Below are 115,343 nucleotides of genomic sequence, written 5' to 3'. Positions count from 1 at the left end.
CCCGCGCTGCCAGCCAGATGGGCATCAGCCTGCAACCGGCTGACGGCAATGACTGTTTCATTGAAGGCATGGCCGCTATCTGCCGCAGCCTGAACGGAGAACGCACATGAATGCACAGAATTTTTCCACCCGCTGGCAGCAATGCCGGTTGCCGCTGATTGCCATTTTACGGGGTGTGACGCCCGCCGAAGCCGAAGGCGTGGCGCGTACCCTGCTGGAATGCGGATTTACCTGGCTGGAAGTGCCGCTGAACAGCCCGCAACCGCTGGAGTCGATCGCCATCATGGCGAAAACCGTCGGTGATAACGGTTTTGTCGGCGCGGGTACCGTGCTCAGCGAACGTCAGGTGCATCAGGTGGCGGAAGCCGGGGGGCAGCTGATTATCTCCCCGAACCCCGATCTTTCGGTTATCCGCGCCACCTGTGCGCTCGGTTTAGTCAGCCTGCCGGGCATCGCCACGCCGGGCGAAGCCTTTGCCGCACTGAATGCCGGTGCCAGCGCCCTGAAGCTGTTTCCGGCGGAGATGATCACCCCGGCTATCACCAAAGCGATGCTGGTGGTATTGCCGGAAAAAACCCTGTGCCTGCCGGTCGGCGGGATCAGCGCCGATGCCGCACAAATGCACAGGTATCTGCAATCTGGCGCACGCGGTTTCGGCCTGGGCGGCGGCCTCTATCAGCCGGGCATTTCCCTGACCGCACTGCGCGAACGCGCGCTGGCTTATCAGGGCGCGTGGCATCAGGCGCATGAAGCGCTGCTGAGCCGTAAAACTGCCTGACCGCGGGCCACTCTGCTTTCCCTACACATCCCTGTAAAAACATAAAATGACCTCCGAGGTTTCGTATGACGACACATGCAATTCCACACTCTGTTCCCCGCACCAACCGGCAAACGTTGCTGGTGTGTTTTTTAGCCGCGCTGGCCGGTCTGCTGTTCGGGCTGGATATGGGCGTGATCGCGGGCGCGTTACCGTTTCTGGCACAGGAATTCGGGCTGAGCAGTCATCAGCAGGAAATGGTGGTCAGCGTCATGATGGTCGGCGCGGCGCTGGGCGCACTGTGCAGCGGCCCGATGTGTACCCGTATCGGACGTAAAAAAACGCTGCTGATTGGCGCGGCGCTTTTTGTCGCAGGGTCAGTCGGTTGCGCCTTCGCCCCTGATTTGCAGACTCTGATCGTCTCGCGTTTCCTGCTCGGCGCGGCGGTCGGCGTCGCCTCGTTCGTCGCACCGCTGTATCTGTCTGAAATCGCGCCGGAACATATCCGTGGCAGCATGATTTCCATGTATCAGCTGATGATCACCATCGGGATCCTGGTGGCGTTTCTCTCCGACACGGCCTTCAGCCAAAGCGGCAACTGGCGCTGGATGCTGGGCATCATCACCTTTCCGGCGCTGGTGCTGTTTGCCGGGGTTCTCACCCTGCCGGAAAGCCCGCGCTGGCTGATGATGAAAAATAAACATGCGCTGGCGCAGAAAGTGTTGCTGCTGTTGCGCTCCAGCGAAAGGGAAGCGCACACCGAGCTGGACGCCATCCGCGAAAGCGTGAAGGTAAGCCAGCGTGGCTGGCAGCTGTTTCGTGCCAGCAGTCATTTTCGCCGCTCCACCTGCCTCGGCGTGTTATTGCAGTTCATGCAGCAGTTCACCGGCATGACCGTCATCATGTATTACGCACCGAAAATCTTTGCCATTGCCGGTTTTGCCTCCACCCAACAGCAGATGTGGGGCACGGTGATCGCCGGTTTAACCAACGTGCTGGCGACGTTCATTGCGATCGGTCTGGTAGACCGCTGGGGACGCAAGCCGATCCTCAAACTCGGTTTCAGCGTGATGGCGATTTGCATGGCGTTACTGGGTTACATGTTCTTCATCGGCATCACCAGCCCGGTGCAGCAATACACCGCCGTCATCCTGTTGCTGATTTTCATCACCGGTTTTGCCATGAGCGCCGGGCCGCTGATCTGGGTGCTGTGTTCAGAGATCCAGCCGCTGGCCGGGCGCGATTTCGGCGTGACCTGCTCCACCATGGCGAACTGGATCGCCAACACCATTATCGGCGCGACCTTCCTGACGCTTATCGACTCGGTGGGCAGCGCGGGCACCTTCTGGCTCTACGCCGTGCTGAACGTCCTGTGCATCATCCTCACCCTGCTTTTCGTGCCTGAAACCAAAAACATCTCGCTGGAAAATATCGAGAAAAACCTGATGGCCGGCCTGCCTCTGAGAAGTATCGGCAGCTCTCTTTACTAACCCCGTTTTCCCCTTCCTGACGGCGGGGGAAATGAAGAGATCAGAACCCATGGCGATTATTCATTCTGAAAACAGAGCTGACGCGGTATACAGCAAAATCACCCGTCGCCTGATCCCGTTTTTAATTCTGTGCTACTTCTTCGCGTATCTGGATCGCGTCAATATCGGTTTTGCCAAACTGCATATGCAGGATGCGCTGAACTTCAGCGACACGGTGTACGGGCTGGGTGCCGGTATCTTTTTCATCGGCTATTTCCTGTTTGAACTGCCGAGCAACCTGATGATGCAACGCTACGGCCCGCGCTTCTGGATAGCGCGGATCATGATCAGCTGGGCGGTGCTGTCAGCGGCGATGATCTTTGTGACCACGCCGATGCAATTCTATGTGCTGCGCTTCCTGCTCGGCGTGGCCGAAGCCGGTTTCTTCCCCGGTATCGTCTTTTATCTCACGCTGTGGTTTCCGTCGTGGCGCTCGGCACGCACGCTCGGCCTGTTCATTCTGGTCACGCCGCTGTCCACCATCATTGGCAGCCCGCTGTCCGGTTTGATTTTGAAAACCTTTGAGGGCGTCGATGGCCTGCACAACTGGCAATGGCTGTTTGTGGTGGAGGCGATCCCCTCTTTCCTGCTGGCTTTTGTGGTACTGAAATATCTTGATAACGACGTCAACGCCGCCCGCTGGTTAAGTGCACAAGAGAAACAGATTGTCGCTGAGGATCTGGAAACAGACCGTCAGCGCAGCCTGATAGCCAACGCCGGTAAACCGCCGCAAAGCCTGAAAATGATGTTTAAAAATGGCTACGTCTGGCTGCTGGCGCTGATTTTCTTCAGCTTTAACATCGGTTACTACGGCATTAATTTCTGGCTGCCGTCGATCATCAAAACCTCCGGCGTGACCGATGATTTTCACATCGGCCTGCTCGCCGCCCTGCCTTACGTGTTCGGCGCCGTGTTTATGGTGTGGAACAGCCGCCACTCAGATTTACGCCGTGAACGCCGCTGGCATATCGCCATTCCCGCCATTATCGGCGCGGTCGGCCTGAGCCTGAGCGCCTATTGCAGCGGCTCAACGGTATGGATGATGGCGTGGATTTGCTTAGCCATGTCCGGCACGCTGGCGCTGATCCCCACCTACATCAGCCTGCCCGGCACGCTGCTTTCCGGCACCGCGGCGGCGGCCGGTATCGCGCTGGTCAACTCGGTCGGCAACCTGGCCGGATTCTTCGGCCCGACCGTTCTCGGCTGGCTGAAAGACAACACCGGCAGCACCAACATGGGTCTGTATATTCTCGCCGCCTTCCTGCTGCTGTGTGCGCCATTGATATTTTTGTTACCAGCACGGCTGGTTAATCCCCGTCGCAGCCCTGAACCAGCGGCTGAAAGCGGCGTTGAATCATCATTAAAAAGAGGCAGTGTATGAGCGGATGCAGTAACGGATGTGGAACCTGTGGTGACCACTTTAACCCGGTATTAAGCGGAGACGACGGCGCACTGAAACGCGCGCTGTACAAGTCGATGGGGCATACCGATGAGCAACTGCGCCGTCCGGTGATCGCCGTGGTGAACAGCTACACCAACGCCACCGCCGGTCATGTGAACCTCAATGAGCTGACCGCCGAAGTCCTCAAAGGCATTGACGAAGCCGGTGGCGTCGGCATGGTGTTTGGCACCATTGCGCCGTGCGACGGCATCGCCGAAGGCCATCTGGGCATGCGCTACATTCTGGCCGCCCGCGAAGTGATCGCAAGCTCCATCGAAGTGATGATGCGCGCCCACCGTTTCGACGGCATGGTGATGCTCGGCTCGTGCGACAAAATCGTGCCCGCCATGCTGATGGCGGCGGCTCGTCTGGATATTCCGGCGATTCTGGTCAACGGCGGGCCGATGTATCCGGCGCGCTATCACGGCAAAGACTGGGACGGCAACATCGTGACCGAAGCCATCGGCTGGAAAAAGCGCGGTGAAATCGACGAGGCAGAATTCCGTCACATCGAAGATATCGCCGAGCCCGGCCCCGGCTCCTGCACCATGTACGGCACCGCCAATACCATGTGCTGCATCGCCGAAGTGATGGGCATGAGTTTACCCGGCAGCAGCACCCTGCCCGCCATTTCGCCACAGCGCCGGGAATGCGCCTTCCGCACCGGTCAGACGGCGGTAGATCTGGTGAAACGCGGCGTAAATGCACGCCAGATCATCACGCCGGACGCTATCTGCAACGCCATGATTTACCTGCTGGCGACCGGCGGCTCCACCAACGCCATCCTGCATTTACAGGCGATTCATTACGAAGCCGAATACGGCCATCTGCCGCTGTCGGATTTCGACAAACTCAGCCATCACGTGCCGCTGGTCGCCGCACTGTATCCGGCGTCAGAGCACGACATGATCGACTTCTGGGAAGCCGGTGGCGTGACGGCGGTTGAGAAAGAAATCAGCGCGCTGATGCATCTGGATGCACTGACCGTCAGCGGCCAGACCAAGCGCCAGTGGCTGGAAACGCAGCCTGAAACCTCGCGCCCGGAAGTCATTCATACGCTGGCGATCCCGGTGCGCAATGAAGCCGGTGTCGCGGTGCTGCATGGCAATCTGTCGCCGCTCGGCTGCGTGGTGAAACCGGCGGCCGTGCCGGAAGACCTGATGATCTTCAGCGGCCCGGCGATGGTGTTTAACAGCGAACAGGAATCGGTGGACGCCATTCTTTCCGGCGACATCCCGCCGGGCAGTGCGCTGGTGCTGCGTTACGAAGGGCCGAAAGGCGGGCCGGGAATGCCGGAAATGTACAAGCCGATGAAATGCCTCGAAGGCATGGGGCTGTCTGACAGCTGCGCGCTGATCACCGACGGGCGTTTCTCCGGCTCCAACCGCGGGCTGTTTGTCGGCCATATTTCGCCGGAGGCCAGCGACGGCGGCGATCTGGCGCTGGTCGAAAACGGCGACATCATCACCATCAATATTCCGACCCGCGAGCTGACGCTTAACGTCAGCGCAGACGTACTGGCCGTGCGCCGCCAACATTGGGTGCCGGTCGAAAAACAGGTGCCACGCGGCTTCCTGCGTTTATACCGCCGCTGGGCATTACCGGCCGCACAGGGCGCGGTCTTAGCCGACCGTGACGAGGTGTAATGATGTATTCATCTTCACAGATTTGCGGCGTCAATCCGATTGCCGCGCTGCCATTCACCGCGCAGGGCGAGCCGGATTACGCGAGTGTTGACCGCCTGCTCGGCCACCTTGCCGACACCGGCATTCAGGGGCTGACGCTGTTTGGTATTGCCAGCGAATTCCCCAAACTCGAGGACAGCGAACGGCTGCGGCTCGCCGACCAGTTTATTTCCACACTGAGCGGCAGCGGCATTTTCCGCGCCCTGTCCGTCACCGATCACAGCACCGAAGTGGCGGTGAAACGGGCGCGGGATTATCAGAAACGCGGTGCCGATGCCCTGATGCTGCTGCCGCCGTTTTTCCTGCAACCGGATAACGCCGCGATTTCGCACCACATTTTCTCGGTGTTGGAAGCCGTGGAGATTCCGGTCATGGTGCAGTACGCGCCGGGGGAAACCGGTTTGTCGATTACGCCGGAGAAGCTCAGCGAGGTGGCCAGACGCTACCCGCACGCAGTGTTTAAAATCGAATGCAATCCGCCGGTGGATTACACCCGTGAGTTTCTGCAACGCGCGCCGAAGGCCTGTGTGCTCAACGGTTACGCGGGTTTATACATGCCGGAGATGCTCAGCGCGGGCGGCAAAGGCGTGATGCCGGGCTGTTCGTTCAGCGAGATTTACGTGCAGATTTACCGTTTGTGGCAGGCAGGCGAACACGATCAGGCGCGGGCACTGCACGCCCGGCTTTTACCGTGGATCCGCCGCTGGATGACGCACTGTGAATACATCATTCAGGTGGAGAAAACCATTTTGCACAAACGCGGGATCATCGCCACCGACTACTGCCGCCATCCGGGCTGGACACTGACGGCAGAAGACCATCAGTCGATCGACACCTTCATCAGCACTTTTTCCCTTTAATGTTGCGGAGTTCTTATGACTACCACGCTTACATTCCCGCGCGTTGTGATCGTCACCGGTGCCAGTCAGGGCATCGGTCACGCCATCGCACGCACCTTTCTGGATCACGGTGACATCGTGATTGGCTGCGCATTTTCTTCTGCGGATAACGCCCCGCACGCCATGAAATTGCAGGCGCAGTTCCCGGAGCAATTCTTTTATTATTCCGTCGATATCACCAAAACGGACGCCATCGCGAATTTCATCAGAGAGGTAGAAACACGCTTTGGCCGGCTGGATGTGCTGGTGTCGAATGCCGGTAAAAACGTTTTCAAAGGCATCGACTGCGAACCGGAAGACTGGCATCACAATCTGGATCTCAACCTGCGTTCGCACTGGTATATCGCCAAATGCTGCCGCGCATTGCTGGAAAAATCCAAAGGCGTGATCCTGATCATGACCTCGAATCACGCGTTTTCCACCATGCCCGGCTGTGCGCCCTACAACATCACCAAACGCGCCCTGCTTTCGCTGGTGCAAAGCCTGACCATCGAATGGGGTCCGGCGATCCGCACGGTAGGGATCGCACCCGGTTTTATTGATACGGCGGGCAATCAGCTGTGGTTTGACGCCCATGAAGACGGCGAAGCCTCGCGCGAGGAAACCATCAGGAAACATCCGGTCGGGCGCATCGGTACCTCTGAAGAAGTGGGCGAATTGTGCCTGTATTTAGCCAGTCAGGCTGCCGGGTTTATCGCCGGTACCACCATCGTCATGGACGGCGGGCGCAGCGCATTAATGCAGGATTAAGCCCTGTGCGTGCCCTGCATCCGGCAGGGCACATTCTCAGCGTCGCGCTTTTTCATCTCCTGCTAGACTTCTCTGTCCTAACCTAAAAAAAGATGCGGAGATTTCAATGTCAGAACAGTATCAGCCACCGAAAGTCTGGACCTGGAATAAAGACGAAGTCAGTAAATTCTCGAACATCAACCGCCCGATAGCGGGCCCGACTCATGAAAAAACATTGCCGGTCGGCAGGCATCCGTTGCAGCTCTATTCCCTCGGTACGCCGAACGGCCAGAAAGTGACTATTCTGCTGGAAGAGTTACTGGCGCTGGGCATCAGCGGCGCAGAGTACGATGCGTTTATCATCCGCATCAACGAAGGCGATCAGTTCTCCAGCGGCTTTGTAGACGTCAACCCGAACTCGAAAATCCCGGCGCTGCTGGATAACTCCACCACCCCGCCGATCCGCGTGTTTGAATCCGGCAACATCCTGCTATATCTGGCAGAGAAGTTCGGCAAGTTCCTGCCAAAAGACCTCGCCGGACGCACCGAAACCCTGAACTGGTTGTTCTGGCTGCAAGGCTCCGCGCCATATCTGGGCGGTGGTTTCGGCCACTTCTACCATTACGCACCGGTCAAAATCGAATACGCCATTAACCGCTTTACGATGGAAGCCAAACGCCAGCTCGACGTGTTAGACCGCCAATTGGCGGAGCACCGTTTTATTGCCGGTGAAGAGTACACCATTGCCGATATCGCCATTTTCACCTGGTACGGCAGTCTGGCGCAGGGCGGGCTGTATGAGTCTGCTGAGTTCCTCGACATTCAGTCCTACAAGCACTTCCAGCGCTGGGCCGAAGAAGTCGCCAGCCGTCCGGCGGTGAAACGCGGGCGCATTGTCAACCGCACCTGGGGCGATGAGCAGCTGGAAGAACGTCATGATGCATCAGATTTCGACGGCGTTCTGAAATCCTGACCGGCGTGTGAAACGTAAAAAAAGGGCGGGATTTTGCGATCCCGCCCTTTTGTTTTATGCACGTGCCGTCAGGCGGTTTCCGTCTGCGGATCAAGATACTTTTTAAACCAGGCCAGCGTTCTTTCCCACGCCAGATCCGCTGCCGCTTTGTCATAACGCGGCGTCGAATCATTATGGAACCCGTGATTTACGCCCGGATAGACATAGCCTTCATAAACCTTGTTATTGGCTTTGAGCGCGGCTTCATACGCGGGCCAGCCTTCGGTGATCGGCTTATCCAGCTCGGCGTAATGCAGCAGCAACGGCGCTTTGATGCGTGCCACGTCTTCTGCTTTTGACTGACGCCCGTAAAAAGGCACCGCCGCCGCCAGTTCGGGATAGGCCACCGCCGAGGCATTCGCCACCCCGCCGCCGTAACAGAAACCGGTGATGCCGACTTTGCCGGTGGCCGTGTCGTGGTGCATCAGAAATTCGATGGCGGCGAAGAAATCATTCATCAGCTTGGTCGGATCAACGCCTTTTTGCAGCTCGCGTCCCTTTTCATCGTTACCGGGATAACCGCCCACCGAGCTGAGGCCATCCGGTGCCAGCGCGATGTATCCGGCTTTCGCCACGCGGCGCGCCACGTCTTCGATGTAGGGGTTCAGCCCGCGATTTTCATGCACCACCACCACGCCCGGCACCTTGCCGGTGGCTTTTGCCGGACGCACCAGATACCCGCGCACGCTGCCGTGCCCCTGCGGCGACGGATACTGAATATATTCCGCCACAATGTCCGGATCGGTAAATTCGACCTGCTCGGCATAGGCATAATTCGGTGTCATCAGCGTGGTGAGCGCCGCCGCCGATAATCCGCCGACCACAAATTTTGCCGAGAGATCGAGAAATTCCCGTTTGGTCATCTTGCCATGCACGTAGAAATCAAAGTATTCGAGGAGTTCAGGGGGAAAATCTTTGGCCGTCATTCGCGTCATCTTGAGGCTCCGTTCAGTGCAAAAGAAGCCTGAATAATGACCTGATTCTGGCGATTTTGTAAACCAATTGTGAAATACCAGGCGAATCCGGGCGCCTTACACGCCCCCTTTGCGCACCGGAAATGGTAGACTGCGGGGTAAAAAAGGGGAGCGTAATGGGTAATCATCAAAGGAAAGCAGCCAACATACATTTCGTTGAGTGGAACTCAGAATACGAAAGGATGATGACGTCTGCCCTCAAAAAAGACTTCAACGTCAGTGAGATTTATCGCGTCAAACAGCATTTCAAGTCTGTGCAAAATCTCCTGCCTGGAAACACGCTCAGGCGCTGCCATGCCAGATGGCAAAGTGCGATAAAATTTCGGCATGTCGCTGATAACGATGTGATCATTTGCAATGGCTACAGCGCGTTTCTGTTGCTGGATCTGATTGCGCCGCTGCGTTGTAAAAAGATCCTGGTTTTGCGTGACGCCGTGTCGGCACTGACCTCTAAGCGCCGCCGCCTGAAATTGCTTTCCGACAATGAAAACTATCTGGACAGAGTGAAACCTGTTTTTGACGTTATCTACAGTTTCGACCCGGAAGATTGCCTGAAATATCAACTTGCCTATGTCGATCAGTTTTTACCCTTTACCCGCAACGACATCGCGGCGTGGCGGGCTGAACCGGCCAACGCCCCGTCTGCGCACTCATGCTTTTATGTCGGTGGCTATGATGATGGCCGGGCCAGTCTGATTAACCAACTGGCGCCGTTGTTGCAGGAAAATCAGTGCCAGCCGGACTTTTATCTGGTGGGAGGTGATGCGGAAAACCCCCATTACCCGGCCTTCTGCATCAATCAAAAACTCAGTTATCAGCAAAATATTGAAAAACTCAAAGGTTCCACCGTCGTGCTCGAAATCAATAAGCCCGGCCAACGCGGATTAACGCTGCGCGCGCTCGAAGCGATGGCATTCAACAAAAAGCTGATAACCAATAATGCCTCGATAAAAGATCATGCTTTTTATCATCCCGACAAAATCTTTATCTGGGGAGAAGACGACCACGACGCTATTGCCCGCTTTCTTTCCTCAGCGCATCAGGAAACCGATCTGGCATTGCTGGAGAAGTATTGCGCTGACGGCATGCTGAAAACCCTGGCCGGAACGGCAGCAGAATAAAGACAGTGCGGGACAACGTAACCATTCAGTTAAAGGAGACACCATGAACACATCACTCGCAGGGCTCAGTAAAGAAGAAATGGACAAAGTGAGTGCCGGGCTCGCGGCCGGAACTGTCGCGGTGCGCGAGCGCAATAATCTGCCGGTGAATGCCGATGAAGTGGAAATGGAGCAGCCGGAACATCTGCGCGCCTATTTTCGCGAGCGTCTGGAACATTACCGCCAGCAGCCAGCGAAAAAGTGATCCGCGCGGCTCAGCCCGCGTGCGCAAAGAAAGCGATAATCGCCTCTTTCAGATGCCTCGCCGCCTCGCCGGGCAGCGTCTCGCTCTGATGGAGGCTGATACCCACATCCCCCGCCGCAGGCAGTTCGCTCAGGCAATGTAGCGACGCCGGCAGACCGAAACCGGTACGCAACGTCACCCCCAGCCCCGCCGAGGTTGCCGCCCAAATTCCGCTCAGACTGCGGCTGGTAAAGGCGATCCGCCAGGGAATTCCGGCGCGATCCAGCGCCGCGGTTGCCGCACTGCGCATCAGGCATGGCGCGTCAAACACCAGCAGCGGCAGCGGTTCACCGGAGGCCAACATTTCGCTGACGGGGAAATTCGTCGGGCCAATCCAGCGCAAAGGCACCCGCCCCAGCGACTGGCTGGACGGGAAAAGCAGCGTCTCTTCGGCCTGCCAGCACAGGGCCAGATCGAATTCATTGTGCCGGATCCCCTCAAGCAACTGCCGGTTACGGGTAATGCTGGCCGAAATCTGCACCTGCGGATGGGTGCGGGTAAATTGCCCGAGAATGGCCGGTAACAGGATTTCGCCGAAATCTTCCTGCATGCCCACGCTGAGGCTACCACCCGGCACGCCCGCCCGCAGCGCCGCGCTGGCGTCGTCGTTCAGGCTGAGGATCCGTCGCGCATAGCTCAGCATCACTTCGCCGCGTTCGGTCAAAATCAGGTGTCGTCCGGATTTTTGCACCAGATCCGTCCCCGCCTGTTGCTCCAGCTTTTTCAGCTGTGCGCTGACGGCGGAGGTCGAACGCCCCAGCCGGTCGGCGGCCAGCACAAAACTTCCCAGCTCAATGCCGGTCACAAAACTGCGCAACGCCTCTGAATCAAAAGTCACTGGCCTTTTCGACACGCTAACCATCCCGTATTTATGAAGTCATGCTGCTGATATTTTCGATATTCAGGATAATCATAACGCCTTATGCTCCTTTTCACACCGACAAACATGGAGCCTGATATGAGCACAACGCCCCCTTCCCTGCGCCCGCCTGAAAACATGGCGCGCCTGACGCCAAAACTGGCAGAACTGACCGAACAGGTGCTGTTTGGCGATCTCTGGAACAGAGACGAACTTGCCCCGCGTGACCGCAGCCTGATCACCGTGGCCGCGCTGATTGCCCTGAACCGCAGTGAACAACTGCCCTTCCATCTGGATCTGGCCGTTAAAAACGGTGTCGGCCACGCCGAGCTGGCAGAAGTGATCACTCATCTGGCGTTTTATGCCGGATGGCCCGCCGCCGCGTCAGCCCTGACCCGCTTCGCCGCTCTCAACGATCAGTAACCGGAGGATCTGACAATGCCTTTCAGCCGAATTTCTTTACCCGCTCACCGTGCAGATGCGTGGCAGGACGCCATTTCTGCCATTTTACAGGAGACGCTGGTCGATCATTTCTCTGTCCCCAAAGAGGACTGTTTCCAGCTTTTCGAACCCGCCAGCCGCGGCCAGCGGGTGATCAACCCGACCTATTTAGCCGGAGAAAATGACCGGCGCTCGGACGATTTTTTGCTGTTTCACATCACCGCAGGCAAACCGCGCAACGGTTATCAGAAACAGCAGCTGTTCCGTCATCTGGCCGGTAAATTACATGCCGCGCTGGGCATTTCTGCGGCGGATGTGATGGTGGTGGTATGTTTTACCCAGCCGGAAGACTGGTCATTCAGCCACGGAGAGATGTTTCAGCTGGCAGGAAAATAACCGCAGCCACGCAGAAAAGGCTGCCCGAAGGCAGCCTGAGGAACAGTCAGCGTAAAATTATGCCTGCAGAATCACATCAGCCATTGGCGGGATGTAACCGTAATCGTACTCACCGACCACAAACGTCTGTTCGCCTTTGAGCTTGATTTTCACGGTCGGCGCTTCCGTGCCGCCGATGCGGTAATCCAGACCGGTGGTGGCTTTATCGACCGGGACGCTGTCGATAAACGACGTGACCAGACCGTTAGGCATCACATAGTGGGAATAGGTCTGGTAAGGCTGTGAAGGCGGGTTACCCAGCACCAGGCCGGAGCCGTTCAGCGGCACATACGGGCCGAAGAGTGCGTCACTGACAAAACCGTAAACCCCGTCCGGACCGGTCACCCCTTCGCCATAGGTGAATTTATGGCTGATGGTGAACAGGTAATATTTCCCGTCCTGGAACACAAAGTGCGGGCGTTCTGTCTGATCGTTTACCCCGACCGCCGTCAGCAACGGGGGCAGCAATGTCCAGCTGTCGCCGTTTTCATCAGCCGCTTGCGCGATACCGATGCACGCCGTCTGATAGCGCGAATTGCCCACGTCTTCATAGCCCGGTGGCACATCACCGATTTCATCCGGCCCGACCACGTGGGAACCGCGATCGCCCGCCACATTCCCTTCAAACAACATATACAGCTTGCCGCTTTTCGGGTCGCGGAACGGGAACGGGTCGCGAAAGCCCCAGTAAGGGTTTTGGGTTTCGGTCTGATAGATTTTCCCGTCGGCGTCAAACAGCGGTTTCACCGCAGTAAAATCTGCCACCTCAACACCCTGTTGAGTGGTGATCACGCGTCCGCGGACTTTTACAATCGTCGCACCCGGTGTGACCGCCGTATAATATAAATCCACTTCCCCTTTATTATTTAATAATACCGGTGAACCCGCCCATTCGCGCACTGTAGGAGAAACACCTTCAGCCATTACGCGGCCACCAAATACCCAGTCTTTTCCGGTTGCGGAATACCAGTAGCAGATTTTGGCGCGGCCATGTCGGTTATTCCAGTCGAGGGTAATATCGTAATTACCATTGGCATCAATATTTGCCGGATCATGTGGCTGACGGTCTGCCGTCAGGGTAAAGATGACTGACCAGCCATCGACCGACAGCACGTTACCGTCAATGTCGCGCAGCGGCATGGTGTCCCAGATAAACACCTCATCACTCATGACCGGGAAGTCACCGCTGACGCGTGGTTGCGTTGTGGTCGGGTCATTTTCATTCACTTTCAGGGCATCGGCACGGGTCCAGATACTCGGCTTTTTCGCCGCCTGTTCCTGTAAGCCTTTTTCGATTACGTTACTCATAAACCACCTCATCATTATAAAATTCAAAAGATTCAAATTAATTAATTTGCCGGTTTCGCTGCGCTCAATAATATTTATTCACGAAGCGTTGCCGGCAGAGTTAATACTGAACCCTGAGGATTTTCTGATAAAGCAGTTGGCGTCCGCTGGCGGCTCACAGGACGTACAAATAATTAAACCGTGGATTTAAAATAAAAAACCCTGAGGAGAAGTCAGGGTTTTTATCGGTATTTACATGCTTAGGATATTTATTATCTGGCGGCAATACCCAGCTTTTTCATCCGTGATAATAGCGTGGTGCGCTTTAGCCCGAGGCGCTGTGCGGCGCCACGCGGCCCGGCCACCACGCCATTGGTTTCTTTCAGCACGGCCAGGATGCGTTCCCTTTCATCCTGATCGCTGAGTTGCGCCACCGCGTCCGTCTTCACCTGCGGCGCGACCACCGGCAAGGTGGTCAGCGGGTAATTCAGCTCGGGAAGTTGCAGATCTAACACCGTGCCGCGCGTCAGCAGCACCGCGCGTTCAATGACATTTTCCAGCTCACGCACATTACCCGGCCACGGCATACGGCTCAGCAGGCGCAGGGTTTCCGCCGGAATACTGTCGATGGTGCGCTTCATGCGTTTAGCGATTTTATAAGTGAGGAATTTCACCAGTTGCGGAATATCTTCCGGGCGCTCGCGCAGCGGCGGAATAATGATCGGAAAAACGTTCAGCCGGTAAAACAGATCGCTGCGAAATTCTTTGTCAGCCACCATCTGCTGCAAATCCCGGTTGGTGGCGGCGATCATCCGCACGTTGACCGAAATCAGTTTGTTACCGCCTACCCGCTCAAACTCCTGTTCCTGGAGGATGCGCAAAAGTTTAGGTTGCAGCTCGAGAGGGATTTCTCCGACCTCATCCAGAAACAGCGTACCTTTATCCGCCAGTTCGAAGCGCCCCATCCGTTGTGCGGTCGCGCCGGTAAAAGAGCCTTTTTCATGGCCGAATAAATCACTTTCCATCAGCCCGGCGGGCATGGCCGCACAGTTCATTTTCACCATACGCTGGTCACGGCGATCGCCGAGATTGTGGATCGCTCTGGCGATAAGCTCCTTACCGGTGCCGGTTTCGCCGAGGATCAGCACCGAGCAGTCACTTTTCGCGACGATTTCCACCTGTTTCAGCACCGCTGACATACTTGAACTGCGCCCGACAATATCGCTGAAATCCGGGTTATTGCTGTTGATCTGCTCGGTGAGATACAGGTTTTCGTGTTGCAGTTTTTCTTTCAGGCTTTTGATTTCCTGATAGGCCAGTGCGTTGTCTACCGCGATGGCGATACGTTCTGCTATTTGTTGCAGCAGACGCAGATTCGCAGAATTAAAATTGTCCGGCTGGCACTGCGCCAGTTTCAGTACGCCCAGCGTTTTATGGCCGAAACGCAGCGGCAGAATACACAGCGTTTTGGTCTGCTCCCGCCACAGCAAATGGAACAGCGTGCTCTCTTCGCTTTCCCGCTCTGCATCTGGCCGCACGTTAGTCAGCAGCATCTCGCCGCTTTTCATCACCTGCTGTTCAAGGGTGCCCTCCAGCGCCATCCGTGATTGTTCACGTTCCGCCACGTGCGCCTGCACGTAATGCGTGGCATAGACGCTGGCCGGTTCCGTCTCTTTTTCGGCATCGCATAACACAATGCTGATGGCGTTGATGTGAAAGAAATGGTGGATGGTTTTGGCGATTTCGCCGGTCAGTTCATCGAGATCCAGCTTGGACAGCACCGCGTTGGTGATATCCACCAGAATGCGAAAATCGTCACGTTCATGACGCAGCAGGGAGTGCTGAAACTGTGCATTTTCACGCAACCGGATCTGTTCGACGGCGATAGCGGCCAGCATACAGAGTTCATGCAGGCCCGCGTTGTCTTCCTCGCTGAACGGACGATCGTGCTGGCGGGTAAACTCGCAGCCGCCGAGCAGGCCGGTGGAGGCCAGCAGCGGCACCAGACAATAATCGGTAAACGGCGGATAGAGATTCAGCGCGGCCAGTTGCGGATAGCGCAGGTTCAGCGCTTCGCTGCGCCAGACCTGCGTTTTAGGGTTGTTCAGCAGGCCGTGCACCGGCCCGGTGGCTAACAGGGTTTCATCTTCATAACTGACCGGCTGATGGTGCGGATCGATACCGTAAAAACTGACGCGATCGCTGTTGCTGTCAAACAGTACCAGCGTCACCGCTTCGGCGATACCGGCACTCTGGACCACCTGCGTCAGGGTTTCCAGCAGTGAGACCATGGTCTGTTGCAGCAACAGCGTGCGCGTCAGTTCCAGTAACCCTTTATGTTTTGTAATGCTCATTGTTGCACTCTGCATAGCGTTAGCTCTGGATACCTGTTCTTTCAGTTGCATAACTGGGTTGCAAAAATTTCTCCGAAGGGGCAGACCAAAAGTCTACCCCTTTCATGGCAGGCCACTCCCTGCCGAGATCAACAAATGCGGGGTAACGGCTCCGCATGGGGCAACATCAGCTGGCGGACGACGCCCAGCGCACCCCGTAAACAGACCTGCGGATGTTCCGTCACCTCGCCAATGGTCCGGGCATCAATGCCCAGAGGATGACTCTGCAGGATATCCAGCACCGCCTTTTCCACCTGCGGGGACACCACCAGCACCAGTTTGCCTTCGTTGGCAAAATTGAGCGGCTCCAACCCCAGCAGCTCGCAAATACCGCGCACCGCCGGTTTCACCGGCAGGGCATCTTCGTCGATGCAGATCCCGAAACCGCTGGCCTCGCAAAACTCATGCAAAATGGCATTGACCCCGCCGCGGGTGGCATCCCGCAGCGCGTGGACACCGGCCAGCGCACGCAGCGGCGCAATCATCGGGGCCAGCACCGCGCAGTCACTTTCCACCCCGAGATCCATACCGAGCTGTTCCCGCAGATTCAGGATCGCCGCACCGTGATCGCCGAGCGTGCCGCTGACAATCACTTTGTCTCCGGCCTCGAGGGTTTTCGCCGCCCACTTCACTGAGGTGGGGATCACGCCAATCCCGGCGGTATTGATAAAGATTTTGTCCGCCGCGCCGCGCTGCACCACTTTGGTGTCGCCGGTCACGATGGCAATGCCCGCATCGCGGGCGGTCTTCGCCATTGCGCCGACGATTTTCTGCAAATCCGCCAGCGGCAACCCCTCTTCGAGAATGAATCCGCAGGAGAGATAAGCCGGTGTTGCGCCGCTGACGGCCAGATCGTTCGCCGTGCCGCACACCGCCAGTTTGCCAATGTTGCCGCCGGGAAAGAAAATCGGATCGATAACGTAGCTGTCAGTGGTGAATGCCAGCCGGTCGCCCTGACGGGTGAGATCGGCCAGGTTCAGCCGCGCGCCGTCTTCACATTCGTTAAGCCAGGGGTTATCAAATGCGGCGCGAAACGTCCGTTCGATCATCTGCTGCATCGCCCGTCCGCCGCTGCCGTGCGCCATGGTCACCACGTCATTGCGGTTACTCATCCTGCCACCTTCTGTCGTTGATGCGTCTGCACGCGTTGCGTTTCCTGATGCCGGTACTGATACCACGCGGCGCAGGCCCCTTCGGACGACACCATCAGCGCACCGAATGCGTTATGCGGCGTGCAACCGGTGCCAAACAGCGGGCACTGATGCGGCTTGCAGCGTCCGGTCAGCACTTCGCCGCAGCGTGCACGCGGATCGTCGGCGACCGACTGCGCCTGCGGGTTAAAGCGCCGTTCGGCATCGAATGCCGCGTAGCCTGCCGTCAGCGAAATACCGGAATTTTCTATCAGCCCCAGACCGCGCCATTCGCTGCTGCCCGACAGCACAAACACCTCGCGCATGGCGTCCTGTGCCAGCAGGTTACCCTCTTCCGGCACCACGCGGCGGTACTGGTTTTCAGTTTTACACGATGCCTCGCAAACTTGTTCCACCAGCATCAGAACGCTTTGCAGCATATCCAGCGGTTCAAATCCGCTGATCACCAGCGGTTTACCAAATTGCGTATTGATAAAGTGATACGGCGACGTGCCGATCACCATGCTGACGTGGCCGGGCGCGAGGAACGCATCGATGCGCACGTCGTCTTGTTGCAGCAGGCTGCGCAAGGTGGGGATCAGGCTGATGTGCTGGCAGAACACGCTGAAGTTCATCAGACCTTCACGCCGTGCCTGTTGCAGCGTCACGGCGGTCACCGGCAGCGTGGTTTCAAAACCAAGGGCGAAAAACACCACCTGACGCGCCGGATTTTCCCGCGCCAGTTTCAGGGCATCGAGCGGCGAATAGACCACGCGCACGTCTGCGCCGCGTTCGCGCGCCTGTAACAGCGAACCCTGTTTACCCGGCACCCGCAGCGCATCGCCGAAGGTGCAGAAAATCACTTCAGGGTGCGCGGCGATTTCACAGCAGGCGTCGATGCGCCCCATCGGCAATACGCAGACCGGACACCCCGGCCCGTGGATAAACTCAAGCTGCGGTGGCAGCAGTTTATCCAGCCCGAATTTGAAAATAGCGTGGGTGTGGCCGCCGCAGACTTCCATAATCTGCATCGGTTTTGCGGCGCTGTAAGGCAGTTGCGCCGCCCGCTGATGCAGCCGTTCGATCAGCGTTTTGGCAAGTTTAGGATCGCGGAATTCATCGACAAATCGCATTATCTGACCTCCCCTCTGCCGAGGAACAGCGCGACGTCGGCTTCCACTTCCTCCATCGCGTGCAGCGCCGCCAGCGTTTCCTGCGCCTCCTGCTCGTCGAGTTTGCTCAGCGCGAAACCGACGTGGATCAATACCCAGCAGCCGATCAGCGCCTGCCGGTTCTCACCGCCGACCAGCGCGATATTCACCTCGCGGCGCATTCCGCACACCTGCGCCCAGGCGTGGTCGGGTTGCTGATCGTGCAGGGCAACGATTTGCCCCGGAATGCCTATGCACATCGCTGTTGCTCCAGCCACGCCAGCCAACGCGCCATCCCCTCACCGGTGGTCGCGGAGAGCTGAATCACCTCAATGTCCGGGTTCACCTGGCGCGCATTGGCAATGCAAACCTCAACGTCGAACGTGACGTAAGGCAGCAGATCGATTTTATTGAGGATCATCAGCCGGGAAGCGGCAAACATATGCGGATATTTCAGCGGCTTGTCTTCGCCTTCGGTGACGGAAAGCACCGCCACTTTATGACGCTCGCCGAGATCGAAACTGGCGGGGCACACCAGATTCCCGACGTTTTCGATAAACAGCAGGCTGCCGTTTTCAGGTGCCAGCTGGTGTACCGCGTCGTGCACCATTTGCGCGTCGAGATGGCAGCCTTTGCCGGTATTCACCTGAATCGCCGGCACCCCGGTGGCACGAATGCGGTCAGCATCATTGGTGGTTTGCTGATCGCCTTCCACCACCGCGCAGCTCACCTGCGATGCCAGACGGGTCAGCGTGCTGGTCAGCAACGTCGTTTTGCCGGATCCGGGGCTGGACACCAGATTCAGCGCCAGGATCGACGCACTGGCAAAGTGCTCGCGGTTATGCGCCGCAATGTGATTATTCTTCGCCAGCACGTCCATTTCGATATCAATCAGGCGGCGCGGCGCAAACGGCAGGCCGTGGGAATGATCATCATGAGAGTGGAAATGTGGCGACGCGTCGTGAGGGTGCTGATGGGAATGTTGATGGAGATGTTCACTGCTGACGCCTTCAATCCGAAGTTCGCCACTGGCACAACCGCAGGTACTGCACATAATTTTCTCCCGGGGCAAAACGCGCCCGTTATTCGATTTCAATACGTTTTAATTTCATGCCGTCGTCAGCAACAACGCGGACATGACGCCCGCCGCACAGCGGGCAAAGCAGTACGCCGGGGCTGAGAAGGCGGATGTCGAGCTGACAATCATGGCACCAGCACTCTGCCGCAGGCGTCGCGAGATGCAGCTCGCACCCTTCGGCCAGCGTTTCGCGGCAGGCCAGTTCAAAACAGAATGTCAGCGCGTCAGGCTCGACGCAGGAAAATGCCCCCACTTCCATCCACACGGCGGTGATCCGGCGGGCATTATTTTGCCGGGCAAATTGCTGCATTAATTCGACGGCATTCTGGCACAGGGTTATTTCGTGCATAGCGTCCGCTCTTTTAAAAATGATGACAGTGCGCTGCAATATTAATGCCAGAGTGTATTCAGGAACTGAGAAGGGAATATTTCAGCCGTTCTGTCATGCCGCAGTCAGCCCCCGTCATATATGTCGAAATAAGGTGTCATCGACATGTCATTTATTTTACCTTCCGCTTCCCTGTTAATACGAAAAATATCCAACAATCTGAATTTAAAGCAGTTAACAGAAAAATTCCGCAACTGGCACGCTTTATGCCAATACAGCCCTATGCGCCGTATTTTCGTCGTCATCTGACATTTCGAAATGGCACCCTTACAGAACTCAACAACGGGTAACCACCATGAGCACTCTCAGCGAACTGACCACTAAAGCGGATTACATTGCCAGCAAAAATAATCAGCTGAAATCACACTGGCACACCTATCAGAACAGCCTGATCCAGGCGATCACCACAACAAATAAGAAAATAAATCATGAGTTTACCTGTAGCGAAGAGCAGGACATTCGCTTCACGCTGTTTAACCATTTCTCGGTCAGCATTCATCTGAGCGATGATTTCTACAGTCAGGACGTGATTTACAGCCTGAACATGGCACCGGCCAGCGAAGAACCGGACTTTAAAGCGTTTGCCCACGCCAGACTGAGCGAAGACGGCCATCTCGACGATGTGGTGGATATCCGTGACAAACATGCGGTACAGGAACATTACCTGAATAAGATTTCCGCTATTTATCAGTGCCTGTTCGATTCCCTGCATAACAATCAGGCCGTTTTACCGCAATTAGAAAAATTGCTGATTCAGGAAAAATAATCCTGCGGAATTCATTTTCACGGCGTGGCGAAAATAAATACCCCCTCGCTGAACTGCCGTTTCTTTAATGGGATTAATTCCGACATAAGTGTCGAAATGTCATTTTTAGTGCCGATTTCGTCATCTTTGACGAAATAGAAAGGAGAGGTCATGAGCGTTAAAACGGCCATGAATCAATATGTGATAGCCGACCCGAAACGTTGTATCGGCTGCAATACCTGTATGGCCAGCTGCTCGCAGGAACATCAGCGCCACGGCTTACAGTCTGCTCCCCGTTTGCAGGTGATGCGTAACCGTCTGGATTCCGCGCCGGTCATGTGTCACCAGTGTGAAGATGCCCCCTGCGCGCAGGTGTGCCCGGTGAATGCCATCACCCGCGAGAATGACGCCATTCATCTGAATGAAAGTCTGTGCGTCAGCTGCAAACTGTGCGGTATCGCCTGCCCGTTTGGCGCGATCACCTTTTCCGGCAGTACGCCCGTGGACATTCCGCGCGACTGCAACACATGGAAAGCACAGCCCGCCCCGCGCGCACCCCGTGCGGTCAGCCCGTTTCTTGACTGCGTTCCCGGCATTCGCGCCGTGGCGGTGAAATGCGATTTGTGCAGCTTCAGCCCGCAAGGCCCGGCGTGCATCACCTCCTGCCCGACGCAGGCGATCACGCTGGTGACCGCCGGTCTGTCTGCCCGCGCCAGCCAGCAAAAACGCCTGAACGCCATGACCGTTTTCCCTGCCGATCTCCCGGTCGATTTAACCGCCTTCACCGCACCTGACGCGGAGACAAAATCATGACGTCTTTATTGGCTTTGACTCCGGCGTCCCTGCTGGCGCTGGCGCTGATGCTCTGGTTACTGAGCGGTGTTCTGAGCTGGCTGGTGGCGGTTTCTGCACGCCTGAGCAGCCTGATTTCCGGCCTCGGCGGCATGCTGGCCTCCCTCGCCGCCATGACGGCGGCGTTGCAGATAGTGCACGGCGGCCCTGCGCAGGCGATCACGCTGCCGCTGCTGCATTTCGCGGCGGAGTTCAGCGCGCTGAACGGCCTGCTGCTGCTGGCGATGTCCGTTCCGGCGCTGTTTTGCAGCCTGTATGCCTGCGCATGGCTCAACGCGGTGAATTCACGCACGCGCGCGCGCACCGGGCTGTTGTGCAATCTGCTGCTGGCCGCACTGGCCGCCGCGTCAGTGTCTGCCAATGCCGTTCAGCTGATTCTGATGATGGAGCTGGCGGCGCTGTGCGCCTATTTCCTGATCGTACAGAGCGACGATGTGAAAAGCCGTCGCGCCGGCCTGAACCAGTTTCTCTCGGGCCGTCTCGGCACGCTGTGCCTGATCCTGGCCTTTGCCCTGCTGCATCACACCAGCGGCAGCGTCAATTTTGAGGTGCTGCGCCAGGCAACGTTGACGCCGGGCATTAAATCGGCGGCGTTCCTGCTGGCGCTGGCAGGTTTCGGGCTGTACGCCGGAATTATCCCGCTGCACGCCTGGGTGCCGCAGTCACATTCCAGCGCGCCCGCTCACGCCGCCGCGCTGTTCTCCGCCGCGCTGATGAAAATCGGCATTATCGGCATCGTAAAAGTCGGTCTGGATCTGCTGGGCGCACCGCCACTCTGGTGGGGCCTGATGGTGTTGCTTCTGGCGATCCTGACCGCATTTATTGGCGGGCTGTACGCGCTGATGGAACATGATCTCCGCCGTCTGCTGGCTTATCACACGCTGGAAAACGTCGGGATTATCCTGCTCGGCGTGGGGGGCGCGATGGTGGGCGTGGCGCTGGATCTGCCGGTGCTGGCGTCGCTTGCGCTGCTGGCCGGGCTGTTCCATCTGTTCAACCACGGCCTGTTCAAAACCGCGCTGTTCCTCGGTGCCGGTGAAATCGAAATGCAGACCGGCATCAGGGATATGGAAAAACTCGGCGGTATTGCGCGGCTGATGCCGTGGACCGCCGTGGCGGTGCTGATTGCCCTGATGTCGATGGCGGCACTGCCGCCGCTCAACGGCTTTGCCAGCGAATGGCTGCTGTATCAGTCGCTGTTCCAGCTGAGCGCCAGCAAGGTGTTTATCGCGCGTCTGCTCGGGCCGCTGCTGGCGGTCGGTCTGGCGCTGACCGGGGCACTGGCGCTGATGTGTATTGCCAAAGTTTTCGGCGTCACCTTCCTTGGTGCACCGCGCAGTCAGGCGGCGGCAGATGCCACACCCGCCCCGCTGGCGATGACGCTCGGCAGTCTCTTACCGGCGCTGCTGTGCATTCTGTCTGGCGTCGCCTCCCCGTGGATCATTCCGCACTTTTCCGGCGTGGCCGCTGCCGTGCTGAATACGCCGCTCATGCCGTTTGCCCGAAACGGCGCGGCGGTGTCCGGCACCTCCGCCGTCTGTGCCCCGATGATTGCCCTGCTGCTTCTGGCGATGCCGTTACTGCCGTGGCTGATTGCCAGCCTGTTACGCGGAGCGCGTCTGCCGAACCGTGTGCGCGGCGACGCCTGGGCGTGCGGTTATGGACATTCCGCTGAAATGGTGGTCACCGCCACCGGTTTTGCCCAGCCGCTGCGCGTGATGTTTGCGCCGTTGTATCGCCTGCGCCAGCGCGCCACGCCTGCCGCGCTGGTGGCTGCCCTGCACCGGGGCTGGCTCGGGGCGTTCTGCCGTCGTCTGGCTTTCATCGAACTGGCCGTGTTGCTGGTTGTGGCTTTTGCCTGAGGAACTGAAGATGAATTTTCCCGTTTTGTTAAACACCGCCCTGTGGCCGCTGGCGCTGATCCAGGCGGTGGCCCTGCTGGCTGTCGCGCCGCTGTTTGCCGGTTTCAGCCGCGTGATGCGCGCCCGGATGCACAACCGGCAGGGGCCGGGCGTGTTACAGGAATATCGCGATATCGCCAAATTACTGACACGCCAGAGCGTGGCACCGGCGGCATCGGGGGCGGCGTTTCGCAGTATGCCGTATCTGCTGACCGGCGGATTGCTGGTCATCGCCACCGCCCTGCCAGCGGTGACGCTGGCATCACCTTTGGGAGCGGCGGGCGATCTGATCACCGTCATTTATCTTTTCGCCATCGTGCGCTTCGTGTTCGCCATCGCCGGGCTGGATACCGGCAGCCCGTTCACTGGCATGGGTGCCAGCCGCGAGGCGGTACTCGGCGTGCTGGTCGAGCCGATTCTGCTGCTCGGCCTGTGGGTCGCGGCGCTGGTGGCCGGTTCCACGTCACTCGGCGCGATTGCTGCCCGCGTGCTGCACTGGCCGGTGTCGTCTTCATTAACGCTGATTCTGGCCGCGCTGGCCTGCGCTTTTGCCACCTATATCGAAATGGGCAAGCTGCCGTTTGATATGGCCGAAGCCGAGCAGGAATTGCAGGAAGGCCCGCTCACCGAATACTCCGGCGCGGCGCTCGGCGTACTGAAACTGGGGATCAGTCTGAAGCAGCTGGTGGTGTTGCAACTGTTTCTCGGTCTGTTTTTCCCGTTCGGTCTGGCAGAACACATCACGCCACTGACGCTGCTGATGGCGGTGATCGTCTGCCTGCTGAAACTGCTGGTTGCCGTTTTTCTGGTGGCACTGATTGAAAACAGCGTCGCCCGTCTGCGCTTTCTTAAAACCTCCCGCACCACCTGGGCGGGCTTCGGGCTGGCGTTTCTGGCGCTGGTGTCCTGGCTGGTCGCAGGCTGACCTGACATTTTTCGTGTCCCGCTGCGGCGGGAAGAGGCTTTGTAATGAGTGATTTCAATACCGCGTTAAACCAAAATCCGGTGGGTAAGCATTATCTGGCGGCGCTGGCGAAGCAGTTTCCTTCGGCAATTTTAGGCAGCGAATGGCAGACCGATACGCAGGCCACCGTGACCATCAAACTCAATGCCCTGCCGGAAGTGGTCGAGTGGTTGTATTACCAGCAGGGCGGATGGCTGTCGGTTTTATTCGGCAATGACGAGCGCACGCTGTGCGGCAACTATGCGCTGTACTACGTGCTGTCGATGGAACAGGGCGTGAAATGCTGGATCACCGTACGCGCCGAAGTGGATCCCGTCTCGCTGGAATTTCCTTCCGTGACGCCCCGCGTACCGGCAGCCGTCTGGGGTGAACGCGAAGTGCGCGACATGTACGGTCTGCGTCCGGTGGGTTTGCCGGATGAACGCCGCCTGGTGCTGCCCGATGACTGGCCTGACGATTTATATCCGCTGCGCAAAGACGCCATGGATTACCGCCAGCGCCCTGCGCCGACCACGGACGAAGAAACCTATCCGTTTATTTCTGAGGCCAAAGAAGGCAGCAAAATTGTGCCGATCGGCCCGCTGCACGTCACCTCTGACGAACCCGGACATTTTCGTCTGTTCGTCGATGGCGAAGACATTATCGATGCCGATTACCGCCTGTTTTACGTGCATCGCGGCATGGAAAAACTGGCCGAAACCCGCATGGGTTACAACGAAGTGACGTTCCTGTCAGACCGCGTTTGCGGCATTTGCGGCTTTACGCACAGCGTCGCCTACACCTCGTCGGTGGAAAATGCGATGGGGATCGTCGTGCCGGAACGGGCGCAGATGATCCGCTCGATTCTGCTGGAAGTGGAACGCCTGCACAGCCATCTGCTGAACCTCGGCCTGGCCTGTCATTTCGTCGGTTTTGACTCCGGCTTTATGCAGTTCTTCCGCGTGCGCGAGCAATCCATGAAGATGGCGGAAATCCTCACCGGCGCACGGAAAACCTACGGCATGAACCTGATTGGCGGCATGCGTCGCGACATTTTAAAAGACGACATGATTGCCACCATTGCGCTGGCGGGCAGCATGCGCCGCGATCTCAACGAGCTGGTGGATATTCTGCTCAGCACGCCGAATACCGAACAGCGCAGCGTCGGCGTCGGCATTCTGGATCCGCAGGTGGCGCGTGATTTCAGCAACGTCGGCCCGATGGTGCGCGGCAGCGGCCATCGCCGCGATATGCGTCAGGATCACCCTTACGCCGGTTACGCCAAACTGCCGTTTGAGCTGTGCAGCGAAACCGGTAACGACGTCTATTCCCGCCTGAAAGTGCGCATCCACGAAGTTTTCAATTCCCTGAATATGATCGAGTTTGGCCTGCAAAGCCTGCCGGGCGGCCCGCTGGCCGTGGAAGGTTTTACCTATATTCCGCACCGCTTTGCGCTGGGTTTTGCCGAAGCGCCGCGCGGCGACGACATTCACTGGAGCATGACCGGCGATAACCAGAAGCTGTTCCGCTGGCGCTGCCGGGCGGCCACTTACGCCAACTGGCCGACGCTGCGCTACATGCTGCGCGGCAATACGGTGTCCGATGCGCCGCTGATCATCGGCAGTCTCGATCCCTGCTATTCCTGCACTGACCGCATGACGGTGGTCGATGTGCGTAAGAAAACGACCATTGTCGTGCCTTACAAAGAGATCGAACGTTACGGCATCGAACGCAAAAATTCGCCGCTTTAAGGAGCCGCTCACTCATGCTGAAACTGATAAAAAAAGTGCTGAAAACCGGCACGGCGACGGTGGCCTATCCGTTTAAACCGCTGGATCTGGCACCGAACTTTCGGGGTAAACCGCAGTACACCGCGCAGCAGTGCATCGCCTGCGGCGCCTGCGCCAACGCCTGTCCGTCCAACGCGCTGACCATGACCACGGCCGAAGACGGCGAAACGATCCGCTGGCAGTTGTTTTTAGGGCGCTGCATTTTCTGCGCCCGCTGCGAGGAGGTCTGCCCGACGGCGGCCATTACGCTCTCACAGGAATTTGAACTGGCGGTGTGGCGCAAAGAAGATCTGTTCGAAACCGCAGATTTCCCCGTCTGCCACTGCCGTGAATGTGGCAAAGCCTACGCCGTGCAGAAGGAAATCGACTTTGCACTCAGCCTGTTACAGGAAAACGGCGCGCTGAGCGAGCGGCAAATCGCCGACCGGCGCATCCAGTATGAAACCTGTCCGGAGTGCAAAAAAATGCACTGTCTTTCTTCCACCGACCGCATTGATATCGGCCGACATATGACCACGGAGGCGCAGTCATGAGCCAGACGCTGATCGGCCCACGTGACGAACATGGCCTGCCGGTGCCCGTCACCCTTGATGAAAGCATCGCCAAACTGAAATCCACCCTGCTCACCAGCATCCGCCGCTCTGCCTACGTCTACCGCGTGGACTGCGGCGGCTGCAACGGCTGTGAAATCGAGATTTTCGCCGCGATCTCCCCGCTGTTTGATGCCGAACGTTTTGGGATCAAAGTGGTGCCCTCACCGCGTCATGCCGACATTTTACTGTTTACCGGTGCCGTCACCCGCGCCATGCGCGTGCCTGCGCTGCGCGCCTGGGATTCTGCCCCTGATCCTAAAATCAGTATTTCCTACGGGGCCTGCGGCAACAGCGGCGGCATTTTCCACGACCTTTATTGTGTCTGGGGCGGTACTGACAAGATCGTGCCGGTGGATGTGTACATTCCCGGCTGCCCGCCCACGCCTGCCGCCACCATTTATGGTTTTGCGATGGCGCTTGGCCTGCTGGATCAGAAAATTAAAGGCCAGCAACACGACGAGGCCGCCCGCGAACCGGTGGCATTATTGCATCCCGACCTGCCGCAACCGCTGCGCGTATTGCTCGATCGCGAAGCCCGCCGCATGGCCGGTTACCGCTATGGCCGCCAGATTGCCGATCGCTTTATGGAGCTGGTCGCCGCGCCCGGCCTGCAACCGGTAGAACAGCGCATCTCGGCCTATCTGGATGAACAAGGGGATATGCGGCTTAACGAAATCGTCGGCAACCTGCAACAGATTTACCAGCAGGTGCTGCGCGGGGAGGTACGCCTGTGATGACCTCCGCCAACGATAACCGTTATGCCCGGCATCAGACCCCGGCGGGCATCACGCCCGAAAAGAACAAAGTGATTTTCTATTCGCTGAGCAGCAAGTTCGTCGATGAGAAGCGCGCGCAGAAACGCAGCGCGCAAAAAGTGCAGGAAGTCATTTATTACAGTCTGGCGATCGGCCATCACCTTGGGGTCATCGACTGCCTGAAATCCCGCCTCGAATGCCCGCTTGATGATTATCGCCGGTGGATAGACCTTCTGCCGGAGAACGGCGAGGCACACCGGAAACTGGCCGGAGTGCAACGCTTCGGCGAGATCAATATCGACAGCACACACACGCACTGCCTGGCGCTGGCGCTGCGCGCGGCCCGCCAGCAGATGACCCCGCAGCAACAGGGCTGGAGCGATGCGCTGGTCGCCCTGCTCCAGCAAATCGAAAACGACCCCGCCATGTACCTGATGGTCAGGAGATACGATGCCTGATTTACCTTCCCGCTACGCGCTGCTGTGCGTCGGCAACAGCATGATGGGTGACGATGGCGCAGGCCCGCGGCTGGCTGAACTGTGCGCCGAACGGCCACTGCCCGGCTGGACCGTCGTGGACGGCGGTGCCGCGCCCGAAAACGATATCGGTTTTTTACGCGAACTGCGCCCGCAGCATCTGGTGATTGTCGATGCCACCGACATGGGGCTGGCGCCCGGTGAAATGCGCATCATCAATGAAGAGGACATCGGTGAGATGTTCATGATGACCACCCACAACCTGCCGCTGACGTTTCTGATTCAGCAACTGCGTGAAGATATCCCGGACATCACGTTTGTTGGCATCCAGCCGGATGTGGTGGCGTTTTACTACCCGATGAGCGCGGTGGTGGAACAGGCGGTCAGGCATCTGCATCAGCGGCTGCCGGCACTGGAAACCGGCTTAGGTATCGCGCTTTATGCTGCCGGGGACGCCTGACATCGGCTATCGACACATCTGTCGAGGCAGTGACGAAGAGGGCATGACGTCAGCCCCCTGTTTCGTCACTGTCAACATTCGTTTCACTAACCCATTGAATCAAAAGCGTAAAAATTAACCCTCTGAACTGGCACGGTTTATGTATAGCCAGAGCAGCAATGTCGTCAGGCCGGTGTCATCCGGCTTCATAAGAAAATCCGGAATCAGGAGAGTTGAAGATGAACCGGTTTATTATCGCCGACCCTAAAAAATGTATCGGCTGCCGTACCTGTGAAATTGCCTGCGTCATGGCTCACAGTGAATCGCAGGATATCTCGCTGCTCAACGCCGCCACCTTTGCGCCGCGTCTGCACGTGATCAAAGGCGTTAATCTGAGCACCGCCGTCATGTGCCGCCAGTGTGAAGACGCGCCCTGCGCCAATGTCTGCCCGAACGGGGCTATCAGCCGCGTCGGCGACCGCGTTCAGGTGATGCAGGAGCGCTGCATCGGTTGTAAAACCTGTGTCGTTGCCTGCCCGTACGGCGCGATGGAAGTGGTCACCAAACCGATTTTCCGCCAGAACGGCGCGGCCATGACCGCCACCTCTGACAAAGCCGAAGCGCATAAATGCGATTTGTGCCACGCCCGTGCCGGTGGCCCGGCCTGTATGGAAATTTGCCCGACGAAGGCGCTGTACGCCATCGACCGCAATCACTTACAGGAAATGAACGCAGAAAAACGCCGCCGCGCTGCGCTCGATAGCACCTCCCCCCTGCTGTTTTAACCTCGGATAGAGGAAGGAAGATCATGAAAAAAGTCACCACTGTCTGCCCATACTGTGGGGCGGGATGCAAAATGAATCTGGTTGTGGATAACGGTAAAATTATCCGCGCAGAAGCTGCCAATGGCGTGACCAATCAGGGCGAACTGTGCCTGAAAGGCTATTACGGCTGGGATTTTCTCAATGACACTAAACTGCTGACGCCGCGCCTGACACAGCCGCTGATCCGCCGCCAGAAGGGCGGGAAATTCGAAGCAGTCAGCTGGGATGAAGCCATCCGTTACACCGCGCAGCGTCTGAAAGAGATCAAACAAAAACATGGCCCGCGTTCGATCATGCACACCGGCTCTTCCCGCGGAACCGGCAATGAAACCAACTATGTGATGCAGAAATTCGCCCGTGCGGTGATCGGCACCAACAACGTCGACTGCTGCGCCCGCGTGTGTCACGGCCCGTCGGTTGCCGGTTTGCAGGCCACGCTCGGCAACGGCGCGATGAGCAATTCCATCGGCGATATTGAGAATTCCAAATGCCTGCTGGTGATCGGCTATAACTGTGCCGATTCACACCCGATCGTTGCCCGCCGGGTGATCAAAGCCAAAGAGAAAGGCGCGCAGATCATTGTTTGCGATCCGCGTCGTATCGAAACCGCGCGCATCGCCGATCAACATCTGCAAATCAAAAACGGCTGCAACATGGCGCTGGTGAATGCGTTTGCCCATGTGCTGATCGAAGAAAATTTGTATGACCACGACTACGTCGCCAAATACACCGAAGGCTTCGAGGAGTACCGCAAAAACGTCGCGGATTATTCGCCGGAAAAAGTCGCGGAACAGACCGGCGTCAGTGCACAGCAAATCCGTCAGGCAATGCGCACGTACGCCGCCGCGCCGTCAGCCACCATCATGTGGGGCATGGGCGTCACGCAGTTTGGTCAGGCAGTGGATGTGGTGAAAGGGCTGGCCGGGCTGGCATTGCTGACCGGGAACCTTGGCCGGGCAAACGTCGGCGTCGGGCCGGTGCGCGGTCAGAATAATGTGCAGGGGGCCTGCGATATGGGCGTGCTGCCAAACGAATTCCCCGGCTATCAGTCAGTGACCGATGCCAAAGTCCGCGCAAAATTCGCCGATGCCTGGGGTATCGACGTGAATCAGATGGATGCACAAATTGGCCACCGCATCACCGAGATCCCCCATCTGGCGCTGGAAGGACAGGTAAAAGCCTATTACATCATGGGCGAAGATCCGTTGCAGACCGAAGCCGATTTAAGCCTGGTGCGTAAGGGCTTCGAAGCGCTGGAGTTTGTGGTTGTGCAGGACATCTTCATGACCAAAACCGCCGAGCAGGCCGATGTGATCCTGCCGGCCACCTCCTGGGGTGAGCACGGCGGCGTATTCTCCTGCGCCGACCGCGGTTTCCAGCGTTTCGAGAAAGCCATCGAACCGAAATACAACGTCAAGCGTGACTGGGAAATCATCAGCCTGCTGGCAACGGAACTGGGCTATCCGATGCATTACAACGATAACCAGGAAATCTGGGACGAAATGCGCGAGCTGTGCCCGCTGTTTTACGGCGCAACCTACGAAAAAATGGGCACGCTCGGGCATATCCAGTGGCCGTGCACCACGCTGGAAAGTCCGGGGACTCAGTACCTTTATCAGGACAATCATTTCGACACGCCAACCGGCAAAGGCCAGCTTTTCGCTGCACCGTGGCGCGCCCCTGCTGAAGTGCCGGACGGCAAGTATCCGCTGGTGTTATGTACCGTGCGCGAAGTCGGCCACTACTCCTGCCGTTCGATGACCGGTAACTGTGCCGCCCTGCAAACGCTGGCCGACGAGCCGGGCTTCGTGCAGATGCATCCGCAGGATGCGCAGGCGCTGGGGATCCGCGATCAGCAACTGGTCTGGGTTGCCTCCCGCCGTGGCAAAGTCATTTCCCGCGCCAACTTTAACGAGCGTATCAATATTGGCGCGGTGTACATGACCTATCAGTGGTGGATCGGTGCCTGTAATGAGCTGACGCAGGAAAATCTGGATCCGATCTCAAAAACGCCGGAAACCAAATACTGTGCGGTCAACGTGGAAAACATCGCCGATCAGCGCTGGGCGGAAGACTATGCACAGCAAAGCTACAGCGACATGAAAGCACGTCTGCGCCGTGCCGTTGAAGATGTGATCCCGGTGGTTGAAGTTTAGGTTAATGGAGATCCGCACCTCAAAGTGTGAGGTGTCGTTTTGCTCCCTCCCCTGCAACGGGGAGGGGTCGGGAGGGGGTATGAATGACAACGCGGGATCCGCCGTGGCCATGAATCCCTCTTCCCCGCCATTTAAAAAGGGTTTTTATGTCTGGCTTACTCATTCGCATCAGTGGCAAAGTCCAGGGCGTCGGTTTCCGGCCTTTTATCTGGCAACTGGCTGACCGTTTACAACTTCGCGGTGAAGTCTGTAACGACAGCGCGGGAGTGGAAATCAGACTGCTGAAGCCGGTCAATATCGACATTTTTGTCGAACAGTTACAACGCCACTGCCCGCCGCTGGCGCGCATTGACAGCATTACCTTGGGTCCTTTCGACTGGCAGGATCCGCCACACAGTTTCACGATCACCGGCAGTCGCAAAAGTCAGATGGACACTCAGGTGGTGCCGGATGCCGCGACCTGCCCGGCCTGTCTGAAGGATATTCAGCAGCCCGGCGATCGTCGCTTCGGCTATGCCTTTACCAACTGCACCCACTGCGGCCCGCGCTTTACGTTGATCCGTTCAATGCCCTACGACCGCCCTTCCACCAGCATGGCGGAATTTACGCTGTGCCCTGCGTGTTTACAGGAATATCACAACCCCGGAGACCGGCGGTTTCATGCGCAGCCGGTCGCCTGCCCTCACTGCGGGCCGGGGCTCAGCGCCACCGGACAAAATGGTGAGGTGCTGGCACAGGATCAGGCGGCCATCGCGCAGGCCGTGATTGCGCTGCGCGCCGGTAACATTGTCGCCATCAAAGGGCTGGGCGGTTTTCATCTGGCCTGTGACGCCACGCAGCAGGCTGCCGTGATGCGGCTGCGGGAACGAAAACATCGTCCGACAAAACCGCTGGCCGTGATGCTGCCGGACATCCGCTGGCTGGCGCGCTGCACGGATGACCCGGCGTCGCCCGCACTGCGGGAAGTGTTGCAGTCCCCCGCCGCGCCCATCGTGCTGACGCAGAAAAAAAACCGCTCTGTGCTGTGTGAGGCTATCGCCCCTGATTTAGATGAGGTCGGGCTGATGCTGCCGTTTACGCCGCTGCATCATTTACTGATGCAGGCCTACCCGACTCCGCTGGTCATGACCTCGGGAAATGCGGCGGGTTGCGCACCGGCGTTATCCAACACCGACGCGCTGCGCCAGCTCGACGGCATTGCCGATTTGTGGCTGCTGCACAACCGCGAAATCCTCCAGCGTGCCGATGATTCACTGGTACGCCTGACCCCGCAGGGCACTGAAATATTGCGTCGTGCCAGAGGTTATGTGCCGGACGCCCTGCCATTGCCGCCGGGTTTTCTGGTGCAGCCGACGTTGCTTGCGCTCGGAGGCGATCTGAAAAATACGTTTTGTCTGGTCCGCGGCGGGCAGGCAATACTCAGCGCGCACTTTGGTTCGCTGGCGCACCGCGATATTGCCCTGCAACAGCAGCAGGCGATTGAACATTTCCAGCATCTTTATGCCTGTACGCCCGTGACTCTCGCCCGCGATGCGCATCCCGCTTATGTCAGCCATGTTCAGGCGGACAAGCCCGGCACGCGGGTGGTGGATGTATTGCATCATCATGCCCACATCGCCGCCTGTCTGGCGGAACACCGCTGGCCGCTGGAGGGCGGAAACGTCATCGGGCTGGTGCTGGATGGCCTGGGATACGGTCAGAAAGGCCAGCTTTGGGGCGGCGAATGCCTGCTGGTGAATTATCGCCGGTGCGAACACCTGGGCGGATTACCGCCGGTGGCTCTGCCGGGCGGCGACCGCGCCGCGCGTGAACCCTGGCGAAATCTTCTGGCGCAGTGGATGGCATTTGTGCCGGACTGGCAACACCTTCCTGAAGCGCAAACGTTGCTTACTCAGCCATGGCAGCCGCTGTCGAAGGCGGTGGTGGCGGGCATCAATTCCCCGCTGGCCTCCTCCTGCGGGCGTTTATTCGATGCCGTGGCAGCCGCGACCGGCTGCGCGCCGGAAAGTCTGAGCTGGGAAGGTGAGGCCGCCTGCCGTCTGGAAGCGCTGGCACATCAGGCGTACGGCGTAAAACATCCTGTCACCCTGCCGCTCATTCACGCCGCGGACGGCACCTTTCTGGATTTGGCCGTTTTCTGGCAGCAATGGCTCGGCTGGCAGGCGACACCTGCCGAACGCGCGTTCGCTTTTCATGACGCACTGGCACAAGGTTTTGCCGCCCTGGCCCGCTATTACTGCGCGAAAAACGGCACCCGCACTGTCGCACTGAGCGGCGGCGTGCTGCATAACCGGCTGCTGCGCCAGCTTTTACATCAGGCTTTATCACCACTGCACGTTCTGTTGCCGCGGGAGTATCCGGCTGGTGACGGCGGGCTGGCTCTGGGTCAGGCGGTTGTCGCCTGCGCCCGTCTTCAGTCTGTTTCTGGTTTCAATCTGAATTAACAATAAGGATCCCCATGATTAACCGCGATTTTTTCCATACGCATCGCCGCGCCTTCTGGCTTTTTATCGGCCTGATTGCCGTCAATCTTCTGGCGTGGGGCTGGGCGCTGGCGGCGTTTCGTCACAATGCCGCGCTGATTGCAGCTACGCTGCTGGCGTACGGTTACGGGTTGCGTCATGCGGTGGATGCTGACCATATCGCGGCCATCGATAACGTCACCCGCAAGCTGATGCAGCAGGGTCAGCGGCCGGTGGCCGTCGGGGCTTTTTTCTCGCTGGGGCATTCGAGCATTGTGGTGCTGGCCTGCGTGGCGATTGCAGCCACCTCGCTGGTCTTTGGCAATAAAATCGGCTGGCTGCACGATTACGGCAGCACCCTCGGCACGCTGGTTTCCGCCCTGTTTTTACTGATGATGGCGCTGCTGAATGCGCTGATCCTGCGCGATGTTTACCGCCGTTTTCAGAAAGTAAAACGCGGTCAGACCTTCACCGGTAAAGAGGAACTGCATCAGGTTCAGGGCGGCGTCATGAGCCGGTTGTTCAGCTTCGCTTTCAATATGGTGAACAAAAGCTGGCAGATGTATCTGGTGGGATTTCTGTTCGGGCTGGGTTTCGACACCGCCACGGAGATCGGCCTGCTGGGCATCTCGGCGGCGGGTGCCTCTTCCGGGATGTCGGTGTGGAGCATTATGGTATTTCCGGCGCTGTTCGCCAGCGGCATGGCGCTGATTGATTCACTGGATAATTTTGTGATGGTTGGCGCGTATGGCTGGGCGTTCGACAAGCCGGTTCGCAAGCTTTATTACAACATGACCATTACCGCCACGAGCGTCTTCATTGCGCTGTTTATCGGCGGGCTGGAAGCGCTGGGGCTGATGGCCGACAAGCTGAATCTGCACGGCGGATTGTGGCGGGTAGTGGAACATCTCAACGACAACATGGGCAGCGTCGGTTACGCCGCGGTAGCGATTTTCATCCTGTTCTGGGGAGTTTCGGCGCTGAATTATCGCCGTAAAGGCTATGACTCCCTGACGGTCTGAAACCCCGGACCTGCGGTTACGCATCACCCGGCAACGTTATCTGCTTTTCCAGACGCAGCGTACCGCCGTCTGTCACCGTGATCATGATTTGGGTTTTACTGCCCGGCTGCACGGCAAAGCGCATCTGCCCGAGCGGCTGTGGCTGATTGGCAGAAAGATTGACGTTGCTGCTCTGACGGCTGGTGCTGTTGCCCGCGCTGCCTTGTTGCGAAACGGACACCGCCACCTGGCAGGCGCAGGCTTTGGTGAGGTTGACCATCGGGGTGATGACGTAATTCTGCGCCTCATTGTGCGTATCAAACCAAAGCTGATTGGACATGACGGCGGCGATCAGGAGTAAATGCATAGCCTTTATTCTCCGGGTTCAGTCGAAAAAAAACAGGGCTAGTGCCCTGTTCTGCTTTGCTCCTCCCCTTCGCAGGGGAGGAATGGTTAATCAGTTTTGACTGGCGTAGGCCAGGTTAGCTGTACCAAGCTGGGTGATGCTGGTCAGAGAACCGTTTGCGCCCTGTGAAGCCTGCGCGTAGTTACCTGAACCGTTTTGAGAAACAAGCACTTTACTGCCGTTAGCGGATTGCGACACGTTAGCCGTGTTGTATTCGCCTTTCTGCGCCACACTGATCAGGCTGCCGTCGCCAGTCTGATTCGTGCCAGAGGTGTTTCTGAACCCGTCCTGATTTACCGCAGTCAGCGATTTCTGCGCACCGGTTTGAGTGGCATTCGCCAGGTTAGCAGTACCCTGCTGGTAAATCTGAATTTCAGAATTCCACTGGGTGGCCGTGAATGTCGGCACTGTTGATGGAGGTGTAGAAGGACCACCACCGCCGCCGCCACCATGATTTTGACCCGTTGCAAATGCACTGCCACTAACGACTAAAGCGGAGACTGCCACAATTTTCCAAAGTTTCATGATGCTACCCCATTGGTTTAATATCGGATGTCATAAGAACGTATGTTTTTTAATGCTGTGTCACTCTAATCGCCATTCCTGACGAGTTTTGCACGACGCCGCTACTCTGGTTCGTTCCATTCTGGCGTATCTCAGTCACACTCCGGCCTTTTTGCAGAATGTAAGCTGTGTTACCAAAATTCTGTTGCGTAATGGATGAATTCCCGCCACCGGTTTGCGATATATAGGCAAAGTTATCGCTGCCGCTTTGAGAAATATCCGCATTATTTCCATTACCTCTTTGTTTTATCAGCGCAGTATTTTCTGAGCCAGACTGCCGGATAACGCTCGTACTGCCGTTACCTGTTTGATTGCTGTAGGCCATATTGCTACTGCCATTCTGATAAATCGCCGATGTATTCCCTGATGAATTTCCCGCACCTGCATAATAGATTTCAGCGCTGCCGGCACTTATCTCCGGGAAAGCCATATCATATTGTTGTGCGTTAACGACCCAGGATGCTGAAAGTAATGCCAGGGTCAGTAAAGTCTTTTTCATTTCGTCACCCTGTATTAAATCCGGAGAACAATTTCTTGCTGACCGGTTTTATTGCTGTTGACGAATTGATTATGGAGTTTAAGAAAAATAAGGAACTCACCCGCACGTCGTATTTTAATTTCCGGCTTCATCAAAAAGTATGAGTTGCCCCTTCTCATGCGGATTGACCAGTACATTCTGGTTAAAGGTCAATACGGCTAATCTGGTGCATGGCATTAATCCTAAAGTAACGGGAAAGAGTCATTTCATTAATCACACAAATGCAACTATTCTTAATGGCTCGGGAACGTTCCCTTCGGCAATAAAGCGATCTGCCGCACATTTCCGTTGCTTATAATTAGGCCAAAAACGCCGCCACACCGCCATTCCTGCCACTTCCTATACCTTTCCATAGGGTTCTGACCCCTGCCACCTAAGTTAAATCGATTATTAGAGCGGGTGGTATTTGAGTTATTAAAGCAGAATGATGAAGTGTATTGCAGAATTTGGAGAATATTTTCGGAGAGGGAATGATTAAAATCGCTGGGTTAACAACGGCAAACGTTAAGATTATGTAAACCCCGTTACTTTAATTTTATTGAACAGGATTTACATTGCGCATGGCAATACATTAGGAAAACTTTATACATTTTACGTTACATTTTGAAACACAAATAGGCCTTGCGTAAGAGAGGCCAAACGCTAAATTGAGTCAGTACCGCACATGAAACGACCTGAAAATATTATGTGCACCAGGTTGTGTTTATTTTCTCTTTTTAGATATACACAGCAAACATACAGCTATAGATTTAGCAAAATAAGTTAACGGCCTCATTATTGCCTTTCTTTAATCAGGCAACAGAAGGCCGTGGCTATAATAATCAAGGCAGGGTTTGATTATGCTTAATGAAGCGGCGATCAATAATAATATTCTTTTATTAGTGACGAAACCGTCATTACAGGCCAGTGCTTTATTGCAGCAATTAAAACAGCAACTTTGTGTCAGTACCCGACTCCATAACATTCATAAGTCCTTAGAGGATCAATATCTTCATCAGACATTAATTCTCTTCGACATGATGGAGGCAGATCGCCGCACCATTGAACAGTGGCAATCCGCATTACACCATTATCACGACAGCGTGAAACTGTTGTTACTCAATACGCCTGACGAATACCATTTTCGTGAAATAGAAACCTGGCCGCGGATAAGCGCCGTGTTTTATCTCTCAGCCGATGAAAGCAATCTGGTGGAAGGGATCAAAAGCGTGATCCGTGGCGAATGCTATTTCTCGCAGGGTTTTGCCAGCTACCTGATCAATCAGTCGGGTGCCTTTCGCCAGCTTCACTCGCAAGACACCGGACTGACCCATCGCGAGAAAGAGATCCTCAATAAATTACGTGTGGGGGCGTCGAACACGGAAATTGCGCGGCTGTTGTTTATCAGTGAAAACACCGTCAAGACGCATCTTTATAATTTATTTAGAAAAATCTCGGTAAAAAACCGCACTCAGGCGGCGTCCTGGGCCAACGACAATCTCAAGCGCTGACATCATGAGACTTTACAGCAAGACCTTGTGGCTGTGGCTGGCATTGCTTTGCGGCGCCTGCCTGCATGTTCATGCAGCGGAAATTAAAGATCCCGGCCTGGTCATCGATCACACGGTGACCTCGGTCGGCCATGATTTTTATCGCGGTTTTACCGATAAGTGGGACCGCAACTACCCGGAAAACATCACCATTTCAGAAAGGCCCAGCGCACGCTGGGGCAGCTGGATCAGCGTCAAAATAGGCCAGGACACGCTCTACCAGACGCTGTTGTTCCCAAATCGTCGCAATTTTAATAAGGACGTCGACACCGCCATAGATGGCGTCACCGAGGCGCTATCACGTCGCCAGTTAGACAAGGCGTTACTTGGCACCGGGGATCTTGCCCATGATGAATTTTAATGCACAGCCTCTTTTAAGGAGAGCATCGTGAATATTCCAGTCTCAGTCCCCCGCTCGGTGATGCTGCTGGCGTTACTGACGGCGTCCCCGCTTTCCTGGGGCGGCAGTATGGTCTTTCAGTTTGTTAACCCGAACTTCGGCGGCAACCCGAACAATGGCTCGTTTCTGCTCAATGAGGCGCAGGCGCAAAACTCGTATAAAGATCCGGACAGCTATGACTTTGGAACGTCCGGCACCTCGGCGCTGGATAACTTCACTGCCTCGATTCAGTCGCAACTGCTGGGCACGCTGATGGGCAACATCAATCAGGGTAAACCCGGCAGGCTGGTGACGCAGGACTTTATTGTGGATATCCAGAATACCGACGGGCAGCTGGTGATGAATGTCACCGACCGTCAGACCGGCAAAGTGTCCACCATTCAGGTTCAGGGTTTGTCAGCAACGACTAACTGATTCCGACGAACAAAATCCCCAAAAAATTCGATACGAAATCGAAATAAGAAGGGAAAAAACGGGAATGAGATCATGCGCAATTATTTATTACTCATCGCAGTTTTTGTGTTGAGCGGGTGCCTGACAGCAGCACCTAAAGAAGCCGCCAGACCGACATTATTACCGCGTGCGCCGAGCTACACCGACCTGACCCATCTGCCGCCTCCGCAGGGACGGATATTTGTGTCGGTGTACAACATTCAGGATGAAACCGGTCAGTTCAAGCCGTACCCGGCAAGTAACTTCTCGACGGCGGTGCCGCAGAGCGCCACGGCGATGCTGGTGTCCGCACTGAAAGATTCGAAATGGTTTATACCGCTGGAACGTCAGGGGCTGCAAAACCTGCTCAACGAACGCAAAATTATTCGCGCCGCGCAGGAAAATGGCAGCGTCGCCATCAACAACCAGCGGCCGCTCTCCTCGCTGGTGGCGGCGAATGTCCTGATTGAAGGCTCGATTATCGGCTATGAAAGCAATGTGAAATCAGGCGGGATTGGTGCGCGTTACTTCGGTATCGGCGCCAGCACGCAGTACCAGTTGGACCAGATAGCCGTGAACCTGCGTGCTGTCGACGTCAATACCGGGGAAGTTCTGTCGTCAGTGAATACCAGTAAGACGATATTGTCGTACGAAGTGCAGGCCGGGGTGTTCCGCTTTATCGACTATCAGCGTCTGCTGGAAGGCGAACTGGGCTATACCACCAACGAGCCCGTCATGCTGTGCCTGATGTCGGCCATTGAATCCGGGGTAATTTATCTGGTCAATGACGGTATCGACCGCAATCTGTGGCAGTTGCAGAATCCGTCGGATATCAATTCACCGATACTTCAACGCTACAAAAACACTATTGTCCCTGCCGAATCCTGATGAGAGGCAGTTGGCGAAGGGAAGTGGCGGGTTGAGGCCGCTTCCCTTCTTTTTTTAGGAACAACCTCAGGTTTTGTTCTCCTGAGTTTTCACGGCTTGCTGGTAATTATTAACGCGCTTTTTATCTTCAAGATTAAAATCGGGATCAAGATAAATGCTCAGCCGTTTGATCAGCAACGCGTCAAATTCAAACACCGTACAAAAATGATGACGCCCCGCCTGCGACGTTGGCCAGCGGTCGCCGTTTTGCATCACTCCGCGCATCTGCCCTTCCAGCACCAGGGTGTCGCCGTCGCTCAGAAAGCGAAATGCGTCCTGAATGTGCTGGATTTTATCGATCTCCAGCGCAAAACGTTTTCCCAGTTCTCCCAGTGAGGATTTGCCCTGTGCGGTGCCAAACTTAGGAAAGAACAGTTCGACGTCTTCCGTAAAAAGATCTAATAAGGAAGCATCGGCCTGATCCAGTTTGGCGTAAAAAGTCTTCACAACGTCAATGCGCTTTTCTTTCAATGGTTGTTCTGTCATTTTCCACCTCGAAATCACTCCCTCAGCCTCAAGCCTAGTGACTGTCGCTGAATTTGCCAGTTATGTGGCCGGGCTCACAAAAGCCAAACGCCGCCAGTTCAAAGAGATTTCTGCACTCTGCGGCGTAACCCATTACACTTGCAGGATTGTTTACGTTCATTTCCCCTTACATTTTGGAGAGTCACGGATGTCTCAGTTCACTCGCGCAGGCAGCGTTATGCCGCCTGTTCCGACTTCCGCCCGGGCGGTCATCATCGCCATTTGCGTGTTGCAGGGACTGCTGCTGTATTTCTTCCTCTCGCACCCTGCGTCTCCCGCGCTCGAATCCCTGAGCCATAATATTTACGGCCAGACTATGGCATTTACATTACCGGTCCTGATTTCGTTATCGGTCGTGCACCTGAATTCTCGCCGTTTCTGGGGCGGCATAGCCGTGCTGACGTTGCTGCTGGCGGGGATGGCGGCGTGGCTGAAAAGCAACATGACCGGCGCGCCGTCGGAGGCGGTGCTGTTTCCTTTCTGTCAGTCTTTGGTTCTGCTGGTTTACTTTGTGCTGCCGTGGTTGCAGGTGCAGTCTTTCCCGCCGGACACCCGTTACCGCTACGCAAATCTGGCGGCGTGCTATTCGCAAAATACGCTGTGCCTGATGCTCACCGTGCTGCTGATGTTGCTGACCCTGGGCGTGATGGCGCTGTGTGCGGCATTGTTCAGGCTGATTGGCATTGAGTATTTCCACACGCTGTTCTTCGATACGCCGCTGTTTATGTGGCTGGTTTACGGGCTGCTGCTGGGCATCAGTATCGTCACCTGCCGCACCCAGCCGTCGCTGATGAACACCACCAAAAACATTATTCGTTTTATTCTCAAAGGCTTACTGCCGCTGGTGGCGTTTGTGGCGCTGCTGTTCCTGTGCGCCCTGCCGTTCACCGGGCTGAAGGCGCTGTCCGATGCCTGGTCTGCGGCCAGCCTGCTGACCATCATGGCGATGAGTGTACTGGTGCTGGTGAACGTGGTGCGCGAAGCGGATAACGCCTCGAAGCCGTATCCGCGTTTCATCCGTCTGCTGGTCAATGCGGCCATTCTGCTGCTGCCGGTGTATGCCGCGCTGGCGATGTACGCGACCGGTTTACGTATTACGCAGTACGGCTGGACGCCTCAGCGTCTCTGGGCTGTGCTGACCATCGGGGTGACGCTGGTGGCCTCGTTGTGCTACAGCCTTTCGGTGATCGACAAACGTCCGGACTGGCTGCCGCGCATCACCCAGTTAAACAAACCGCTCTCGCTGCTGGTAGTTTTACTGGTGATCGCCGTTAACAGCCCGCTGCTCGACCCGTACCGTATCAGCGTGAACAATCAGATTGCCCGTTTAGACCAGGGTAAAACGCAGGCGAAAGATCTCGATTTGCATATGCTGCGTTTCGATACCGGCCGCCGGGGCAACGACGCGCTGAAGGCGTTGCAGCAAAATCCGGCGTTCGTGGCCGATCCCCATCTGCTGGTGCTGTTGAAAAACACCCTTTCACAGACGTCGCGCTGGGGTTCTTATGACGTGGAAGATGCCGCGCAGGCAGCTAAAGATTACCGGGCAGAAAATGCGAAGAAGATGATCCAGCTGGCGAAGGGATCGGTTCAGCCTGAAGATGCCTGGTGGAACAGCCTGCCTGAGCTGGAAAAATACCGCAGTACGCTGCGCGATTGCCTCAGCCTGCAAGGCGTGTGCATCGTCAACACTCTTGAACTGAACAACGACAAACAGAAAGAAGTTTTCCTGTGTAATACCCTGGATCCGAAATCGGTTAATTGCCGGGTGTACGCCCGAAAGGCAGGGAAATGGACTGAAGCCGGTGAGCTGTATCTGTATGAGGAAAAAAACAGAGAAGAGATCATTCAGGCATTGCGTAACGGGGAGGTCAAACCGGTAGCGCGCAGAGAGTCAGACGTGCAGATTAAGGGCAAACGGCGGGTGATTCATTACAACAATGATAGTGAGCAGTAAGTGACACATTCTGAATGACGCGTCGTGAATAACCCGCGTCTTTGTCCTTCACCGGCAGGCCACAGCGCCTGCCGGTTTAACATCATATCAACGCAACCTGTTACGGCGTGACGGTCGGATCCTGCTCCACGGGCGGTTCACCCGCGGTTTTCTTCGGCGGCAGCAAGCCGTCGGCGCGGAACATCGCTTTGATCCCACGAACCGCCTGACGAATACGATCCTGATTTTCGATCAGCGCGAAACGCACGTGCGTATCACCGTAATCGCCAAAACCAATCCCCGGAGAGACGCAGACTTTAGCATCGGCCAGCAGACGTTTGGCGAACTCCAGCGAGCCTAAATGGGCGTAAGCCGGAGGAATTTTCGCCCAGACGTACATGGAAGCCTTCGGATTTTCCACCATCCAGCCCGCTTCATGCAGGCCGCGCACCAGAACGTTACGGCGCTGGCGGTATTGCTCGGCGATGTCTTTCACACATTGCTGATCGCCTTCGAGTGCCGCGATGGCTGCGACCTGCAACGGCGTGAAGGTGCCGTAATCGTGATAGCTTTTGATGCGCGCTAACGCGCTGACCAGCTCCGGGTTACCGACCATAAAGCCGATGCGCCAGCCCGCCATGTTGTAGCTTTTTGACAGCGTGAAGAATTCCACCGCGATGTCTTTTGCGCCCGGCACCTGCATGATTGACGGCGCTTTCCAGCCGTCATACACGATATCGGCATACGCCAGATCGTGGATCACCAGCACGTCATATTGTTTTGCCAGGGCCACCACGCGCTCGAAGAAATCCAGTTCCACGCACTGCGCCGTCGGATTGGACGGGAAGCCGAGGATCATCATTTTCGGGCGCGGAATGGTTTCGCGGATGGCTTTTTCCAGCTCAGCGAAGAAATCCACACCTTCGGTCAGCGGCACGGAACGCACCTGCGCACCGGCGATCACTGCGCCATAAATGTGGATAGGATAACTTGGGTTGGGCACCAGAACGGTGTCACCGTGATCGAGCGTCGCCAGCATCAGATGCGCCAGCCCTTCTTTCGAGCCGATAGTGACGATGGCCTCACTTTCCGGATCAATCTCGACCTGATAGCGATCGGCATACCAGCGGGAAATCGCCCGGCGCAGACGCGGAATACCGCGTGACGTCGAATAGCCGTGGGTGTCTTCGCGCTGCGCCACCTGCACCAGTTTTTCAACGATGTGCGGCGGCGTCGGGCCGTCGGGGTTACCCATACTGAAATCAATGATGTCTTCGCCGCGATGGCGCGCCGCCATTTTCAGTTCAGCGGTGATATTGAAAACATAAGGGGGAAGACGATCAATACGTGAAAAACGACGTGGTGAACTGGAATCAGCCATAATTTCCTCGAGGATACGTAAGCGCCCGGACCGTCCGAGCGACGCTGGCCGCATTGCGGCCTTCCACGAACATAACGCAGACTCAAAAAACTGTCGAGAGTGTGAACACTCTTTTTTAGCGTTGCCCGGTTCTCAGCGTGGATCGTGCTTCAGCAATCCCAGCAGCCAGTCGTTCTTCCATTCATCGCCAATGCGATAACTGTCGCGCAACAGACCTTCCATCTGAAAACCACATTTCTCCAGTACGCGGCGTGAGGCGTGGTTGCCTTCGAGCACATTGGCTTGCAGCCGGTGAAAATCACAGTGGTCGAAAGCAAAATTCAGCACTTCACGCAGGGATTCCACCGCGTAGCCTTTGCCCTGATGCTCAGGTGCCAGAATAAATCCGACTTCCGCCTGCTGATAAGGCCGCCAGTCAGGGAAGAATCCGGTCAGCCCCACCGCAGCACCGGTCTGTTTTTCACGGATCAGCAGACACAACCAGAAATCGCTGTAACGATCCCAGTTACCGAGCCGTTGTTCAAAGCGACTGTGGATCTGAGCGGGGGTATCAAGGTTGCCAATAAAACGCATGACGTCAGGATCCTGATACAACCGCAGGAAAAAAGCCCAGTCATCGGCCTGGAGTGGTTGCATGTGAAGCCTTGCGGTCGAAAGCGAAATCATCATCCGAACTCCTTTGCTGTCAGCAAATTATCCCTGTTTTTATTGTGCCAAGACAGGCTGAACGCCGTCTGTCTGGTGGTCAATTACGGGTGTTTTACATATAATAAACCACGATTTAATTTAGCGTGATTATACAATGTCGCGCAGAGAACCTGCCATGCAACACATGTTCGATATGCTGCTGGCGGTCTTTGACCGCGCGGCACTGATGCTGATCTGCCTGTTCTTCCTCACGCGTACCCCGCTGTTCCGCAAACTGCTGCACAAAGAAAATGAAAACCACACGGCACTGGAACTGACCGCCGTGACGGCGATTTTCTCGTTGTTTGCCATTTTCGGTACGCTCTCGGGGATCAACGTGGAAGGGTCGCTCATCAACGTGCGAACCATTGCCATTATGTCCGGCGGGATCCTGTTCGGCCCGTGGGTCGGCATTATCACTGGCGTGATCTCCGGCACTCACCGCTTTTTGATCGACATCCACGGCCCGACGTCCCTTCCCTGTCTGATCACCAGTATTACCGCCGGTTTTTTCTCGGGCTATATCAATAAAAAAGTCAAAAAAGCGCTGCACTGGAAAGTCGGCATTCTGGCGGGGATGCTGTGCGAAACCCTGACGATGGTGCTGATCCTGCTGATGGCGCGGCCTTTTTCGCTCGGGCTGGATATCGTGATGAATATCGCCGCACCGCTGATCCTCGGGGCCAGTTCTATCGGCTTGATTGTCTTGCTGGTGCAAAGCGTCGAGGATGAAAAAGAGGTGATTGCCGCCCGGCAGGCGCGGCTGGCACTGGATATTGCCAATAAAACGCTCCCCTATTTTCGAAATATTAATGCAGAATCCCTGGCCAGCATTTGCAGCATTATACGTGATGATATCGATGCCGATGCGGTCGCCATCACCGATAACAAAAACATTCTGGCCTACGTCGGCGTGGGGGCAGAAGAATACAATATTGGCCATGAAACGCTCAGTGAGATGACCAAAGCCACGCTGGAAAGCGGTGAAATTACGGTGAAAAACAACGACGAAATGCACCGCACGCCGCAAATTCACTCGCTGATTATTATCCCGCTGTGGGAAAAGGGCGAAGTCACCGGCTCACTGAAAATCTATTATTGCGATCCGCACCGCATCACCTATTCGCTGAAAGTGATGGCGATTGGCCTGTCGCAAATTATGTCTACCCAGATGGAAGTGTCGCGCACCGAGCAGCTGCGCGAAATGGCCAATAAAGCGGAAATGCGGGCATTGCAAAGCAAGATAAACCCGCACTTTCTGTTTAATGCCCTCAATGCCATTTCCTCTTCGATCCGCGCCCGCCCTGACGTGGCGCGCCAGCTGGTGATCAATCTCTCCCGCTATTTGCGCTACAACCTGGAACTGAACGACGAGCTGATCGATCTGCGCAAAGAGTTGCATCAGGTGCAGGATTATATCGCCATCGAACAGGCCCGCTTTGGCAGTAAACTGACGGTAATCTACGATATTGATGATGACATTTCGGTAAAAATTCCCAGCCTGCTCATTCAGCCGCTGGTGGAAAATGCCATCGTGCATGGGATCCAAAAGTGCAGCGGTAAAGGCGTGGTGGTGATTTCAGTGAAGCACCATGCCAACGGCGTGTGGGTTTCGGTGAAAGATACCGGCCACGGCATTAATCAGGAAACCATCGATCGTGTGGCACGCAATGAAATGCCCGGCAATAAAATCGGCCTGCTGAATGTGCATCATCGCGTCTCTTTACTGTATGGTCAGGGGCTGGTGATCCGCCGCCTCGAACCCGGCACGGATATTTCGTTTTTGATCACTCAATCCCCGGCAAAAATCACGGCAGCCCCCGAGAGCACTATAGCCTGACCATGTTGAGGGAATTTCTCTGCTTTATTTCTGTCGCCCGCTTTTCGGGCGCTCGCACCGGGGGATAATTCCGTGAAAGCTATTATCGTCGAAGATGAAGTTCTGGCTCAGGAAGAGCTGAGTTATCTCATTAATACGCACAGCAGCATCAAAATTGAAGCCACCTTTGATGACGGGCTGGACGTGCTTAAATATCTGCAAGCCCATGAAGTGGATGCTATTTTTCTGGATATCAGCATCCCTTCGCTGGACGGCGTGTTACTGGCGCAAAACATCAGTAAGTTCGCGCATAAGCCTTACATCGTGTTCATTACGGCCTATAAAGAACACGCTGCCGAAGCCTTTGAAATCGAGGCTTTTGATTACATTCTCAAGCCGTATCATGAGTCACGCATTGTCACCATGCTGCAAAAGCTGGAGTCGCACTTTGCGAGGGATAAGCAGAGCGGCAGTAAGCCTGAAGATGTCCATCCGGCGCAGGGCAGCGCTAACCGCATCAGCCACAGCATTAATCTGATTAAAGATGAGCGGATTATCGTGACCGACATCAACGATATCTACTACGCCGCCGCGCAGGAAAAGGTGACGCAGGTGTATACCCGCAAAGAAGAGTTCACCATGCCGATGAACATCACCGAACTCTGCAACCGCCTGCCGGAAGAGCATTTTTTCCGCTGCCATCGTTCGTATTGCGTGAACTTGTCAAAGATCCGCGAGATCGTGCCGTGGTTTAACAACACCTATATTTTGCGGTTGAGTGATTTGGATTTTGAAGTGCCGGTAAGCCGGAGCAAGGTGAAAGAATTCAGACAGTTAATGCGGTTTTGATGACTCCCCCTTTACAGGGGGAGCTTTTTTTAGATCGTCATACCCATCGACTGACGCAAATACGCGCCTGCGCCAAGCAATCCTGGCTGATCGTGCGTGATCAGGAATACCGGGATATCCATCAGGTAATCTTTAAAGCGGCCTTTATCTTCAAACGCGGCACGAAAACCTGACGCTTTGAAGAATTCCAGGAAGCGCGGAACGATGCCACCAGCAATATAGACCCCGCCAAATGTGCCCATGTTCAGCGCCAGATTCCCGCCAAAGCGCCCCATGATCACGCAAAACAGCGACAGCGCGCGGCGACAGTCTACGTTTTCATCCGATAACGCCAGCTCGGTGACGTCTTTCGGTTTGAAGCTCTCCGGCACGCGGTTATCAGATTTCACGATCGCGCGGTACAGATTGACCAGCCCCGGCCCCGAGAGAATACGTTCGGCAGACACGTGGCCCATTTCAGTACGCAACTGCTCAAGAATGATGTCTTCTTCTTCGCTGTTAGGTGCGAAATCCACATGTCCGCCTTCGCCCGGCAGGCTCAGCCACTGTTTGTTGGCATGGATCAGATGAGCCACACCGAGGCCGGTGCCCGCACCGTAAATCACTGCCGGTTTGCCATCCAGCGCTTTCTTACCGCCGAACTGCAACAGATCAGCCTCTTTGAGCATCGGGATCGCCATGGAAACGGCGGTGAAATCATTGATCACTTCCAGATGCTGCAGGCCGAGACTTTGTTTCATTTCGGCAATGGAGAACGCCCAGGTGTGGTTGGTCATCGCCACCCAGTCGCCGGTGATCGGGCAGGCGATCGCAATACAGGCATCTTCAACCTCCTGATGCTGCTGCGCGAGATACTCACGTACCGCGGCTTCGAGGCTGTCGTAATCCAGCCCGGAAAAAGTCTGAGACTGTGAGATCTCGCCGCTGTCTAAGGCGCACAGCGCCAGACGACAGTTGGTGCCCCCGACATCGCCCACCAGGGAGTATTTAGTCATGTTATTCTCCGCAAAAGTAAATTCGTTATACTGCGCATCCACGCCAGAAATGCTGTGCTCATGAGTACGCTGCCAGACACCCTGATGTAAGTGGTGGTCATCAATAAAAGCGACTGGCGAATGCCTGCAATGGGGCAGAGCTGACAGATTCGTGTGGGCAAAATAGCGGTAATTGCTATACGCTGCAATGCAGTTTTGTACCAACGCACATTTATGCGGCATGTCACACAAAATAATGTCGGCCACCCGCAAACTGACCTTGCTGATATTCATCTAAGCTATCAGGGCAATCAAAATTATATAATAAGGAAATCATTGCATGTTTCATCCTCGCGCCAGAATCATGCTGGCTTTTGCCCTGCCCGCAATCGTTATTGGTGTCATGTCCAGCCTGATCCTGGTTTTGGTCATGATGATGTCAGGCGCGCTGCAAAACCTGCTGTGGCAGTACATTCCTGACGTTCTGCACGTCAATACCCAGTCAGCCACCTGGACACTGTTCATGCTGACGCTGACCGGGATTGGTGTCGGGGCGTTGATCAAGTATATGCCAGGCCACGCCGGGCCGGATCCGGCGACGGAATCGCTGATTGGCGCCCCGGTGGCGGTCAATGCGCTGCCGGGACTGGCACTGGCGCTGATGGTCGGGCTGGCCGGTGGCGTCAGCCTCGGGCCGGAACATCCGATCACGGTGATCAATATCGCGCTGGTCGTCGCGCTGGGTTCGCGTCTGTTGCCGAAAGTGCCGACCACCGACTGGGTCATTCTGGCCGCCGCTGGCACTATCGGCGCGCTGTTCGGCACGCCGGTGGCGGCGGCGCTGATTTTTTCGCAAACCCTCGGTACCAATAAAGATGTGCCTTTGTGGGATCGCCTGTTTGCACCTTTGCTCGCCGCCGGTGCGGGCGCGCTGACGACCGATCAGTTCTTCCAGCCTGATTTTTCACTCAGCATTCCGTCGTATGACAGCTCCCGTCTGATCGATATTTTTAGCGGTTCAGTGGTGGTGCTGATTGCCATTGCGCTGGGGATGATTGCCGTGTGGCTGTTCCCGCATCTGCACCGGATGTTTTACAGCATTCATGATCCGATTATCCGGCTTGGGGTTGGCGGGTTTGTTCTGGGATTGCTGGCGCTTATCGGCGGGGAAATCACGCTGTTCAAAGGGCTGGATGAAATGAAAGAGCTTGCCCACTCGAACCAGCTTTTTGAGATGGGGCCGCTGCTGGCGATCACCCTGACCAAACTCGCGGCGCTCGTGGTGGCGGCTGCCTGCGGTTTTCGCGGCGGGCGGATCTTCCCGGCGGTGTTCGTCGGCGTTTCGCTGGGGCTGATGCTGCACCAGTATGCGCCTGACGTACCGGCGGCGGTGACCGTGTCCTGCGCCGTGATGGGAATGGTTCTGGTGGTCACGCGCGACGGCTGGCTCAGTTTGTTTATGGCCGCCGCCGTGGTGCCGGGGCTGAAATTGCTGCCGCTGTTGTGCATTGTGATGCTGCCAGCCTGGCTGATGCTGGCAGGAAAACCGCTGATGCAGGTGGCTAAACAGCGGCTGGGGCGTCAGGATCCGGAAAAAGATTAATCCTGCGTTAAGGCAAACTCCGCCGCCGCCAGCGCATGAATGGCGGTGGTGTCGAAGACCGCGACGCGCGCGTCTTCCGCGCCCACCAGCAGGGTGATTTCCGTGCAGCCCAAAATAATGCCTTCAACGCCCTGCTGTTCTAATTTGCCAATAATCCGGCGATATTCCTCGCGGGAATCATCATTAATGATGCCCAGACACAGCTCGTCATAAATGATGCGATGAACGATCGCGCGGTCAGCGTCATCCGGCGTCACCACGTCAATCTGATGTTTTTCCTGCAAACGCCCGCGATAGAAATCCTGCTCCATGGTGAAACGTGTGCCGAGCAGCCCGATTTTACGCAGCCCCTGCCCTTTAATTTTTTCTGCGGTGGCGTCCGCGATATGCAGAAGCGGCAAACCGCCGATGCGTTCGATATCACCGGCCACTTTGTGCATGGTATTGGTACAGACCACAATCACTTCCGCCCCTGCGCGCGCCAGAGAACGGGCGGCATTGCCGAGGATTTCACCCGCCTGCTGCCAGTCGCCGGCCATTTGCAGTTTTTCGATCTCATAGAAATCGACGCTGTAAAGGAACAGTTTGGCCGAATGTAATCCGCCGAGCTGCTGTTTTACGTGTTCGTTGATCATGCGGTAGTACGGCACCGTGGATTCCCAGCTCATGCCACCAATCAGCCCTAACGTCTTCATTTTCGCCCCTGAGGTTACGTGTTGAGCAAAACCATAACTGAAAAAAGCCCGCAGACAAAGAAAATGTCTGCGGGCTTTTTCGGGCATTCAGCGATGTGAAATCAGTGTTTAGCCGCGCAACGCTCGGCCGCCAGACGGCGGTTCATCCAGCGCTGACGCAGGGTGTCGTAGATCCAGTTGTAGGCGACGGTATACGGCAGGAAGAACAGGAAGAACCCGACTTCCAGCATGAAGGCATCCAGCAGTCCGATACCCAGCCACAATGCGGCAATCGGCAGACCAATCATGATAAATCCGCCTTCAAAGCCCAGCGCATGCGCTACGCGGATTTTAAATGTCCGCACCACACGGGATACAGGCCAGAACCGGTCAAAAATGCTGTTATAAACGATGTTCCATACCATCGCCGTGGTAGACAGCATAATAGCCAGTGCGCCCATTTCCCAGACCGGTTTGTTGAGCAGCCACGCCGCGGCAGGGGCTGAAATCAGCACCGCCAGCGTTTCAAAGCCAACCGCATGAAAAATGCGCTCGCCGAACGTTTTCTGAGAGATATTCCGTGTTTGCTTAGACATAAAAACCTGCCTGATTCCTGAAATTAAAAAGGGGTGACGGTTGTCACCAGGCAGGCATTATCATTATAAAATGAGATAGGTAAAAGATAGAAAGTATTGATAAAATCGATAGATCGTCGTTCAAAGAGACTCACGGAGCCTGATTATGCGTTATTCACCCGAAGCCCTCATGGCCTTTGTGGAGGCTGCCGACGCGGGATCTTTTTCCGCTGCCGCCCGTAAACTGCGTAAAAGCCAGTCCACCGTCAGCACCGCGATTGCCAATCTGGAAGTGGATTTGGGCGTCACGCTGTTTGATCGCCAGAGCCGACATCCGGTGCTGACGCCTGCCGGGCAGCGCGTGCTGAGCCATGTTCAGGCCATTCTGGCTGCCAGTGAGCGTCTCGATGAACTGGCCGTCCGGTTATCCACTCAGGTGGAAACGCGCCTGACGTTTGTGCTTTCCGATACTTATCAGCCAACACACCACGAAGCGCTGCTGCGCCGGTTTGAGCGCCGCTATCCTGATATCGAATTTGAGTGTCAGATAGCGGAAGATCAGGACGTGATCGATCTGTTGCAATCGGGCCGCGCGCATATCGGCATGGTGGAAGTGCAGGATCACTATCCGCCGGATATTGGTGTGGCGCGTCTTCCGGAGCAAACGGATATGTCGATTTTTTGCAGTAAAGCACATCCGCTGGCGAGTATTTCCTCTCTGCAACCCGAACAGTTACACACCTTCCGCCAGCTGTGTCTGCAACCTTACAGCCGCCGGGAAATGCCACGGGCGCAGGGCCAGATCTGGTCTGCGCCGAGCTACCTGATGCTGCTGGAAATGGCAGAGCAAGGGTTTGGCTGGGCCACACTTCCCCACTGGCTGGTGAAGCAGTTCGGGCATGACAAGCTGGTCAGCCTGCCGCTGCGGGGCTGGCCGAAGAGAATTTCGGTGGATGCGGTGTGGAGTAAAAATAATCAGCCCGGCCCGGCGGGAAGCTGGTTCATCGACCAGCTGATTGACCCGCCGCCGCCGGACGCTGAATTACTCCCCTGAATTGCGTTTCGCCAGAGATCGGGTGACGGAATCCAGTAACGCGGGAATATCCATTTTAGGCAAAATCACTTCAATCCAGGCCATCCGCCGTTTGGCGCCGGCCTGTTCTATCGCCTCTTTCAACGCCTGCGGCGAATCCGCCCGCGCGCTGAACACTTCTTTGCCGCCAAACGCCGCCGGGAACTGCGTCCAGTTCCATTGCGCAATATCGTTATAGCGCTGAGTCTCACCGTGGATCGCCCTTTCCACGGTGTAGCCCTGATTATTAATGACGAAAATCACCGGCGGCAAACCATAGCGGATCGCCGCGCCCAGGCCCTGAAGGGTCAGCTGCGCAGATCCGTCGCCGATCAGCAAGACCACGCGGCGATCAGGTGCGGCGATCTGCACGCCAAATGCGGCGGGCAGCGTAAAGCCGATTGAGCCCCACAAAGGCTGGACCACGAACTGGCAATCCTGCGGCAAGTTCAGCGCCGCCGCACCAAAACAGGCGGTGCCCTGTTCTGCCACCAGCACGTCGCCAGGTTGCAGAAAGGCCTGAATTTGTTGCCAGAAGGCATATTGTTCCAGGCTGTCATCCGCAGGCTGCGGAAGTGTGGTGCGTTTAACCGCGTAAGGCGGCCATTGATCGGCCCGTTCCGCCGTAAGGCGATGCAACACGCTGACGGTTTTTTCCAGCGGAAGCTGATGGAATATCTGATTGCCGACGCGGGCGGAAAATGGCTGGAGATCGATACATTTTTCGGCAGGAAGTTGCTGGGTAAAACCGGCGGTGATGGTGTCGGTAAACTTCACACCGATGCTAATCACCACGTCAGCGCCCTCAATGGCCTCTTTGGTCGAGGCGGCGCTGGCGGCACCGGAATACGTCCCGGCAAAATTCGGCTGCTGCTCGTTGAACAATCCTTTGCCCATCAGCAGCGTTGAGTGCGCCAGCGGCACTTCCTCCATCCATTGCTCCAGCGCCGCCTTCACGCCAAAGCGATCCGCCAGAAAATCGGCCAGCAGGGAAACGCGTCCGGCGCTGCGCAGTTTGGCATCCGCCGCCGCCACAAAGGCTTCGAGAGACGAGGCGGAAAACGCCGATTGCCGCGCAGGAATCGCATGGGCGCGGGTACTGACGGGCAAGGCGGCCACGTCACTCGGCAGTAACAGGTAGCCGGGGCGCAAGGAATAGATGACGTCTTCAATGACGCGGTCAATTTCGGCCAGCGCATTTTCCGGCGTCAGTGACGCCTGCGCCACACTCACCGGCTGCGACATGCGCATGAAATGGCTGAAATCGCCATCGCCCAGGGTGTGATGGAGTAATTCGCCTTTGCGCTGTGCTGAGAGGGGCGGAGCGCCGACGATATGGATAACCGGCACATATTCGGCATAACTGCCCGCAATACCGTTCAGCGCACTGAGTTCACCGACGCCAAAGGTGGTCAGCAACGCGGCGATCCCTTTGGTGCGCGCGTACCCATCGGCACCATAGGCGGCATTGAGTTCGTTGGTACAACCGATCCAGGTAATTTGCTGATGGCTGATGACGCTGTCGAGGAATTTCAGGTTGTAATCGCCCGGCACGCCAAACAGCTCCGAGATCCCGCTAAATGATAAGCGGTCTAAGAGATAGTCCCCTACGGTATAGATATTATCCATGACGATCCTCTGTTAAATAGAAAATAAACAGTTAATCCCACTAGCGTAAGTATTACGCCAAACCGGGGAATAGGATATTTTTTATTCGAAAAAAGACGTGGCAACGCAGAGTTACAGTGCTGCACTGCGATCTCGCACGGGCAGCCCCTGAACAGTAAAAGTAATAGCGGGAGGGAATAGCCCTGTTTTTCAACGGTAACGCGCCGTAAGGATTGTTCTGGTTGTGATCGTGGTAGCTGGAATTGTTAGTGAAAGCGCATACACTAAAAGGGTTTTTATCTGATTCCTTACACGACACCTACCTCAAACAATAAAGGTTCCTATGCCGTATCTTGCTAGTTCAAACCGTTACGAAAAGATGGAATATCGTCGCTGCGGCCAAAGCGGCCTGAAACTGCCTGCCGTTTCTCTCGGCCTGTGGCATAACTTCGGCGATAACGCGCATTTTGAGAATGGCCGCAATCTTATCCGCCATGCTTTTGACCACGGGATCACCCACTTCGACCTCGCCAATAACTATGGGCCACCTCCTGGCTCGGCAGAACAGCATTTTGGCCGTATTTTGCAGGAAGATTTGCTGCCTTATCGCGACGAACTGATTATCTCCTCCAAAGCCGGTTACACCATGTGGGACGGCCCGTACGGAGACTGGGGTTCAAAAAAATATCTGGTTGCCAGCCTGAACCAGAGCCTGAAACGCATGGGGCTGGACTACGTCGATGTCTTCTATCATCACCGCCCGGATCCTGATACGCCGCTGGAAGAAACCATGGCCGCGCTGGATTTGATCGTGCGCCAGGGTAAGGCGTTGTATGTCGGGTTATCGAACTATCCGGCTGACCGCGCCAAAGCGGCATTCGACATTCTCAAACAGCTGGGAACGCCGTGCCTGATCCATCAGCCGAAATATTCCATGTTCGAGCGCTGGGTTGAAGCCGATTTGCTCGATACGCTGGCAGATAACGGCGTCGGCTCCATCGCCTTCTCACCGCTCGCCGGTGGCGTGCTGACTGACCGCTATCTGGCAGGTATTCCTGAGGATTCCCGCGCCGCCAGCGGCAGTAAATTCCTCACCACCGATCAGCTGACCGAAGAAAAGCTGGCGAAAGTCCGTAAGCTGAATGACATCGCGCAGGCCCGTGGACAAAAACTGTCGCAGATGGCGCTGGCGTGGGTGTTGCGCGGCGACCGCGTGACGTCAGTGCTGATTGGCGCCAGTAAAACCAGCCAGATTGACGATGCGGTGGGTATGGTGGCAAACCGTCACTTCACTCAGGAAGAGCTGGCTGCCATCGAAGCGATTTTAGTGTAAGCGTTTACCCTGACGGTGAAAAAACATCCCTTTATGGAGGCTGAGTAAGGATTCCGTTAAGGGTGGGTAAATCAATCAAAACAGGATTGCCCCCATAGAATAGCGGGTGCCTTCACCTTATAACTGTCAGCATAAATTATAAGGAATCTGGGGGCATCATGATTAAGCCTTTACTGTTCGGTACATTATTGTTCGCATTGCTTCCTGCCGCAGCGCCCGCTGTGCAGGCCAGCAGCTTTAGCCTGAGCACGCCTGGGCTTTCAATCAATATCGGTGACCGCGACCGTCGTGGTTATTACTGGGATGGGTATGACTGGCGTGATGCGGGCTGGTGGAACAATCACCGCGGGCGTTACTACGGTGAACGCAGCCATCGCGGCTATTACTGGGATGGCGGCCGCTGGCGCGATCGCGGCTGGTGGGATAACCGCTCTCATCATCGTCCGCCTCCGCCGCGCTATTACGGGCGTCCGCATTATGATCATCCTGGCCGCGGGCCGGATCGGGGTCATGGTCACGACAGAGGTCGCGGCCCGGACCGCGGACACGGTGACCACCGGGGTCATGGCGATCATCGCCATTAATCCGCGAAGATCACAGATAAAAAAAACGGGACAGTTTGCGCTGTCCCGTTTTTTTTGCGGCGATGCAGTGATTATTTCAGCATGCCGAACAGCAGATAGAGATTCAGGCTGACAACAATCAGGACGATCACCCGCCCTGCCCACTGCACGGTTTTGGTGTTGGTCATCTCACCCATCAGATGGCGGTTACCGGTAAACGCCAGCAGCGGCAACAGCGCCAGCGCAATCCCGAAACTCAGCAAGACCTGGCTCATCACCAGAATGCGTGTCGCATCCAGCCCCATCAGGATCACAATAAAGGAAGGCATCATGGTGACCACGCGACGCACCCAGATCGGAATGTAGAACTTCACGAAGCCCTGCATCACCACCTGCCCCGCCAGGGTACCCACTACCGTTGAAGACAAACCGGCAGCCACCAGGCTCAGGCCAAAAGTGGTGGCAGCGGCATGGCCGAGTAACGGTTGCAGTGTCAGATAAGCCTGATCCAGCTCGCTGATACCGCTGTGACCGCTGAAGTGGAACGCTGCTGCGGCGGTCGCCATCATCGCCAGATTCACAAAACCGGCGATGGTCATGGCGATCCCGACATCCAGCTTAGTGGCAGAGTAACGCTGTTCTTTCGATGCCTTACCGGCCCGCTGGGTCAGTGAGGAGTGTAAATAGATGACGTGCGGCATGATGGTTGCGCCAAGCACACCGGCAGCCAGATAAACAGAATCACTGGTGGGCAGAGAAGGGATCAGCATCCCTTTGCCGAGCGCCAGCATGCTGGGCTGCGAGAAGAAGAGTTCGACGATATACGCCGCAGCCACAAACAGCAGCAAACCGGCAATCACCAGCTCAAGCGGTTTTTGTCCACGCTTTTGCAGACCGAGGATAATAAAGGTGGCAATACCGGTAAGCACCGCGCCCTGCAACAGCGACACGCCGAGCAGTAATTTGAAACCGATCGCCGCGCCGATGAATTCCGCCAGATCGGTCGCCATGGCGATAATTTCAGCCTGCACCCAGTACGCCCAGACAGCCGGGCGGGGAAAACGATCGCGGATATGTTCAGCCAGGTTTTTGCCAGTGGCGATACCCAGCTTGGCAGAAAGAAGCTGGATCAACATCGCCATGACGTTAGCCCAGACCACGACCCACAGCAGCTGGTAACCGTAAGAAGCCCCGGCCTGGATGTTTGTCGCAAAGTTACCCGGATCGATGTAACCGATGGCGGCAATAAAGGCCGGTCCCATCAGCGAAAATTTCATCTTTCTGGATGCGCGGCCTGAAGATTCGGTCCGGCTGTTAAACATAATGGATTAACCCCTACAATTATTACGCTTACACAAATATCGTCTAAATGATAATGATTATCAAGTGCATTTAGAAAAATTTGAGCGATGATTCTGATAGGCAGTAAGCGACGACGTGATAACTGTGTGGTTATTCGCCCGCCCGGCTTTCTCAATCCAGGCGCGCGCGCTTTCCTAAAACAGAGGCTGTTTGACCAGATTTAGAACGCATTACGGCACATGATAAAGCTAGCACAAGAAAGCAAATTGTGCCTATTTTTCTTAACATCTTGATTTTTTGTGTGGTGGAATGGGATTTGTTGCAATTCATGTCTGCAATTTCTATATTTGCAAGCGACTTCACGTTTTAAATGTACGCGTTACATAGAATGTCCGTCGAAATATAGCCTGCCTCTAATTTGGAGCACCCATGTCTAACATTTTGCACTTTGTATTAGCGTTGGCCGTTGTCGCAGTACTCGCTTTACTGGTGAGCCGTGATCGTAAAAGCATCCGTTTACGTTTCATCGTTCAGCTGTTAGTGATCGAAGTCCTTTTAGCCTATTTCTTCCTGAATTCATCTATTGGTTTAGGTTTTGTGAAAGGCTTCTCAGATATGTTTGAGAAATTATTAGGATTCGCTGCGGAAGGAACCGGCTTCGTATTTGGGGGCATGAGCGATAAGGGATTAGCGTTCTTCTTCTTGAAAGTCTTGTGTCCGATCGTGTTTATTTCCGCACTGATCGGTATTTTGCAACACATCCGCGTACTGCCTTTCGTCATCCGTATCATCGGTACGGTACTGTCGAAAATTAATGGCATGGGAAAACTGGAATCTTTCAACGCCATCAGTTCCCTGATTTTGGGTCAGTCAGAAAACTTTATCGCGTATAAAGATATTCTGGGCAAAATGTCTGAAAAACGTATGTACACCATGGCCGCTACGGCAATGTCGACTGTTTCTATGTCGATTGTGGGTGCGTATATGACCATGCTGGAACCGCGTTTCGTCGTGGCTGCGCTGGTGCTCAACATGTTCAGTACCTTTATCGTACTGTCTCTTATCAACCCTTACAGAGTTGATTCGGAAGAAGACCTGCAGATCGGTAACACGCACCAGGGTCAGAGCTTCTTTGAAATGCTGGGTGAATATATCCTCGCCGGCTTCAAAGTGGCGATCATCGTTGCAGCCATGTTGATTGGTTTCATCGCACTGATTTCCTGCCTGAATGCGCTGTTCGACGTGGTATTCGGTATCACCTTCCAGGGCGTGCTGGGTTATGTCTTCTATCCGTTTGCATGGATGATGGGCGTGCCAAGCCACGAAGCCTTGCAGGTGGGCAGCATGATGGCAACCAAACTGGTTTCCAACGAGTTCGTGGCGATGCTGGATCTGCAGAAAGTGGCGGCTGAATTGTCACCACGCAGCGTCGGTATCCTGTCCGTGTTCCTGGTGTCCTTCGCTAACTTCTCCTCGATTGGTATCGTGGCAGGGGCTATCAAGGGCCTGAACGAACATCAGGGCAACGTGGTTTCACGCTTCGGCCTGAAATTGCTGTACGGCTCAACGCTGGTCAGCGTGTTGTCTGCTTCTATCGCGGGTCTGGTACTGGCGTAAGTAAGCAAACGACTGAACGACAAAGAAACCCGCTCCGGCGGGTTTTTTTATGGCGGCAATTTGGTGCTGCAAAACAGGAAGGAAAAATGACAACGCGCAGAAAGCAAAAAACCCGCCGAAGCGGGTTTCTTTAATATTTGGTGGAGATAAGCGGGATCGAACCGCTGACCTCTTGCATGCCATGCAAGCGCTCTCCCAGCTGAGCTATACCCCCACACGAGGTCGTACACATTTACTTTTTGTTTCCTCTGGAGGGAAACAGCCAACTTACTCTGGAAAGGAAGTTGGTGGAGATAAGCGGGATCGAACCGCTGACCTCTTGCATGCCATGCAAGCGCTCTCCCAGCTGAGCTATACCCCCAATTCAAACCAGTAAAAACCGGTGAACGGGGCGCATCATATGAAACCGTGTCTACCCTGTCAACGGCTAAATCGGTTTCTGCAATCAAGCGCTGAAAAAGCCGCCAAATACCCCATTTTGCAGGGAAATCCGCCCTGCCCTTAAACAAATTTTTAGCAGGATGCGTTGTTTTACGATCGCCCCTCCAGCCCGCATTTTCACTAGCTTTATGATCGGCCAACACATTTTATTAACAAGCAGGTTTGAATGATTAATGAAATGTTAGCAGACTATTAAAATCGTCTTGTTTTGAGATAACTCTCAGAATAGACTGCTCGCGCAATAATCATAATCCATTACGACGAGCAATCTCATGTCCTTGTATTCACCTAAAGAAATCGCATCCATCGCTGTCTCGGCAGGCGTGACGAAAAGTCATTCCTCCGTGTTGAATTTGTTAATTTTGGGTTTCCTGGCGGGCGCATTCATCGCCACCGGCTTCCTGCTGGATCTGCATGTAATAGGGACGTTACCTGCATCCTGGGGCTCTTTCAGTAACTTACTGGGTGCCGCTGTATTCCCGGTAGGCATCATTCTGACTGTGTTAGCAGGGGGAGAACTGCTGACCGGTAACATGATGACCTTACCTATTGCCTGGTTCGCGCGTCAGATCAGTCTGTTTGCCGTATTGCGTAACTGGTTCTGGGTCACGCTGGCCAACCTGTTAGGTAGCCTGGCGGTCGCGTACTTCTTCGGCCACGTGTTAGGGCTGACGGAAGGCGCATTCCTCAGCAAAACCGTCGCCACTGCCACCGCAAAAGTGAATGCTGACTTTATGCATGCCTTCATTTCAGGGATCGGCTGCAACTGGCTGGTGTGTCTGGCGATCTGGCTGGCATTCGCCAGTAAAGACGTCGGCGGCAAAGTGATCGGCATGTGGTTCCCGGTCATGGCATTCGTGGCAATCGGGTTCCAGCACGTGGTGGCGAACATGTTCATCGTGCCTGCGGCAATCTTTGCCGGTGCACTGAGCTGGTCCCAGTACTTCCCGAACTTCGTTGCCGTCTTCCTCGGTAACGCCGTGGGCGGTGCAGGCTTTGTCGGTCTGATGTACTTCCTGGCTTATCGCCCGACGGTAGCGACACCGGCGACCGAACAACGTTAATTCAGGCGTTTTTCACGCGTCGGATTTATAAATAGAAAAAAGCCAGCCGGTTTCCCGCGCTGGCTTTTTTTATGACGAGCGGCTGCGATTACTGAGCTTGTGTTTCGCGCTCAGCAATAAAGGCTAACGCCATGTCGATACGCGCAAGCACACGGCTCTGGCCGATAGCGTGGACGGTCACGTCAACACCCGGTGACTGGCCTGCGCCGGTCACGGCGACACGCAGCGGCATACCGACTTTACCCATTCCGACTTCCAGCTCATCTGCCGTGCCCTGAATGGCATGGTGAATGTTTTCAGCCGTCCAGTCAGTGATGGCAGCCAGTTTCGCACGCACCACTTCCAGCGGCTGACGTGCCACCGGACGCAGGTGTTTCTTCGCTGCATCGGCATCAAACTCTGCAAAATCTTCGTAGAAGTAACGGCAAGATTCCGCCATCTCTTTCAGCGTCTTGCAGCGCTCACCCAGCAGGGTCACGATCTCAAACAGCTGCGGTCCGTTACGGGTTTCGATGCCAGCCTGCTCTACGTGCCACAGCAGATGGGTCGCCACGTACTGCGGGTCCATCGCGTTGATGTAATGATGGTTTAGCCATTGCAGTTTTTCAGTGTTAAACGCGCTGGCAGATTTGCTGACGTTTTCCAGTGAGAACAGCGCTTTCATTTCGTCGCGGCTGAAGATTTCCTGATCACCATGGGACCAGCCCAGACGCACCAGATAGTTCAGCAGCGCTTCAGGCAGATAACCATCGTCGCGATACTGCATCACACCGACCGCACCGTGGCGTTTGGACAGTTTTTTACCGTCGTCACCCAGAATCATAGAAACGTGGGCATAAACCGGTACAGGCGCGCCCAGCGCTTTCAGGATGTTGATCTGACGCGGGGTGTTATTGATATGGTCTTCGCCACGGATAACGTGGGTGATTTCCATATCCCAGTCATCGACCACGACGCAGAAGTTATAAGTAGGAGAACCATCGGTACGGCGAATGATCAGATCATCGAGCTCATCATTGCTGAATTCGATCGGGCCACGGATCTGGTCATCAAAGATGACGGAACCTTCCTGAGGGTTACGAAAACGCACCACACACGGCTCATCAGCAGCGTGATGTTCATGGCTGTCACGGCAGCGGCCGTCATAACGTGGCTTTTCGTTATTTGCCATCTGGTGTTCACGCAGCGCTTCCAGACGCTCTTTAGAGCAATAGCATTTATACGCAGTACCGTTTTCCAGCATTTCGTCGATCACGCCGTTATAGCGGTCAAAACGTTTGGTCTGGAAATACGGGCCTTCATCCCAGTCCAGATTCAGCCAGTTCATGCCATCCATAATCGCGTCGATAGCTTCCTGAGTGGAACGCTCGAGATCGGTGTCTTCGATGCGCAGCACAAACTCACCGCCAAGGTTGCGGGCAAAGAGCCAGGAATACAGTGCGGTACGGGCGCCGCCGACGTGCAGATAGCCGGTCGGGCTTGGGGCAAAACGGGTTTTGATTTTCATCCGGGTGCAACCTTAATCACGCAACGCCAAGAAACGCTGCTCTTAATTAACAAAAAGTGGCTGACATTCTACCACTCTGCCCTGATTCCTCAACGCTGATACAGGGTAAGGTCGCCGGTTTAAGACCATGAATGCGTAAAGAATCGACTACGCGGGCGAGAAAGACGTCATGTTGTCTAAAAATAAGCCGAACGATCATTTTTGTTTTTAAAAAGCGTTGACGTAATTTCAAGTATCCCTATAATGCGACTCCATCACGACGGGGGCGATTAGCTCAGTTGGTAGAGCATCTCCTTTACACGGAGGGGGTCGGCGGTTCGAACCCGTCATCGCCCACCACTCTTAGAGTGGACGCGTTGTGATAGTAAGCAGGAATGAGAAATGGGCGATTAGCTCAGTTGGTAGAGCATCTCCTTTACACGGAGGGGGTCGGCGGTTCGAACCCGTCATCGCCCACCATTTCTCAGCAGTTTCTGACTTACGTTGTGGAGTACCCAGAAGTGGGCGATTAGCTCAGTTGGTAGAGCATCTCCTTTACACGGAGGGGGTCGGCGGTTCGAACCCGTCATCGCCCACCACTTCTGCGGGCCGTTAGCTCAGTTGGTAGAGCAGTTGACTTTTAATCAATTGGTCGCTGGTTCGAATCCAGCACGGCCCACCAATTCAGAGAAAAGCGCCTTTTAGGCGCTTTTTTCGTTTCTGAACTCCGGCACTTAAACCGTGATGGAGGCGAACCAGCCGCTGGTTCGAGCCGAGCGCAGCGAGACGACAACGCGACAGCGTTGCCCGCAGGGTGAGGCCGGAGGCCGAATCAATCCAGCACGGCCCACCAATTCAGAGAAAAGCGCCTTTTAGGCGCTTTTTTCGTTTCTGTACTCCGGAACTTAAACCGTGATGGAGGCGAACCAGCTGCTGGTTCTATTTTCCCCCTTCCCTACTCCAGCTTAAACATCGGCACGACTTTGTTGTGCAGCGCCGGGTTATCGCTCTCATCCTTCAGATTGACCCCCGACAATTTTCGCTGGAATGATTGTTCGAGCAGCCACGCCAGCTTAAAAGCCGCCTGCGGATAGTTCAGCCCCTCCGGACGCACGTTCGAAATACAATTTCTTTCTGATTCCAGCCTTTTGGTGTGCGGCCCCCATGTCATGTAAATCCCCAGACTGTCCGGCGAGGATAAGCCGGGGCGTTCGCCTATCAGAATCGCCACCGCCTTCGCATTCATCGCCTGGGCAATATCATCGCCCAGCGCCACGCGCGACTGATGCGCCAGCACCACCGGTCCTAATGTCAGTTCCAGCGTGTTTAAATAAGGCAGCAATGCACAAATAAGCGGAACGGCCTGACGGTGCACCGCCTTCGAAGACAAACCGTCTGCCACAATCAGAACAACATCTGACGGCTTCACAGTGAGGCTTTGCAGCGACTGACGGCTTTCTTCAGAAAGTTTGCGCCCCAGATCGGGGCGGCACAGATAGGTGGCTCTGTCCGGTGCGGCGCTGGCGACGGTGAGCGTTTTCAGCCCGAGTTGCTGAAGTTCGGTTTCCAGCGATTCACTGTCGAAGGGTTGATGCACAGCGTCACGCGCCTGGGCGTGAGCTAAACCGAAACGCAGCAGTTCTTGTGTGGGTAAGCTTGAACCGGTGCGCCCCAGTGCAATACGTGCGGCGGTAAACTGACGCAGCGTTTCCCACGGATTGTTGTGCACCAGCTGGATTTCCCCCGGTGCTTTCTCATTATTTGTCACAGGCTTCCCTCAGCTTAACTGCGGCAACTGACGCAGCAACGGATGCGACGCGCGGGCATCCTGCAAAATGCCCTGCGGATCGATGATGTTCATTTTCTCCAGCCAGACTGCAAACTCCGGCGCATGTTTCAGCCCCAGCAGTTCGCGGATATAGAGTGCATCGTGGAAAGAGGTGCTCTGATAATTGAGCATAATGTCGTCCGCGCCCGGTACGCCAATCAGGAATGTCAGCCCGGCGGTGCCCAGCAGCGTCAGCAGCGTGTCCATATCATCCTGATCGGCTTCGGCGTGGTTGGTGTAACACACATCGCAGCCCAGCGGCACACCCAGCAGTTTTCCGCAAAAATGGTCCTCCAGCCCGGCACGAATGATTTGCTTGCCGTCATACAGATACTCCGGCCCGATAAAGCCGACCACCGTATTGATCAGCAGCGGTGAAAAACGCCGGGCGATGGCATAAGCCCGTGCCTCACAGGTTTGCTGATCCATGCCGAAATGCGCATTGGCAGACAAACAGCTGCCCTGCCCGGTTTCGAAATACATCACGTTGTCGCCAAGCGTGCCGCGTTTCAGGCTGAGTGCCGCCTGCTGCGCTTCTTCCAGCAAAGCGAGATCGATACCAAAGCCACTGTTAGCCGCTTGCGTACCCGCAATCGACTGAAACACCAGATCGACCGGCGCACCACGTTCCACCAGCTTGATGGTGTTGGTGACGTGTGTCAGCACGCAGGATTGCGTGGGAATCTCAAAGCGCGTGATGATGTCGTCGAGCATGTAATTGAGATTTTCCAGCAGCGGTAAACTGTCGCTGGCCGGATTGATGCCGATCACCGCATCGCCGGACCCGTACAGCAGGCCGTCGAGCATACTGGCGGCAATACCCTGTAAATTATCGGTCGGATGGTTCGGTTGCAGGCGCACGCTCATGTGTCCCGGCAGCCCGATGGTATTGCGAAACTGGGTGATCACGCGGCATTTTTTAGCGACCAGAATCAGATCCTGATTACGCATCAGTTTACTGACCGCCGCCGCCATTTCCGGGGTGATCCCCCAGGCGACCGCCGCCAGCACCGCGCTGTCGGTTTTTTCACTCAGCAGCCAGTCACGAAAATCGCCAACGGTGAGGTGTGAAATCGCGGCAAACGCCGCGACATCATGAGTATCAACAATCAGCCGCGTGACTTCGTCCTGTTCATAGGGCACCAGCAGTTGTTGCAGGAAGGTTTTCAGCGGCACCTCCGCCAGTGCCATCTTCGCCGCCATGCGCTCTTCCGCGCTGGCCGCCGCCACTTCGGCAAGATAATCCCCCGATCGTGCGGGGGATGCTTTTGCCATCAGCTCGCGTAAATCTTTAAACCGGTAGCTGCGGTGGCTCAATGTGGTCTGAAACATAACGCTCCTTAGAGAACCGGGTTATTTGCCGATTTTGGCCGATGCCGGTCGCAATCCACGTAACTGCGGGTCTTCCGCTGCGTCACGGCGTGCCTGATGGGTGAGCAGGAACCAGGCGTAAGCCAGCAACATCATGGCGGCAAAGATTAAAAACAGCAGCGTGTTGTAATAGATCATAGCCCCCAGACAGACCACCGCCAGCACCAGTGCCAGCGCCGGAGCGAAAGGATAGAGCGGCGCACGAAACGGACGGATCAGGTTCGGCTCGCTGCGGCGAAGTTTGAACAGGGCTGCCATTGAAATGATATACATCACAATCGCCCCAAACACTGACATGGTGACGATATTTGCGGTCAAAGGCTGGCCGCCAATCACAATCAGAGAATCCGAGAAAATTGCCGCAATGCCCACCACGCCACCGGCAATAATGCCTAGGTGCGGAGTCTGAAAACGGGCGTTCACCGTCGCCAGCCGTTTCGGTAAATACCCCGCGCGCGCCAGCGCAAAAATCTGGCGGGAATACCCCATAATGATGCCGTGGAATGATGCGATAAGCCCAAACAGCCCCAGCCACACCAGCATGTGCAGCCAGCCGCTGTCGCTGCCGACAATCAGTTTCATCGCCTGCGGTAACGGGTCATTGATATTGGACAGCTTCGTCCAGTCGCCCACGCCACCCGCAAACAGCATCACGCCAAGCGCCAGCACGGTGAGCGTCAGGATCCCACCGATAAAGGCTTTCGGAATGGTTCGCTGCGGATCTTTCGCTTCCTCAGCGGCCATCGATGCCCCTTCAATGGCAAGAAAAAACCAGATCGCGAAAGGGATCGCGGCAAAAATACCGGAGAACGCCGCCGGGCTGAACGTATCGCTGCCCGCCCAGCCGCCGTGCATAAAGTTCGACATTTCAAAGCCAGGTGCCACCACGCCCATAAACACCAGCAATTCGAAAATCGCCAGCAGCGTGACCAGTAACTCGAAGGTTGCGGCAATGCTCACGCCAAGAATGTTGAGCACCATAAAGACGATATAGGCGCCAACCGCCACCCATTTGGGTTCGATGGCAGGAAACTGTACATTGAGATAGGCACCGATCGCCATCGCGATGGCGGGCGGCGCGAAGACGAACTCCACCAGCGTGGCGAATCCGGCGACAAATCCCCCGGTGGGGCCGAAGGCGCGGTAAGCGTAGGCAAAAGGCCCGCCGGCATGAGGAATGGAGGTGGTGAGTTCGGTAAAACTAAAGATAAAGGCGCAATACATCGCGGCAATCACCAGTGCGGTGATGAGAAAACCCAGAGTTCCTGCCTGAGCCCAGCCGTAACTCCAGCCAAAATACTCGCCGGAAATAACCAATCCGACGGCGATGCCCCAGAGTTTAAAACTGCCCAGCGTCCGCTTTAAAACGGGAGTGACTTTCGTGGTTTGCATGTGTGATCCCCTGCCCGGTGATAACTCAATTTTTGTTGGAAGCGAAAATGCCGCAGTGCTGCCCGGTCTTTCTGCCTACATCCGATCCTGCAAAGGCTGTACCACTTAAGCCATCCCGCGCCGAAGCGGTCTGACACCTTTCAGCCCACCGTTTTGCTTCATTTTGGCGCGCCGGTGTGGCCGTAAAATCCGAAACGGTGCGTTGGAGTGCTGTCATGAAATGCGGCTACAATAAAGCGCCCCCTTCCGGAGACTGACGCGTGAAAGAGATGGAACAACGAATTATCACCTGGCTCACAGAAGAGCCACTGCACCTGCGGGCGCTGACCGAGGTGCGTAAACTGGGGCTTAACGATGCCTGGCTGGCGGCTGGATTCGTACGCAATCTGGTGTGGGATCGGCTGCACGGTTACGATCAGGCGACACCGCTCAACGACATCGACGTGGTGTATTTCAGTCCAGAGAATTGTTCGTCCCTGGAAGATCAACGCCTGGAACAGCGCCTGTTACAGTCCTCGCCCGACCTGCCCTGGTCTGTGAAGAATCAGGCGCGGATGCATGAGCGGCACGGGCACGCGCCTTATACTTCCAGCGCACAGGCCATCAGTTACTGGGTTGAAGTGGAAACGGCGATTGGCGCACGGATGAACCCTGCCGGGCAGATCGAGCTCAATGCACCACTCGGGCTGGAAGCCCTTTTTACGTTCACTATCACGCCCAATCCGCGTCATGCCATCCCTGCGGTCTTTGCCGAACGTATCAGCAGCAAAGGCTGGCTGACGCGGTGGCCTGAACTTGTCGTGCAAGCACCGCGCTGACAGGGTAAGAAATCTGCGAAAACAATAAAGCCCGGCTCAGCGCCGCCGATAACGCTTAAGCACCCTTACGTGCAAAAAATTATCCACACTAAGCGAGGCTATTATGAGCACAATCAGTGCCACCGGCAGTTCGGTGAGTTCGTCCTCCAGCAGCGATGCGGGCAGCAGCAGCCAGATTGCGCAGCTGACGAAACAGATTCAGAAACTGACCGAGCAGGTCAAAAGTCTGAGCAGTTCAGGCGGCGATAAGGAACAGGTAAAACAACAGCAGGAACTGTTACAGCAACAAATCGAAATGCTGCAACAGCAAATTGCGGAGATCCAACAGCAGCAGGCCGAGAAAGCTCTCGAGCAGGTGCAAAAAGCCGAAGAAGCGTCTGAAATCAAAAAAGAAGAAGGCGTCAATAAGCCAACTGACACCAATGCCATTGATATCTACGTGTAACCGACGTTAGTCAGAAACAGCCAGCATGGTGTCAGGGTTTGAACATGCCCTGCTGGCTGCGTTTTTCACTCAGCAGTAAAGCCTGGTCTTTTACTACCTGCCAGATGGCCTGCGCGGCGGGAGACAGCGAGCGGTTTTTGCGTTTTGCCAGCATCAGCACGCGGTTAATTTCCGGCTCGAGCGGCCGGATAGCCAGCCTGCTCCCCTGCGGCACCGGCAGCGCCAGCGCCGGAAATACGCTGATGCCAATGCCTGCCTCCACCATCGGGAACAGCGTCGCGGTATGGCCGATCTCCTGAACGATTTCCGCCTTTACGCCCTGTGACTTCAGCGCTTTATCAATCAGCACGCGGCTGCCTGAGGCGTAATCCTGTAAGACCAGCTTGCAGCCGTTTAACGCCTTCCACTTGATGGCGCTCTGGCTGGCAAACGGATGATCTTCAGGACACATCAGCAAAAAGGGCTCATTCAGTACCGGTTCGCAGTCGAGATCCGTACTGGCACCGGGGTCGATCACAATACCGAAATCCACTTCTGCATTACGTACGCTGTTGAGCACCAGTTGCTGCGCCTGATCGCGGAGTAAAATTCGAATGTCGGGATAAAGCTGTTCGCCGCTGGCGATGCACTGAGGCATCAGTTGTGCGGAAATGGTCTGGCTGGATGCAATCCGCACGCGACCATTGTGCTGAGTGCCGAAACTTCGCGTATCAAGCAGCATCGCGTGCAACTCATCGAGCAGAGGCTCGGCACGGTTTGCGAGACGCCGCCCGGCATCGGTCAGCGCCACTTCCCGCGTGGTGCGATCCAGCAGCCGCACGCCCATCTCCCCTTCCAGCTCTTTCATGCTGTGGCTGACTGCCGACTGGCTCAGGCCGATGGCTTCCCCTGCCCGGCTGAAGCTGCCGTAGCGGGAAACGGCGACGAAAACGCGTAGCTGCCGGAGAGAATAATTCATGAATTTTCCACATTAATGGATTAAATAAATCAATTTTTTAATTGTAACCCACAGGCTCAGAATAGCGGAACAATATGACCTCTTTCTGAGACACCACAATGCGTTTCTTACCCGACCGTTTCACCCTTACGCTGATCGCCACCGTGTTGCTGGCGACATTTCTCCCGGCAAGCGGCATGTTTGTCGCCTTTTTCAATAACCTGACGATTATCGCCATCGGCCTGCTGTTCTTTATGCACGGTGCCAAGCTGTCGCGTGAGGCGATATTTCAGGGCAGCAATAACTGGCGGCTGCATCTGTGGGTGATGTTCAGCACCTTTATCCTGTTCCCGGTGCTCGGTCTGCTGTTTCAGTGGTGGCATCCGGTAGACGTCAGCCCGCAGATTTACAGCGGTTTCGTTTATCTGTGCATTCTGCCTGCCACCGTGCAATCAGCGATCGCGTTCACCTCACTGGCCGGCGGTAACGTGGCGGCGGCGGTGTGCAGCGCCTCGGCATCAAGCCTGCTGGGGATTTTCGTTTCACCGTTGCTGGTGAGCCTGCTGATGCATGTGCAGGGCACCACCGGTAACGGGCTTGAGCAGGTCGGCCACATCGTGTTGCAACTGCTGGTACCCTTTATCGCCGGGCATTTGTTGCGCCCGCTGATTGGCGGGTTTGTTGAACGTCACCGTAAGATGATTGGCAAAACTGACCAGACCTCCATCCTGCTGGTGGTGTATACCGCCTTCAGTGAGGCGGTCACTCAGGGGATCTGGCATCAGGTCGGCATCGGTTCACTGCTGTTTATCGTGGTGTTCAGTGTGGTGCTGCTGGCCTTCATTCTGGTGATAAATACTTACATGGCTCGCTGGATGGGATTCAGCAAAGCGGATGAAATCACCATTGTGTTCTGCGGTTCGAAAAAAAGCCTGGCGAACGGGATCCCGATGGCCAACATACTGTTCCCGGTCAGCGCGATTGGCATGATGGTGTTGCCTCTGATGATTTTCCATCAGGTTCAACTGATGACCTGTGCGGTGCTGGCGAAGAGATATCAGAAAAAACAGCAGGACATGGCGCAGAAGTCAGCGCAGATTACGGCATCGTAGAAACAACAAAGGCGCTGAAATCAGCGCCTTTGTTCATTTATTTCCTGACCTCAGTCGTCAGTTCCACCCAGACCCGGCCCGTTACGGCGCAGCGGGTTAATCAGACTTTGCAGCCCTTCGCTTTTGATTGTCAGCGTCAGTTGCATCAGCTCACCGAGTTTTCCCTGCGGAAATTCGTCTTTGCGGGCGAACCACAGCAAATATTCTTCCGGCAAGTCGATCAGCACCCGTCCGGCATATTTACCGAACGGCATCACCATATTGGCAATCTGGATCAGATCTTCTTTTTCCATCGCTTATTCACCCAGCAGGCGGATCATCTCCGCTTCATCGATAACCGCGATCCCAAGCTCCTGCGCTTTCGCAAGCTTGGATCCCGCGGCTTCACCGGCAATCACCAGATCGGTTTTCTTCGATACGCTGCCGGAGACTTTCGCGCCCAGCGCCGTCAGACGATCTTTGGCTTCGTCACGGGAGAGGATCGAAAGCGATCCGGTCAGCACCACGGTTTTACCGGCGAAAGGACTGTCGATCTCTTCCGGTACGATCACCTGTACTTCCGGCCAGTGAATGTTGATTTCCGGGCTGAGCAGCTCGTCGATCACCTGCTGGTTATGCTCTTCCGACAGGAAATTCACCACGTGTTTCGCCACCACGTCACCGACATCCGGAACGGTTTTCAGGGATTCGATATCCGCCGCTTTCAGCGCCTCCACCGAGCCATAATGTGCAGCCAGATTGGACGCCGTCGCTTCACCGACTTCGCGGATACCGAGCGCGTACAGGAAACGCGCCAGCGTGGTTTCTTTGGCTTTCTCCAGCGCGTTGACCACATTTTGCGCGGATTTCGGCCCCATACGATCCAGGCCGGTAAGTTTGCCCGCGGTCAGACGGAACAGATCCGCCGGATTTTTGACGTACTCTTTTTCCACCAGCTGATCGATAATTTTATCGCCCATACCGTCAACGTCCAGCGCGCGGCGGGAAACGAAATGTTTCAGCGCCTCTTTGCGCTGTGCGCCACAGATAAGCCCGCCGGTACAGCGGGCAACGGCTTCGCCTTCCACACGTTCAACGTCTGAATGACAGACCGGGCAGTGTGCCGGAAATACCACTTCGCGGGCATTTTCAGGGCGCTCTTCCATCACCACGCCAACGACCTGCGGGATGACATCACCGGCACGGCGAACGATAACTGTATCGCCGATGCGCAGGCCCAGACGCTCGATTTCATCGGCATTGTGCAGCGTCGCATTACTGACCATGACGCCCGCCACCAGCACCGGTTCCAGGCGCGCCACCGGCGTAATCGCACCGGTCCGGCCAACCTGGAATTCGACGTCTTTCACCAGCGTAATTTGCTCCTGCGCGGGGAATTTAAACGCCGTCGCCCAGCGCGGCGCACGCGCCACAAAGCCCAGCGTTTCCTGAATATCCAGTGAATCAATTTTGACAACGACGCCATCGATATCAAAGCCCAGCGCAGGGCGGTCAGCTTCCACCTGACGATAAAACGCCACCACTTCGTCGCTACCGGTGCAGACTCGCACGCGATCGCTGACCGGCAGGCCCCAGGCTTTCAGCTGTTGCAGGCGTTCATAATGGCTGCGGGGTAATTCACCGCCGTCCAGCACGCCTATGCCGTAGCAGAGAAACGTCAGAGGGCGTTTGGCCGTAATGCGCGGATCAAGCTGGCGCAGGGACCCCGCCGCCGCGTTACGCGGATTGGCGAACACCTTGCCGCCAGTGCGACGCGCTTCTTCGTTCATCGCTTCAAAACCCGGCTGCGGCATAAACACTTCACCGCGCACTTCGAGACGCGCAGGAATATTGTCACCGTGCAGACGTAGCGGGATGGCGCGGATAGTGCGCACGTTGGCGGTAATGTTCTCGCCCGTAGTGCCGTCGCCGCGCGTGGCCGCCTGCACCAGTTCACCGTTCTCATACAGCAGACTGACCGCCAGCCCGTCGAGTTTCAGTTCACAGCAGAAGGTCAGCGGTTCAGCCGTTTTCAGCCGATCCTGAACGCGCTTATAAAATGCCAGATAGCTCTCTTCATCGAAGACGTTATCCAGAGAAAGCATCGGTACCTGATGTTTAACCTGCCCGAATTCAGAAAGCGGCGCGGCACCGACGCGCTGCGTCGGTGAATCGGCGGTGACCAGATCAGGGTATGCCGTTTCCAGCTCGCGCAGTTCGCGCATCAGACGATCGTATTCGGCATCAGGCACTTCAGGGGCATCAAGAACGTGATACTGATATTCGTGATGGCGCAGCTGAGTGCGTAATTGGTGGATTTGTTCTTCGATAGTGGCCATGACTCACCGTGGAGATAAAAAACCCCCGCAAGCGGGGGTCAGGAGATAGGGGATGTCACAACCGCCTGAGTCAGGCAGTCGCCTCGAGGACCTCACGGATCCGCGCTTTATAGGTTTCAAGCTTCTGCGGCGTAATCATACGACGCTCATCGTCAAGCACCATCGCACCGACATCATCGGCAATGCGTTGGGCAGACTGCAACAGCAGTTTGAAGTTCTGATGCGCATCGCCAAAGCAAGGCACCATCATGAACAACGTAATTCCTGGTGTGGAGAAGTCGGACATATTGTCAGGGTCGAATGAACCCGGTTTGACCATATTTGCCAGACTGAACAACACCGGACCACTGCCCGCAGGGCTGACGTGACGATGGAAAATATTCATGGCACCAAACTGGAAGCCCGACTGAAGCACGCTGTTGAGCAACACTTCACCGCCGATAACGCCGCCCTGATGCGCAGCAACGTGCAGCACCAGAACCGTCTCTTTCAGCTTCGCTTTTTCTGCCGGTGCATCTGGCTCAGCAGGCGCAAAAGCTGACGACTGAGGCTCTGCTTTCGCCGCAGGGGCTGCATCCGCATGAATCTCCTGCGGAGGAACCGGTGCCTGCGTTCTCACTGGCGCTGAAGGCGCAAAATCGACCGCAGGTTCGCGGCGCGATGCGACATCAGGCTCAGCGGCAGAATAACCACTTAACAGCGGATCTTCCTGAACAGCAGTGTGTTGAGGCTGAGCGGGTTGCGGTTGACGAGCAGCAGGGGCTGGCGCTGGCTGCACAGGCTGAACCTGTGGCTGACGTGGCGGTGCAGCCTGTTCTGGCTCATCATACTGACCAAAAGTCGGTTCATCCTGAGGATAAGCAGGACGCACGCGCACTTCCCCCACTCCATCGACAAAATCGTCCGACGGAGACTGGTCCCGTTCTTTTTTCATTCGTTTAGCTGGACGATCACGAAACAGCGAAGAGCGTTCTTTACGGCTGGTCCACAAACCGTGCAATAACAACGCTATTATGGCGATCGCGCCAACAACGATTAATATCAGACGCAAATCCTGCATCATTGCTATCTCTGTTGTTCTAATTCATTGCCACCACGGCAAACATTCACATGTTTAACTCTATTTGCCCACGTAGATAAGTGCAAGTCTGGACTCTACTTTCTGCTAATAAACATGGTAGTCGCACCTTTTTTTGCTGTTTTTTCCGCCAATACGCGGCTAGCCAGTGGAAAATCATACCGATATGATAGTCCATGTCATTCAACTCAGAGAGAAAATTTCATCCATGACTTCATCACCAGGCGCCGGACAACACAATGGCGTGCATTATTTCAAACAGGGCTGGACGCTCATTTCCTTACCAGGGATCCGACGTTTTGTGATTTTGCCCCTCGCCGTCAACGTGATTTTGATGGGCGGAGCCTTCTGGTGGCTGTTCAGCAAACTGGGAGAATGGATCCCCGCGATGATGAGCCGCATTCCCGGCTGGCTCAGCTGGCTGGATTATCTGATCTGGCCGGTGGCGGTGATTTCCGTGGTACTGGTGTTCAGCTATTTCTTCAGCACCCTGGCCAACCTGATTGCCGCGCCCTTCAGCGGCCTGCTTTCCGAACAACTTGAAGCCCGCCTGACCGGTAAAGCCCCACCGGATACCGGCATCTGGGACATCATGAAAGATCTGCCACGCATCATGAAACGCGAATGGCAGAAGCTGGCGTATTACCTGCCGCGTGCTTTGCTGCTTTTCGCACTGTATTTCATTCCGGTGATAGGTCAGACCGCGGCACCGGTGCTTTGGTTCCTGTTCAGCGCCTGGATGGTGGTGATCCAATACTGTGACTATCCTTTTGATAATCATAAAGTCAGTTTTGCCGATATGCGGCGGTCGCTCGGTAAAAACAAGATCGACAACATGCAGTTTGGCGCGCTGGTCAGCCTGTTTACCATGATACCGGTGCTGAATCTGGTGATCCTGCCGGTTGCCGTGTGCGGTGCGACGGCGATGTGGTGCGATCGTTACCGGGATCTGTATGTCCGAAATAACCGCGACATCAATCCGACACGTGGCTGAGCCGCGTCAGCACTTGTTTTAACAGCCTTTTATTTCAACAGCCGCCCTGCGCGGCTGTTCGCTTCACTTGACTTTTGCGCGTCAAACTTATTTCTTAATAACCTATCGATATACCAAATACCAAAAGCTTACTTCACTCGAAAAGCCGTTCGCGTATGCTTTTCTGATTCCCACTAATTTCAGAGTGTTGAAAGCTTCACACCGTGGATATTTCATACAGTTAAAGGACGGGTTATGAGCAAGATCTATGAAGACAATTCATTAACAATCGGCCATACGCCACTGGTTCGCCTGAACCGAATCGGTAATGGACGTATCCTGGCTAAGGTCGAGTCGCGTAACCCGAGCTTCAGTGTGAAGTGCCGTATCGGTGCCAACATGATTTGGGACGCCGAAAAACGCGGGATTCTGACCAAAGATATCGAACTGGTTGAACCTACCAGCGGTAACACGGGTATCGCTCTCGCGTACGTGGCCGCCGCGCGCGGCTACAAACTGACGCTGACCATGCCTGAAACCATGAGCGTGGAGCGCCGCAAGTTGCTCAAAGCCCTCGGTGCCAATCTGGTGCTGACCGAAGGCGCAAAAGGTATGAAAGGGGCGATCGCCAAAGCGGAAGAAATTCAGGCCAGCGATCCGCAGCGTTATCTGATCCTTCAGCAGTTCAGCAACCCGGCGAACCCGGCCATTCACGAACAAACCACCGGTCCTGAAATCTGGGAAGACACCGACGGCGACGTGGATGTACTGATTGCTGGCGTCGGCACCGGCGGTACCATCACCGGGACGGGCCGTTATCTGAAAAGCAAAAAAAGCAGCGTGACGCTGGTGGCCGTGGAGCCAACCGATTCCCCTGTTATCACCCAGACGCTTAACGGCGAAGAAGTGAAACCAGGCCCGCACAAAATTCAGGGCATTGGTGCCGGTTTTATTCCGGGAAATCTGGATTTAGAACTGCTGGACCGTGTGACGCTGATCACAAATGATGAATCCATTCAGATGGCACGCCGCCTGATGGAAGAAGAAGGGATTCTGGCCGGTATTTCTTCCGGTGCAGCCGTCGCCGCCGCAGTGAAATTATCTGAAGAAGCCGACTTTGCCGACAAAACCATCGTGGTGATTTTACCGTCTTCCGGTGAGCGCTATCTGAGTACCGCATTATTTGCAGATTTGTTCACTGAAAAAGAATTGCAACAATAATGCCACATCCTTGAAATCGATTAAAAAAGCACCTTAACGGGTGCTTTTTTGTGGGCTGCGTCAAACTTTACACCACTCTGCCATTGATTTTACCCGCCAGGTTTAGTATTTAACCGGACAATTATTTCGGTGCGCGAAATTAATCGCTTCCACCCCGCCTCCCGCTGAATCGATTTACCGATTTGTTACAAGGGGGAAAAAGACGGCATAATGGGGTGATAACAGGAAAGCCTAGATCTAGGGCAAAGAGTTTTATCGCAGAGTGCGCTATTTTCTCTTTTCTGTTGCATCAGAACCTGCCCCTGAACCATAGTCAGGCGCGAATCTCTCAGGCCAAAGTGAAGCCAGTACGCTAAACTTTAGCTCCACAACATTACTTTAATAAGTTGGGGAAACAACAATGTTCCAGCAAGAAGTTACTATCACTGCACCTAATGGTCTGCACACTCGCCCGGCGGCACAATTCGTGAAAGAAGCGAAAGGTTTCACTTCTGACATCACCGTGACTTCAAACGGTAAAAGCGCCAGTGCTAAAAGTCTGTTTAAACTGCAAACTTTGGGCCTGACCCAAGGTACCGTTGTGACCCTCTCAGCTGAAGGTGAAGACGAGCAGAAAGCCGTTGAACACTTGGTAAAACTGATGGCAGAGCTCGAGTAACAACAGCCGCTCTTATATAGTTTAAACCAGTCAAGAGAAAGGTAGGGTTATGATTTCAGGCATTTTAGTATCTCCCGGTATCGCTTTCGGCAAAGCACTTCTGTTGAAAGAAGATGAAATTGTCATCAACCGGAAAAAAATCTCTCCCGATCACGTTGATCAGGAAGTTGAACGTTTCCTTACTGGCCGTGCGAAAGCATCTGCCCAGCTGGAAGTGATCAAGACCAAAGCCGGTGAGACCTTCGGTGAAGAGAAAGAAGCCATCTTCGAAGGCCACATCATGTTGTTGGAAGACGAAGAGCTTGAGCAGGAAATCATAGCCCTCATCAAAGACGAGCACGCTTCTGCTGACGCAGCGGCTTACTCGGTGATTGAAGGCCAGGCGAAAGCCCTGGAAGAGCTTGATGATGAATACCTGAAAGAACGTGCGGCTGACGTGCGTGACATCGGTAAACGTCTTCTGCGCAACATTCTGGACATGGCGATTGTCGATCTGAGCTCCATCCAGGACGAAGTGATTCTGGTTGCGACCGATCTGACGCCGTCAGAAACAGCACAGCTGAACCTGAACAAGGTGCTCGGCTTTATTACTGATTTAGGTGGCCGTACTTCTCACACCTCTATCATGGCCCGCTCACTGGAACTGCCTGCTATCGTAGGTACCAGCGACGTGACCAAACAAGTCAAAAACGATGACTATCTGATCCTTGATGCCGTGAACAATAAAATCTACGTCAACCCGACGGCGGATATTATTGACCAGCTGAAAGCGGTTCAGAACCAGTACATCTCTGAAAAAGACGAACTGACCAAGCTGAAAGATCTGCCTGCGATTACGCTGGACGGTCATCAGGTTGAAGTCTGTGCCAACATCGGTACCGTGCGCGACGTCGCCGGTGCAGAGCGCAATGGCGCTGAAGGTGTCGGCCTGTATCGTACCGAATTCCTGTTCATGGACCGTGACAGCCTGCCTACCGAAGAAGAGCAATTCCAGGCCTATAAAGCCGTTGCTGAAGCGATGGGTTCACAAGCTGTTATCGTACGTACCATGGACATCGGCGGTGATAAAGACCTGCCGTACATGAACCTGCCAAAAGAAGAAAACCCGTTCCTGGGCTGGCGTGCAATCCGTATCTGTCTGGACCGTAAAGAAATTCTTCACGACCAGCTGAAAGGTATTCTGCGTGCTTCTGCGTTCGGTAAACTGCGCATCATGTTCCCGATGATCATTTCTGTTGAAGAAGTGCGTGAACTGAAAGCAGAACTCGAAATGCTGAAAGTCCAGCTGCGCGAGAAAGGCCAGGCGTTCGATGAAACTATCGAAGTTGGCGTGATGGTTGAAACTCCGGCCGCGGCCGTGATTGCTCACCATCTGGCAAAAGAAGTCGATTTCTTCAGTATTGGTACAAACGACCTCACCCAGTATACTTTGGCTGTGGATCGCGGTAACGAGCTGATCTCTCATCTTTACAACCCAATGTCTCCGTCTGTACTTGGCTTAATCAAGCAAGTTATTGACGCATCTCATGCTGCCGGTAAATGGACAGGGATGTGCGGCGAGCTAGCCGGTGACGAACGTGCTACACTTCTTCTATTGGGCATGGGGTTAGATGAGTTCAGCATGAGTGCTATCTCTATCCCACGCATCAAGAAAATTATTCGCAATACAAACTTCGAAGATGTGAAAGCGCTGGCAGATGAGGCTCTGGCTCAACCTACGGCGCAAGAGTTGATGAACCTGGTCAACAAGTTCATTGAAGAAAAAACACTCTGCTAATTGCGCGATGCTGTAAAGCTGCCCAAATTAATGCTTAGGAGAAGATCATGGGTTTGTTCGATAAACTGAAATCATTGGTTTCTGATGATAAAAAAGACGTTGGCACTATTGAAATCGTAGCGCCAATTTCTGGTGAAATTGTCAACATTGAAGATGTGCCAGACGTTGTTTTCGCTGAGAAAATCGTCGGCGACGGTATTGCTATCAAACCAACTGGCAACAAAATGGTTGCTCCGGTTGACGGCACTATCGGTAAAATCTTTGAAACTAACCATGCTTTTTCAATCGAATCCGACAGTGGCATCGAACTGTTTGTTCACTTCGGTATCGATACGGTGGAACTGAAAGGCGAAGGCTTCAAACGCATCGCTGAAGAAGGCCAACGTGTGAAGAAAGGTGATTTGATTATCGAGTTTGATCTGGCTCTTCTGGAAGAGAAAGCGAAGTCTACCCTGACTCCGGTTGTTATCTCTAACATGGACGAGATCAAAGAGCTGATTAAACTGACTGGTAGCGTGACAGTGGGCGAAACCCCAATTATCCGCATCAAGAAGTAAGTCGCTTAGCGATAAGAAAGAAAAACGGCGCTCAGGCGCCGTTTTTTTATGTCTGCAATTGTGCAATGTAGCGGGACGTTCCCGCCCGCAAACCGCCGTTTCAGATCTTCCAGTGCGGCACCTGCAGGCTGATCACCAGCCCGTGAGGGTGCGCATTACGCGCATCAACCTTCCCTTCGTGGGCAACCATCACCTTGCGGGTGATCGCCAGCCCCAGCCCGTAGCCTTTGCCTGAAAGCGGCGACTTCACGCGCACGAACGGATCAAAAATACTCGACAGCTTATCTTCTTCCACGCCCGGCCCCTGATCGGCCACTTCAATCTGCAAATACTCTTCGAGATGCGCCAGAGAAACCGTGATGGTTTGCCCCCGCGCCGAAAAACGAAGCGCGTTACGCACCACATTATCGACCGCGCGACGCATCAGCTCCGCATTTCCTTTGACCGTGTAATCCGCGCAGTCCGGCGTCTCAGGCGACATGACGATCTCCACGCCCGGCAGCTGCGCTTCATAACGCGCATCATTGACCACGGCCTCTACCAGCCCGTACAGGTCGAAATACTCTTCATCAGGGATTTCACTGCTTTCTGTACGCGATAACGCCAGCAGTTCGCCGATCATCTTATCCAGGCGCCCTGCTTCGTGTTCGATACGGCTCAGCGATGTTTCTACGTTGGAAGGATTTTGCCGCGCCAGCCCGATCGCCAGTTGCAAACGCGCCAGCGGAGAACGCAGCTCGTGCGACACATCATGCAGCAGTTCTTCACGCGCTTTGACCAGCACCTGCAAACGTTCAGCCATGGCATCAAAATCACGCGCCACTTCGGAAAGCTCATCGTGGCGTTTTCCCATACTGGAGAACAGACGCACCGAGAGATCGCCCTGCGCCACCCGACCAAAGGCTTTACGCATTTGCAGCATGGGCCGCGTCAGGTTCCAGGCCAGCACGGCGCTGAACAGCAACCCGCCCAGACCGCCGAGCCACAACAGCGGCGGGGGCATATTCAGTAAATCCCGGTGGCGCTGCGGCCGGTATTCGTGCATCAACCCCTGCACATCATAACGCAGGCGATAGCCCTGCCCGTTCGGCCCCTGAACGAATTCCACCACTTCGTGAGGGATTTTCCCCGGCTCTAAATCCTCCACGGTGTCGCCCTGTGCAGGCAGCAGCGAAGGTGTCACCGAAAACAACTGGCGATCGCTCTCCGGCCAGTTCGCCATCATATTATTCAGTGCAGGCATTCCGCCGGTGTGCAGCGTGGAGACAGCCGAATTGATTTGCAGTTTGACAAAGCGCCGGGCGATACCACTTTCCGGCGGCTCATGCGGGTTATAAAAGGCGAAAACCACCCAAAGGCCCTGGGTGATGGCAACGAAGGTAAACCAAAATCCTAAAAGGATTTTCCAGAACAGCCTTCCGCGCATACGTTTATCGGATCCGGTAACCAATGCTGCGCACCGTCTCAATAGTCAAAATGTCGCCACCGTCCAGTGAACCGAGTTTCTGACGGATATTGCTGATGTGCACGTCGATGCTGCGATCATAAGCTTCACGCGGGCGCCCCAGACCTTTTTCCGACAATTCATCTTTTGACACCACACGTTCCGGGGAACGTAACAGCAGTTCGAGAAGATTGAACTCAGAGGCCGTCAGGTCGAAAGACACGCCGCGCCATTCACTGCTGCGGGTGGCAGGGTTGAGCGTCAGATCGCCGTAGTTGACCGAAGAGGAATCTGAGTGCGATTCCTGCTGTTCTTCCACACGACGCAGCACCGCACGCAGACGGGCCACCAGTTCGCGCGGATAGCACGGTTTTGGCATGTAATCATCAGCGCCCATTTCCAGGCCGATCACGCGATCAATGTTATCGCCCTTGGCGGTCAGCATGATGATCGGCAGACGGCTGTTCTTGCGCACCTGACGCAGCACATCGATACCGCTCATGTCCGGTAACATGATGTCGAGGATCATCGCGGTGTATTCGCCAGACATTGCACCTTCCACACCCGCTTTACCGGTCAGAACCAGAGAGGCATCAAAGCCTTCGGCAATCAGGTATTCACTGAGCATGGTGCCCAGTTCAAGATCGTCATCGACTAACAAAATTTTCATTATTTTTCCGCCTGACTAAAATTTTGGTCATTTTTACCACTAAGCCTGCAATTCGCAGCCGCTTTTACTCTAATTTTACATTCATCAGCTGAATATAGAATCAGACATCAAAAACGCCAGTAGATAAATACCGGTCGCCACGATCGCAGATGATGGCAACGACCACGCTGCCCGGCTGGCTTTTTGCCACACGCAACGCGCCTGCCACGGCACCGCCGGAGCTGACGCCGCAGAAAAGCCCTTCTTCACGCGCCAGAGCCCGCATAGTCTCTTCTGCCTCTGTCTGGCCCATATCCATCACGTCATCCACCAGATCAGCTTTGAAAATGCCCGGCATATACTCAGCGGGCCAGCGGCGGATACCCGGAATGCTGCTGCCCTCGGAAGGTTGCAGCCCGACAATCGTGACGGCGGCACTCTGGCTGCGCAGATAGCGACTGACGCCGGTGATGGTGCCGGTGGTGCCCATGCTGGAAACAAAATGCGTCACACGCCCGTGAGTCTGCTGCCAGATTTCAGGGCCGGTGGTGGTGAAGTGCGCGAGGGGATTGTCGGGATTATTGAACTGATCCAGCACTTTCCCCTGCCCCTGCTTCTCCATCTCCAGGGCGAGGTCCCGTGCGCCTTCCATGCCCTGCGCCCGGCTGACCAGCAGCAACTCAGCGCCGTAAGCGCGCATAGAGGCCTGACGTTCAAGACTCATGTTTTCCGGCATCAGCAATTTCAGTTTGTAGCCTTTGAGTGCGGAAATCATCGCCAGTGCAATACCGGTGTTGCCGCTGGTGGCTTCAATGAGCGTATCGCCGGGGCGGATTTCACCACGCTTTTCTGCCTGCTCAATCATAAACAGTGCCGCGCGGTCTTTGACTGAGCCGGCAGGATTATTGCCTTCCAGTTTGACCCAAATCTCGCTATCCAGCCCGGCAGTCAGCCGCTGTAATCTGACCAGAGGGGTATTACCGATATAGTGTTCGAGCGTGCTCACTGTGCTTGCCTTATCTTGCGGATATGAAAAAAGAGCGGTTATAAACCACTCTTTAAAATCTGTAATAGAAGGAAATTAACAGCAGGGAGAATGATTGGCAAACAGTTGTACAGCCAGATCAGCGATTTTGAAATGACGTCTTAACTGGCGTTGAGAATTTTTTCCAGCGCATAACGCTTGCCGCGGCTGACTATTCTGAAGTTATTAAAAACTTTGTCACCGGGTTGAGCGAAGATCAGTTTATTGCCTTTCTTAACGCCAATTTTCATCCTGCCTGCTTTTCCTGAAACCAGCACAATTCTCGGCAGTGGCGGAGGCTGAATTTTGGCGGGAGCGGCTGGCTGGGTTTCATTCTCCGGGGCGACGGTAAAGCCTGGTGAACCCGATTTTGCTGAGAATAACAGCGTTGCCGGGTTGATAAGCTTTCCGTTATAGCTTAATTCGAAATGCAGATGCGGGCCGGTCGTCCGCCCCGATGCGCCGGAAAGCGCAATAATATCGCCCTTCGACACTTTTTGCCGGGCATGCACCTTAATGCTGCTCAGATGCAGATACTTACTGACCCAGCCGTTTTTATGGGTAATCACCAGATATCGCCCGGAAATCGGATCGCCAGCAACCTGTGTCACGATTCCATCCTGAACGGACGCCACTTTGCTGAACATCGGAGCCTGAAAATCCGTGCCGTGATGCTCAGCATAGCGCGCCGTGACCGGGTGGAAACGCCGCCCGAACCCGGAAGTCACCTGCATAGGGATGAGTAAAGGAGGGGCGAGTGAGATTTGTCGGCTGACATGCGGGGCTGAAGCCGGTTTAAGCTTATGCCCCTTCGGGCCCGCCACCGCCCACTGCGAACAAATCAAAACGCCCCACAGGCAACCTTTCAACAATGTCATCAGGGGACAATGCAGATATGGAAAAGAATCAACCCCGCCAGAGCAATCGCCGGGCCGAAGGGAATATACTTATTCTCCTGGGTAAACGGGCTGTCAGAAACATGCAGGATTTTCTCGTAATATCCCCATGCCGCCAGATAGAAAAATCCGCCAACGACAGAAGAAATTAAAATTAATTCCGGCAATAAATCTAATCCTAACCAGGCGGATACCGCCGCATAGAGTTTTACATCGCCGTTGCCCAAACCATCATGACCGCGGAATTTCTTATATAACGTCATCACACCGTACATCACCGCCCAGGCGGTAATAACGCCCAGCACAGACTGCTGCGGTTTCACCGGGATGATATCAAGCACGGAAGCCAACACTCCGCCCCATAACAACATAAAGACCAGTGAGTCGGGCAGAAGCATACTTTTGAGATCTATCATCGCCAGCGTATATAAAATACAAAAAAAGCCCATACAAAAGACGAACTCATTCACGCTGATACGCGGAACCAGGTGCAATGCCATTAATGTAAACCAGATACCCACAATCGCTTCCGATATCGGATACTGGACGGAAATACCGGTTCCGCAGAACCGGCATTTCCCTTTGAGCCACAACCAGCTGAATACAGGAATGTTATCGCGTTTCAATATTGGCTTATCACATTCCGGGCAATGTGAAGGAGGCCACCAGAGGTTAAATGCGCCGGTGGTGTTCTCTTCCTCATAGTGTGCAAGAACCATCAGCGGCAGCCGATAAATCACCACATTAAGGAAACTCCCAATCACTAACCCCACGATCAAGGCAAATATCGGGTAACTTGAAAACAAAATAAATTCAGCCATAAAAAAACCTTACTTAATATATATCAATTACAAACTATTTCTGTACCCGACACAACATCTTGCATACTAATAGGTGCATCAGTATCAGTCGAGCCGTTGCCATATAAAGGCGATATCGTTAGCTTACTTCCTGTATAGTAGGCATGTTTTTCATCATCTCCGGCAGCAAGCTTACTTTGCCAGGTACCTTTCATCACAAGATTAATAGAATCAATAGTAATTAAATTAACCACCGCCCCTGCGCTTGCCTTATTACTCCACGATAGCTCCACAGGGTTACCAGTGCCAGTACCTTTTGTAATTGAACGGCGCTCAGTTTTTACAAAGGACTCGGTAACCCTCATCTTAGTGCCATCAGTTGGAGAAACGGACTCAGCTTCCCAGACTGCAATAACTTCCCCTGTTGCAAGTTTAGTACCATGTTTAGCGTTTTTTTCAGGTACTCCGGGATTTATTCCAGCCATGACTTCAATGCGAATATTTCGAAAACTTCGCATAGGTAAAGTAACAGTATCAAATGCTTTTTGAGAGAAGTTTGCAGCGACTTTCTGATTATGAATATTCGAAATTGTCGCCACTCGTATAGTATCTTTTATATATTTATTATTATACCAGAAATCACCTAATGTAATATTATTCAGTGATGGATCTCTGTACAATGCAACTGCAGAATCGATGAAAGCAGTAGGATTTGAGGATTGAACATCCTCTATAGGGGTAACACCCGGCGCTAAAAAACCACCTGATAAAAGAGTCCAACTACGCAACGGTATAAATACACGGTCATAGTCTGTAGCGTGATATTTATCATATATAACCCCTGTAATAGGACCAGAAGTTTCAGTAGTCAAGGATTTGTCATTCCAGTACTCCTTAGCATCAAAAAAGCGACCGGTCGGAGTGATTACCCCTTTGTCTTCACGAGAAAATGCTTTGTTATTGCGATGAGCTGCATAACCAGTAAAGTTCCCTTTGTATTTTCGCTTATCTATAGGTACGTAATAAATATTAGCCCAAATAGACTCAGCTGCCGTATTGTTTAATAATACTGATTCAGTATTATTTGTTAAAGTTATCGTCAGAGGTTCGTAAGGACTTGGACATGTCTCGGCATATTCGCCAGTAGTCGGTTCAATATATGTAAAACTCCCGCCCTTATTGTCAACTGCTGGAGTATTTCTTACCGCATGGGCTATACCTGAAGCCCCCATACTTATCAGCGCAGAAATAACAACTGCCATCGTTTTTTTCTTACTAAGACATTTGTTGCTTTTCATAATATATATCCTTATAAGATTATTAATATTGCGACATTTTAGAAATTGCGTCTGTCAGCGCATACAATGACAGAAACACCCAAATAACACAGCCACCCAGAATCAATGTTGAAAGCGCTTTTAACAGCCCGGAAACCTTGACAATATACTCCTGAATTTTGACCCTTGACTTGTCAGACACCGCAGTCAATACATCATTAAAAGAAGGTAAACTCGAATACAGTGTAATATTGAGTAGTTCTTCTGCACCGAACAGGCCGGTGTTTAATGAGTCACCGTAGTTTTCCCCCGAGGTCATTTTCAATAGCATGGCATCCACATGGGACTTTAACCAGCGGTTAGCATTAAGTGCCAGTATGTTCAGGCTGTCATTAATCGGAATGTTATTTTTCAACATTCTGGCAAGGTTATTCAGAAAAACAGATGCCGATATTTGCTTAAATGTTGAAAAGGGCATGATTTTATCGAGGTATCTGTTTCTCAAGTCACCGGTAAAATTCGCCATCATGAAACGCATCAAAAAAAATGCACTAACAAAACCCAAAATAATAAAAATCCATAACCCGTGAAATAACGCCGTGCCAAAATTAAATAATCGCTGTGTTATCACCGGCCAGTGATCAATGGGCACGACCTCGGCAAAAGCAGGAAACACCTTGAGCGCATAACCGGTAATAACACCCAGCGCCAATACCATCATAATGATGGGAAAGGTCACGGCTGATATCAGTTTTTTCATTAACAAATCATTGTACTCAATAATATTCACCAACGTCATAAATCCGTCAGCTAACCCGCCACTGCGCTCGGAGGCATGAATAATACTCAGTTCATCGCGCGGTACAAGATCCTGAAACACCGAAGCAATCGAAATACCGCCCTTCATTTTCGAAATTAAAAACTGGAGTTTGATACCAAATGATTTCCCGAGTAATAATTGGCTTTCCACCTGAAGTTTTAACAGTGACTCATAAAGGGGCAAGTCCGCGTTAATCATATCAGAGCAGAACTGGTATAAATAAAGACGATGCTTTTTACTAAATTTTCTCAAGGATCACCTCCAGGCTTTCACTTTCAAGCTCACCGAACTCCATTTCAAACCAGGAAGCGCAGACTTTACCTGCAAGCACTTTCGCCATGACTTTTTCTTTGATTTCGAAACCTTCTGAAAGCGAAGCTTTTCTTTTACGCTTTTCACGCCAGATTGTATAAACTCTTAACCACTCCTGCTTCGCAATGGCTTCAAGTTCTTCATAGCCTGGGCGCATATATTCAAGAACCAGCTGACGCCCGGAAATACCGGTATGATTACATCGTATACATCCATCATTACTGCGCGAAAAAACATTAAAATGGCGATCAAGAAGAATCATCTCGCGGCTGACTTTACAGTGCTCACAGATTACCGGAACCAGTTTCTGACACTGCAAGCCTGCAACAAAACCTGGCGTCGAGAGCTTATCGCTGGTAATCCCTAACGCGGACAAACGTTGCAATAAGGAAACAATATTCCCCGCATGTACAGTGGTAAAACAGTAGTGTCCGCTTTCTACTGCACCGGCAAGTGCGTTAGCGGAAATGGTGTCGCGTATTTCCCCGACCATCAATACATCCGGGTCACGACGTAATGCGGATTTTATCGCCAGATGAAAACCGCCGCCTTCAGCATTCAGCACTGAGCTTTGCTTGGCGCCATAAATCTGATACTCAACCGGATCCTCGACGGTAAGAAAACAACCACGGTCGTCATACCGGTTAATTTGCAGCCACTCCATTAAATTCTTCAGCGTGGTTGACTTACCTGAACCGGTCGTCCCTGCGATAATATAAGCACCATAAGGATTGCTCAGAATTTTTTTGAGGTCAGTCAACTCCTCTTTATTAACACCTAATTTATCTAAGCTGGCGATGGCACCTTTTTGTATACCCGAAGGGATAATACGTAATACCGCATGGTAACAACCCGCCGTTTCACCGAAAATGGGGAAATGAGCATAGCGGAAACGGTAGTTTTTATTCGCCAGTGTATACAGAATGTTTGCGCTTTGCGGTATAGCCCGGTTCCAGGTGGTATCTTTGGTACTGGCCTCCACATTATATAAAACGAAGACCAGCTCATCGCACCTGTCAGATTTCATCTGGGTGAAGACGCTCAGTACACCATTTATTCTGAACTCTACCTGAGCAATATTATCGTTACGGGTAATATGCAGGTCGCTTGCGCCTAAATTAACAGCGTTCAGTAACAACTTCTCCAGTGAGTTTTGAATATCACTGTTATCAATAAGTGTCAGCTTTCTACGGTTAACCGACGTTTGCTCAAGGACAATAAAATAATCGTCCTCACTGATGATAGCGACACCGCACACATCACACTCATAGAACGTTTTAAGCTGATAAAGATCACTATCAAGTGTGGCGAGTTTTTCAAGTAAAGTTGAACGCGTGAGTAAATATTCCCCACCCTGACTCTCAGCAGTAATGAGATCTTCTTCATACTCAGTAAAACGCCATTCACCATTGAGAATAGCGTCATTATCCAAATAAATAACACCTAAACTCACTTAGTGATTTCCCTCACAGTTGGCATCCCTCGTCCAGAATTGGAAACGATAAACTGATGCCCTTCCTGGGTAAATTTCTCGTTCAGCCTGACCATTTTAACGCCATCACCAGAGGACACAGCCACCCGTGACACGCCGGCAATTTCAGAAACCAGCACGACTTTTGGCAATGCCACAGCTTCCACAGTTTCAACAGGTTGAACATCGGGCTGAACGGGCTCAGTGACCTCCGGAGCACGCACAGGCTCAACGGATATAGGTTCATTATCCTCTTTCAACTTATTTATTTCGCTGCGTATTTTTTCGAGCTCAAGCTCATTCGATAATTCCCTCTTTTGTGCATCGAAGGTAATATCATTCTGCATCATCTGAATAATATGTTCCTGTACAGGCGTTGGGATACTTTCAGCCGTATTCGCAGGTTCTGCCGGATTCACCGAAGATTCAGCGGCATAAATTTGAAATGAAACTGGGTTTAACACCAGCAGTAAAGAAAAAGTTAACTTCCAGTTTTGCATACGAAACCTCCTGAGATGCTGACAACGCCTGATTTAATGTCGATACTTTTGATGATAAAATCATCACGAAAAGCCAGACCTTCAAAGATGCTAATTAAATGAGGAATACTATTTTCTTTCGTTTCCATCTTCCATGAACCAAAAAGTAAAGCATAATATTTCCCCCTGACACCCAGTTCTTTTTCAATTTCAATGACGCTTGATGCTGGCGGAGTTGTAACTTCAAACATTCCCAATATCATTCCAGAAGAATTCAAAGAGTAAATATAATTAAGCATTCTCTCACATTCTGTTACGTTGACATCTTCATTAGCTTTATATTTTTTAAGCAAAACATTACTATCTAACTTAGATGGTATGTCTGAAAAGCTGACTTCTTTTTCTGAAAAGCTGCCTGAGAAAACGCTTCCCCAGATTTCTTTATTTTGCAGACTAAAAACATGGCCCTTCTGAATGTCATAGTTGAATGTACAGCCAGACGTAGTACAGGTTGCAGATTTTTCATCATATCCAGACAGGCTTAATTTCAATCTGCTTTTATACATTTCAGACAGCAATAAACCCAGGCGTTCAATACTTCCGCCAGCGAGGTTCTTATCATAAAAACTTGAAACTTGTGATATCTTAGCCTGAATAGCCTGTTCTGTTCTTTTGAGTTCTTCCTCATGCTGTTTATGAGGCGTATAAATCAGGTAATACCAACCGGCAGCGCCCCCTGCTAAAACAAGAATGATGAGCGCGATGACAATACCCATGGTTTTGCTGGGTTTTCTACTGTTCTTCCAAAAATACAGTCCGCTTTTCATAAAACCTTATTCCAGCAACATGTTAAGTATAAATATAACTGTAATGAGCAATAATGAACCCGCAAGACCGACACCGAGAGCGAAGAGCCGTTTTTTCTTTTGCGTATTAATTTTTTTCTGACGACATTTTTCCGCAACAACGTCAATCCACTGCTGACTCAGTTCGTTCACTTTCAGATGTGAATATTCACTTTCTTTCATCTGTTGAATTAGGGTGTCGAAGAACCCCGTTTTTACCACCCGGTCACTGCCACTCAGGATCCGGTCATCGGTAATAATAAGAAAGTAGATTTCATCATCCGCCAGTGGCCCGCGGATATAATAAACCCCATCACCGAATTCATTCTTTACATAAATAGCAAAAGGTTCAAAATCTGAGAACTTCTTATCTGAATAACCTTTAAGAAGACCGCCATTATTCGTGGTATAAACTAACTGACTCTGCGTTTTGCGAAGTTTACTCAACCACTGTTGATAACTTTTACTGCTTTTAACAGTGTCAACCGGTTCCCAGATGAGACCGGTTAAAAGATTATTATCATGCAGATGCTTTATCATCATATCTCACTTAGCCGACGTCGGAGCCCGGTAGTAATCAATGCCGACGACCGTCACCACGGTGACCGAGTTTTCAGAATTAGTGGCATCCGCCCCCAACATCACGTAGCTATGGCCATCATTCGATTCCTGGGCCTCGTATTTCCCGACCATCAGCATCGTGCCTGCAGAAACCATCGTGGTGTTGAACATCTCTGTTGTTGTCGTATTAGGCAGCTGAACTAAATCAAACGTATCGATTCCATTTAAATAGCGTTTGGTAAAACCACTGGTGACTTCGATGCGGCCATCATTTTGAACACGTGGCGTAATAATGAAACTCGTCCCGGTGATGATCTCTGAGGTCTCAATGGAGGTATCTTCAGTCGACGTCAGATCGTTAGTGGTCAGCGTTCTGCCGGAGACATAATGCTGAGTTTGGGTCATATTCAACGGGATCGGAATACCATTGCGCGTGACAAATGACCCGCTCTGAATAACTTTATTACCAGTAATTTCATAGAGCGCATTCATCTGCGCGCTGACATTCAGGGTATGATCAGAGCCAGCATAGAAGTTACGGCCAAACGACATGCCGCCATCCATATTCGTCAGGATCTTATTGCTGTCAATATTGAATGTCGTCCCGCCCTCTTTATACTGCATGGTGGCGCCGGCACTCAACTGCTTCATTTTTGTTTTGTCTAAGGTATAAATCTTATACGTCACAACAAATTGTTTATTGTTATCTACCTGATATTTTTTCAACACCTCGTTAAGCGTGTTATATTCAGAAGGCCGCCCGGAAAACGTTAATATTGAAGCGTCTTTAAAAATCGTATAAACACCGCTGGAGACGTATTTATCAGCCATGTCTTCAATATCATCCCAATACGATGACTCAAATTTCCTCTCCGATTTACCTTTTAATCCGCCACCTGAAGTCGATGAATTACCTGCAATATCCAAACTGGATTCAGTTTTGGTATCTTCACCATAGAAATCCATCTTAATAATATAGGAACCATACAAATCCAATTTAAGAACATTATTATCATCAAGAACAGTATTTACGTCGTAAAGGGCTGAGATATAACGCATGAACTCTTCAAAGTTGCCGGAAAAATTGACGCTACGGCTATCTTTTTTTGGATCATTTGTCTCATCCGTTTTGGCTGTACCTGTGCCAGGTACCGAATAATTCAGACGAAAACTGATCCCGGTTTGCTCAGCAACCGCATTCATCAGGGTGTCGAGGTCCATCTGTTCGTACGACTGAATACTGACATGCTTTGCCAGTAATTCCTGAGTTTTAGGGTTGTAGTTGATTTCTTTTCCGAGAAAAGCTGTATCAAATTTTTGGTAAGGGCGGGTCTTCACATCATCCGTAGTGGTAATTTTACCGTCTTTCGTGTCGGTTAATTTCGATGCATCGTATTTTTCATCAATGGTTGTACAGCCCTGAATTGAAAGCAGCAAGGTTAAACAGATGAATTTTTTCTTCATGAGATTATTTTGCATATTATTGTTCATCAATCAGTAGCACATTATTTTTTTGATAAAATTTGATTACCAAACCATAATTTTCGGAAGCGAAAAGCTTACCTAATTCACCCAGCACTTCATCCTGAGTTTTACCAGTAAACGAAATCGTACTGTAGATAATATAATCTTTGGCACTGTTCCAGAGCATTTTATAGCCTGAATCCTTTGCCCATTCATTCAGCCCCTGACTAAGAAGCATATTTTCATGAAGCACCAATACCCGTGCAGAAGCGGCAGCTGGTGTGCCCGAATTTAACGGCCCTGAGGCCATGGGCTGTACGGGAGTCACTAATGTTTTGGGAGCCTGCTGTGGCGTTTTATTATCAAATTCAGACGACGTTAAAATAGATCCATAAACCTCGTTGTCACCATTACCTCCGGATCCACTAAAGGGATTATGTTTTTGTGCATCAGAAATTCCTTCTGCAAATACACCGCCAGAGACAAACAGCAGCATCAGAAAACAACAGAAATTCCGTTGTTTCTTTTTCAAGTTCCCTTTGTTCATAATTCCCTCTGAATATCTTATTTCTGATATTAATGGACATGGCTAAGTACCATTTTTCATTTTCTATTGCGGTATGGTGCTGCACCATGAAGTCAGTACGACCGAAACCGAGGTCGAGTTAATCAGGTTAACTCCCAATCCGGTCGCGTTATCGTAAACAGCAGACGTTGAACTTACCGTCCAGTCAGTATCTTTACTGTTTAAATTCACCTGTAAAGCTACCCCGGCTAAACGGCCAACCGCACCAAGATGTGTTCGGTTTTGCGCAGCATTCGCAAAATCACTCTCTTGACTCTGATTATTGACGTCGACCCCAACATCCGCAGCCACAGAGGAAATAGCAGCCACCAGACGCGGATACATTTCTCTGCCTCCGGGAGCAACAGGACATTTCTGAACATTGACCTTCATCGTGCCGGATTCTGTGCTCACATTGCCGATGTAAGTGTTATCTTTTTTGCCATCATTAAAATCGTTACCAAATGCCCGGTATTCAACGACAGGAATAGTCAGTAATTCAGGTTGGCCTTTGACATCCAGGTTGCCGGTATTCTCGACGATAATATTGGCCATGAGTGTACCGGTAACTGTTTGATTATTTTTTTCCGTGGTTAAACGCATCACCTGATCATCCTTATTGACCCCTTGCCCTTCAGCCACAGACAAGCAGGGTAAACTTTTACTGCTTTTAGAATCCCAGCACAGCCCTGGTGTATGCGACGTACTGCCAGTTCCGCTGTAAATAGAGAGTTTGTCAGCGTCTTCTGCCGTAATACAGGGGCCGGTCATCTGTGAATTAATATTCCAGCACTGTTTATCTACGCCGACTGAACCGTCAGATTTAGTATTTTTGCCGATGCCCATTTCAAAGCTAAATCTGATCGCATATTCTTCATTTTTTGAATTTGTCAGATCTGCTGTATGGCTGGCAACCGAGCCAAATTCAATCACACTGGTGGTATTATTTTGTTTAAGCAAAATCACCTGCCATGACTTGTTTGAACTGCCTGTTGAGCGCCGTAATAACGCGGCTTGCTTATAGTTAATTTTATAGTGTGAAAGCGCCTGATCAAATGCAGGTTTTAATTTTTCGAAATGAAGCTCTTCACCTTTTGCGTCAGGAAGATATCTGACAACAAAATCCACACGGTTAATGGCCAGGGGTTCTGTTGTGCTCCCAACAAGGTCAATCCTGTCGAATTGCATTTTCCCTTTCAAGGCTATATCAGGTAATTTGCAGAGAATATAATCATCATCAAAATTTCTTTTTACCTGACCATTTGTGGGATCATTACCACTCCCATCACATTTTTTATTTGTAAAATATTGTCGCTTTGAATCTTTACCACTCCAGGAAAGATAATCATCCGTCTGCATCTGGTCTAATAAATCGCTGTTTTTTACACGCTTATCAAAAACATCTGCATAGGCAGCTATCGCACCTTGCCCTTTAATATATAAAGGGTTGATTTCTGGTGTCGTGGTATTATCTAACGCCACCTCGTCTTCATTAGCAAATTTCAAGAAACCATACATTTCTTGTACAATGGCATTTGCATTGACTTCATTTCTGAGTTCCTCGGCCTGTTTTTTCTTATAATTGGCTAGCATCACTAACATCATTCCGATTAGTGCTAAAACAATGATAACTTCCAAAAGTGAAAAGCCTGAATTTCTCTTTTGCACGTGATTGCAGCCTTTTATTAAAAACGCCCTCTCTTGAAAAGAGAGGGCGAGAGCTAAATTACTTACTGCCTAAAAGTACGGCGTTAGTGTTTGTATTGCTACAAGCGTAGGATGCTGCATCCGCAGTGATCTGAACCTGACCACCGGTGGCAAAGCTTTTCAATATCCCCTGTGCAGCACCTTTAGCTGAAGTTATATCAACCGCACCATCTAATGTGGTAGGCATAGTGGCGTCAGCGCCTGCTGCGGCTGTTGCCACCTCGACGTAATCCCAGGAGTTACCGAGTTGCATAATCAAACTACGACATTGGCCCTGATCGAGACCGTTAATGGACAGCACGAATCCTTTGGCGGTACTACCTGTTGCAGATGTTAATGTTGCACCTTGCATGAAGAAATAGTCGCCTGAAATACCATTTTTAACTTCAGATTCAGATGCCTGACCAAGGTTAACAATTGTTGACGCAATTGGTGCATTAGTACCTTGTTTACTTGCTAAACCAGCTGCACCTACAAGGGTGACTGGTGAAGTGGCTGTTGTTGGATATACGCCTGCATCTTTATATGTATTATTTACCGCAACACGAACGGTGTTTGTATTATCGACCAGGTCGGTAATATCCTGGCTGTCGAATGCACGCTGCGCAAGAATAACCACAGCGGCAGCCATTGTACCAATGATACCCAGTACGATAATGACTTCCAGTAAGCTCATACCGCGTTGCTTTTTAAGCTCAGCGTAACGGTTAGCCTTTGTCTTTAATTTAGTAACAAAATTATTCATCATATTTTCCATAATATAAGAGATTATTTCTTTTCTCAGATTCACCGAGTGAATGTTTTTATATAAATTCACAGAGAATACTGAGTTCTTGGGTTTACAACTTACTACACTACATAACACATATCAGCACTGACACTTTATGTTATTCAACAGGACGTAAAACCTATCCAAACAGAGTTCCACTGCGACAGTGCCGTTGAATTAAACAAGTAATTCTGACCTGGCGTGATAGCAGTGAAATATATAAATTATGTATCTTTAAAGCATCATTGAGTTAAATGCTGTTCAACTCAACTGAGCGTTTTTGCATGCTATGAAATACGGAGTTTTTTACTCTTGCGCAGACGAGTTGTAGCTTTGCGTCCAGTTCCAGGCTCAGGATTTCTTTGGCATCTTTATTGACATTGTTACCCTGTGATTTGTACGTTGCATAGTTTTTATTAATTTCTGCAAACTGTTTTGCATATAAATCATAGCCAATTGGGTCAAGATCCCCCAGGGCTTCAAATTCTTTCAAGCATGCTTTATTACTTGGGCCAGTCTGTTGTTGCACCGGCAGCACTTTGTTAGTGCATCCTGTTACAACAACCATTAGCAGTAATAAAAAAGATGATTTCCATATTATTCGCATAGTAATCCCTAAGAGAAAATATACCTAGTCCGCATTATAAACATGCAAAAATAAAATATAAGAATGCGCTGATTTCCAAGTCTGGGCATTCTATTCAATAAGAATTATCACCGCAACAATATTTTTATATTCTTTTAAATGATCTATAAGATCGCACACATATAAAAACCAGATTAATTGGATGATTTGTTTTTAAAAACACTTTTCTCAAAGGGGCTTAATTAATAACAAAATAACCTGTTACTCAAAAAAATTATAACATCATGAAAAAAAAGAGAAATAGTTCTACATAAAACATGCGGCCAGGGTGTCAGGGGAATTAAAATATTTGAATTGACATGGAAAATAGAATTATCGACTCAAAGATTTAAGTAAAAAAACAAGGCAATCTGCAAAAGTGGCATTCGAGAATTAAATAAAAAAATCATGAATCATCATTATTTACTATTTATTATTCCCTCGTTAATTACTGTTTATAAAGTAGCCTTTTACATGAAAGATTAATGATTCTCTGTTGTTTTAAAAAGTCACCACCTCATTTCGCAATGCAATGATAAGGCGCCGGTGTGCGTTTACGTGGCTTTGTTCGGGGAGACAGACGTATGAAAGGTGTTCACAAAAAAAGATATCGGGAACCTCAAAGCAGCCTGATGCTGCTTTGAGGTGGGCTGTCGGGAATGTGTATTCAGGCAGATTTCGCCAGTGCCACGGCTTGCAGCGGCTGATCGCCAGCATACAGGCGGCCATTCAGCCCGCCGACGTAGAAGCGGTCGCCACGCTGAGGGGCGTGGCTGCCATGCGTTTCAGAAAGCACAACAGCAAGCGGTTCATCATGCCAGCCTTCGGCCTGAACAATGAGTTGCCAGAAATGACCACGCGGGCTGACTTCCAGCACTTTTACCGGCAAAGGGCAACGTGCCGAACTTTGCGGCGTGATCTCCATTTCCCAGGGGCGCAGGAATAAATCCACCGCGCCCTGATGCAGTGGCGGGTTCTCCAGTGGCCAGTGATGTGTGCCGACATACAGTTGTGAGCCACGAATTTCGCCGCCGATTTTATTCACTTCACCCATGAATTCCAGCACGAATCGGGTCGCCGGTTCGCGCCAGATTTCCTGCGGTGCGCCCACCTGTTCGATATTCCCCTGGCTCATCACCACCACGCGGTCAGCGACTTCCATCGCTTCTTCCTGATCGTGCGTCACGAACACGCTGGTGAATTTCAGTTCTTCATGCAACTGACGCAGCCAGCGGCGCAGCTCTTTACGCACCTGTGCATCCAGCGCCCCAAAAGGTTCATCCAGCAGCAGAATTTGCGGTTCCACCGCCAGCGCACGGGCCAGTGCAACACGCTGTTTCTGACCACCGGAAAGCTGGGCCGGATAGCGGTTTGCCAGATGGCCTAACTGCACCATTTCCAGCAATTTGGTGACTTTCTGTTTGATTGCCTCAGCGTTCGGACGCTCGCGGCGTGGCAGCACCGTCAGGCCAAACGCAATGTTGTCGAACACGGTCATATGGCGGAACAGCGCGTAATGCTGGAATACGAATCCGACCTGTCGGTCGCGGGCGTGCAGCCGGGTTACGTCTTTACCGTGAAAGCTCATGTGCCCGGCGCTCTGGTTTTCCAGCCCGGCGATAATGCGCAGCAACGTGGTTTTGCCTGAGCCGGAAGGCCCGAGCAGCGCGACCATCTCTCCGGAAGCAATATCGAGCGAGATATCATTGAGCACTTTCGTGCGGCCAAAATATTTGTTGATACCGTTAATTTCAATGCTCATGACTTTCCTCCCGCTCAAGACGGTCGTTGTGACGCTTCAGACGCCATTGCAGGCCGCTTTTCAGAAACAGTGTGACGATGGCCATCAGGGTTAACAGCGCAGCGGCAGTAAACGCGCCAGCGGTGTTGTAGTCCTGATGCAGTAATTCGACTTGTAAAGGCAGCGTGTAGGTTTCGCCACGTATAGAACCGGAAACGACAGAAACTGCCCCGAATTCCCCAATCGCGCGGGCGTTGGTCAGCACCACGCCGTACAGCAATGCCCAGCGGATATTCGGCAAGGTCACGCGGCGGAACATCTGCCAGCCGGAAGCCCCCAGCAGAACGGCCGCTTCATCTTCGTGGCTGCCCTGACTCAGCATCACCGGCACCAGCTCGCGAATCACAAACGGACAGGTGACGAACACCGTGACCATCACCATACCCGGCCAGGCGAACATGAATTGAATATTGTGCGCATCCAGCCAGCCACCGAGCGGGCCGTTGGTGCCGTAGAACAGTAAATACAGCAGACCGGCAACCACCGGAGACACGGCGAACGGGATGTCGATCAGCGTCAGCAACAGCTGACGGCCTGGAAAATTAAAGCGCGCCACCAGCCACGCCAGCAGCGTGCCGAAAATCAGGTTCACCGGCACGGTAATCAGCGCCATCAGCACCGTCAGCCAGATGGAGTGCAACATGTCGGAATCCGACAGATTCTTCCACACCGCCGCAATACCGTCGGAAAACGCCAGCACAAAAATGCTGATCATCGGGATCACCAGCAGCAGGATACATATCAGCACCCCTGTGCCTATAAGCGCCCACTTCACCCAGTCGACGGGCTGGCGGGCAGCCCCTGCAAAATCCGGAACATCAGACATTATTGGCCTCCCAGACGACGGCCATAACGGCTCTGTAAGGTGTTAATGGCGAACAGCAACACCAGCGATGCCGCAAGGATAACCGACGCAATCGCGCTGGCTGCCGGATAGTCAAATTCCTGCAAGCGGATGAAAATCATCAGTGACGTCACTTCCGTTTTCCACGCAATGTTACCGGCGATGAAAATGACCGCGCCGAATTCACCGAGGCTGCGGGTGAAAGACAAGGCGGTCCCCGCCATCAGCGAAGGCATCACTTCCGGCAACACCACACGACGGAAACTCTGCCAGCGCGATGCGCCCAACGTTTCGGCCGCTTCTTCATACTCCGGGCCTAACTCTTCCAGCACTGGCTGCACGGTTCGCACCACAAACGGGATGCTGGTGAAGGCCATCGCCACCGCAATACCGATCCAGGTGTACGAGACTTTGATATCAAAATGCGCCAGCCACTGACCGTAAAAACCGGTGGTGGAAAACAGTCCTGCCAGCGTCAGCCCTGCCACCGCAGTCGGCAACGCAAAGGGTAAATCCATCAGGCCGTCGATCAGGCTTTTCCCCGGAAACTCGTAACGGGTGAGGATCCACGCCATCAGCATGCCGAAAACGCAGTTGAAAAGACTCGCCACGCCCGCGGCCAGCAGCGTGACTTTGTAGGCCGCCACGACCTGACCGTTGGTGATCACATCCCAGTATTGTGACAGCGTCATTTGTGACAACTGCATCACCAGCGCGCTCAGCGGCAGAAGCAGCACCAGACACACGAACAGCAAACTGCTGCCGAGGCTCAGGGTAAATCCGGGTAGTACGCGTTTGCTCGACAACAACATTACTTGTGACCTTGCTCTAACAGTTTATCCAGCTCACCGCCGGTACCAAAATGGGTGTCCATAACCTGTTTCCAGCTGCCAAACTGATCTTCAACGTTGAAGAGTTTGGTGTCCGGGAACTGATCTTTCGCCGCCGCCATGGCCGTTTTGTCATACACACGGTAGTTAAAACTGGTGATGATTTTCTGTGCCTGCGGGCTCCACAGATAATTCAGATAATCTTTGGCGGCTTTCTCCGTGCCATTTTTCTCGACGTTTTTATCGACCCAGGCCACCGGGAACTCCGCCAGAATGTCCACCGGCGGAACAATCACTTCGTACTGATCGTCGCCGTACTGTTTGCGGATATTATTCACTTCAGATTCAAAGCTGATCAGCACATCACCCAAACCGCGCTCGACAAAAGTCGTGGTCGCGCCACGGCCTCCGGTATCAAAGACCTGCACGTTCTTCAGAAAGCTGGCCATTTTGGCGCGGGTCTGCGCGGTGTCTTTTTTATCTTCAAGATTAAACGCGCCCCACGCCGCCAGATAGGTATAACGGCCATTGCCGGAGGTTTTCGGGTTCGGGAAAATCAGGCTCACGCCCGGACGGGTTAAGTCGTCCCAGCTGTGAATATTCTTGGGATTGCCCTTGCGCACCAGAAACGCCATGGTGGAATAGAACGGCGAGCTGTTATTCGGCAACCGGGTTTGCCAGTCGGCAGGGATCAGATTGCCGCGATCGTGCAGGATCTGCACATCGGTTACCTGGTTGTAAGTGACCACATCGGCTTTCAGCCCCTGCAAAATCGCCAGTGCCTGCTTTGATGAGCCGGCATGAGACTGTTTGATCTCGAGTTTGTCGCCATTATTTTGATCGGCCCACTGCTGCTGGAACGGCGGGTTCAGCGCTGCAAAAAGTTCACGGGAAACGTCATACGAGCTGTTTAGCAATTCGGTTGCGGATGCCGCCCCGCTGGCCAGCAACAATGCCGCCACAGATCCTTTCAGCACATTGCCTGTCAATCCGGTAGTTTTCATGCTTAGCCTTAGGTGAGTGAACCGATATGCGACGCTGATAAATGCCGCTCAATATCACACAGTGTATTTATAACTGAGGGTCAGGCTGTAACGGTTTTATATACCATTTGGTGATTTTCAAGCATGAAAAGCTATAAGGCATTAACAAACGCGGGGGAAATTGCAGGAGGGAGGAAACAGCGCGTCCAAAGCGGAGCGCGCCGGAAAAGCTTAAAGCGCTAAAAGACGGGTCAGGGACGGCGCGAAATAATAGCTGCCGGTGACCGGGCGGGTGAAGCGCAACATGGCGTCGCGTTTACCGTCCAGATCGCCAAACATGCTCAGCAGTTGTTTCTCAATGTTCCACAAACGCGCGCAATAGCTGATGAAGTACAAGCCATGCTCGCCGCTGGCGGTGCCGTAAGGCAGGCTCTGACGCAAGATTTTCAGGCCCTTGCCCTCTTCTTTCAGATCAACACGGCTGACGTGTGAGGTGTCCGGACGGGTTTCTGAATCCAGCTCTTCATCCGTGTCTTTGGTGCGACCAATCACCTCTTCCTGCTGCTGCACGGAGAAGCGCTCCCACTGCACCAGATTATGTTTCCAGCGCTGGACCATCACGTAGCTGCCACCGGCATCGACGCTGCCTTCAGGAATAATCGCTACCTGGGCGCGGGCTTCTGCTTTCGGGTTTTCGGTGCCATCAACAAAACCACTGAGATCGCGCTCTTCGATTCCACGGAAACCGTGCGTTTCTTCTTCCACCACGATGGATTGACCAAAGGCTTTCAGTGCAGCCTGCGCAACGGCAAAATTCACGTCATGGCGCAAAGACTGAATGTGCAACAGCATATCGCGCTGCGTGGCCGGAGCCAGGCCTTTGCCTAGTGGCACGAACGCTTTCAGCTCGTCCGCACCCTGATTGCCCGACAGATCGCGCCAGACGTCGTGACCAAAAGCCACCACCGCGCCAAGATGTTCATGGGGGAATTTCTGCTGCATCTCTTCGAGTGCAGCGACAAATGTCCGGCAGCCCTGCCGGAGCGCATCCAGGTCGCCCTGAGCTTTCGCTTCAATATAAATGGCGAAACGGCAATGTTCGGGCAAAATGCCGCTCTGAACCTGAGTCATGATCTTATCCTCGTTAATTTGACCGGCGATATCATACCGGATGTCAACAAAAATGCCTTGCGCGAAGGCAAGGCATTACGTCGTTTTTAAACGAAGACAGAAGCGGTTTACGTGCTTACTGCGCGGCAGTTTCCTGAGCAGGATCCGCCCGCCAGATGATTTTGCTGACTTTCCAGTCTTTCAGCGAATCGTCCGATGGCATCAGTGAATCCGGGCCGTGCCAGATCCCGCTGAACACGTAAGTCACGTGAGCACTTTGCGGGGCTTTGCACTCAATACTCTGCGCATCGTCACCTTCGCCTTTCACACAGACATCAAAGGCTTTGGTATACAGATCGCTAAAGGAGGTGCCTATTTTAACGCCCCATTCGCTTTCGACTTTGGCGTCTGTCACATCAACCCGCCGCACAGTGCCTTTCGGCTCGCCGCTGATCGACATTTTCACGTCTTTGCCATCCATCGCCTGGAAGAAACTGAGCATTTTACCGTTGCTCATCGACATACCACTGCGCAGCGTGTAATCCCCGTCCAGCGCCTCTTTGATCGCGTCTTCAGTCAGCGGCGTGCTGGCGGTGATATCACCGACACCTTTTTCAGACACCGTCAGGCTGCTGCCGAACCAGTTCAGAGGATTCATGGATGACCAGGAAATGCCCGGCATCGACATATTCGATATCGACGAACAGCCCGTGAGGATCAAAGGAAGCGCCAGCAACATCGGGCGAACCCGTAAGCGAACAGTCATTCAGTGTACTCCTTGGCTCCCCGTTTCCGTTGGCCGGTGCGGCCTGACGGACAAACCGGCAGCATAATGAGGGATAATTAACTTTTATACAGCCTGCGGCTGCTTTTAGCGTTCAGCGCCAGTTCGAGTGCTTTCTTTCCGAAAAAGTTCAATGACGTCACGCCAGACGGCGCGCCGCATCAAAACAGGCTCGCAGACGACGACTCAGCAGCCAGTAGGCCAGCGCGGCGGCGTCGAGCAGCGCCAGCGCAATATCCACGCCGGAAATCAGATCGTTACTTTGCCAAAGCCCGAGTGCCTGCAGTGCAAACGTCACAAACATGCCCGCCAGCAACAGCCAGTAACCGGCCTGCCAGATGCGCGGCCATAAATGGCGGCGACCGCTGAGCAGAAACACCAGCGCCGGGGGCAGCCCCAGCAACATACCGGACCAGAAACTCTGACGATCGGGATAAAAAAGGGACAGTAAATCATTGCCCTGCTGCCGCGATGCACCCGCCATAACAAACAGCAGCCAGGTTCGCGCCTGTAACATCAAAATCGTCCAGAACCACAGCGGCAGGCGCAACATTCCGTGGTCGTTATAATCATCCGGGTTCATAAAAGAGGACAACGTTCCTGCGAATTAAGTGAAATTAAACAATAATCAGAGCATCTTAAGAAACCGTTAAGAACAGTCTGCTTTACTGTACCTCAACGCGGCAACACATCGCAAAGATGCCATAGTTGCTGACACACACCAGAAAAGTTAATTAAGGAAGACCTATTATGATGAAGAAAATCACTCTGGCAGCCCTCATCGCACTGAGTTCAGCGTCCGTTTATGCCCAGCAAACCGGCGGTTTTAACGGCCCTTCCGCTCAGGAAGCGCAAACCCAGCCAGCGGCACAGGGCGGCTTTACCGGCACCACCGCACTGAGCACCGTAAAAGATGCTCAAACCATGAAAGACGATCAATGGATTATGCTGGAAGGTTTTATCGATCAGCGTATCGACCATGATAGATACATTTTCCGCGACAACACCGGTACCCTCAATGTAGAAATTGACGGCAAACGCTGGCAGGGACAGAACGTGTCACCAAAAGACAAAATCCGCATTGAAGGTAAAGTCGATAAAGACTGGAACTCAGTGGAAGTTGACGTCAAAAGCGTAAAAGTGATCAAGTAATCACACCCGGCGTTTAAACGTAAAAAGCCCCGACGGCCATCGCCTGTCGGGGCTTTTTTAATTTATGCAGACCCGGCTTAATATTCCTGATCTTCGATAAGCCGTTTACCCAGCAGCAGCGTATCTGAAATCTCGTAGCCGAGTTTTTCATACATGCTGACCACCGCGTCATTTTCAGCACGCACCATTAAATTGATTTTTGGGCAGCCACGGGCAATCAGTTTCTTTTCCAGCCGGTTCACCAGTGCATTGGCAATCCCGCGCCCGCGATAATCCGGGTGTACGCCAAGATAGCCCACCGAACCGCGATGACCGTCATAGCCCCCCATCAGCGTGCCGACCACTTCCCCGCCAACTTCGGCCACCAGGAAAAACTCCGGGCTGTGGTTAATCTTGCGCTCAATATCCAGTTCCGGATCATTCCACGGACGCAGCAGATCGCAGCGCTCCCACAAGGTCAGTACTTCTTCGAAATCTTCTTGCCGGTATACGCGAATTTCCATCACTGTCGCCACTGTTGTGTTAATAAGGGGAAAGAGGTTTCTATAATTATCGCGTGATCTGCTTGATACGCAACATCAAAATCAAAAATCGTGCATTTTATAAGCGCTTTTTCTCTGGCCGTTTGTCAGCCCGTGAGCTCATGAATCATTAATTTGAGATATATTTGTCCGCCAATATATTAATTCGCGACACAAAATTCATAAACAGTAATAGTTCTCAGATCGAAACTATAAAAAAGATACTCTATAACATAGGGCATTCTGCTTTTTTTATGACGGTAATGGACTGATGTTAAACCCCCTGAACAAATTTCTGCATTTCCAGCCTCTGCCCGCTTCCGCTACCCGTCGCCAGCTCCTGTTATCCGGCCTGGGTTTAGCCATTGCCGCCTTTGGTTCCCGTTCTGCCAGCGCAGCGCAGCAGGAACACATCACCAAATCTGCTCCGGCGCCGAAACCGCCGGGTTCGAAAAAGCTGGTGATGATCGACCCTGGCCACGGCGGGATCGATTCCGGTGCCGTCGGCCATGAAGGATCGGAAGAGAAACATGTGGTGCTGGAGATTGCCAACTATGTGCGCGAAATCCTTGGCGCGCAGAGCCATATTGAGGTCAGGCTGACGCGAGATTCCGACCACTTTATCCCGCTGTATCAGCGTGTTGAGCTGGCGCATCAGCATCAGGCCGATTTGTTCGTTTCAATTCACGCCGATGGTTACACCAGCCCGAGCGCTTCCGGCGCGTCAGTGTTTGCACTTTCTAACCGGGGTGCCAGCAGCGCGATGGCGCGATACATGTCCAAAAAAGAGAACGACGCCGATTTGGTCGCCGGGGCGAAATATGCCAAAGAAGACAACAATTACCTGCAGCAGGTGCTGTTTGACCTGGTGCAAACCGACACCATCAAAAACAGCCTGACACTCGGCCACCATGTGCTCGACAGAATCCGCCCTATCCACCATTTACACAGTCAGCAGACGGAGCAGGCCGCTTTTGCCGTGCTGAAATCGCCGTCGATTCCCTCGATTTTGGTAGAAACGTCTTTCATCACCAACCATCAGGAAGAGCAACTGCTCAGCACCACCGCGTTTCGTAAAGAGATTGCACAGGCGATTTCGCAGGGGATCATCAACTTCTTCAGCTATTTCGATGCCAATGAGCGTAAACCACGATAATCTTCATTCTTCGGGCTGCACATGCCCTGGCGGCTCTGACTCCTGCGAATTACGGACAGTGCCGCCTTCCTGCAACTCGAATGATTTTGAGTATATAATAGCGTCCACTTTTCTCTCATTCAGCGCCCGCAAGGCGCTGAATGTCTTTTCAGTCAACGTCTGCGAGTTTGCCTGTGAGCCAATCGATTCCCGACATTCAGCAAGTTAAAACCTTCCTGCTTTCACTGCAGGAGCACATCACTCAGCAACTGGCTGCCGCCGACGGTCAGGGCCAGTTCGCCGAAGATCAGTGGGTGCGTGAAGAAGGCGGCGGCGGCCAGAGCCGGGTGTTAACGAATGGTGCAGTCTTCGAACAGGCTGGCGTTAATTTTTCCCACGTCTCCGGCGCCATGCTCCCCGCTTCCGCCACCGCGCACCGCCCCGAGCTCGCAGGGCGCAGCTTTCAGGCGATGGGCGTTTCTCTGGTGATTCATCCGCTGAATCCTTATGTCCCGACCAGCCACGCGAACGTGCGTTTCTTCATTGCCGAAAAAGCCGGTGAAGCCCCGGTATGGTGGTTCGGCGGCGGGTTTGACCTCACCCCTTATTACGGATTTGAAGAAGATGCCCGCCACTGGCATCTCACGGCGCAACAGCTGTGCCAGCCATTTGGTGACGACATATATCCGAAATACAAAAAATGGTGCGACGACTACTTCTTCATTAAACACCGCAATGAGGCGCGCGGCATCGGCGGCCTGTTCTTTGACGATCTCAATACTCCGGATTTCGCCACCAGCTTTGACTTTATGCAGGCTGTGGGCAACGGTTTCACCGACGCTTATCTGCCCATTGTTGAAAAGCGCAAATTGCTGCCGTGGGGCGAACGTGAGCGCCAGTTCCAGCTCTATCGCCGTGGCCGCTATGTCGAATTCAATCTGGTGTGGGATCGCGGAACGCTGTTTGGCCTGCAAACCGGTGGCCGTACGGAGTCGATTCTGATGTCAATGCCGCCGCTGGTCCGCTGGGAATACAGTTATCAGCCTGAAGCCGGCAGCCCGGAAGCGGCGCTGTACAGCGATTTCCTGCCGCCACGCGACTGGCTGAATCTGCACGCTGATCTTACGGGGAGCGACACTGATGCAAATCTGGGTTGATGCCGATGCCTGTCCGAATGTCATCAAGGACGTCCTGTTCCGTGCCGCCGAACGAACCGGCATGATGGTGACGTTAGTGGCTAACCAAATCATCCGCACGCCGCCGTCAAAATTCCTGCGCACCCTGCGCGTTGAGGCGGGCTTTGACGTGGCGGATAACGAAATCGTGAAGCGCACTGAGCCGGGAGATTTAGTGATCACCGCTGACATCCCGCTGGCCGCTGAAGTGATCGAAAAAGGCGGCGTGGCGCTCAACCCGCGCGGCGAGCGCTACACCACCGAAACCATTAAAGAGCGCCTGAATATGCGTGATTTTATGGACACCATGCGCGCCAGCGGCGTGCAAACCGGCGGACCGCCCGCGCTCAATCAGCGCGACCGCCAGCAATTCGCCAATGAACTGGATAAGTGGCTGCAACAAGCTAAAAAATAATCCGGTCAGGCAAAACGATGTATCCCTACACTTTAAAGGAATAAAACATGGTCAAAAAGATCATCCTGGATTGCGATCCGGGGCATGACGATGCCATTGCCATGCTGCTGGCACACGGTAATCCGGAAATCGAACTGCTGGCAGTCACCACCGTAGTCGGTAACCAGACGCTGGAAAAAGTCACCCGTAACGCCCTTGCTGTGGCGCGGGTGATTAACCTGACCGGCGTGCCCTTTGCCGCAGGTGCCACTCGTCCGCTGGTGCGTCAGGTGGAAATCGCCGACGAAATCCACGGCGATTCTGGTCTGGATGGCCCGGTATTGCCGGAAGCGGCCATCACGCTGGAACCCGTTCACGCCATCGATCTGATCATTGATTTGATCATGTCGCATCCGCCAAAAACCATCACGCTGGTGCCTACCGGCGGCCTGACCAACATCGCCATGGCGGTGCGCAAAGAACCGCGCATTGCTGAACGCGTCAAAGAAGTCGTGCTGATGGGCGGCGGTTATCACGTCGGTAACTGGAGCGCCGTCGCGGAGTTCAACATTAAAATCGACCCGGAAGCCGCGCATATCGTCTTCAACGAGAAATGGCCGCTGACCATGGTCGGACTGGATCTCACTCATCAGGCGCTGGCAACGCCGGAAGTCGCGGCGCGTATCGCCGCCGTCGGCACGCAACCGGCAAAATTTGTGGGTGAGCTGCTCGATTTCTTTGGACTAAGTTACAAAGATCGTCAGGGGTTTGATTCTCCGCCGGTTCATGACCCCTGCGCCGTCGCTTACGTCATTGATCCGAACGTAATGACCGTACGCAAAGTGCCGGTGGATATCGAACTGACCGGCACATTGACGCTTGGCATGACAGTGGCTGATTTCCGCGCCCCGCCGCCGCCGGACTGCCATACACAAGTGGCGGTAAAACTGGATCATCAACGTTTCTGGGATCTGATCGTCGATGCGCTCGAACGCATCGGCGAAGTGAAATACTGAGGCCGCAAGCAGACGTAACGGGCATCCTGCTGATGCCCGTTTTCGTCAGGATCCCCGCGTTATAAAGGTTCGGTTTGCGCCTCTACCACGGCCAGCGCCACCATATTCACAATACGGCGTACCGAGGCAATGGGCGTGAGAATGTGCACCGGTTTTGAAACCCCCATCAGCACCGGCCCGACGGTCACCCCTTCCGAACTGGACACCCGCAACAGGTTGTAGCTGATGCGGGCTGATTCCATATTCGGCATGATCAAAATATTGGCCGCCCCTTTCAGCGGGCTGTCCGGCATGATGTCCTGACGAATACTTTCCACAAGCGCAGCGTCACCGTGCATCTCACCATCGATTTCGAGATCCGGCTCGCGCGCGTTTACCAGCTCCAGCGTCCTGCGCATTTTAAGCGCCGCCGGGCTGTCCGACGTGCCGAAACTGGAATGGGATAACAGCGCCACTTTCGGCTCGATACCAAAACGCCGCACCGTTTCTGCCGCCATCAGGGTAATTTCCGCCAGCTGTTCTGCGGTCGGGTCATCATTGACATAGGTATCCGCAATAAAGGTATTGCCGCTCGGCAACAGCAAGGCATTCATTGCTCCGGCAACGTGGGTGCCTTCGCGAAAACCAAACACCTTTTCCACGATATCGTAATGTTCATGGTAGGTACCAACCGTGCCGCAAATCATCGCATCGGCTTCACCGCGCAGCAGCATAATCGCCGCGATAAGCGTCGGATTGCCGATCACCGCACGCCGGGCCTGCTCCTGCGAGACGCCGCGTCGTTTCATGCGGTCATAGTATTCACGCCAGTACTCGTTAAAGCGCGGATCGGATTCGTTATTGACCACTTCGAAATCTTTGCCCGCTTCGAGTTGCAGACCGAGTTTCTTGATGCGCATTTCAATCACGCTCGGTCGCCCGACCAAAATCGGTTTCGCCAGACCGAGAGTGATCAGTTCCTGCGTGGCCTGCAAAACGCGCTCCTCTTCACCTTCGGCCATCACCACCCGCTTCGCCTCTTTTTTGGCCTGAGAGAAAATCGGTTTCATAAACAAATTGGTTTTGTAAACGAACTCCGACAGCTTCTCGACGTAGGCATCGAAATCCAGAATGGGCCGCGTGGCAACACCAGAATCCATCGCCGCCTTAGCCACCGCCGGGGCAATTTTCACGATCAATCGCGGATCAAAAGGCTTAGGAATGATGTAGTCAGGGCCGAACGACAGCTCCTCTTCACCGTAGGCCGAAGCCACCACATCACTTTGCTCGGCCATTGCCAGATCGGCGATCGCATGGACACAGGCCAGCTTCATTTCTTCATTGATGGTGGTTGCGCCAACGTCCAGCGCCCCGCGAAAAATAAACGGGAAACACAGAACATTGTTTACCTGATTAGGGTAGTCAGACCGGCCGGTGCAGATAATGGCATCAGGGCGGACGGCCTTTGCCAGCGGCGGCAGAATTTCCGGTTCCGGGTTAGCGAGCGCCAGGATCAGCGGATCTTTTGCCATAGTTTTCACCATGTCCTGCGTCAGCACACCAGGCCCGGAACAACCGAGGAAAATATCCGCTTGCGGGATAGCGTCCGCCAGCGTGCGCTGGCCGTTGTCTTCGATGGCATACACCGCTTTGGTTTCAGCCATGTTCTCTTCACGGCCTTGATAAATCACGCCGCGGGAATCACAGGCCGTAATGTTGTGGCGCTTCAGCCCCAGCGCCACCAGTAAATTCAGACAGGCAATCGCCGATGCTCCCGCCCCCGACACCACCAGCCGTACATCTGAAATATTTTTCCCGACCACGCGCAAACCATTCAGAACAGCAGCGGTACAGATGATCGCGGTGCCATGCTGATCGTCGTGGAACACCGGAATATTCATGCGCTCACGCAGTTTTTTCTCGATGTAAAAACACTCCGGCGCTTTGATATCTTCAAGATTGATGCCGCCAAACGTTGGCTCCAGCGCAGCAATGACGTCGATTAACCGGTCGGGATCCAACTCATCCACTTCGATATCAAACACATCGATACCGGCGAATTTTTTAAATAATACGCCCTTGCCTTCCATCACAGGTTTACCCGCCAGCGCACCAATATTGCCGAGGCCGAGCACCGCCGTGCCGTTAGAAATCACGGCCACCAGATTCCCCTTGGCCGTGTATTTGTACGCCGCCAGCGGATCTTTTTGAATCTCGAGACAAGGCGCGGCCACGCCCGGCGAGTACGCCAGCGCCAGATCTCGCTGTGTGGCGAGCGGTTTTGTCGGGGAAACCTGAATCTTTCCGGGCACCGGGAATTCGTGGAAATCGAGCGCACTTTGCTTGAGTTGTTCGTCCATCGTAGGGTCCTTTTCTGTTTCTTATTTTTTTCAGGGGTACAGAGCAAGGGAAGCCGCAACATCCGGTTTTCCCGCACAACAGTATAGATAACCTGCCACGACACAGGCCGAAGCACGACCAAAAGTTGTGCGTTACATTGATTACTTTTCGTTCGCGGAAGACGTCTCGCAAAATTCAACTAAGCTTAAGGTTCCCCCTTGCGCAACTCAGGTTGAAAGCTCAGCCTTGCGTAGGCTTTTGCTTTTTCATTGCTCTGACCCATTACAACAATCAGAAAAAGCGTATTCATATTGTTAACAGAATGATGCAGGGTAGACCCCCTGTGAAAAAGAGTCGCACGACCTGTTGCTGTATCGTTTTTTAGCTAAGGAGATGTAGAGATGAACCAGTTAGACGCCCTCAAAAAGCTAACTACCGTGGTTGCCGACAGCGGTGACATTGAATCTATCCGTCATTTCGAACCGCAGGATGCCACCACCAATCCATCCTTAATCCTGAAAGCCGCCGACCTCCCGCAGTATCAGAATTTGATCAAAGACGCGGTGGACTACGCCCGCAAACAAGGTGGCAGCAAAGAAGATCAGGTGATCAACGCCACGGACAAACTGGCGGTCAATATCGGTGTCGAAATCCTCAAAAGCGTGCCCGGTCGCATCTCAACAGAAGTGGATGCGCGTATGTCTTTTGACAGCGAAAAATGCCTCGCGAAAGCCCGCAAACTCATCGGCCTATATCAGGAACAGGGGATCGATAAATCCCGTATTTTGATCAAACTGGCCTCTACGTGGGAAGGCATCAAGGCCGCCGAAGAACTGGAAAAAGAAGGCATCAACTGTAACCTGACGCTGCTGTTCTCCTTTGCTCAGGCACGCGCCTGCGCCGAAGCCGGTGTCTACCTGATTTCTCCGTTCGTTGGCCGCATTTATGATTGGTACAAAGCCAAAGATCCTGAAGCCACCTATGACGTAGAAAAAGATCCGGGCGTGAAATCTGTCCGTGAGATCTACACATACTACAAATCACACGGCTACGAGACGGTGATCATGGGTGCCAGCTTCCGTAAAGTTGAACAAATTCTGGCACTGGCGGGCTGCGACCGCCTGACCATTTCACCGGCCCTGCTGGAAGAGCTGAAAGCCAGCGAGGCACCGGTGGAACGTAAGCTGCAAGCGTCATCGCAGGGCAGCAAACAGCCTGCACCGCTGACTCAGGCAGAATTCCTCTGGGAGCATCATCAGGACGCCATGGCCGTTGAGAAACTGGCTGAAGGTATCCGCCTGTTCGCCGTCGATCAGCAGAAACTCGAAGACATGCTTTCTGCTCAACTGTAATTCCACTCACTGTTATTTCAATGGCCGTTGACCTGTTCAGCGGCCATTCACCGGAGAAAAATATGCCTTCTCGTAGAGAACTCGCGAACGCTATCCGTGCGTTAAGCATGGATGCGGTGCAGAAAGCCAATTCCGGCCACCCAGGCGCTCCCATGGGGATGGCGGATATCGCCGAAGTGTTGTGGCGCGATTACATGAATCACAACCCGACCAACCCGCACTGGGCAGACCGCGATCGCTTCGTGCTGTCCAACGGTCACGGCTCGATGCTGATATACAGCCTGCTGCACCTCACGGGTTACGATCTGCCGATGAAAGAGCTGGAGAATTTCCGCCAGCTGCACTCCAAAACACCAGGTCACCCGGAATATGGCTATACGCCGGGCGTTGAAACGACCACCGGCCCGTTGGGTCAGGGCATCGCCAATGCCGTGGGTTTTGCGATTGCAGAACGCACGCTGGCCGCACAGTTCAACCGTGAAAACCACGACATCGTTAACCATCACACTTATGCCTTTATGGGCGACGGTTGCATGATGGAAGGGATTTCCCACGAAGCCTGCTCGCTGGCTGGCACCATGAAACTCGGTAAACTGACCGCGTTTTATGATGACAACGGCATTTCTATCGACGGCCATGTTGAAGGCTGGTTCACCGATGACACAGCCAAACGTTTCGAAGCCTACGGCTGGCACGTGATCCGTGGTGTCGATGGTCAGAATGCTGACGCCATCAAAGCGGCCATCGAAGAATCCCACAAAGTGACCGACAGACCTTCCCTGTTACTGTGCAAAACAGTCATCGGTTTTGGTTCACCTAATAAAGCCGGTACGCACGATGCGCACGGTGCTGCGCTGGGTGTGGATGAAGTGGCTGCCACCCGTAAAGCGCTGGGCTGGAACTACCCTGCCTTTGAAATTCCGCAGGATATTTATGCTGCCTGGGATGCCAAAGAAGCGGGTAAAGCGAAAGAAAAAGCCTGGGATGAAAAGTTCGCCGCCTATGCAAGTGCTTATCCTGATCTGGCGAAAGAATTCAAGCGTCGTGTGAACGGTGAGCTGCCTGAAAACTGGGAAGCTGACGCACAAAAATTCATCGAAGGTTTGCAGGCCGCCCCGGCCAATATTGCCAGCCGTAAAGCTTCACAAAATACGCTGGAAGCCTTCGGTAAAATCTTACCTGAATTCCTCGGCGGCTCCGCTGACCTTGCCCCAAGCAACCTGACCATGTGGTCCGGCTCGAAATCCCTGGGCGATGATCTGGCCGGTAACTACATTCACTATGGCGTACGTGAGTTCGGCATGACGGCAATCTCCAACGGCATCGCGCTGCACGGCGGTTTCCTGCCTTATTCAGCCACTTTCCTGATGTTCGTTGAGTACGCCCGTAATGCGGTACGAATGGCATCGCTGATGAAGATCCGCAACGTGTTCGTTTACACCCATGATTCCATCGGTCTGGGCGAAGACGGCCCGACGCACCAGCCGGTCGAGCAAATGGCCAGCCTGCGCGTCACCCCCAACATGAGTCTGTGGCGTCCGGCCGATCAGGTCGAGTCGGCGATTGCGTGGAAATATGCCATCGAGCGTAACGACGGCCCGGCTGCGCTGATTTTCTCCCGTCAGAACTTGACCCAGCAACCGCGTACACCGGAGCAACTGGCTAACGTGGCGCGCGGCGGTTATGTGCTGAAAGATTGCCATGGCACACCTGACGTCATCCTGATCGCCACCGGCTCTGAAGTGGGTATCACGGTTGAAGCCGCAGACAAGCTGGCCGCAGCAGGCACGAAAGTGCGCGTGGTTTCCATGCCGTCCACTGACGTGTATGACAAACAGGACACGGCATACCGCGAATCGGTGCTGCCAAAAGAAGTCACGGCACGCCTGGCGGTTGAAGCGGGTATTGCGGATTACTGGTACAAATACGTCGGCCTTAATGGCGGCGTGGTTGGCATGACCAGCTTCGGCGAATCAGCCCCTGCTGAACAGTTGTTCAAAGAGTTCGGCTTTACGGTCGATAACGTTGTCGCGAAAGCACAGGCGTTACTGAAATAAAATCAGGCCGTTTTTATTCCCTCTCCGTGAAAAGAGAGGGAATAATTCATACTAAAAATCTCAAATCATGTCCCCTTCCTGCTTGATGAAAGTCGCCCGCTCCGGTAAAGTCCCGCCCCTTCTTTGGCATGGGGAACAGTAATGTTTATTGGATTTGACTACGGTACAGCGAATTGCTCCGTTGCGGTGATGCGCGACAATAACGCCCACCTGCTGGCGTTAGAAAATAACGATCCTTATTTACCCTCCATGCTGTGTGCACCATCGCGTGAAGCGGTCAGCGAATGGCTGAACCGTCACGGACAGGTGCCGACAGGCAGTGATGAAAATCTGGCGCTGCTGCGCCGCAGTGTCAGCTTTAACCGTGAGGAAGATATTCCGGTTAACGCCAACAGCGTTCACTTTGGTTTGCAGGCGCTGGCGACGTATATGGAAGATCCGGAAGAGGTTTATTTTGTCCGCTCTCCGAAATCCTTCCTTGGCGCAAACGGCCTGAAACCACAGCAAATTGCACTGTTCGAAGATCTGGTCTGCGCCATGATGTTCCACATCAAGCGGCAGGCAGAATCTGTCCTGCAAGAGACGATTCATCAGACCGTCATTGGCCGGCCAATCAACTTCCAGGGCATGGGCGGCGATGACGCAAACAGTCAGGCGCAGGGTATTTTGCAACGCGCCGCAGAACGTGCCGGTTTCCGTGATATCGCTTTCCAGTTTGAGCCGGTCGCTGCCGGTCTGGATTTTGAAGCCACGCTGACTGAAGAGAAAACGGTGCTGGTCGTCGATATCGGCGGCGGAACCACGGACTGCTCGGTGTTGCTGATGGGCCCGCAATGGCGTGATAAAGCAGAACGCCAGAACAGCCTGCTCGGCCACAGCGGTTGCCGCGTTGGCGGTAACGATCTGGATATCATGACGGCGTTCAAACAACTGACGCCTCAGTTCGGCATGGGCAGCGAAACCCAAAAAGGCACGGCGATCCCTGCGCTGCCTTACTGGAATGCGGTAGCGACAAATGATGTCCCGGCGCAGCTGGATTTTTACAGCGTCGCCAATGGCCGCATGTTGCGTGATTTGATCCGTGACGCCGCGCAGCCGGAGCTGATTAAGCGCCTGCTGAAAGTCCAGCAACAGCGCCTGAGCTATCGTCTGGTGCGTGCGGCGGAAGAGAGCAAGATAGCGCTTTCACAACACGAGAACGTCACGGCCGCCATGGACTTCATCGAATCCGGTCTGGCAGAAACCATCAGCCAGCAGCAACTGAGCGAAGCCATTGCACAGCCGCTGGAGCGCATTCAGGAACAGGTCAATCTCGCGCTGGCAAGCAGCGAAATAAAACCGGACGTGATTTATCTGACCGGTGGCAGTGCGCGTTCCCCGCTTCTGCGCGCGGCATTGCAGGCGCAGTTACCAGGTATTCCGCTGGTGGGTGGCAATGATTTCGGCTCGGTGACCGCCGGTCTGGCTCGCTGGGCACAAACGCTGTTCCGTTAATCGCTGAACGCCGGATGTAAAAAAACCGCCTGAGACATCCGGGCGGTTTTTTTTATTTCTGAGACGGCAAATTTACCAGGCGCTGGCATCATTCAGCGTCTGAATATCTGCATCATCCAGTTTCAGCGTTGCGGCCTGCGCCAGTTCGTTCAGCTGCTGCAAGGATGTCGCGCTGACGATCGGGGAAGTGATGGAGGGACGGGCAATCTGCCATGCCAGCGCGACCTGGCCAGGCTGCGCACCGTGCTTTTCAGCGACCTGATCCAGCCCCCGTAGCACCTTCAGACCGCGTTCATCGAGATAACGCGCAATCACACTCTCACCGCGCAGACTTTTACTGGCGTCAGCCTGAGTGCGATATTTCCCGGTCAGGAAGCCGGCGGCCAGCCCGTAAAAGTTAATGACGCCCAGACCGTTGTCCGTCACGACCTTCTCCAGCGCGTCTTCATACACTTTGCGGTCATACAGGTTGTACAAGGGTTGCAGCGTTTCATACCGCGCCAGACCGTTCTCCTTGCTGACTTTCAGCGCCTCGGCCAGACGCGGCGCGCTGTAGTTCGACGCGCCAACGGCACGCACTTTACCTTCTTTAATCAGCGCATCAAACGCGGCCATGGTTTCAGCCAGCGGCGTATCGGCATCATCATCATGCGACTGGTAGAGATCGATATAGTCCGTTTGCAGCCGTCTGAGCGAAGCTTCCACCGCGTCTTTAATGTAGCGGGGGGACAGGCCCACTTTGCCTTCTCCCATGGGTTTACCGACTTTAGTCGCCAGAACGATCTGATCGCGTTTACCGGTTTTCTTCAGCCAGTTGCCGATGATCGTTTCGGACTCGCCGCCCTGATTGCCCTCGACCCAGGCGGAATACACGTCGGCGGTGTCGATAAAGTTCAGGTTGTGATCCAGCAAGGCATCGAGCAGGCTGAAGGAGGCCGTCTGATCGACCGTCCAGCCAAACACGTTGCCACCAAAAGTCAGTACCGGTACCTGGATACCTGAACGGCCTAATTCTCTTTTACTCATCACTCACTCCTCTAAACGGTCAGGGTAGATTTTCTTCGCGTGCGAACGATTTGTGATTCAGGGTTTACCTTAGCATTCTGATATAAAATGGGTGGCTGAAAGTCCGACCTTTTTGTCATAAGTCATGTCCAAATCGTTGGGAGAAATGAGGGGGACTCTCCTTAATTCCTCCATTTTCTGCCGGAGCAATCTGGCTACACTGTAGGTCTGGCCTGATGACCCTCTGCAAGCCGCGACAATGATTGTGCTGATGCGATAACCCGATGAAATCTGAAAACACTGACACCGTACTGCCCTCCGCCCCCCTGCCGCCCTCTGTGCGCTGGCAGTTGTGGATCGTCGCCTTTGGCTTCTTCATGCAGGCACTCGATACCACCATCGTTAACACCGCGCTGCCGTCGATGGCCCACAGCCTGGGTGAAAACCCATTGCACATGCACTCGGTGGTGGTCGCGTATGTCCTGACCGTGGCCGTGATGCTGCCCGCCAGTGGCTGGCTGGCAGACAAAGTCGGCGTTAAGTGGGTTTTCTTTTCGGCCATCGTCCTTTTCACCTTAGGTTCGCTGCTGTGCGCGCAGTCCGACAGCCTGCGCGAACTGGTGATGTCCCGCGTGGTGCAGGGCGTTGGCGGCGCGATGATGGTGCCGGTGGGCAGGCTGACGGTGTTAAAAATCGTGCCACGCAGTGAATATATGGCAGCCATGACCATGGTGACGCTGCCGGGTCAGGTCGGCCCTCTGCTCGGCCCGGCGCTGGGCGGTTTTCTGGTGCAGTACGCCAGCTGGCACTGGATATTTTTGATTAACCTGCCGGTGGGCATCGCCGGTTGTATCGCCACACTCATGATCATGCCGAACTACAAAATGCAGACCCGCCGCTTTGATATCAGCGGGTTTGTGATGCTCGCCGTGTGCATGGCCACCCTGACGCTGGCGCTCGACGGCAGCCGTGGCCTCGGGCTGACCCCGCCGGAACTGCTGCTGCTGACCGTCGTCGGCTTTGGCGCGCTGGGCATTTACTGGCTGCACGCCCGCGGTAATTTATCCGCCCTGTTTTCCCTGCGCCTTTTCCATACGCCGACCTTTAAAATCGGCCTGACCGGCAGTTTTCTTGGCCGCATCGGCAGCGGGATGCTGCCGTTTATGACCCCCGTTTTTCTGCAACTCGGCATGGGCTTCACGCCGTTTCATGCCGGGCTGATGATGATCCCGATGGTGCTCGGCAGTATGGGCATGAAACGGGTGGTCGTCCGGCTGGTGAATCAGCTCGGCTACCGTCATGCGCTGGTCATCGCCACCCTGCTGCTGGCGCTGATTACGCTTATCTTCCCGCTCGTGGCGATTTACGGCGCAGTGTGGATGATTCCCGTGGTGCTGTTTTTCCAGGGAATGGTGAACTCACTGCGCTTCTCGTCGATGAACACGCTGACGCTGAAAGATCTGCCGCCGCGCCTTGCCAGCAGCGGTAACAGTTTGCTGTCTATGATCATGCAACTGTCAATGAGCCTCGGCGTCAGCGTCGCGGGGATACTCATCGGCCTGTTTGCTCATCAGCAAGTCAGCGTCGGCAGCAGCGCAATGCACACCGCATTTTTGTATTGCTACATGTCGATGGCGCTGGTGATTGCCCTGCCCGCCTGGGTCTTCTCACGCGTGCCGCTGGATGCGCAGAAAAATGCCCTTATTGACCGTCGTCGCGCTGCGGCCGGTTCTCCCGATCCAATGAGAAAATCATGAAACCAGGTATCACCGCAAAACTGTTCATGGCCATCTTCTGCACCTGTGCGCTGGTGCTTATAACCATGAACTGGGGCGTGCGAATGAGCTTCGAGCGCGGCTTTATCGATTACATTCGTCAGAGCAACGAACAGCGCGTCGAGTTGCTGGCAGACACTTTACAGGAGCAGTACCGGCAGCACGGCAACTGGGAGTTTCTGGAAAAAAATGACCGGCTGATTTATCAGCTCATGCGTTCATTTGAACAAAACAGCAGCCCGAAAATGCCACCGCAGGGATGGCGCACTAAATTCTGGATCCTCGACAGCAACGATCGTCGCATCGGCGGTTACGATCAGCCGGTTCCGCATGATCTGCAGGGGCCGCGCCGCGTAATGACGGTCAACGGCGTGGTGATAGGTTCGGTGATTTCCACCCCGGCTGAACGCCTGACCCGTGATGCCGATATTAACTTCGAGCGCCAGCAAAGCCGCACCAGCTGGATGATTGTCGCCTTTACCGCCTTGCTGGCTGCTGCCGTGACCTGGCTTTTATCCCGTGGAATGCTCGCGCCGGTAAAACGGCTGGTCAACGGCACCCATCAGCTT

General features: G+C 53.9%; 110 protein-coding genes, 6 tRNA genes and 1 other RNA gene (2 of these 117 only partly in view). 61 read left to right on the top strand and 56 right to left on the bottom strand.

The window, feature by feature from the left end:
- From ED901_RS24375 to yghU, 8 genes are all read left to right on the top strand, one after another.
- Positions 1-110: the 3' portion of a 2-dehydro-3-deoxygalactonokinase gene (locus tag ED901_RS24375; RefSeq protein ID WP_122097506.1), read on the top strand. Its footprint begins 790 nt before the window's first position; only the last 110 of its 900 coding nucleotides appear in the window; its start codon lies beyond the left edge, outside the window; the stop codon is at positions 108-110.
- On the top strand, positions 107-778 hold the full coding sequence (locus ED901_RS24370; RefSeq protein ID WP_122097505.1) for a 2-dehydro-3-deoxy-6-phosphogalactonate aldolase: 672 nt from the start codon (positions 107-109) through the stop codon (positions 776-778). The genes ED901_RS24375 and ED901_RS24370 overlap by 4 nt, the downstream gene beginning before the upstream one ends.
- Positions 779-843: 65 nt before the next feature.
- A complete protein-coding gene (locus ED901_RS24365; protein WP_122097504.1) occupies positions 844-2,247 on the top strand; it encodes a sugar porter family MFS transporter in 1,404 nt (467 codons plus the stop codon).
- 31 nt (positions 2,248-2,278) lie between these two features.
- Positions 2,279-3,667: an MFS transporter gene (locus ED901_RS24360; protein WP_235533424.1), complete on the top strand. Its 1,389-nt coding sequence runs from the start codon at positions 2,279-2,281 to the stop codon at positions 3,665-3,667.
- Positions 3,664-5,373: a dihydroxy-acid dehydratase gene (gene ilvD / locus ED901_RS24355; RefSeq protein WP_122097503.1), complete on the top strand. Its 1,710-nt coding sequence runs from the start codon at positions 3,664-3,666 to the stop codon at positions 5,371-5,373. Before ED901_RS24360 ends, ilvD begins: the two co-directional genes overlap by 4 nt.
- A gap of 2 nt (positions 5,374-5,375) precedes the next feature.
- The gene (locus tag ED901_RS24350; RefSeq protein WP_122097502.1) at positions 5,376-6,272 is read left to right on the top strand and encodes a dihydrodipicolinate synthase family protein; all 897 of its coding nucleotides are present in this window, start codon (positions 5,376-5,378) and stop codon (positions 6,270-6,272) included.
- 15 nt (positions 6,273-6,287) lie between these two features.
- A complete protein-coding gene (locus tag ED901_RS24345; RefSeq protein WP_122097501.1) occupies positions 6,288-7,061 on the top strand; it encodes an SDR family NAD(P)-dependent oxidoreductase in 774 nt (257 codons plus the stop codon).
- A 106-nt stretch (positions 7,062-7,167) separates the two neighbouring features.
- Positions 7,168-8,013, top strand: a complete 846-nt coding sequence (yghU, locus tag ED901_RS24340) for a glutathione-dependent disulfide-bond oxidoreductase (protein ID WP_056774288.1) — start codon at positions 7,168-7,170, stop codon at positions 8,011-8,013.
- Between the two features lie 68 nt (positions 8,014-8,081).
- Here yghU and yghX read toward each other — a convergent pair whose 3' ends face one another.
- Positions 8,082-8,987 carry a YghX family hydrolase gene (gene yghX, locus ED901_RS24335; protein ID WP_122097500.1) on the bottom strand — a complete coding sequence of 302 codons (906 nt, stop codon included), beginning with the start codon at positions 8,985-8,987 and terminating at the stop codon, positions 8,082-8,084.
- Between the two features lie 383 nt (positions 8,988-9,370).
- Here yghX and ED901_RS24330 point away from each other — a divergent pair, with 383 nt between their 5' ends.
- Both ED901_RS24330 and ED901_RS24325 read left to right on the top strand, forming a co-directional pair.
- Positions 9,371-10,147, top strand: a complete 777-nt coding sequence (locus ED901_RS24330; RefSeq protein WP_240994009.1) for a hypothetical protein — start codon at positions 9,371-9,373, stop codon at positions 10,145-10,147.
- Between the two features lie 43 nt (positions 10,148-10,190).
- On the top strand, positions 10,191-10,391 hold the full coding sequence (locus ED901_RS24325; RefSeq protein WP_056774278.1) for a DNA polymerase III subunit theta: 201 nt from the start codon (positions 10,191-10,193) through the stop codon (positions 10,389-10,391).
- Between the two features lie 10 nt (positions 10,392-10,401).
- Here the strand turns inward: ED901_RS24325 and ED901_RS24320 are convergent, their stop codons facing one another.
- A complete protein-coding gene (locus tag ED901_RS24320; RefSeq protein WP_122097498.1) occupies positions 10,402-11,283 on the bottom strand; it encodes a LysR substrate-binding domain-containing protein in 882 nt (293 codons plus the stop codon).
- Between the two features lie 105 nt (positions 11,284-11,388).
- Between ED901_RS24320 and ED901_RS24315 the strand changes: the two genes are divergently transcribed.
- Together ED901_RS24315 and ED901_RS24310 are read left to right on the top strand one after the other, a co-directional pair.
- Positions 11,389-11,712, top strand: a complete 324-nt coding sequence (locus ED901_RS24315) for a carboxymuconolactone decarboxylase family protein (RefSeq protein WP_122097497.1) — start codon at positions 11,389-11,391, stop codon at positions 11,710-11,712.
- Between the two features lie 15 nt (positions 11,713-11,727).
- Complete coding sequence (locus ED901_RS24310) at positions 11,728-12,126, top strand: tautomerase family protein (protein WP_122097496.1); 399 nt, start codon at positions 11,728-11,730, stop codon at positions 12,124-12,126.
- 57 nt (positions 12,127-12,183) lie between these two features.
- Here the strand turns inward: ED901_RS24310 and ED901_RS24305 are convergent, their stop codons facing one another.
- From ED901_RS24305 to hypA, 7 genes are all read right to left on the bottom strand, one after another.
- Positions 12,184-13,473 (bottom strand): glycoside hydrolase family 68 protein, encoded by a 1,290-nt coding sequence (locus ED901_RS24305; protein ID WP_122097495.1) that lies wholly within the window; start codon positions 13,471-13,473, stop codon positions 12,184-12,186.
- A gap of 251 nt (positions 13,474-13,724) precedes the next feature.
- Complete coding sequence (gene flhA / locus ED901_RS24300) at positions 13,725-15,806, bottom strand: formate hydrogenlyase transcriptional activator FlhA (protein WP_235533422.1); 2,082 nt, start codon at positions 15,804-15,806, stop codon at positions 13,725-13,727.
- Positions 15,807-15,934: 128 nt separating this feature from the next.
- The gene (gene hypE / locus ED901_RS24295; protein WP_056774260.1) at positions 15,935-16,957 is read right to left on the bottom strand and encodes a hydrogenase expression/formation protein HypE; all 1,023 of its coding nucleotides are present in this window, start codon (positions 16,955-16,957) and stop codon (positions 15,935-15,937) included.
- Positions 16,954-18,108: a hydrogenase formation protein HypD gene (hypD, locus tag ED901_RS24290; protein WP_122097494.1), complete on the bottom strand. Its 1,155-nt coding sequence runs from the start codon at positions 18,106-18,108 to the stop codon at positions 16,954-16,956. The genes hypE and hypD overlap by 4 nt, the downstream gene beginning before the upstream one ends.
- Positions 18,108-18,386: a HypC/HybG/HupF family hydrogenase formation chaperone gene (locus ED901_RS24285; protein ID WP_056774253.1), complete on the bottom strand. Its 279-nt coding sequence runs from the start codon at positions 18,384-18,386 to the stop codon at positions 18,108-18,110. Before ED901_RS24285 ends, hypD begins: the two co-directional genes overlap by 1 nt.
- The gene (gene hypB, locus ED901_RS24280) at positions 18,377-19,180 is read right to left on the bottom strand and encodes a hydrogenase nickel incorporation protein HypB (RefSeq protein WP_122097493.1); all 804 of its coding nucleotides are present in this window, start codon (positions 19,178-19,180) and stop codon (positions 18,377-18,379) included. The genes ED901_RS24285 and hypB overlap by 10 nt, the downstream gene beginning before the upstream one ends.
- A gap of 28 nt (positions 19,181-19,208) precedes the next feature.
- Positions 19,209-19,553: a hydrogenase maturation nickel metallochaperone HypA gene (gene hypA, locus ED901_RS24275; RefSeq protein ID WP_056774386.1), complete on the bottom strand. Its 345-nt coding sequence runs from the start codon at positions 19,551-19,553 to the stop codon at positions 19,209-19,211.
- 334 nt (positions 19,554-19,887) lie between these two features.
- Here hypA and ED901_RS24270 point away from each other — a divergent pair, with 334 nt between their 5' ends.
- The 13 genes from ED901_RS24270 (at position 19,888) to ED901_RS24210 (ending at position 34,550) form a co-directional block, all read left to right on the top strand.
- Positions 19,888-20,358, top strand: coding sequence for a formate hydrogenlyase regulator HycA (locus ED901_RS24270; protein ID WP_122097492.1), 471 nt, complete (start codon positions 19,888-19,890; stop codon positions 20,356-20,358).
- Positions 20,359-20,526: 168 nt separating this feature from the next.
- Positions 20,527-21,150 (top strand): 4Fe-4S dicluster domain-containing protein, encoded by a 624-nt coding sequence (locus ED901_RS24265; protein WP_205965144.1) that lies wholly within the window; start codon positions 20,527-20,529, stop codon positions 21,148-21,150.
- On the top strand, positions 21,147-23,051 hold the full coding sequence (locus ED901_RS24260; protein ID WP_122097490.1) for a proton-conducting transporter membrane subunit: 1,905 nt from the start codon (positions 21,147-21,149) through the stop codon (positions 23,049-23,051). The genes ED901_RS24265 and ED901_RS24260 overlap by 4 nt, the downstream gene beginning before the upstream one ends.
- A gap of 10 nt (positions 23,052-23,061) precedes the next feature.
- Entirely contained in the window at positions 23,062-24,015 is a 954-nt protein-coding gene (locus ED901_RS24255; RefSeq protein WP_122097489.1) for a respiratory chain complex I subunit 1 family protein, read from the top strand.
- A 44-nt stretch (positions 24,016-24,059) separates the two neighbouring features.
- Entirely contained in the window at positions 24,060-25,784 is a 1,725-nt protein-coding gene (locus tag ED901_RS24250) for an NADH-quinone oxidoreductase subunit C (RefSeq protein WP_056774229.1), read from the top strand.
- 14 nt (positions 25,785-25,798) lie between these two features.
- Complete coding sequence (locus ED901_RS24245; protein ID WP_122097488.1) at positions 25,799-26,356, top strand: formate hydrogenlyase complex iron-sulfur subunit; 558 nt, start codon at positions 25,799-25,801, stop codon at positions 26,354-26,356.
- Entirely contained in the window at positions 26,353-27,150 is a 798-nt protein-coding gene (locus ED901_RS24240) for an NADH-quinone oxidoreductase subunit B family protein (protein WP_122097487.1), read from the top strand. Before ED901_RS24245 ends, ED901_RS24240 begins: the two co-directional genes overlap by 4 nt.
- Positions 27,150-27,629 carry a formate hydrogenlyase maturation HycH family protein gene (locus tag ED901_RS24235; protein ID WP_056774219.1) on the top strand — a complete coding sequence of 160 codons (480 nt, stop codon included), beginning with the start codon at positions 27,150-27,152 and terminating at the stop codon, positions 27,627-27,629. The genes ED901_RS24240 and ED901_RS24235 overlap by 1 nt, the downstream gene beginning before the upstream one ends.
- Positions 27,622-28,107 carry a hydrogenase maturation peptidase HycI gene (gene hycI / locus ED901_RS24230; protein WP_122097486.1) on the top strand — a complete coding sequence of 162 codons (486 nt, stop codon included), beginning with the start codon at positions 27,622-27,624 and terminating at the stop codon, positions 28,105-28,107. Before ED901_RS24235 ends, hycI begins: the two co-directional genes overlap by 8 nt.
- A 218-nt stretch (positions 28,108-28,325) precedes the next feature.
- On the top strand, positions 28,326-28,871 hold the full coding sequence (gene hydN, locus ED901_RS24225; RefSeq protein ID WP_056774212.1) for an electron transport protein HydN: 546 nt from the start codon (positions 28,326-28,328) through the stop codon (positions 28,869-28,871).
- A 23-nt stretch (positions 28,872-28,894) separates the two neighbouring features.
- Positions 28,895-31,066, top strand: a complete 2,172-nt coding sequence (gene fdhF / locus ED901_RS24220; protein ID WP_122097485.1) for a formate dehydrogenase subunit alpha — start codon at positions 28,895-28,897, stop codon at positions 31,064-31,066.
- Positions 31,067-31,212: 146 nt separating this feature from the next.
- Positions 31,213-33,510, top strand: a complete 2,298-nt coding sequence (hypF, locus tag ED901_RS24215; RefSeq protein WP_122097484.1) for a carbamoyltransferase HypF — start codon at positions 31,213-31,215, stop codon at positions 33,508-33,510.
- Between the two features lie 14 nt (positions 33,511-33,524).
- Entirely contained in the window at positions 33,525-34,550 is a 1,026-nt protein-coding gene (locus ED901_RS24210; RefSeq protein ID WP_122097483.1) for a HoxN/HupN/NixA family nickel/cobalt transporter, read from the top strand.
- A 16-nt stretch (positions 34,551-34,566) separates the two neighbouring features.
- On the opposite strand, the gene csgC is transcribed toward ED901_RS24210, so the two are convergent.
- From csgC to ED901_RS24195, 3 genes are all read right to left on the bottom strand, one after another.
- A complete protein-coding gene (csgC, locus tag ED901_RS24205) occupies positions 34,567-34,896 on the bottom strand; it encodes a curli assembly chaperone CsgC (RefSeq protein ID WP_122097482.1) in 330 nt (109 codons plus the stop codon).
- A 90-nt stretch (positions 34,897-34,986) separates the two neighbouring features.
- A complete protein-coding gene (csgA, locus tag ED901_RS24200) occupies positions 34,987-35,460 on the bottom strand; it encodes a curli major subunit CsgA (protein ID WP_122097481.1) in 474 nt (157 codons plus the stop codon).
- Positions 35,461-35,509: 49 nt separating this feature from the next.
- The gene (locus tag ED901_RS24195) at positions 35,510-35,998 is read right to left on the bottom strand and encodes a curlin (protein WP_122097480.1); all 489 of its coding nucleotides are present in this window, start codon (positions 35,996-35,998) and stop codon (positions 35,510-35,512) included.
- An 878-nt stretch (positions 35,999-36,876) separates the two neighbouring features.
- Between ED901_RS24195 and csgD the strand changes: the two genes are divergently transcribed.
- The 4 genes from csgD (at position 36,877) to csgG (ending at position 39,286) form a co-directional block, all read left to right on the top strand.
- Positions 36,877-37,527, top strand: a complete 651-nt coding sequence (gene csgD, locus ED901_RS24190; RefSeq protein ID WP_122097479.1) for a biofilm master transcriptional regulator CsgD — start codon at positions 36,877-36,879, stop codon at positions 37,525-37,527.
- Positions 37,528-37,531: 4 nt separating this feature from the next.
- Positions 37,532-37,927, top strand: coding sequence for a curli production assembly/transport protein CsgE (gene csgE / locus ED901_RS24185; protein ID WP_122097478.1), 396 nt, complete (start codon positions 37,532-37,534; stop codon positions 37,925-37,927).
- A 60-nt stretch (positions 37,928-37,987) separates the two neighbouring features.
- Positions 37,988-38,380: a curli production assembly/transport protein CsgF gene (gene csgF, locus ED901_RS24180; RefSeq protein WP_056774376.1), complete on the top strand. Its 393-nt coding sequence runs from the start codon at positions 37,988-37,990 to the stop codon at positions 38,378-38,380.
- A 72-nt stretch (positions 38,381-38,452) separates the two neighbouring features.
- Positions 38,453-39,286, top strand: coding sequence for a curli production assembly/transport protein CsgG (gene csgG, locus ED901_RS24175; protein ID WP_056774181.1), 834 nt, complete (start codon positions 38,453-38,455; stop codon positions 39,284-39,286).
- Between the two features lie 66 nt (positions 39,287-39,352).
- Here csgG and ED901_RS24170 read toward each other — a convergent pair whose 3' ends face one another.
- A complete protein-coding gene (locus ED901_RS24170; protein ID WP_056774176.1) occupies positions 39,353-39,811 on the bottom strand; it encodes a nuclear transport factor 2 family protein in 459 nt (152 codons plus the stop codon).
- A 187-nt stretch (positions 39,812-39,998) separates the two neighbouring features.
- Between ED901_RS24170 and ED901_RS24165 the strand changes: the two genes are divergently transcribed.
- A complete protein-coding gene (locus ED901_RS24165) occupies positions 39,999-41,807 on the top strand; it encodes a DUF4153 domain-containing protein (protein WP_122097477.1) in 1,809 nt (602 codons plus the stop codon).
- A 100-nt stretch (positions 41,808-41,907) separates the two neighbouring features.
- On the opposite strand, the gene alaC is transcribed toward ED901_RS24165, so the two are convergent.
- A complete protein-coding gene (gene alaC, locus ED901_RS24160; protein ID WP_122097476.1) occupies positions 41,908-43,167 on the bottom strand; it encodes an alanine transaminase in 1,260 nt (419 codons plus the stop codon).
- A gap of 132 nt (positions 43,168-43,299) precedes the next feature.
- Positions 43,300-43,833: a GNAT family N-acetyltransferase gene (locus ED901_RS24155; protein WP_122097603.1), complete on the bottom strand. Its 534-nt coding sequence runs from the start codon at positions 43,831-43,833 to the stop codon at positions 43,300-43,302.
- Between the two features lie 157 nt (positions 43,834-43,990).
- Here ED901_RS24155 and ED901_RS24150 point away from each other — a divergent pair, with 157 nt between their 5' ends.
- Entirely contained in the window at positions 43,991-45,694 is a 1,704-nt protein-coding gene (locus ED901_RS24150; RefSeq protein ID WP_122097475.1) for a sensor histidine kinase, read from the top strand.
- 72 nt (positions 45,695-45,766) lie between these two features.
- Positions 45,767-46,522 (top strand): LytTR family DNA-binding domain-containing protein, encoded by a 756-nt coding sequence (locus tag ED901_RS24145; protein ID WP_122097474.1) that lies wholly within the window; start codon positions 45,767-45,769, stop codon positions 46,520-46,522.
- Between the two features lie 29 nt (positions 46,523-46,551).
- On the opposite strand, the gene glk is transcribed toward ED901_RS24145, so the two are convergent.
- Entirely contained in the window at positions 46,552-47,517 is a 966-nt protein-coding gene (gene glk / locus ED901_RS24140) for a glucokinase (RefSeq protein ID WP_056774369.1), read from the bottom strand.
- 319 nt (positions 47,518-47,836) lie between these two features.
- On the opposite strand from glk, the gene ED901_RS24135 reads away from it, so the two are divergent.
- On the top strand, positions 47,837-49,099 hold the full coding sequence (locus ED901_RS24135; protein WP_056774160.1) for an ion channel protein: 1,263 nt from the start codon (positions 47,837-47,839) through the stop codon (positions 49,097-49,099).
- On the opposite strand, the gene ED901_RS24130 is transcribed toward ED901_RS24135, so the two are convergent.
- Positions 49,096-49,794, bottom strand: coding sequence for an aspartate/glutamate racemase family protein (locus tag ED901_RS24130; protein WP_122097473.1), 699 nt, complete (start codon positions 49,792-49,794; stop codon positions 49,096-49,098). The two genes, ED901_RS24135 and ED901_RS24130, sit on opposite strands and share 4 nt — an antisense overlap.
- Before the next feature lie 101 nt (positions 49,795-49,895).
- Positions 49,896-50,369, bottom strand: coding sequence for a multidrug/biocide efflux PACE transporter (locus ED901_RS24125; protein ID WP_056774153.1), 474 nt, complete (start codon positions 50,367-50,369; stop codon positions 49,896-49,898).
- Positions 50,370-50,514: 145 nt separating this feature from the next.
- Here ED901_RS24125 and ED901_RS24120 point away from each other — a divergent pair, with 145 nt between their 5' ends.
- Positions 50,515-51,402: a LysR family transcriptional regulator gene (locus ED901_RS24120; protein WP_122097472.1), complete on the top strand. Its 888-nt coding sequence runs from the start codon at positions 50,515-50,517 to the stop codon at positions 51,400-51,402.
- Here the strand turns inward: ED901_RS24120 and ED901_RS24115 are convergent.
- Positions 51,391-53,049 carry an alpha-keto acid decarboxylase family protein gene (locus ED901_RS24115; RefSeq protein WP_122097471.1) on the bottom strand — a complete coding sequence of 553 codons (1,659 nt, stop codon included), beginning with the start codon at positions 53,047-53,049 and terminating at the stop codon, positions 51,391-51,393. The genes ED901_RS24120 and ED901_RS24115 overlap by 12 nt on opposite strands.
- Positions 53,050-53,371: 322 nt before the next feature.
- On the opposite strand from ED901_RS24115, the gene mgrA reads away from it, so the two are divergent.
- Positions 53,372-54,361: an L-glyceraldehyde 3-phosphate reductase gene (gene mgrA / locus ED901_RS24110; RefSeq protein WP_056774144.1), complete on the top strand. Its 990-nt coding sequence runs from the start codon at positions 53,372-53,374 to the stop codon at positions 54,359-54,361.
- Positions 54,362-54,519: 158 nt separating this feature from the next.
- On the top strand, positions 54,520-54,945 hold the full coding sequence (locus ED901_RS24105; protein ID WP_072158081.1) for a DUF2502 domain-containing protein: 426 nt from the start codon (positions 54,520-54,522) through the stop codon (positions 54,943-54,945).
- A gap of 71 nt (positions 54,946-55,016) precedes the next feature.
- Here the strand turns inward: ED901_RS24105 and ED901_RS24100 are convergent, their stop codons facing one another.
- Positions 55,017-56,246, bottom strand: coding sequence for an Nramp family divalent metal transporter (locus tag ED901_RS24100; RefSeq protein ID WP_056774135.1), 1,230 nt, complete (start codon positions 56,244-56,246; stop codon positions 55,017-55,019).
- Positions 56,247-56,655: 409 nt separating this feature from the next.
- On the opposite strand from ED901_RS24100, the gene ED901_RS24095 reads away from it, so the two are divergent.
- Positions 56,656-57,843: a NupC/NupG family nucleoside CNT transporter gene (locus ED901_RS24095; protein ID WP_056774132.1), complete on the top strand. Its 1,188-nt coding sequence runs from the start codon at positions 56,656-56,658 to the stop codon at positions 57,841-57,843.
- 138 nt (positions 57,844-57,981) lie between these two features.
- Here the strand turns inward: ED901_RS24095 and ED901_RS24090 are convergent.
- Positions 57,982-58,057: transfer RNA gene (locus ED901_RS24090), tRNA-Ala, on the bottom strand.
- Positions 58,058-58,128: 71 nt separating this feature from the next.
- Positions 58,129-58,204: transfer RNA gene (locus tag ED901_RS24085), tRNA-Ala, on the bottom strand.
- Between the two features lie 352 nt (positions 58,205-58,556).
- Between ED901_RS24085 and ED901_RS24075 the strand changes: the two genes are divergently transcribed.
- Positions 58,557-59,348: a formate/nitrite transporter family protein gene (locus ED901_RS24075; RefSeq protein ID WP_056774127.1), complete on the top strand. Its 792-nt coding sequence runs from the start codon at positions 58,557-58,559 to the stop codon at positions 59,346-59,348.
- Positions 59,349-59,436: 88 nt separating this feature from the next.
- Here the strand turns inward: ED901_RS24075 and gltX are convergent, their stop codons facing one another.
- A complete protein-coding gene (gene gltX, locus ED901_RS24070; RefSeq protein WP_056774124.1) occupies positions 59,437-60,855 on the bottom strand; it encodes a glutamate--tRNA ligase in 1,419 nt (472 codons plus the stop codon).
- 263 nt (positions 60,856-61,118) lie between these two features.
- Here gltX and ED901_RS24065 point away from each other — a divergent pair.
- The 5 genes from ED901_RS24065 to ED901_RS24045 all read left to right on the top strand — a co-directional run bounded on the left by ED901_RS24065 (position 61,119) and on the right by ED901_RS24045 (position 61,687).
- A tRNA-Val gene (locus ED901_RS24065) sits at positions 61,119-61,194 on the top strand.
- Between the two features lie 44 nt (positions 61,195-61,238).
- Positions 61,239-61,314, top strand: a tRNA-Val gene (locus ED901_RS24060).
- A gap of 43 nt (positions 61,315-61,357) precedes the next feature.
- Positions 61,358-61,433 (top strand) — tRNA-Val (locus tag ED901_RS24055).
- Positions 61,434-61,440: 7 nt separating this feature from the next.
- Positions 61,441-61,516 (top strand) — tRNA-Lys (locus ED901_RS24050).
- Between the two features lie 45 nt (positions 61,517-61,561).
- Positions 61,562-61,687, top strand: a non-coding RNA gene (locus ED901_RS24045) — RtT sRNA.
- A 102-nt stretch (positions 61,688-61,789) separates the two neighbouring features.
- On the opposite strand, the gene eutC is transcribed toward ED901_RS24045, so the two are convergent.
- Genes eutC through eat form a run of 3 tightly spaced genes read right to left on the bottom strand, consistent with a single transcriptional unit; the run spans position 61,790 to position 65,425 of the window.
- Entirely contained in the window at positions 61,790-62,602 is an 813-nt protein-coding gene (gene eutC / locus ED901_RS24040; protein WP_371414339.1) for an ethanolamine ammonia-lyase subunit EutC, read from the bottom strand.
- 9 nt (positions 62,603-62,611) lie between these two features.
- Positions 62,612-63,994, bottom strand: coding sequence for an ethanolamine ammonia-lyase subunit EutB (locus tag ED901_RS24035; protein WP_056774120.1), 1,383 nt, complete (start codon positions 63,992-63,994; stop codon positions 62,612-62,614).
- A gap of 21 nt (positions 63,995-64,015) precedes the next feature.
- On the bottom strand, positions 64,016-65,425 hold the full coding sequence (gene eat, locus ED901_RS24030) for an ethanolamine permease (protein ID WP_056774116.1): 1,410 nt from the start codon (positions 65,423-65,425) through the stop codon (positions 64,016-64,018).
- A 269-nt stretch (positions 65,426-65,694) separates the two neighbouring features.
- On the opposite strand from eat, the gene ED901_RS24025 reads away from it, so the two are divergent.
- Both ED901_RS24025 and ED901_RS24020 read left to right on the top strand, forming a co-directional pair.
- Positions 65,695-66,243 (top strand): nucleotidyltransferase family protein, encoded by a 549-nt coding sequence (locus tag ED901_RS24025; RefSeq protein ID WP_122097601.1) that lies wholly within the window; start codon positions 65,695-65,697, stop codon positions 66,241-66,243.
- Positions 66,244-66,346: 103 nt separating this feature from the next.
- Entirely contained in the window at positions 66,347-66,688 is a 342-nt protein-coding gene (locus tag ED901_RS24020) for a FlxA-like family protein (RefSeq protein ID WP_122097469.1), read from the top strand.
- Positions 66,689-66,719: 31 nt separating this feature from the next.
- On the opposite strand, the gene ED901_RS24015 is transcribed toward ED901_RS24020, so the two are convergent.
- The gene (locus ED901_RS24015) at positions 66,720-67,646 is read right to left on the bottom strand and encodes a LysR family transcriptional regulator (protein WP_122097468.1); all 927 of its coding nucleotides are present in this window, start codon (positions 67,644-67,646) and stop codon (positions 66,720-66,722) included.
- Positions 67,647-67,744: 98 nt separating this feature from the next.
- Between ED901_RS24015 and ED901_RS24010 the strand changes: the two genes are divergently transcribed.
- The gene (locus ED901_RS24010) at positions 67,745-68,737 is read left to right on the top strand and encodes a bile acid:sodium symporter family protein (protein WP_122097467.1); all 993 of its coding nucleotides are present in this window, start codon (positions 67,745-67,747) and stop codon (positions 68,735-68,737) included.
- A 50-nt stretch (positions 68,738-68,787) separates the two neighbouring features.
- Here ED901_RS24010 and ED901_RS24005 read toward each other — a convergent pair whose 3' ends face one another.
- The 3 genes from ED901_RS24005 to zipA form a co-directional block, all read right to left on the bottom strand.
- Positions 68,788-69,030 carry a DUF3820 family protein gene (locus ED901_RS24005; RefSeq protein WP_056774102.1) on the bottom strand — a complete coding sequence of 81 codons (243 nt, stop codon included), beginning with the start codon at positions 69,028-69,030 and terminating at the stop codon, positions 68,788-68,790.
- Between the two features lie 3 nt (positions 69,031-69,033).
- Positions 69,034-71,055: an NAD-dependent DNA ligase LigA gene (gene ligA / locus ED901_RS24000; protein ID WP_122097466.1), complete on the bottom strand. Its 2,022-nt coding sequence runs from the start codon at positions 71,053-71,055 to the stop codon at positions 69,034-69,036.
- Between the two features lie 70 nt (positions 71,056-71,125).
- Complete coding sequence (gene zipA, locus ED901_RS23995; protein ID WP_122097465.1) at positions 71,126-72,118, bottom strand: cell division protein ZipA; 993 nt, start codon at positions 72,116-72,118, stop codon at positions 71,126-71,128.
- 223 nt (positions 72,119-72,341) lie between these two features.
- On the opposite strand from zipA, the gene cysZ reads away from it, so the two are divergent.
- The 5 genes from cysZ to crr all read left to right on the top strand — a co-directional run bounded on the left by cysZ (position 72,342) and on the right by crr (position 77,319).
- Positions 72,342-73,127, top strand: a complete 786-nt coding sequence (cysZ, locus tag ED901_RS23990; protein WP_122097464.1) for a sulfate transporter CysZ — start codon at positions 72,342-72,344, stop codon at positions 73,125-73,127.
- Between the two features lie 234 nt (positions 73,128-73,361).
- Positions 73,362-74,327, top strand: coding sequence for a cysteine synthase A (cysK, locus tag ED901_RS23985; RefSeq protein WP_056774087.1), 966 nt, complete (start codon positions 73,362-73,364; stop codon positions 74,325-74,327).
- 400 nt (positions 74,328-74,727) lie between these two features.
- The gene (gene ptsH / locus ED901_RS23980; protein ID WP_003038086.1) at positions 74,728-74,985 is read left to right on the top strand and encodes a phosphocarrier protein Hpr; all 258 of its coding nucleotides are present in this window, start codon (positions 74,728-74,730) and stop codon (positions 74,983-74,985) included.
- A 49-nt stretch (positions 74,986-75,034) separates the two neighbouring features.
- Positions 75,035-76,762 carry a phosphoenolpyruvate-protein phosphotransferase PtsI gene (ptsI, locus tag ED901_RS23975; RefSeq protein WP_056774083.1) on the top strand — a complete coding sequence of 576 codons (1,728 nt, stop codon included), beginning with the start codon at positions 75,035-75,037 and terminating at the stop codon, positions 76,760-76,762.
- Positions 76,763-76,809: 47 nt separating this feature from the next.
- Positions 76,810-77,319, top strand: coding sequence for a PTS glucose transporter subunit IIA (crr, locus tag ED901_RS23970; RefSeq protein WP_056774079.1), 510 nt, complete (start codon positions 76,810-76,812; stop codon positions 77,317-77,319).
- 100 nt (positions 77,320-77,419) lie between these two features.
- Here the strand turns inward: crr and ED901_RS23965 are convergent, their stop codons facing one another.
- The 23 genes from ED901_RS23965 to ED901_RS23855 form a co-directional block, all read right to left on the bottom strand.
- Positions 77,420-78,745 (bottom strand): ATP-binding protein, encoded by a 1,326-nt coding sequence (locus ED901_RS23965; protein WP_122097463.1) that lies wholly within the window; start codon positions 78,743-78,745, stop codon positions 77,420-77,422.
- A 4-nt stretch (positions 78,746-78,749) separates the two neighbouring features.
- Positions 78,750-79,433: a response regulator transcription factor gene (locus tag ED901_RS23960; protein WP_056774073.1), complete on the bottom strand. Its 684-nt coding sequence runs from the start codon at positions 79,431-79,433 to the stop codon at positions 78,750-78,752.
- A 100-nt stretch (positions 79,434-79,533) separates the two neighbouring features.
- Entirely contained in the window at positions 79,534-80,418 is an 885-nt protein-coding gene (cysM, locus tag ED901_RS23955; protein WP_122097462.1) for a cysteine synthase CysM, read from the bottom strand.
- Between the two features lie 140 nt (positions 80,419-80,558).
- Entirely contained in the window at positions 80,559-81,314 is a 756-nt protein-coding gene (locus ED901_RS23950; RefSeq protein ID WP_122097461.1) for a M23 family metallopeptidase, read from the bottom strand.
- Positions 81,314-82,153, bottom strand: a complete 840-nt coding sequence (locus ED901_RS23945) for an A24 family peptidase (protein ID WP_122097460.1) — start codon at positions 82,151-82,153, stop codon at positions 81,314-81,316. Before ED901_RS23945 ends, ED901_RS23950 begins: the two co-directional genes overlap by 1 nt.
- Positions 82,154-82,176: 23 nt before the next feature.
- Positions 82,177-83,430 (bottom strand): hypothetical protein, encoded by a 1,254-nt coding sequence (locus ED901_RS23940; RefSeq protein ID WP_122097459.1) that lies wholly within the window; start codon positions 83,428-83,430, stop codon positions 82,177-82,179.
- Positions 83,431-83,452: 22 nt separating this feature from the next.
- Complete coding sequence (locus tag ED901_RS23935; RefSeq protein ID WP_122097458.1) at positions 83,453-84,481, bottom strand: type II secretion system F family protein; 1,029 nt, start codon at positions 84,479-84,481, stop codon at positions 83,453-83,455.
- Positions 84,468-85,994: an ATPase, T2SS/T4P/T4SS family gene (locus ED901_RS23930; protein ID WP_122097457.1), complete on the bottom strand. Its 1,527-nt coding sequence runs from the start codon at positions 85,992-85,994 to the stop codon at positions 84,468-84,470. The genes ED901_RS23935 and ED901_RS23930 overlap by 14 nt, the downstream gene beginning before the upstream one ends.
- The gene (locus ED901_RS23925) at positions 85,991-86,512 is read right to left on the bottom strand and encodes a hypothetical protein (RefSeq protein WP_122097456.1); all 522 of its coding nucleotides are present in this window, start codon (positions 86,510-86,512) and stop codon (positions 85,991-85,993) included. Before ED901_RS23925 ends, ED901_RS23930 begins: the two co-directional genes overlap by 4 nt.
- Positions 86,494-87,318 (bottom strand): hypothetical protein, encoded by an 825-nt coding sequence (locus ED901_RS23920; RefSeq protein ID WP_122097455.1) that lies wholly within the window; start codon positions 87,316-87,318, stop codon positions 86,494-86,496. The genes ED901_RS23925 and ED901_RS23920 overlap by 19 nt, the downstream gene beginning before the upstream one ends.
- 6 nt (positions 87,319-87,324) lie before the next feature.
- Positions 87,325-87,879, bottom strand: coding sequence for a hypothetical protein (locus ED901_RS23915; protein ID WP_122097454.1), 555 nt, complete (start codon positions 87,877-87,879; stop codon positions 87,325-87,327).
- Between the two features lie 3 nt (positions 87,880-87,882).
- A complete protein-coding gene (locus tag ED901_RS23910; RefSeq protein WP_240994008.1) occupies positions 87,883-89,376 on the bottom strand; it encodes a type II and III secretion system protein in 1,494 nt (497 codons plus the stop codon).
- A 1-nt stretch (position 89,377) separates the two neighbouring features.
- Positions 89,378-89,908: a TcpQ domain-containing protein gene (locus ED901_RS25535; RefSeq protein WP_240994007.1), complete on the bottom strand. Its 531-nt coding sequence runs from the start codon at positions 89,906-89,908 to the stop codon at positions 89,378-89,380.
- A 63-nt stretch (positions 89,909-89,971) separates the two neighbouring features.
- A complete protein-coding gene (locus ED901_RS23900; protein WP_162997926.1) occupies positions 89,972-91,594 on the bottom strand; it encodes a type II secretion system protein in 1,623 nt (540 codons plus the stop codon).
- A gap of 58 nt (positions 91,595-91,652) precedes the next feature.
- Positions 91,653-92,450: a type IV pilus major pilin gene (locus tag ED901_RS23895; protein WP_240994006.1), complete on the bottom strand. Its 798-nt coding sequence runs from the start codon at positions 92,448-92,450 to the stop codon at positions 91,653-91,655.
- 202 nt (positions 92,451-92,652) lie between these two features.
- Positions 92,653-93,009 (bottom strand): hypothetical protein, encoded by a 357-nt coding sequence (locus ED901_RS23890; RefSeq protein ID WP_162997925.1) that lies wholly within the window; start codon positions 93,007-93,009, stop codon positions 92,653-92,655.
- A gap of 685 nt (positions 93,010-93,694) precedes the next feature.
- A complete protein-coding gene (gene cysA / locus ED901_RS23885) occupies positions 93,695-94,789 on the bottom strand; it encodes a sulfate/thiosulfate ABC transporter ATP-binding protein CysA (protein WP_122097451.1) in 1,095 nt (364 codons plus the stop codon).
- Positions 94,779-95,654: a sulfate/thiosulfate ABC transporter permease CysW gene (gene cysW / locus ED901_RS23880; RefSeq protein ID WP_122097450.1), complete on the bottom strand. Its 876-nt coding sequence runs from the start codon at positions 95,652-95,654 to the stop codon at positions 94,779-94,781. The genes cysA and cysW overlap by 11 nt, the downstream gene beginning before the upstream one ends.
- Entirely contained in the window at positions 95,654-96,484 is an 831-nt protein-coding gene (gene cysT, locus ED901_RS23875) for a sulfate/thiosulfate ABC transporter permease CysT (protein WP_056781124.1), read from the bottom strand. Before cysT ends, cysW begins: the two co-directional genes overlap by 1 nt.
- Positions 96,484-97,506 carry a thiosulfate ABC transporter substrate-binding protein CysP gene (gene cysP / locus ED901_RS23870; RefSeq protein WP_122097449.1) on the bottom strand — a complete coding sequence of 341 codons (1,023 nt, stop codon included), beginning with the start codon at positions 97,504-97,506 and terminating at the stop codon, positions 96,484-96,486. Before cysP ends, cysT begins: the two co-directional genes overlap by 1 nt.
- Before the next feature lie 210 nt (positions 97,507-97,716).
- A complete protein-coding gene (locus ED901_RS23865; RefSeq protein ID WP_122097448.1) occupies positions 97,717-98,616 on the bottom strand; it encodes a Dyp-type peroxidase in 900 nt (299 codons plus the stop codon).
- A gap of 115 nt (positions 98,617-98,731) precedes the next feature.
- Positions 98,732-99,361: an RpoE-regulated lipoprotein gene (locus tag ED901_RS23860; protein WP_122097447.1), complete on the bottom strand. Its 630-nt coding sequence runs from the start codon at positions 99,359-99,361 to the stop codon at positions 98,732-98,734.
- A gap of 157 nt (positions 99,362-99,518) precedes the next feature.
- Positions 99,519-99,962 carry a DUF2919 domain-containing protein gene (locus ED901_RS23855; RefSeq protein WP_122097446.1) on the bottom strand — a complete coding sequence of 148 codons (444 nt, stop codon included), beginning with the start codon at positions 99,960-99,962 and terminating at the stop codon, positions 99,519-99,521.
- A gap of 170 nt (positions 99,963-100,132) precedes the next feature.
- Between ED901_RS23855 and ED901_RS23850 the strand changes: the two genes are divergently transcribed.
- Positions 100,133-100,531, top strand: a complete 399-nt coding sequence (locus ED901_RS23850) for a YgiW/YdeI family stress tolerance OB fold protein (protein WP_205965141.1) — start codon at positions 100,133-100,135, stop codon at positions 100,529-100,531.
- A 77-nt stretch (positions 100,532-100,608) separates the two neighbouring features.
- On the opposite strand, the gene ED901_RS23845 is transcribed toward ED901_RS23850, so the two are convergent.
- Positions 100,609-101,034 carry a GNAT family acetyltransferase gene (locus tag ED901_RS23845; RefSeq protein ID WP_056781138.1) on the bottom strand — a complete coding sequence of 142 codons (426 nt, stop codon included), beginning with the start codon at positions 101,032-101,034 and terminating at the stop codon, positions 100,609-100,611.
- A 289-nt stretch (positions 101,035-101,323) separates the two neighbouring features.
- On the opposite strand from ED901_RS23845, the gene amiA reads away from it, so the two are divergent.
- From amiA to ED901_RS23825, 4 genes are all read left to right on the top strand, one after another.
- The gene (gene amiA / locus ED901_RS23840) at positions 101,324-102,208 is read left to right on the top strand and encodes an N-acetylmuramoyl-L-alanine amidase AmiA (RefSeq protein ID WP_056781140.1); all 885 of its coding nucleotides are present in this window, start codon (positions 101,324-101,326) and stop codon (positions 102,206-102,208) included.
- A gap of 140 nt (positions 102,209-102,348) precedes the next feature.
- Positions 102,349-103,344 carry an oxygen-dependent coproporphyrinogen oxidase gene (gene hemF, locus ED901_RS23835; protein ID WP_122097444.1) on the top strand — a complete coding sequence of 332 codons (996 nt, stop codon included), beginning with the start codon at positions 102,349-102,351 and terminating at the stop codon, positions 103,342-103,344.
- Complete coding sequence (locus ED901_RS23830; protein WP_056781148.1) at positions 103,328-103,777, top strand: YaiI/YqxD family protein; 450 nt, start codon at positions 103,328-103,330, stop codon at positions 103,775-103,777. The genes hemF and ED901_RS23830 overlap by 17 nt, the downstream gene beginning before the upstream one ends.
- Before the next feature lie 47 nt (positions 103,778-103,824).
- Positions 103,825-104,772, top strand: a complete 948-nt coding sequence (locus ED901_RS23825) for a nucleoside hydrolase (RefSeq protein WP_056781151.1) — start codon at positions 103,825-103,827, stop codon at positions 104,770-104,772.
- Positions 104,773-104,831: 59 nt separating this feature from the next.
- Here ED901_RS23825 and maeB read toward each other — a convergent pair whose 3' ends face one another.
- The gene (maeB, locus tag ED901_RS23820; RefSeq protein ID WP_056781154.1) at positions 104,832-107,111 is read right to left on the bottom strand and encodes an NADP-dependent oxaloacetate-decarboxylating malate dehydrogenase; all 2,280 of its coding nucleotides are present in this window, start codon (positions 107,109-107,111) and stop codon (positions 104,832-104,834) included.
- A 381-nt stretch (positions 107,112-107,492) separates the two neighbouring features.
- On the opposite strand from maeB, the gene tal reads away from it, so the two are divergent.
- From tal to yegD, 3 genes are all read left to right on the top strand, one after another.
- Positions 107,493-108,443, top strand: a complete 951-nt coding sequence (gene tal, locus ED901_RS23815; protein WP_122097443.1) for a transaldolase — start codon at positions 107,493-107,495, stop codon at positions 108,441-108,443.
- A gap of 62 nt (positions 108,444-108,505) precedes the next feature.
- A complete protein-coding gene (gene tkt / locus ED901_RS23810; RefSeq protein WP_122097442.1) occupies positions 108,506-110,500 on the top strand; it encodes a transketolase in 1,995 nt (664 codons plus the stop codon).
- A gap of 141 nt (positions 110,501-110,641) precedes the next feature.
- On the top strand, positions 110,642-111,994 hold the full coding sequence (gene yegD / locus ED901_RS23805) for a molecular chaperone (RefSeq protein ID WP_122097441.1): 1,353 nt from the start codon (positions 110,642-110,644) through the stop codon (positions 111,992-111,994).
- Between the two features lie 72 nt (positions 111,995-112,066).
- Here yegD and ED901_RS23800 read toward each other — a convergent pair whose 3' ends face one another.
- Positions 112,067-113,020, bottom strand: a complete 954-nt coding sequence (locus tag ED901_RS23800) for an aldo/keto reductase (protein WP_122097440.1) — start codon at positions 113,018-113,020, stop codon at positions 112,067-112,069.
- A 263-nt stretch (positions 113,021-113,283) separates the two neighbouring features.
- Here ED901_RS23800 and mdtD point away from each other — a divergent pair, with 263 nt between their 5' ends.
- Entirely contained in the window at positions 113,284-114,756 is a 1,473-nt protein-coding gene (gene mdtD, locus ED901_RS23795; RefSeq protein ID WP_122097439.1) for a multidrug transporter subunit MdtD, read from the top strand.
- Positions 114,753-115,343, top strand: partial view of a two-component system sensor histidine kinase BaeS gene (gene baeS, locus ED901_RS23790; protein ID WP_056781171.1) — the 5' portion only. The gene runs 795 nt beyond the window's last position; the window shows 591 of its 1,386 coding nt (coding positions 1-591); it begins with the start codon at positions 114,753-114,755; its stop codon lies beyond the right edge, outside the window. Before mdtD ends, baeS begins: the two co-directional genes overlap by 4 nt.

The sequence above is a fragment of the Rahnella sp. Larv3_ips genome (assembly GCF_003697865.1).
Taxonomy (GTDB): domain Bacteria; phylum Pseudomonadota; class Gammaproteobacteria; order Enterobacterales; family Enterobacteriaceae; genus Rahnella; species Rahnella rivi.
The sequence above is the reverse complement of the archived record's forward strand: the minus strand, read 5'-3'. Positions and strand labels throughout refer to the sequence as shown.

Bases quoted from the DNA above. Each gene is read 5' to 3' on its own strand.
- ED901_RS24370 (WP_122097505.1), top strand. From the start codon at position 107: ATGAATGCACAGAATTTTTCCACCCGCTGGCAGCAATGCCGGTTGCCG.
- ED901_RS24365 (WP_122097504.1), top strand. From the start codon at position 844: ATGACGACACATGCAATTCCACACTCTGTTCCCCGCACCAACCGGCAA.
- ED901_RS24360 (WP_235533424.1), top strand. From the start codon at position 2,279: ATGAAGAGATCAGAACCCATGGCGATTATTCATTCTGAAAACAGAGCT.
- ilvD (WP_122097503.1), top strand. From the start codon at position 3,664: ATGAGCGGATGCAGTAACGGATGTGGAACCTGTGGTGACCACTTTAAC.
- ED901_RS24350 (WP_122097502.1), top strand. From the start codon at position 5,376: ATGTATTCATCTTCACAGATTTGCGGCGTCAATCCGATTGCCGCGCTG.
- ED901_RS24345 (WP_122097501.1), top strand. From the start codon at position 6,288: ATGACTACCACGCTTACATTCCCGCGCGTTGTGATCGTCACCGGTGCC.
- yghU (WP_056774288.1), top strand. From the start codon at position 7,168: ATGTCAGAACAGTATCAGCCACCGAAAGTCTGGACCTGGAATAAAGAC.
- yghX (WP_122097500.1), bottom strand. From the start codon at position 8,987: ATGACGCGAATGACGGCCAAAGATTTTCCCCCTGAACTCCTCGAATAC.
- ED901_RS24325 (WP_056774278.1), top strand. From the start codon at position 10,191: ATGAACACATCACTCGCAGGGCTCAGTAAAGAAGAAATGGACAAAGTG.
- ED901_RS24315 (WP_122097497.1), top strand. From the start codon at position 11,389: ATGAGCACAACGCCCCCTTCCCTGCGCCCGCCTGAAAACATGGCGCGC.
- ED901_RS24310 (WP_122097496.1), top strand. From the start codon at position 11,728: ATGCCTTTCAGCCGAATTTCTTTACCCGCTCACCGTGCAGATGCGTGG.
- ED901_RS24305 (WP_122097495.1), bottom strand. From the start codon at position 13,473: ATGAGTAACGTAATCGAAAAAGGCTTACAGGAACAGGCGGCGAAAAAG.
- flhA (WP_235533422.1), bottom strand. From the start codon at position 15,806: ATGAGCATTACAAAACATAAAGGGTTACTGGAACTGACGCGCACGCTG.
- hypE (WP_056774260.1), bottom strand. From the start codon at position 16,957: ATGAGTAACCGCAATGACGTGGTGACCATGGCGCACGGCAGCGGCGGA.
- hypD (WP_122097494.1), bottom strand. From the start codon at position 18,108: ATGCGATTTGTCGATGAATTCCGCGATCCTAAACTTGCCAAAACGCTG.
- ED901_RS24285 (WP_056774253.1), bottom strand. From the start codon at position 18,386: ATGTGCATAGGCATTCCGGGGCAAATCGTTGCCCTGCACGATCAGCAA.
- hypB (WP_122097493.1), bottom strand. From the start codon at position 19,180: ATGTGCAGTACCTGCGGTTGTGCCAGTGGCGAACTTCGGATTGAAGGC.
- hypA (WP_056774386.1), bottom strand. From the start codon at position 19,553: ATGCACGAAATAACCCTGTGCCAGAATGCCGTCGAATTAATGCAGCAA.
- ED901_RS24270 (WP_122097492.1), top strand. From the start codon at position 19,888: ATGAGCACTCTCAGCGAACTGACCACTAAAGCGGATTACATTGCCAGC.
- ED901_RS24265 (WP_205965144.1), top strand. From the start codon at position 20,527: ATGAATCAATATGTGATAGCCGACCCGAAACGTTGTATCGGCTGCAAT.
- ED901_RS24260 (WP_122097490.1), top strand. From the start codon at position 21,147: ATGACGTCTTTATTGGCTTTGACTCCGGCGTCCCTGCTGGCGCTGGCG.
- ED901_RS24255 (WP_122097489.1), top strand. From the start codon at position 23,062: ATGAATTTTCCCGTTTTGTTAAACACCGCCCTGTGGCCGCTGGCGCTG.
- ED901_RS24250 (WP_056774229.1), top strand. From the start codon at position 24,060: ATGAGTGATTTCAATACCGCGTTAAACCAAAATCCGGTGGGTAAGCAT.
- ED901_RS24245 (WP_122097488.1), top strand. From the start codon at position 25,799: ATGCTGAAACTGATAAAAAAAGTGCTGAAAACCGGCACGGCGACGGTG.
- ED901_RS24240 (WP_122097487.1), top strand. From the start codon at position 26,353: ATGAGCCAGACGCTGATCGGCCCACGTGACGAACATGGCCTGCCGGTG.
- ED901_RS24235 (WP_056774219.1), top strand. From the start codon at position 27,150: ATGACCTCCGCCAACGATAACCGTTATGCCCGGCATCAGACCCCGGCG.
- hycI (WP_122097486.1), top strand. From the start codon at position 27,622: ATGCCTGATTTACCTTCCCGCTACGCGCTGCTGTGCGTCGGCAACAGC.
- hydN (WP_056774212.1), top strand. From the start codon at position 28,326: ATGAACCGGTTTATTATCGCCGACCCTAAAAAATGTATCGGCTGCCGT.
- fdhF (WP_122097485.1), top strand. From the start codon at position 28,895: ATGAAAAAAGTCACCACTGTCTGCCCATACTGTGGGGCGGGATGCAAA.
- hypF (WP_122097484.1), top strand. From the start codon at position 31,213: ATGTCTGGCTTACTCATTCGCATCAGTGGCAAAGTCCAGGGCGTCGGT.
- ED901_RS24210 (WP_122097483.1), top strand. From the start codon at position 33,525: ATGATTAACCGCGATTTTTTCCATACGCATCGCCGCGCCTTCTGGCTT.
- csgC (WP_122097482.1), bottom strand. From the start codon at position 34,896: ATGCATTTACTCCTGATCGCCGCCGTCATGTCCAATCAGCTTTGGTTT.
- csgA (WP_122097481.1), bottom strand. From the start codon at position 35,460: ATGAAACTTTGGAAAATTGTGGCAGTCTCCGCTTTAGTCGTTAGTGGC.
- ED901_RS24195 (WP_122097480.1), bottom strand. From the start codon at position 35,998: ATGAAAAAGACTTTACTGACCCTGGCATTACTTTCAGCATCCTGGGTC.
- csgD (WP_122097479.1), top strand. From the start codon at position 36,877: ATGCTTAATGAAGCGGCGATCAATAATAATATTCTTTTATTAGTGACG.
- csgE (WP_122097478.1), top strand. From the start codon at position 37,532: ATGAGACTTTACAGCAAGACCTTGTGGCTGTGGCTGGCATTGCTTTGC.
- csgF (WP_056774376.1), top strand. From the start codon at position 37,988: ATGCTGCTGGCGTTACTGACGGCGTCCCCGCTTTCCTGGGGCGGCAGT.
- csgG (WP_056774181.1), top strand. From the start codon at position 38,453: ATGCGCAATTATTTATTACTCATCGCAGTTTTTGTGTTGAGCGGGTGC.
- ED901_RS24170 (WP_056774176.1), bottom strand. From the start codon at position 39,811: ATGACAGAACAACCATTGAAAGAAAAGCGCATTGACGTTGTGAAGACT.
- ED901_RS24165 (WP_122097477.1), top strand. From the start codon at position 39,999: ATGTCTCAGTTCACTCGCGCAGGCAGCGTTATGCCGCCTGTTCCGACT.
- alaC (WP_122097476.1), bottom strand. From the start codon at position 43,167: ATGGCTGATTCCAGTTCACCACGTCGTTTTTCACGTATTGATCGTCTT.
- ED901_RS24155 (WP_122097603.1), bottom strand. From the start codon at position 43,833: ATGATTTCGCTTTCGACCGCAAGGCTTCACATGCAACCACTCCAGGCC.
- ED901_RS24150 (WP_122097475.1), top strand. From the start codon at position 43,991: ATGCAACACATGTTCGATATGCTGCTGGCGGTCTTTGACCGCGCGGCA.
- glk (WP_056774369.1), bottom strand. From the start codon at position 47,517: ATGACTAAATACTCCCTGGTGGGCGATGTCGGGGGCACCAACTGTCGT.
- ED901_RS24135 (WP_056774160.1), top strand. From the start codon at position 47,837: ATGTTTCATCCTCGCGCCAGAATCATGCTGGCTTTTGCCCTGCCCGCA.
- ED901_RS24130 (WP_122097473.1), bottom strand. From the start codon at position 49,794: ATGAAGACGTTAGGGCTGATTGGTGGCATGAGCTGGGAATCCACGGTG.
- ED901_RS24125 (WP_056774153.1), bottom strand. From the start codon at position 50,369: ATGTCTAAGCAAACACGGAATATCTCTCAGAAAACGTTCGGCGAGCGC.
- ED901_RS24120 (WP_122097472.1), top strand. From the start codon at position 50,515: ATGCGTTATTCACCCGAAGCCCTCATGGCCTTTGTGGAGGCTGCCGAC.
- ED901_RS24115 (WP_122097471.1), bottom strand. From the start codon at position 53,049: ATGGATAATATCTATACCGTAGGGGACTATCTCTTAGACCGCTTATCA.
- mgrA (WP_056774144.1), top strand. From the start codon at position 53,372: ATGCCGTATCTTGCTAGTTCAAACCGTTACGAAAAGATGGAATATCGT.
- ED901_RS24105 (WP_072158081.1), top strand. From the start codon at position 54,520: ATGATTAAGCCTTTACTGTTCGGTACATTATTGTTCGCATTGCTTCCT.
- ED901_RS24100 (WP_056774135.1), bottom strand. From the start codon at position 56,246: ATGTTTAACAGCCGGACCGAATCTTCAGGCCGCGCATCCAGAAAGATG.
- ED901_RS24095 (WP_056774132.1), top strand. From the start codon at position 56,656: ATGTCTAACATTTTGCACTTTGTATTAGCGTTGGCCGTTGTCGCAGTA.
- ED901_RS24075 (WP_056774127.1), top strand. From the start codon at position 58,557: ATGTCCTTGTATTCACCTAAAGAAATCGCATCCATCGCTGTCTCGGCA.
- gltX (WP_056774124.1), bottom strand. From the start codon at position 60,855: ATGAAAATCAAAACCCGTTTTGCCCCAAGCCCGACCGGCTATCTGCAC.
- ED901_RS24035 (WP_056774120.1), bottom strand. From the start codon at position 63,994: ATGTTTCAGACCACATTGAGCCACCGCAGCTACCGGTTTAAAGATTTA.
- eat (WP_056774116.1), bottom strand. From the start codon at position 65,425: ATGCAAACCACGAAAGTCACTCCCGTTTTAAAGCGGACGCTGGGCAGT.
- ED901_RS24025 (WP_122097601.1), top strand. From the start codon at position 65,695: ATGGAACAACGAATTATCACCTGGCTCACAGAAGAGCCACTGCACCTG.
- ED901_RS24020 (WP_122097469.1), top strand. From the start codon at position 66,347: ATGAGCACAATCAGTGCCACCGGCAGTTCGGTGAGTTCGTCCTCCAGC.
- ED901_RS24015 (WP_122097468.1), bottom strand. From the start codon at position 67,646: ATGAATTATTCTCTCCGGCAGCTACGCGTTTTCGTCGCCGTTTCCCGC.
- ED901_RS24010 (WP_122097467.1), top strand. From the start codon at position 67,745: ATGCGTTTCTTACCCGACCGTTTCACCCTTACGCTGATCGCCACCGTG.
- ED901_RS24005 (WP_056774102.1), bottom strand. From the start codon at position 69,030: ATGGAAAAAGAAGATCTGATCCAGATTGCCAATATGGTGATGCCGTTC.
- ligA (WP_122097466.1), bottom strand. From the start codon at position 71,055: ATGGCCACTATCGAAGAACAAATCCACCAATTACGCACTCAGCTGCGC.
- zipA (WP_122097465.1), bottom strand. From the start codon at position 72,118: ATGATGCAGGATTTGCGTCTGATATTAATCGTTGTTGGCGCGATCGCC.
- cysZ (WP_122097464.1), top strand. From the start codon at position 72,342: ATGACTTCATCACCAGGCGCCGGACAACACAATGGCGTGCATTATTTC.
- cysK (WP_056774087.1), top strand. From the start codon at position 73,362: ATGAGCAAGATCTATGAAGACAATTCATTAACAATCGGCCATACGCCA.
- ptsH (WP_003038086.1), top strand. From the start codon at position 74,728: ATGTTCCAGCAAGAAGTTACTATCACTGCACCTAATGGTCTGCACACT.
- ptsI (WP_056774083.1), top strand. From the start codon at position 75,035: ATGATTTCAGGCATTTTAGTATCTCCCGGTATCGCTTTCGGCAAAGCA.
- crr (WP_056774079.1), top strand. From the start codon at position 76,810: ATGGGTTTGTTCGATAAACTGAAATCATTGGTTTCTGATGATAAAAAA.
- ED901_RS23965 (WP_122097463.1), bottom strand. From the start codon at position 78,745: ATGCGCGGAAGGCTGTTCTGGAAAATCCTTTTAGGATTTTGGTTTACC.
- ED901_RS23960 (WP_056774073.1), bottom strand. From the start codon at position 79,433: ATGAAAATTTTGTTAGTCGATGACGATCTTGAACTGGGCACCATGCTC.
- ED901_RS23950 (WP_122097461.1), bottom strand. From the start codon at position 81,314: ATGACATTGTTGAAAGGTTGCCTGTGGGGCGTTTTGATTTGTTCGCAG.
- ED901_RS23945 (WP_122097460.1), bottom strand. From the start codon at position 82,153: ATGGCTGAATTTATTTTGTTTTCAAGTTACCCGATATTTGCCTTGATC.
- ED901_RS23940 (WP_122097459.1), bottom strand. From the start codon at position 83,430: ATGAAAAGCAACAAATGTCTTAGTAAGAAAAAAACGATGGCAGTTGTT.
- ED901_RS23925 (WP_122097456.1), bottom strand. From the start codon at position 86,512: ATGCAAAACTGGAAGTTAACTTTTTCTTTACTGCTGGTGTTAAACCCA.
- ED901_RS23920 (WP_122097455.1), bottom strand. From the start codon at position 87,318: ATGAAAAGCGGACTGTATTTTTGGAAGAACAGTAGAAAACCCAGCAAA.
- ED901_RS23915 (WP_122097454.1), bottom strand. From the start codon at position 87,879: ATGATGATAAAGCATCTGCATGATAATAATCTTTTAACCGGTCTCATC.
- ED901_RS23910 (WP_240994008.1), bottom strand. From the start codon at position 89,376: ATGCAAAATAATCTCATGAAGAAAAAATTCATCTGTTTAACCTTGCTG.
- ED901_RS25535 (WP_240994007.1), bottom strand. From the start codon at position 89,908: ATGAACAAAGGGAACTTGAAAAAGAAACAACGGAATTTCTGTTGTTTT.
- ED901_RS23890 (WP_162997925.1), bottom strand. From the start codon at position 93,009: ATGCGAATAATATGGAAATCATCTTTTTTATTACTGCTAATGGTTGTT.
- cysA (WP_122097451.1), bottom strand. From the start codon at position 94,789: ATGAGCATTGAAATTAACGGTATCAACAAATATTTTGGCCGCACGAAA.
- cysW (WP_122097450.1), bottom strand. From the start codon at position 95,654: ATGTCTGATGTTCCGGATTTTGCAGGGGCTGCCCGCCAGCCCGTCGAC.
- cysT (WP_056781124.1), bottom strand. From the start codon at position 96,484: ATGTTGTTGTCGAGCAAACGCGTACTACCCGGATTTACCCTGAGCCTC.
- cysP (WP_122097449.1), bottom strand. From the start codon at position 97,506: ATGAAAACTACCGGATTGACAGGCAATGTGCTGAAAGGATCTGTGGCG.
- ED901_RS23865 (WP_122097448.1), bottom strand. From the start codon at position 98,616: ATGACTCAGGTTCAGAGCGGCATTTTGCCCGAACATTGCCGTTTCGCC.
- ED901_RS23860 (WP_122097447.1), bottom strand. From the start codon at position 99,361: ATGACTGTTCGCTTACGGGTTCGCCCGATGTTGCTGGCGCTTCCTTTG.
- ED901_RS23855 (WP_122097446.1), bottom strand. From the start codon at position 99,962: ATGAACCCGGATGATTATAACGACCACGGAATGTTGCGCCTGCCGCTG.
- ED901_RS23850 (WP_205965141.1), top strand. From the start codon at position 100,133: ATGAAGAAAATCACTCTGGCAGCCCTCATCGCACTGAGTTCAGCGTCC.
- ED901_RS23845 (WP_056781138.1), bottom strand. From the start codon at position 101,034: ATGGAAATTCGCGTATACCGGCAAGAAGATTTCGAAGAAGTACTGACC.
- amiA (WP_056781140.1), top strand. From the start codon at position 101,324: ATGTTAAACCCCCTGAACAAATTTCTGCATTTCCAGCCTCTGCCCGCT.
- hemF (WP_122097444.1), top strand. From the start codon at position 102,349: ATGTCTTTTCAGTCAACGTCTGCGAGTTTGCCTGTGAGCCAATCGATT.
- ED901_RS23830 (WP_056781148.1), top strand. From the start codon at position 103,328: ATGCAAATCTGGGTTGATGCCGATGCCTGTCCGAATGTCATCAAGGAC.
- ED901_RS23825 (WP_056781151.1), top strand. From the start codon at position 103,825: ATGGTCAAAAAGATCATCCTGGATTGCGATCCGGGGCATGACGATGCC.
- maeB (WP_056781154.1), bottom strand. From the start codon at position 107,111: ATGGACGAACAACTCAAGCAAAGTGCGCTCGATTTCCACGAATTCCCG.
- tal (WP_122097443.1), top strand. From the start codon at position 107,493: ATGAACCAGTTAGACGCCCTCAAAAAGCTAACTACCGTGGTTGCCGAC.
- tkt (WP_122097442.1), top strand. From the start codon at position 108,506: ATGCCTTCTCGTAGAGAACTCGCGAACGCTATCCGTGCGTTAAGCATG.
- yegD (WP_122097441.1), top strand. From the start codon at position 110,642: ATGTTTATTGGATTTGACTACGGTACAGCGAATTGCTCCGTTGCGGTG.
- ED901_RS23800 (WP_122097440.1), bottom strand. From the start codon at position 113,020: ATGAGTAAAAGAGAATTAGGCCGTTCAGGTATCCAGGTACCGGTACTG.
- mdtD (WP_122097439.1), top strand. From the start codon at position 113,284: ATGAAATCTGAAAACACTGACACCGTACTGCCCTCCGCCCCCCTGCCG.